The following is a 111,024-nucleotide window of genomic DNA, read 5'->3' as shown; positions in this document are numbered from 1 at the left end:
GGCCCGGCCGAGATCCTGGTCTCCGGCGCGGGCGATATCGAGTTCGGCCGGATCCAGGACATGGCCCCCGACCGGTTCCTGGCCCAGGTGCAGGTGCACCTGGTCGGCGCGCACCGGCTGGTGCACCGGGTGCTGCCCGGCATGCTGGAGCGGCAGCGCGGCGACCTGGTGCTCATCTCCTCGGACTGCGCCGACATCCCGCGCCCGCACAACGGCGCCTACAACGCCGCCAAGACCGGGCTGGAGGCCTTCGGGCACCAGCTGCGCATGGAGCTGGAGGGCACCGGCATCCGGACCTCGCTGGTGCGCCCGGGCCCGACCGTCACCGGCATGGGGATGAACGCCTCGCCCGAGACCGTCGGCCCGCTGCTGGAGAGCTGGATGTCCTGGGGCTTCGCCAGGCACCCGTACATGCTCAAGCCGGAGCACCTGGCCGACGCCGTCGCCACCGTGGTCTCGGTGCCGCGCGGCGCGCACATGGTGCTGGTCGAGGTGCAGCCGGAAGCACCGCTGAAGCCCCGCGACGAGGGCGGCGCGTAATGCGCGTCGAGGTCGATCTGGAGCTGTGCCAGGGCCACGCCGTCTGCGCGGCGGAGGCGCCCGATGTGTTCACCGTGCCCAAGCGGGGCCAGGTCGAGATCCTCGACGCCGAGCCCGGCCCCGAACACCGCGAAGACGTGCGCAATGCCGTCCGCTACTGCCCAACCCAGGCCCTTGTTGTGAAAGGCGAAGAGCTATGACCGGATTCGATCGCGCCGAGCTGGACGAGATGATCGCCCGCTGGATCGCGGAGAACGAGCGCGCGGAGGAGAAGGGCGACTGGCGCCCGCTGGCCGAGCTCTACACCGTCGACGCCACCTACGGCTGGAACTACGGCCCCAAGCAGGAGTTCATGGCGGTCGGCCGGGACGAGATCCGGGAGCTGGCGCTCGGCCAGGAGATGGAGGGGCTGGAGGGGTGGACCTACCCCTACCAGGACTTCGTGGTGGACGAGCGCTCCGGCAACGTGATCGGGCTGTGGAAGCAGGTGGCCGACGCCACCCGCGAGGACGGCAGCAAGTACACGGTGGACGGGATCGGCGGCAGCTGGTTCAAGTACGGCGGCGACTTCCAGTGGTCCTGGCAGCGCGACTTCTTCGACTTCGGCAATGTCTCCGCGCTGTTCCTCGACATGATCACCGCGAACGCGCTCTCGCCGGGGATGCTCAAGCGGATCGAGCGCTCGACCGCCAAGGAGCCGCTGCCCGGCTGGTACAAAATCGGCCAGTCGCCGGTTCCGATCTGGTAGTCCGATGACCCAGCCCGTCAGCGGATTCCAGGATTTCAGCCGCGAGCAGCTCGCGGCGATCGTGCCCGAGCTGCTGCTCTGCGGCCAGCTCATCGACCGCTCCGGCATGGCGCACGTGATCGGCGCCTTCGGCCGCGAGGGGATGGCCGAGGTGGCGATCGAGGAGTGGCAGCTCGCCAGCCCGATCTACACCCGGCGCATGCAGCGCGCGCTGAAGTACACCGGCGACGACGTGGTCACCATCTTCAAGGGGCTGCAGCTGGATATCGGCGCGCCGCCGCAGTTCATGGACTTCCGGTTCGAGGTCACCGACCGCGACCACGGCGAGTTCTGGCTGGACCACTGCGGCGCGCTCATCGATGTCGAGCCGATGGGGGACAAGTACGTCGTCTCCATGTGCCACGACATCGAGGACCCCACCTTCGACGCCACCGCGCTGGCCACCAACCCGCACGCCCAGGTGCGCCCGATCCACCGCCCGCCGCGCAAACCCGCGGACCGGAAACCCATGTGCGCCTGGACCGTGATCATCGACCCGGCGCACGAGCCACCCCCGGTGCCGCGCAACGCCGCGCTGGTGGCGAACACCGTGGCCGCCGGGCTGGAGCTGGCCCCGATCGACCCGGCCGACGAGGGCGCGGCGGACTACTCCGGCCCGCTGCTCAGCGACGTCCGGTTCCCGGACTTCTCCCGCTCCGCGCTGATCCGGATCGCCGACGAGGTCTGCCTGCAGCAGCACCTGCTGACGCTCGGCTTCCTGGTGGCGATCAACGAGCGCACCGATCTCGCCGCCGCCGCGGAGATCGCCCGCAAGACCCTTGCCGGGATCGCCGGCGTCGCCTCCGAGCGGCTGCGGCACGCGCTCGGCGCGGGCCACGACTACGCCGGGCTGGCCACCGTGCTGCGCGCGCACCCGGTGCTCAACCCGGCGGTCTACACCGGGATCGAGCTCCGGCCGCGCGAACACGGGCTCGCGCTCTGGTTCCCGGCCGAGTCCGGCGCGCAGGCCGATGGCGCCTGGCCCGCCATGCTCGACCCCGAGCACCTCGGCCCGCTGAACGCGCTGGTGCGCGGGGTGAACCCGCGGTTCACCTGCCGCGCCGAGAGCGGCCCCGACGGCTGGAGCGTCGAAGTCGAGCTGACGGATCAGCCGCACAAGGAGGCACCGGAGGTAGCGGTCACCCGGTTCAGCACCGGCGCCGACTGGACCTTCACCGACCGGGGGATTCCCCTTCCGCTCACCGTGGTGTGAGCGCCGGACCCAGTACGAGACGGAAGCGACATGGCCAACAACTTCGCCGACCTCTTCGAACACGCCGTCGACGCGATGCCGGAGCGCACCGCGCTGATCCAGGGCGACCGCAGGCTCCGCTTCCGCGACCTGGACACCAGGGCGAACCAGCTGGCCCACTACCTGGCCACGCTCGGGGTCGGCACCGGCACCCATGTCGGCTTCCAGATGCACAACAGCATCGAGACCATGGAGACGCTGATCGCCTGCTTCAAGCTCTCCGCGGTCCCGATCAACGTCAACTTCCGCTACGGCCCGGCCGAGCTGACCTACCTCTACGACAACGCCGACCTGGAAGTGCTGCTCTACCACGCCTGTTACGGCGAGCAGGTGCGGGCGGCGCGGCAGGCGGTGCCGGGGCTGCGGCACGTGATCTGCGTGGACGACGATGTGGCGAGCTGGGAGTTCGGCATCGACGCGCTGCGCTACGAAACGGTCATGAAGGCGGGCGCGCCCTGGCGGCCGTTCGCCAACCGCAGCGGTGACGACCTGTTCATGATGTACACCGGCGGCACCACCGGCCTGCCCAAGGGCGTCATGTGGCGCCAGGAGGACATGTGGCGGGTGCTCGGCGGCGGCATCGACTTCTACACCAACGAGTACGTCACCGACGAGTACCAGCAGTCCCGCACCGGCGCCGAGGGCGGCCAGGCGACCTACTTCATCCTGCCGCCGCTCATCCACGCCGCCGCCATGATGCCGACCTTCCTGGCGCTCTGGTGCGGGCACGCGGTGGTCTTCGAGCGCCGCTTCGACCCGGAGCGGGTCTGGCGGCAGGTCGCGCGGGAGCAGCCGAACGTCATCGTGATCACCGGCGACGCCATGGCGCGGCCGCTGATCGACGCCTTCCGGGCGCACCCGGTGGACGTCTCCTCGGTGATCGCCATCGCCTCCGGCGCGGCGCTGCTCACCCAGTCCACCAAGAACGCGCTGCTCGAGCTCTTCCCCGGCGCCGTCATCTCGGACTCCATCGGCTCCTCCGAGACCGGTTTCGGCGGGATCGGCTTCGCCCAGAAGGACGACGACCCGGCCCGTGGGCCGCGGGTCAACACCGGGCGCGGCGCGGTGATCGTGGACGACGAGGGCGTTCCGGTGCCGCCCGGCGCCGAGGGCTGGCTGGCCAAGACCGGCCAGGTGCCGCTCGGCTACTACAAGGACCCGGTCAAGTCGGACAAGCTCTTCAAGACCGTCGACAGCGAGCGCATCGTGATCACCGACGACCGGGCCAGGCGCGAGCAGGACGGCTCGATCACGCTCATCGGCCGCGGCAATATGGTGATCAACACCGGCGGCGAGAAGGTCTTCGCCGAAGAGGTGGAGAGCGTGGTCAAGGCGCATCCCGCGGTCTTCGACGCCACCGTGGTCGCGGTGCCGCACGAGCGCTGGGGGAACACGGTCGCCGCGGTGGTCGCGCTCGCCGAGGGCGCGGAGTTCGACTTCGCCGAGTTCTGCGCGCACACCAGGCAGCACCTGGCGGGGTACAAGATCCCGCGCTCGCTGTGGGTGACGGACAGCGTGGTGCGGGCGCCGAGCGGGAAGCCGGATTACGGGTGGGCGCGGGACCACGTCGCCGAGCGCGAGCCGGACCACCGGGTCCCGGAGTCCGTTGGGGCCACGGAACCTGCCCCGCCCGTCGGCGTCGCCCCCTCCGCCCCGGCCGATGCGGAGCGCCCGTGATCCGGGTGATCCAGTGGGCGACCGGCGGCGTCGGCCGGGCCGCGATCGAGACCATCCTCGACCACCCCGAACTGGAACTCGCCGGTGCCTGGGTACACGGCGCCGACAAGGTCGGCACCGACCTCGGCACCCTGATCGGGCGCGACCCGATCGGGGTCGCGGCGAGCACCGATGCCGAAGCGCTGCTCGCCACCGACGCCGACTGCGTGCTCTACAGCCCGCTCATGGCCGACGGCAAGACGCTGCGCGCCATCCTCGCCTCCGGCAAGAACGTGGTCACCCCGCTCGGCTGGTTCTACCCGGATGCCAAGCAGCGCGAGCGCTACGACGCGCTCTGCCGCGAGCACGGCGTCACCCTGCACGGCACCGGTATCCACCCCGGCGGCATCACCGAGAAGATCCCGCTGGCGCTCACCGCGCTCAGCGGCTCGGTGACGGCGGTGCGCGCGGAGGAGTTCTCCGACATCCGCACCTACGCCGCCCCGGACGTGGTCCGGTACTGGATGAAGTTCGGCGGCACGCCCGAGGAGGCGACCTCGTCCGGCACCGCCGACGCGCTCGGCTCCGGCTACCGGCAGTCGGTGTACATGATCGCCGACGCGCTCGGTGTCGACCTCGACCCCGAGCTGCGGGTCACGCACGAGGCCGCGGTGGCGACCGCCCCCATCGAGTCCCCGATCGGGGTGATCGAGCCGGGGCAGGTCGCCGCGCAGCGGCTGCGCTGGCAGGGCACCGTCGACGGCGAGCCGGTGATCACCGCCGCGGTGAACTGGTTCATGGGCGAGGCCGCGCTGGACCCGCCGTGGGAGTTCGGCGCCGCGGGCGAGCGCTACGAGATCGAGATCGCCGGCGATCCGGGCTCGTTCACCACGATCGCGGGCATGCACGCCCACTCCCGAGACCTCGGTGCGCAGGGTGGAGCGGCCGATCCCGGCGGATCCCGCGCCGTGGAGCGGCATCCCGGCATCGTCGCGACCGCCGCGCACTGCGTGAACAGCATCCCGTACGTCGTCGCCGCCGACCCCGGCGTGCGCACGTACCTCGACCTGCCGCTCACGGCAGGACGAGCCGCCCCGCACCTGCATCGCGCGCACCGGAGCGACCGATCCCCGGCCCGGTGAGCTTTCCCCATCCCCAGGAGGTAGAGATGTCCGCACCCTCGTTGCCCACCGGCTTCGACTTCACCGATCCCGCGCTGTGGGAGAACCGCCGCCCGGTCGAGGAGTTCGCGATGCTGCGCCGCACCGCGCCGGTGTGGTGGAACCCGCAGACCGACGAGAACTCGGGCGGCTTCTTCGACGGCGGGTACTGGGTGGTCAGCAAGCTCGCCGACATCAAGGAGATCTCGCGGCACCCGGAGCTGTACTCCTCGCAGCGCAAGGGCTCGATCATCCGGCTCCCCGGCGACATCACCATCGACCAGATGGAGCTGACCAGCGCGCTGCTGGTGAACATGGACCCGCCCAAGCACTCCAAGATCCGCCGGATCATCTCCAAGGGCTTCACCCCGCGCGCGGTGGAGAGCCTGCGTGCCGCGCTGGCCGAGCGCGCCGACCGGATCGTGCACGCCGCCAAGAAGAACGGCGGCGGCGACTTCGTCGAGCAGGTCGCGGTGGAGCTGCCGCTGCAGGCCATCGCCGAGCTGCTCGGCGTGCCGCAGGAGGATCGGCGCAAGGTCTTCGACTGGTCCAACGCCATGCTCAACTACGACGACCCGGAGTACGGCGACCCGACCGTGGCCTCCGCCGAGATCCTCGGCTACGCCTGGAACATGGCCGAGCAGCGCCGCGCCAGCCCGGCCCACGATATCGTCTCCGAGCTGGTGCAGGCCGATATCGACGGCGAGTCGCTGGCCTCCGACGAGTTCGGCTTCTTCGTCATCCTGCTCGCCGTGGCGGGCAACGAGACCACCCGCAATGCCATCACGCACGGCATGAAGGCCTTCGTCGACCACCCGGAGCAGTGGGAGCGGTACAAGGCCGAGCGGCCCAAGACCGCGCCGGACGAGATCGTCCGCTGGGCCACCCCGGTCACCGTCTTCCAGCGCACCGCGACCCAGGACCTGGAGCTCGGCGGGCAGCAGATCAGGGAGGGCGAGCGGATCGGGCTCTTCTACGGCTCGGCCAACTTCGACGAGGACGGCTTCGAGGCGCCCTTCACCTTCGACATCGGCCGCGACCCCAACCCGCACGTCGGCTTCGGCGGCACCGGAACGCACTACTGCGTCGGCGCCAATCTGGCCCGGCTGGAGATCGATCTGATGTTCAATGCGATCGCGGACGTCATGCCGAATGTCCGCGAGGTGAGCGAGCCGGTGCGGCTGCGCAACGGCTGGATCAACGGCATCAAGAGCTGGCAGGTCGCTTTCGAGTGAACTCGGACCGGAACGAGACGGGGCCCGCCACGCGTCACGCGCGCGGCGGGCCCCGCCTGTTCTCAGCGCTGCCTGCGCCGGTAGCGCACCCGGCACGGCTGCGCCAGCTGCACCACCATCTTGCTGTGGTCGTTGCGGTAGCTCTCCGAGGGCTGCGTCATCTCGAACTCCCAGTCCCGGAGCAGCACCGAGAAGATCGCCTTGAGCTGCATGAGCGCGAACGCCGCGCCCACGCAGCGGTGCCTGCCCGCGCCGAACGGGATCCAGGTCCAGCGATTGACCAGGTCCTCCTGGTTCGGGTCGATGTAGCGGCCCGGGTCGAAGGCGTCCGGGTTCGGGAAGTCCTCCGGCAGCCGGTTCGAGATGGCCGGGGTCGCCGCCACCAGGTCGCCCTCGGTGATCTCGGTGCCGCACACCTCGAAGGCGTCGCGCGCCACCCGCATCAGGATGATGAGCGGCGGGTGCAGCCGCAGCGTCTCCTTGAGCACCGCCTCCAGGTTCGGGATCTGGCGCAGCGCGTTGAAGCTCACCGCCGACCCGTCGGCATACAGCTCGTCCAGCTCCTTCACCACGCCGGAGAGCACCTCCGGGTGCCGGAGCAGCTCGATCACCGACCAGGCGGCGGTGCCCGAGGTGGTGTGGTGCCCGGCAAACATCATGGAGATGAAGATGCCGGTGATCACGCTGGCGTCGAAGCGCGGGTTGCCGTCGTCGTCCGGGACCGAGATCAGCACGTCGAGCAGGTCCCGGTCCTCCTTGCCCGCCGGGTTGGCCCGCCGCTGGTCCATGATGCCCTGCACCAGGTCGACCAGCGCGGCGCGCGCCTCGTCCCGGATCCGGAAGCTCTCGATCGGCAGGTACGGGTCCACGTAGGCGAGCGCGTCGGTGCCGCGCTCCAGCTCGTGGTAGAGCTTGGCGAACCGGATATCCAGCTCCTCGCGGAACTTGGTGCCGATCAGACACGCCGACGAGGTGTAGATGGTGAGCTCGGCGAAGAACTCGAGCAGGTCGATCTCGCCCTCGTCGCCCCAGTTCGCCAGCATCCGCTCGACCTCGCGCTCGATGGTCGCGGCGTGGCCCTTCATCTGGTCGGCGCGCAGCGCGGAGTTGTGCAGCATCTCCTTGCGCCGCTCCGGGCTGGCGTCGAAGACCACGCCCTCGCCGAAGATCGGCTTCATGAACGGGTAGGCCGCGGCCTGGTCCAGGTCCTCGTCGGCGGAGCGGAAGAAGAACTCGTTCGCCTCGGCGCCGGTGAGCAGCAGCACCTTCTTGTCCGCCAGCTGGAACGCGCCGACATCGCCGCACTCCTCGCGGATGCGCTTCATCAGGGCGATCGGGTCGGTGCGGAACTCCTCGAGATGGCCGTGCTCGTGCTCGCCACCGGAGACCCGTCGCGGTTTCACCGGACTCATCGGAAATCCTTCCCCAGGTTGCTGTCCAGACATATGATGGACACCTGTCTGGACAGTACTACGGCCTGCCGGGCCAAGCAAGGAAGAGCGCGCTCGTCCAGCGAGAGGTGAACCATGCAGAAACGCGAGGAAGCGCCGGCGAAGTCGCAGGCCGCTGTGTTCTGGTCGCTGGTCCGCTACAAGGTGGCGGCGCTATCCATGGTCGCTCTGCTACTGGCCGTGGCCGCGCTGGCGCTGGCCATGTTTGCCGGGCGCTTCCAGGACACCGTGGCGCTCACCGTGGAGGCGCCGCGCAGCGGGCTGGTGCTCGACCCGGACGCCAAGGTGCGGGTGCGCGGGGTGGAGATCGGCACGGTCGCCTCGGTGGCGTCGACCGGGGACACCGCCCGGCTGGAGCTGCGGATCGACCCGGAGCAGCTGGAGCTGGTGCCGAGCAATGCCACCGTCGACATCCGCTCGACCACCGTCTTCGGCGCCAAGTACGTGAACTTCGTTGTCCCCGCCGATCCCGCGCCGACCGCCATGCGCCCGGGCACCCTGCTACACGCGTCCGCGGTGACGGTGGAGTTCGACACCCTCTTCCAGCGGCTCAGCCGGCTGCTCGCCGCCGTCGAGCCGGCCAAGCTCAATGCCACGCTGAGCGCCATCGGCCAGGCGCTGGACGGGCGCGGCGCCAAGCTCGGCGAGCTGCTCACCCGCTCCGACGCCTACCTCGCCGAACTCAACCCCAGCCTGCCCGCCCTCGAGCGCGACCTCGCCGCCACCGCCCAGGTCACCGACCTCTACGCCGACACCGCGCCCGACCTGCTGCGCACCGTGGACAACGCCACCGTCACCGCGGGGAGTATTTCCGAGCGTTCACAGGACGTGGACGCCATGCTGCTCGGGCTCATCGGACTGGCCGACACCGGCACCGCCGTACTCGGCGAGAACGAGCGGGCGCTGGTCGAATCCCTTGGTCTGCTCCGCCCCACCGCCGAGTTGCTCTACGAGTACAAGCCGGTGCTGTACTGCCTGGTGGTCGGGATCAACAACGCCATGCCGCTGGCCGAATCGCTCTTCGGCGGCAACAAGCCCGGCGCCTCGTTCTTCGCCAGCTTCATGTACGGCGCCCCCGCCTACAAGTACCCGCAGGACCTGCCCAAGGTGAACGCCACCGGCGGCCCCAACTGCAGCGGCGTGCTGGACCGGGTGCCGAACAGCCACGCCGACTACGTCGTCACCGACACCAACGAGGGCCCGCCCTTCGTGCCGTCCACGCAGATCACCCCCAACCTGCCGTCGGTATTCCGGCTGCTCTTCGCCGGGATGCCCGGCGTCTAGACCTTCGAGGAGATTCATGCCCGAGTTGACCGGCCGCGGTGCCGTAGTGGTCGGCGGTACCAGCGGGATCGGCCGAGCCGTCGCCGCCGCGCTGGCCGCCGAGGGGGCCGGGGTGGTGGTGAACGGACGCGATGCCTCCGCTGTCGATCGCGTTGCTTCCGAGCTCGGTGCTGTCGGCGTGCCCGGGTCGGCCGCCGCGGTGGCCGAACAGCTGATCGCTACCTGCGTCGCGGAGTTCGGTGCCGTCGACGTGCTGGTCAACTGCGCCGGGATCGCGGAGCCGGAGGGGTCCTCGATCCTCGCGGTCGGTTCGGGGGAGTGGCGCACCCTCCTCGACTCGCATCTGGAGACCGTCTTCGCCACCTGCCGCGCCGCCGCACCCCCGATGGTGGCTCAGGGCCGCGGAACCATCATCAACACCAGCTCCTTCGCCTACCTCGGCGACTACGGCGGCACCGGCTACGCCGCGGGCAAGGGCGCGGTGACCAGCCTGACCCTCGCCATCGCCGCCGAACTCCGCGAACACGGCGTCCGCGCCAACGTCGTCTGCCCCGGTGCGCGCACCCGCCTCTCCACCGGGGACGCCTACGAAGCCAAGATCCACGAATTGCACCGCCGCGGAATGCTCGACGAGCTCTCCACCCAGGGCGCCCTCGACGCCCCGCCCCCGGAGTACGCCGCCCAGCTCTACCGCTACCTCGCCACCGACCGCGCCAAGGACATCACCGGCCAGGTCTTCATCGCCGCGGGCAATTTCGTCGGCCGCTTCGAGCGCCCCACCCCCAGCATCGTCGCCTACCGCGACCACAACGGTGAGCCGCCCTGGACGCTGGACGAGCTGGAGCGCAAGGTCCACTGACCCGGCACGCCGGGTAGCGCGGAAGCGGGGAACGGCGGCGACCTGCGGATACGCTGGGCGCACCGGATCGCCCGGCCGAGAGGCAGGAGCCGCTATGCCGCTGTCGCACCCGTCCGACCCGCACCCCCGCCGGCCGAAGGAGGTGGCGGTCAACCCGGTGTTCACCAGGGAGCCGATCACCGTGCCGCGGGACCGCATGCCGGAGGGGGAGCTGGACTGCGAGGTCGCGTACCAGGTGGTGCACGACGAGCTCATGCTGGACGGCAATGCCCGGCTCAACCTGGCGACCTTCGTGACCACGTGGATGGAGCCCGCCGCGCAGGAACTCATGCGCGAGTGCTTCGACAAGAACATGATCGACAAGGATGAGTACCCACGCACCGCGGAGCTGGAGCAGCGCTGCGTGCACATGCTCGCCGACCTGTGGAACGCCCCCGATCCGGCGACCGCGCCGGGCTGTTCCACCACCGGCTCGAGCGAGGCGTGCATGCTGGCCGGGCTCGCGCTCAAGCGCCGATGGCAGCAGCGCCGCAGGGCGGCCGGGCTCTCGGCCGAGCGGCCGAACCTGGTGATGGGCGGGAATGTCCAGGTGTGCTGGGAGAAGTTCGCCAACTACTGGGACGTCGAGGCCCGGCTGGTGCCGATGCAGGGCGACCGCTATCACCTGACCGCTGAGGCCGCGCTCCCGTACTGCGACGAGAACACCATCGGCGTGGTCGCCATCCTCGGCTCCACCTTCGACGGCAGCTACGAGCCGGTCGCCGAGATCTGCGCCGCGCTGGACCAGCTCGAGCAAGACAAGGGCTGGAACATCCCGGTGCACGTGGACGGCGCATCCGGCGCCATGATCGCCCCCTTCTGCGACCCGGACCTGGAGTGGGACTTCCGCCTCCCGCGCGTCGCCTCGATCAATACCTCCGGCCACAAGTACGGCCTGGTGTACCCGGGCGTCGGCTGGGTGCTCTGGCGCGACACCCCCGCGCTCCCCGACGACCTCATCTTCCGCGTCAACTACCTCGGCGGCGAGATGCCCACCTTCGCGCTCAACTTCTCCCGCCCCGGCGCCCAGGTGGTGGCCCAGTACTACACCTTCCTGCGGCTCGGCCGCGCCGGCTACACCCGCATCCAGCGGTACTGCCGCGAGGTCGCCACCGAGCTGGCCGGGCGGATCGCCGCGCTCGGCCCCTTCCGCCTGCTCACCGACGGCAGCGAGCTCCCGGTCTTCGCCTTCACCCTCGCCGACGGCGAAACCGGCTACTCGGTCTTCGACGTCTCCGCCGCGCTGCGCGAACACGGCTGGCTGGTCCCCGCCTACACCTTCCCCGCCGACCGGGAGGATCTCGCGGCGCTGCGCATCGTGGTGCGCAACGGTTTCACCCACGATCTCGCCGGGTTGCTGCTGGAGGCGCTCGAGCAGGTCATGCCGCGGTTGCGGGCCCAGGAGCGGCCGCAGCACGACACCGCCGGTTTCGCGCACACCTGACTTCGGCCGATCGTGCTACTCCCACAATCTTGCGCAAGGCAGGGGCGGCAAACCCGGATGGATATCGTCATCCACGGTCACAATGACTTCCGGGAAGGATGGCGCCAATTCGTCGGAGACATCTCGTGCGTGTTCGGCGCCGGCGATGAAGTCCAAGCTCAGGGGCCCGGACTCGATATGTATGTGTCGGATTCGAGCAGGCGAATTCTCTGTGGACATCGAGCTGAAAGCCTCCGAGTACAGTGCGCCGCTGAAGGACGGAGATACCCGGCACCGAGGGCTTTCGCCACCGGCCCGCCGCACCGCAGGGCAGTCGGTGCGCCCGACTCGATTTCAGGCGTCTCCCCGGTGCCGGGTATCGGGATTTACCCTGCCGGGCAGCGTGTTTCGGGCGAAGTACGCACTGTTGCGCTAGCGTTGGCGCGTCGTTCGCGTTCGCCCGGCTCGAAGAGTGGTGACGTAGGGGGAAGATGTGGTCAGAGGGCGGGCGTGGACCGGATTCGAAGCCGTAGCGCTACAGGAAGCTATGCGTTGTTCGGTGCGGGATTTCGCCGCTCTGCTCGGAGTCGAAATCACGACCGTCGCGAACTGGCGTCGCGGACTCGGCACGGTCGTGCCGCGTCCGGGCACGCAGGCGATTCTCGACACCGCCTACGCGCAACGCGCGACCGCCGATGACCGGACCCGGTTCGAGCAGATCGTCGCCGAAGGCCAAGCCGCCTGGCAGGCGCGGCGGCGCGGTGGCAGGAAGTCCACACCGGCCGGGCCCGCCTGGTCGTCCTATGATGAAGCGACAGGGTCCCGAGCGCTTCAGGCGGAAGATGTGCGACGCAACGACTTCCTGCGGGGGATGCTCGCCGTGTCGGCAACAATGCTCAGCGACGAGATGATCGCAGCCGCCGCAGACCCGCTCGACCAGCTTCCCGCTCGCGTCGGGATGGCTCACGTGCAGCGGGTATCGGCATGGGCGTCGGTCTTCCGTTCCGCTGACGATTCGGGCCTGCCGGTCGGCGACGAGATGGTGCAACAGGTGCGCGCCGTAGCCGGTTACCTGCGAATGGAAATGCCGCAGCCGCTGCATCGGGCGATGCACGAAGCAGCGGGGACGTTGTTTCGTGTCGTCGGCTGGGCGCACTACGATCGCGGCAATCACGCTGCGGCGAAGGCCAGCTTCCACGCTGGATGGCACTGCGCTGAACAGTCCGATGCCTGGTGGCTTCGGGCCGCCGTGCTGACCTGTCTGGCGCGGCAGGCCATCTTCCTCGGTCAGGCCGACGAGGCCCTGACGATGCTCGGCATGGCCGGTATGCGGCCCGATCGGCTGTCGCTGTTACGTCGCGCCGACATCGCGGCGGTACAAGCTCGCGCCTTCGGTCAGCTCGGTAATGCCGTCGAATGCCTGCGGGCTGTCGAGCACGCCGAGCAGCTGTTCGCCGAATCCCGGGGCGATGACCACCCGGATATCGACCACGAAGGCTTCGGCACCTACTACAGCGACGCCATGCTTCGAGGCGATGCCGCCCAGGGCGTATTCGATCTGGCTTACCGGCGAGAGACCGAAGTCGAGCGAACTGTCGCCAGGCTGCGCGTCGCACTCACTCTTCCCGACGAACAGATTCGCTCGAGACGACTCGGCCTGATGCAACTGTCCGCCTTGCAGCTTCGGCACGGTGACGGTGACGAGGGGGTGCTACTCGGACGGCAAGCGCTCGGCGATGCCGTCGGAACCGGCTCCGCTCGAATCATCGACGGACTTCGAGTTGTCCGGCAGGCAGCCGAACACGCTCAGCAAAGGCAGGTGATCGGTGCCGCCGAACTCCACCGCGACATCGCCGATCTCCTCCGCGCCTCGTAGCCACGAAGACCAGCGAAGGAGGAGGCACAGGTGATCATCGCGTTCTCGGTCACGCCCATGGGGACCGGCGAAAGCGTCGGTGCCGGAGTTGCCGAAGCGGTGCGGGTCATCCGCGCCAGCGGGTTACCCAACGAAACCAATGCTCTGTTCACCACCATCGAGGGAGAGTGGGGCGAGGTGATGGCGGTGATCAAGCAGGCCATCGACGCCGTGCTGGTCGTCGCGCCGCGGGCCGGCATCGTCCTGAAGGGTGATATCCGGCCCGGCGTCACCGATGCGATGACCGGGAAGGTCGAATCGATCGAGCGGCACCTGGGCGCAAGCTGATCATCGCCAACCCTAGAGCTCACCCGCCCGCCGCCACGACTCCCGCTCGGCCCCGAATGCCTCCGCCTGCCGCCCCCGGAACTCCGCGATCGACTCCGCCTCGGCGTCCAGGAACCCCCGGTACTCGGCGAGCGAGAAGTGCCCGTCCTCGGTGCGCACGTCGCCGTTGAAGTCGGCGCGCAGGTCGAGGAGTTCGTCCGCTTCGACCGGGTACCAGCGGATCCGGTCGAAGAAGCGCAGCATCCAGGGGTCGTCGGAGCCGGTGGCGCGGTGGTTCCAGACCTGGGTGGTGCGGCCGACGAACTGGTATCCACCCGGCCCCTCCATGCCGTAGATGCACATATAGGCGCCGCCGATGCCGACGGCGTTCTCCGGGGTCCAGGTGCGGGCGGGGTTGTACTTGGTGGTGACCAGGCGGTGCCGGGGATCGGTGGGCGTCGCAACCGGCGCGCCGAGGTAGACGTCGCCCAACCCGAGCACCAGGTACTCGGCGTCGAAGACGGTGTCGTACACCTCGTGGACCGTCTCCAGACCGTTCACCCTCCGGATGAACTCGATGTTCCACGGGCACCAGGGCGCGTCGGCGCGCACGCCGTGCATGTAGCGGGTGATGGCCTCGCGGGTGGCGGGGTCGTCCCAGGAGAGCGGGAGGTGCACGGTGCGGCTCGGCACCACCAGGTCGCCCGCGGCGGGGATAGCGGTCTCCGCCTCGGCGAGCAGGTCGAGCAGCAGGGGGACCGGGAGCACCGCGGGATCGGTGCGGATCTGGAGCGAGCGGATGCCCGGGGTGAGCTCGGTGATGCCGCGCGGGCGGTCGGTGTTCAGGTGCTCGTACAGCGCGTGCACCCGGGCGCGGAGCGCGAGATCCAGGGTCATTTCGCCGTATTCGACCAAAACGCCGTCATCACCCGCGCGCCGGTACGTCACCGAGGTCTCGTCGTCGACGTGGCCGCGGCGCAGCACCCCGTCGTCGCCGTCGCCACCGGTGCTGAGCACGATCGGGAAGCCGGCGCGGCGTTCCCGGCCCAGCTCGCGCAGCGGGGCGGTGGTCGCGCCGCGCACCGGGACGAAGCGCACGGTGTCGCCGGGGGCGAGCTGGCCCAGCTTCCAGCGGTCGGCGGCGGTCACCGTGACCGGGCAGACGAAGCCGCCGAGGCTGGGCCCGTCCGGGCCGAGCAGGATCGGGGTGTCGCCGGTGAAGTCGAGCGCGCCGACGGAATAGGGGGTGTCGTGGATATTGGACGGGTGCAGCCCGGCCTCGCCGCCGTCCGGGCGGGCCCACCCCGGTTTCGGGCCGATCAGCCGGACGCCGGTGCGGTCGGAGTTGAAGTGCACCTCGTAGGGGGTCGCGTAGAGGGTGTCGATATCGGCGCGGGTGAAGAACTCCGGCGCGCCGTGCGGCCCCTCGGTGACGGCGAGCTGCCAGTGCCGGGTGAGCGCGGGCTGGTGCTCCATCGGCACCGCCCCGGTGGGCGTGCTCGCCGGCTCGCCCAGCGGCAGGAGCTCGCCCGCGCGCAGGATGCCGCCGGTGCTGCCGCCGAACTTGCCGAGCGTGAAGGTCGCCGCGCTGCCGAGGTATTCGGGCAGCTCGAGCCCGCCCGCGAGCAGCACGTAGACCCGCAGCCCGGGTCCGGTGACCGCCCCGACCTCGAGCGTGCCGCCCGCGGGCACCGTCACCGCGCGCCATTGCGGGACCGGCTCGCCGTCCACGGTGACGGGGGCGGGGGCGCCGGTCACGCAGACCGCGGTGGCGCGGTCGAAGCGCAGCGCCGGTCCGGCGAGCGTGCACTCCAGCCCGGCCGCGCCCTCGGGGTTCCCGACCGCCCGGTTGCCGAGCCGGAACGACAGATCGTCCATCGGGCCGGAGGGCGGCACACCGACGTGCCAGTAGCCGGTGCGGCCCGGCCAGTCCTGAATGGTGGTCAGCGGCCCGGGCCGCTCGACGGTCACCGTGGCGGGTGCCACCTGCTCGACACCGGTCTCCCGCTCGTCGCCGACCGTCCGCGCCGCCTCGGCGGCAGGCGCCCCGACCACCGCGTGCGGCCGGTGCCGTACACCGGGTTGCGCGATCGCGGCCGCCACCGGCTCGGTGAATACGCTCATCGGGTCACCACCATGCGCACCGGCGTCGGGTCGAAACCATTGCACGGGTTGTTGATCTGCGGGCAGTTGGAGACCAGCACCAGGGTGTCGATCTCGGCGCGCAGCGTCACCGATTTGCCGGGCGCGGAGAGCCCGTCCACGATGCCGAGCGTGCCGTCCGGCTCCACCGGGACGTTCATGAACCAGTTGATGTTCGAGACCAGGTCGCGCTTGCCGAGCCCCCACCGCAGCGCCTCGGTGAGGAAGTTCTCCACGCAGGCGTGCTGGTGCCTGGTGTGCTGGCCGTAGCGCAGCGTGTTCGACTCCTGCGAGCAGGCGCCGGCCAGGGTGTCGTGGTTGCCGACCTCGTCGGCGAGCACCGTCATGAGCGCGGCGCCGGAGTCGGTGCGCAGCACGCTGCCGGTGGTCAGGAAGATATTGCGCTGCGCCGCCACGGTGGCCTGCGCGCTGTAGCGCTCGCCGGTGGGGTCGGCGGCGGAGTAGAGCAGGCAGTCGACGGCCTGGTTGCCGTGCAGGTCGATGATCCGGAGCTGCTCGCCTGCCCTGACCACGGTGGACCAGGGGGCGCAGGCGGCGACGGTCTCGTCGAGGACGAGTGTTTCGGTGCTGGTCATGCCGGGACCCCCTGGTTGCGGGCGGCGTTCCAGGCCGCCTCGGTGTTGTCGACGGCCCGCAGGTACTCCGGGTCCGGGTTCGGGTGCGGTGCGAGATCGCCCGGCGCGGCCCAGGCGACGACGTCGAGCTCGGCGGCGGGGCGCTCGTCCAGCGGGTGGCCGCCGGACGCGAGCAGCAGGGTGACCGGCAGGTGCACGACGAGGTCGAGCGCGGCGCCGGGCGCGGCGCTGCCGGTGCTGGTCAGCCCGCCGTCGGCGGCCACCCGGACCCCGCGGAAGAAGGAGAGCGTCGGCCCCACATCGGCGGGCGCGAGCCCGTGCTTGGCCGCGCCGAGCCGCAGGGCCTGCCTGACCTCGGGGGTCGGGCCGCAGAGCGCGTCGTGGTGGCCGGAGGTGTCGGCGAGCACGGTGGCCAGTACCCGGCCCTGATCGGAGAGGAGCGGGTGGCCGGGGCCGAGGTACGCCTGCCACGGCACCTTCAGGGTGTCGGCGACGTTCAGCCGCTCCCACGGCGCCTCCGCGCGGAAGAGCAGCAGGTGGGCGCAGGCGGCGCCGGTGGGGTCGGTGAGGCGGATCCTGGTGCCGCGGCCGAGCACTCGCGTCAGGTAGCCGCCCGCCGGGACGCGGTCGCGGAGCACGACCTGCGCGGGGTCGATGCCCGCGGGCAGCTCGGGTTCGGGAAGCGCCGCGTTGGCCGCTTGGGCGCGGGCGTGCGCCCTGGCGGCCGTGGTCGAATCGGTGCTGGTCATCGAGGCTCCTGTGCTTCGGAGGGCGGCGGTGGCGACCGGCATCGCCACCGCCGCGCGGATCAGGGGACGAGTTCGGGGGCGGGCTTGCCGGCGACCGTGCGGTAGATCGCGAAGCCCACGCCGACGGCGAGCAGCACGAAGAGCGGTGCGGCCCAGAGCATCCACCAGGAGCCGCCCTCCGGCGTGTACACCTCGGCCCGCGGCCAGGCCAGGTTCACCGTCATGGCGATGCCCCAGAGCACCGCGAGCAGGTTCACCGGAATCCCGAAGCGGCCGAGCCCGAACAGCCCCGGCTCGCTCTGCCAGCCGCGGAACCGGCGCACCAGCAGCGGCGTCGTCACCAGCAGGTAGGCCAGGTAGAGGGTGGCGATGCCGACGCTGGCCAGGGTGGCGAAGATGGCCGAGTTGCCCAGGTTCAGCACCAGCAGCGCGATCCCGACGGCGCCGATCACGAGGGCGGGCAGCACCGGCGTGCCGTACCGCGGGTGCACCGCGGCGAGCGCCTTGGCGAAGGGCAGCTTGCCGTCCCGCGCCATGGAGAAGAGCAGCCGGGAGCCGGCGGTCTGCACGGCCAGCGTGCACACCATGATCGCCACCGCGACGCAGCCGAGCAGCACCGTGCCCGCCGGGCTGTCCAGCTTGGCGGTCAGCACGTAGGCGAGCCCGCCCTCGGCGAGCGCGCCGTCGTCCAGGCTCGGCGCCGCCATCAGCGCGCCGACCAGGATGAGCCCGCCGCCCAGCGCGGAGGCGGTGAGCGCGGTGAGGATGGTGCGCGGCGCCACCCGGCGCGGGTTCTTGGTCTCCTCGGAGAGCTCACCGGCCGAGTCGAAGCCGACCATGACGTACGCCGCCATCAGCCCGGAGATCAGGAAGGCCATCCAGTACGGCCCCTCCACCGCCTGCGAGGTGTCGAAGACGACGTCCGGCCCGCGCTCGGCGCCGGTGAAGAAGAGCGCGATGATGGCGAGCACGCCGACGATCTCGATGGTCACGCCGATCGAGTTGATCCGGGCCATCAGGTCGATGCCGATGACATTGATCGCCGTCGTCACCACCAGCAGCGCACTGCCGAGCAGCACCGCGTTCATGGCGCCGTCGTGCGAGGTCAGCGCGGTGTCGGTGCCGATGATCTGGAAGCCGCTCCAGATGCTCGGCAGCACCACCTGCAGCGCGATCGCCGCGGCCGCCGCGGTGACGATCTGCGCGATGATCATCAGCCAGCCGGCGAACCAGCCCACCGCCTCGCCCGCCAGCCGCCGCGACCACTGGTAGATACAGCCCGAGATGGGGTAGCGGGCGGCCAGCTCGGCGAAGTTCAGCGCCACCAGGAACTGGCCCGCGAAGACCAGCGGCCAGGTCCAGAAGAAGGCCGCGCCGCCGAAGGAGTAGCCGAAGGCGAAGAACTGGAAGATCGTGGTGAGGATGGAGACGAACGAGAAGCCCGCCGCGAACGAGGCGTACCGGCCCAGCTTGCGGTGCAGCACCGGTTCGTAGCCGAACGTCGCGAGGTCGGCGCCGTCGCGGGTGTCGGACGGCGGGTTCCCGGGGGCGGTGGGTTCCAGGGTGGTGGCCATGATCGGTTCCTTCGGGACGGGCCGAAATATCTATCGGGTGACAGTTTTGACCCGCCGATCGCGTCTCCGGTGACCGCTGTGTATCGCTCCGGTCAAGCGCCGTAACGTTCGCGTTTCCTGAGTTTCTGTCGGATGACAGGAATCTCCCCGCGCAGCTCAGCGCGGTGCGAGCCGGGCCTGCCCCCGAGCAGTGCCAGAATGGCCCGGTGACGAATCTCGGACCGGGGCGGCCGCGGCTCGAGCAGCGGCGCAGGCACGGGCAGACGCCGCGGGCCGAGATCCTGGACGCCGCAGGCGAGCTCTTCACCACCAAGGGCTACGCCAATACCTCGACCCGCGCGGTCGCCGACGCGGTCGGCATCCGCCAGGCCTCGCTCTACCACCACTTCGCCGCCAAGGACGACATCCTGGACGCGCTGCTCGCCGAGACCGTGGCCGGGCCACTGGAATTCGCCGAGGAGCTGGCTGTTTCCGCCGCGCCGGCCGCCGTGCGGCTCTACGCGCTCGCGCTCTTCGACGTCCGCCAGCTGTGTGGCGCGCGCTGGAATCTCGGTGCGCTGTACCTGCTTCCGGAGCTGCGCACCGAGCGGTTCGCCGCCTTCCGGCTGCGCCGGGACGAGCTGCGGGGGCACTACGAGGAGCTGGCCCGGCTCGTCCTCGCCGACCTCGGCGCCGCTCCCGGCGCGGAGGTGCTTCCGTTCCGGCTGGTGGAGACGGTGATCAATATTCGCTCCGACGAGGGGGTGGCGCCGGGGTACGCCGAGCGCACCATTCCGGAGGCGGTGCTGCGGGTGCTCGGGGCCGAGGGGGGCGTGCGGGCAGAGGCCGTGACCCTGCTGGAATCGCTCGGGGCGTAGTGCTGCGCGGATCGCGCGTCGCCTATCGGCGGTCGAGCTGGTCCAGGCAGGTCAGCGCGGCTGCCGTCGTCTCCGGGAGTGCGGGGAGCAGGGGGAGGCGCACGTGTGCGCTGGGGATTCGGCCCTTGGCGGCGAGGACCGCCTTGACGACGGTCGGATTGGGCTCGGCGAAGAGGGCGCGGGTGAGCGGGACCAGGCGGTTTCCGAGCTGCCTCGCGTGCTCGACCGAGCCCGCGCGCCAGGCTGCGATGAGGTCGGCGTACGGGCGGGCGGCAACATTGGCGCAGGCCAGAATGGCGCCACTCGCGCCGAGGGCGAGTAGCGGAGCGGTGAAGAGGTCGTCCCCGGCCAGGACCGAAACGTGCTCCGGCAGGTCGGCGAGGAAGGCCACGGTGGTCTCGTCGATGCCGCCCGTCGAGTGCTTGAAACCGGCGACGTTCGGGAGGCGGGCGATCCGCCCCAGCGTCTCCGCGCTCAGCGTGCGGCCGGTGCGGTAGGGGATGTTGTAGACGATCAGCGGCACCGGGCTCGCGGCCGCGAGCAGCCGGAAGTGCTCGACCACACCGGCTTCGGACGGGCGCGTGTAGTACGGGACCACCGCGAGTGCCGCGCTGATCCGCCTGTCCAGCGCCGTGACCTGCTCGATCGAGGCGGCGGTGGTATTCGTTCCCGCGCCCGCGACGAGCGGCGCGCCGTACTCCGCGCAGGCATCGGCGCAGATGTCAATGACGGTGGCGCGCTCGTCCGGGGTGAGCGCCGCGGCCTCGGCGGTGGTGCCGAGCGCGACCAGCCCGGTGGCGCCGTCGGCCAGCGCGGAGTGCGCGAGTTCGGCCAGTGCGGCGGTCTCAAGGTCGCCGGTGGCGGTGAACGGGGTGATCAGCGGGACGTACAGGCCGGTGCGGAGCATGAACCGAGCGTGACCCGGTTCTCTCTTCAGGTCCAGTTCGGATTCCCGACGGCGAGCATAAGCTCACCTTATGCTCGATGTCCGCAAGCTGCGGCTGCTCCGCGAACTGGCGCACCGGGGCACCATCGCCGCCGTCGCCGAAGCGCTGAACTACACCCCGTCGGCGGTCTCCCAGCAGCTCACCGCGCTGGAGCGGGAGACCGGCGCGGTCCTGCTGGAGCGCACCGGCCGCCGGGTGACGCTCACCCCCGCCGCGCACGGGCTCGTCGCGCACACCGAGGAGCTCCTAGCCGTCCTGCAGCGCGCCGCCGCCGAACTCGCCACCGCCGCCACCGAACTCACCGGAACCCTGCGCATCGGCGTCTTCCCCTCCGCCGTCCCCGCCATCCTGACCCCCGCCATCGTGGCGCTGAGCAGCGCACACCCCGGCCTCGACCTCATGGTCACCGAGCTCGACCCGGCCTCGGTCCCCGACGCCCTGCGCGGCGAGCGGCTCGATATCGCCTTCATCCAGGAGTACGACTACGTCCCCGTCGTCCCCGACCCCGGCCTGGAAACCGAACCCCTGCTCCGCGAGACCGTCCACCTCGCCGCCCGCTCCGCGCAACCCCTCGCCGCCCACCGCGATTCCGCCTGGATCGCCGGAACCCCCGGCACCCTCTGCCACACCCTCACCCTCCGCGCCTGCGAGGCGGCCGGTTTCCCGCCCCGCATCCGGCACCACGCCGACGATTTCGGTGCGGTACTCGCCCTGGTCGCCGCCGGGCAGGGCGTCGCCTTCGTCCCCGACCTCGGCACCGCCGGTGCCCCGGACGGCGTCGTGCTCACCCCGCTGCCCATCCAGCGCCGGACGCACCTGGCCTATCGCCGCGGCACCGGCGCACACCCCGCGATCACCGCCGCCCGGCGTGCGTTGCGAGGCGACCGCTCCACCGAGGTATGAATTGGAAATCTCCGCACCCGGTGCGGAGAGTTCTACTCCTTGGCCGGTGCGCTCACCCAGGCCAAACCCCAGTTGTACGCCTCGTCGACGGCCATGTTCAGGAAGAAGGGCGGGCGCGTCGGCGGGGGGATGAAGCGGCCCTCGCGGCGCAGGACCAGGTCGCCCGCGACGTTCTCCAGCATGGCTAGCGCGACCTTGCGGGAGTTGTCGGTGCAGCCCGCGACGCTGAGTTCGATGGGGGCGCCGTGCACCGGGTGCAGGGTGGCGGTGGCGGTGACGCCGCGGAAGTCGTCGGCGCCCTCGTAGACCGAGGCGAAGACCAGGATGCGGCGGAAGTCGCGGGTGTGGTCGAGGTCGATGAGGAGGTTCTCGCCGTCCGGGCGGCCGGTGCGGTCGTCGGTGTCGAGTTTCAGGAACGGCGGGCCGGAGAGGCTGCCGAATTCGCCGAGGGCGTGCACGATGCCCTTGCTGCCGTCGTTCAGCTGCCACAGGCAGCACAGGTCCAGGTCGAGGGGGCGGTCCGGGGCGCCGCGGCCCGCGATGCCGCGGATGGCCGGAATGGACCAGCTCAGGTTGATCCTGAGCAGCCCCGAGGTGGCGCCGACGCTGGTCAGCGACAGGGTCGGGAGTTCCTCGGTCACCGCGACCGGCGCGCTCGCGCGCGGGTTCACCACCGTCGGATGCGGCGCGTGCCCCCGCGAGTTCGGGTCGGTCCAGGTGGGTTGCGGGCCCGCACCCCGCGAGTTCGGGTTGATCTGGGTGGGTTGCGACCCTGCGCCCCGCGAGTTCGAGTTGACCTGGGTGGATTGCGGCCCCGCGCCGCGTGAGTTCGGGTTGACCTGGGTGGATTGCGGCCTTGTGCCCCGCGAGTTCGGGTCGACCGGTGTCGGTTGCGACCCTGCGCCGCGCGAGTTCGGGTTGACGAGCGTCGGGTTCGGATGGGTCGGCGCGCTTCCTGCGGGAGCCGAAAAGGGTTGCGGCGTACCGAGATCACCCACGGGATACTGCTGGTCCGGCGTCGGCCCCCGCCCCGGATCCGCACTGTTCCGCGCACCCGGCGCACTCCCGGCGCCCGGCCCCGCGCCGGCTTCCCCCGCCCGCTCCGCGGATTCCGGCACCTCCTCATCCACCGAAACCCCGTGCGCGACAACCAACCCCTCCAACCCGGAGGTATAACCCTGCCCCACAGCCCGGAACCGCCACCCACCCCCGCGCCGGTACAACTCCCCGACGACCAGCGCATTCTCCCCTTCGCCCCGGCACTCGAACGCCGCGACCTCGGCCCCGGTGGTCGACTCGAGCACCCGCGCACCCAGCGCCCCGAGCTCCTCGTCCCCGGCGACCGCGATCACCACCGCGTCGACCCCGTCCTCGATCCGGGAGAGATCGGCGACCAGCATGTGCTCGCGCTCGTAGTGCACCGCCCCGGACGGGTGCGCGGGCTGATTGAAGAACACGAAATCGGCATCGGTGCGCACCCGCCCACCGGTCACCAGCAGCGCGGCGACATCCGGCGCCGCCGAGACCTCGATCCGCAGCACCGAGGTCGGCACCGCGACATTGGCGCCCTTCTTCATCGACACTTCAGCCTCCGCGTCTCGCCCCGCACCAGGTATACCGGTCAGCGGGCGGGCGGTGCCAGGCGCCAGTGCCGTTGTAACGCGGTTGCGATCTCCGGCAGCACGGTGATCGGGATCCGCTTCTCCCGCAGCAGCTGCCGCACCTGCTGCACCTGCTCGCGTTTGCGCATCTCGTAGGCATTGCCCACCGGCCGCACCACCGGCGGGACGGAGAGCAGCACCAGCTCGGCGTCGCCGGTCAGGTCCAGCGCCAGCGCCCAGCGCGCCCGTTCGTCCAGGGTGAAGCGCCCGCCGACCACCCGCTCCCAGGCCAGCGGCTGCGCCGACCAGGGCGTGCGCCGCTCGATCCCCTGCTCGGTGAGCACGACGGCATCCCGCCGGAACAGCGCCACCAGCAGCGCGATCCCGAGCACACCGCCGAGCAGCACCCCGGTGAACACCCGGTTCACCCCGAAGAGCGCGACCACCGCGGCCGAGAGCACCGCCGTCACCAGCACCGCGGCCGCCGCGTAGAGCGCGATCCGGGACCCGGGGACCACCCCGGCCCGCACCGGGCCGGGGCGCTCCGTCGCCACCGCGTCGTCCATCACGCGGAGAGGCAGACCGCGGCTTCGGCGGTGTACACCAGGAACTGGATGCTCTGCTGGAAGTACAACCGCACCGACTCCGCGTCGTGGTTCAGGTAGCCGATGGAAAGATCCTGGCCGACGCGCAGGTCGAAATCGCCACCGCGGCCGGTGAGCACGACGGCGCCGTCGATGGCGGGGGCCCAGATGATCTCGCCGTCCGGCAGCAGCCGCTCGATGTGCGTGCGGATCGGGTGGCCGTGATCGGAGGTCTCCGAGACCTCGGTGTAGAGGTCGGCGCTGAGCAGCACCGAGTACGGCCCGTCGACGCCGGCCAGCCGCAGCGCGGAGAGCGCCTGCGCGACCGCCTCCGGCACCAGCCTGGTGTCGGTGGGCAGCGCGATCGGCCGGTTCGAGGCACTGGCCCTGATGCCCTTGATGCCCGCGGCCGGGTAGCCCTCGAAGACCGCGCGGTCCTCGGCGAAGGCGATCTTGCGGGCGGCGTCCTTCACCGGGTCCAGGTCGGTGTCCTGCGAGCCGCGCTCGACATTGTCGAGCTCCTCGCGGGAGAGCGTGAACGGCACCCGCAGCTCCACCAGCGGCGCTACCACCCGCTGCCGCGCCTCGACGCCCTGGTCCGGCGCGGCGATCGGGGTGGTGCGGCCGAGCCCCACCGCGGAGTAATCCACCCCGAACGGCCCGGAGACATCCACCACGCGGCGCCCGGCGATGTGCCGCTTGAAGGTGCGCTTCGCCTCCTCCTCGATCTGCGCCCAGGCCTCGGACGTGATCGGCGCCAGTTCGCGGTGCAGGTTGTTCATCGGTTGGTGCTCCTTTTCAGCGTGCCGATTCCCAGCGAGCCGTCGCCCGGGCGGGCGGCGGCGGGCGCCGCCCGCTGCTCCGGCGGATCGGGAAGGTCGTCGAAGAAGTCGTTGGGCGGCGTGAAGAACAGCGTGCCGGTGACCGCGATGGAGAAGTCCAGGATGCGGTCGTAGGTGGCGTCCGGGGTGCCGGTGAACATGCGCTCCAGCATGCGTTCGGTGACGCTCGGCGTGGCCGCGTAGCCGACGAAGTAGGTGCCGAACTCGCCGTCCTTAACGCTGCCGAAGGGCATATTGGCGCGCAGGATCTGCCGCTCGGTGCCGTCCTCGTCGACGATGGTGTTCACCGCGACGTGCGAGTCCGGCGGCTTGACGTCGTCGGCCATCTCGAAGTCGTCCAGCTTGCTGCGGCCGATCACCCTCTCCTGCTCGGGCACCGGCAGCGCCCGCCACTTGTCCATGGGGTGCACGTACTTCTGCACGATGACGTAGCTGCCGCCCGCGAAATCCGGATCCTGGTCGCCGATCAGCGCGGTGCGCCCGGCGTCGGACTGCGGGGTCGCGCCCTCGGGATTCTCGGTGCCGTCCACGAAGCCGAGCAGGTCGCGCTGCTCGAAGTAGCGGAAGCCGACCGTCTCGTCCACGATCCGCACCGCGTCGCCGAGCCGGTCGCCGATCACCATGGCCAGCTCGAAGCAGGCGTCGTGCACCTCGGCCTTGATGTGGAAGAGCAGGTCGCCGGGGGTGCCCGGCGCGCTGTGCACCTCGCCCCTGAACTCGCGGAACTCGTGCAGCTCGGCCGGGCGCGGCCCGGCGAAGAGCCGGTCCCACGCCGCCGAACCGATGGAGGCGACGCAGGTCAGCCCGGCGCCCGGCAGCCGGAAGCCGACCGAGCGGCGGAGCCCGGGCAGGTCGGCGAGCAGGTCGCGGACCACCGGCTCGCCCCCCTCGGCGATCGTGGCGACGAGGAAGATGGCGGCCGGTGTGAGCGGTTCGAGGATCGGCTGTGGCTCACCCATGCCAGCCAGCCTAGAACGTCGGCGCGCTCAGGACTTCGCGACGGTCAGCAGAAACGCCACATCATCCACAGCCTTCACGCTGTGCCGCGCCCTGGGGACAACCAGCAGATCGCCCGCCGACCCCTTCCACTCCGTACTGCCGCTGATCAGGGTGAGCGTGCCGCTGATCACCAGCAGCGTCGCCTCTCCGGCGTTGTCGTGCTCGCCGAGGCTCTGCCCGGCGGTCAGCGCGACAACGGTCTGCCGCAGGGCATTCGCGTGTCCGCCGAACAGGGTCTGCGAACTCCGGCCGCTGGTCGCGGTTCCCGCCAGTTTCAGTTGCTGCCGGGCCACCGCGGTGAGCGATTTCTTGTCCATGACAACCTTTCGCGCCGACAGGTGCTGATGAACCGAAGTATGCCCGACCCCCGGCGGCGATATGCCGGGTTCAGCCCTCCGCGCGCCGATACCGGCGGATGCGGTAGCGGACGCCGGAGGTGGAGAGCTCCCAGGCGGCCTCGTCGGCCACCCACTCCGGGCCGAGCGCGGGGGCGAAGCTGTCGCCCTCGACTTCCAGCTCGACCTCGGTAACGGCGAGGTCGGTGGCGGCGGCGAGCGCAGCGCGGTAGATCTCGGCGCCGCCGATCACCCAGACCGTTCCGGTGCCCGCCAGCGCCAGCGCGGCCGGGATCGAGGGGGTGGGCTCGGCGCCGTCGGCGCGCCACCCCGGCTGCCTGGTGACGACGATATTGCGGCGGCCGGGCAGCGGGCGGAACCGCGCGGGCAGCGAGTCCCAGGTGCGGCGGCCCATGACGACCGGGTGGCCGGCGGTGGTCGCCTTGAAGTGCGCGACGTCCTCCGGCACCCGCCACGGAATGCCGTTGTCCCTGCCGATCACCCCGGCCGGAGTCTGCGCCCAGATCAGCCCGACGGTCCTGGCGGTCACACCGCCACCGGCGCCTTGATGGTCGGGTGGTGCCGGTATCCGAGTACCTCGACGTCGGCGTAGTCGTAGCCGAAGAGCGATTCGGCCTTGCGCAGCCGCAGCTCCGGGAAGGGGTAGGGGTCGCGGCTCAGCTGCTCGGTGACCTGCGCGACGTGGTTGTCGTAGATGTGGCAGTCGCCGCCGGTCCAGACGAACTCGCCGAGGCCGAGCCCGGCCTGCTGCGCCACCATGTGGGTGAGCAGGGCGTACGAGGCGATATTGAAGGGGACGCCGAGGAAGAGGTCGGCGCTGCGCTGGTACAGCTGGCAGGAGAGCTTGCCGTCCGCGACGTAGAACTGGAACAGCGCGTGGCACGGCGCGAGCGCCATCTTGTCCAGCTCGGCGACGTTCCAGGCGGAGACCAGCATGCGCCGGGAGTCCGGGTCGGTGCGGAGCGTCTCCAGCACGCCGGTGATCTGGTCGATGTGGCGGCCGTCGGGGGTGGGCCACGACCGCCACTGCACGCCGTAGACCGGGCCCAGCTCGCCGTCCGGGCCGGCCCAGTCGTCCCAGATCTTCACCCCGCGCTCCTGCAGCCAGCGCGCGTTGGAGTCGCCGCGGAGGAACCAGAGCAGCTCGTAGACCACCGACTTGAGGTGCACGCGCTTGGTGGTGACCAGCGGAAACCCGGCGGCCAGGTCGTACCGCAGCTGGTGGCCGAAGACGCTGCGGGTACCGGTGCCGGTGCGGTCGCCCTTGGCGGTTCCGGTGCTCAGGACCAGGCGCAGCAGGTCCTCGTACTGGGTGTCCGGCGCAGTCGTCACACCTCGACTCTAGAGTCTCGGCGCATGCGGACGCTCCACGTGATCGGAATCGGCGCCGGCCACCCGGACCAGGTGACCCTGCAGGCCGTCGCGGCGATCGGCCGGGTCGACACCTTCTTCGTCATCGGCAAGGGCGAGGACAAGCGGGAACTGCTCGACCTGCGCGCCACCATCCTCGACCGGCACGCCAAGCCGGGGCACCGGGTGGTCGAGGTGCAGGACCCCCCGCGCGACCGCGACCCCGGCGACTACCGCGGCGCGGTCGAGGACTGGCACCGCCGCCGCGCCGCCCTGCTCGCCGCCGAGTTCGCCGCCGCCGACGGGGTCGGCGGCATCCTGGTCTGGGGCGACCCGGCGCTCTACGACAGCACGCTGCGGCTGATCGAGACCATTCGCGGCAGCCAGGATTTCGAGTACACCGTGATCCCCGGCATCACCAGCCCGCAGGCGCTGGCGGCGGCGCACCGCACGGTGCTGCACGGCATCGGCGAGCCGGTGCACATCACCACCGGCCGCAGGCTCCGCGCCGAAGGGCTCGGCAACGACCCGACGCTGGTCATGCTGGACGGCGACTGCGCGTGGACCACGCTCCCGCCGGACGGCGTGCACATCTGGTGGGGCGCCTACCTCGGCATGCCGGACGAGGAGCTGATCGAGGGCCCGCTCGCCGAGGTCGGGCCGCGCATCGTGGCCCGCCGCGCCGAGCTGCGCGCCGCCAAGGGCTGGATCATGGACATCTACCTGCTCCGCCGCGGCACCCTGGTGCCGCCGCTGGTCATCGCGCTGCCCACCGAGGACCGCCGCCGCGCCGTCACCTTCTACCGCGACGCCCTCGGCCTCGAACCCTTCGGCGAACTCGCCGACGACGGCGTTCCCGAGCCCCTGCGGTACCGCCTCGACGCCCGCACCACCCTCATGCTCGTCCCCACCGGCGGTTTCGGCTGGGTCCTCGGCGACCGCCCGATCGCCGATCCAGGCGCCAGCGAATGCCTCCTCGGCCTCGACCTCCGCACCGATGCCGACGTCACCGCCGCCACCGACCGCGCCCGCGCGGCGGGCGCCACCGTCATCACCGCCCCCGGTGCCCAGCCCTGGGGCTTCACCGCCACCTTCGCCGACCCCGACGGTCACGTCTGGCAGCTGACGGCGCCGAGTTGATCCCCGCACCTGTCGCCCCCCGCCGGTAACCTGACGATGTGCCCGAACTGCCGGAGATCGAGGCGCTGGCGCAGTTCCTGCGGGAGCATGCGACCGGTGCGGTGGTCGGGCGGATCGATGTGGCGGCGCTGAGCGCGGTGAAGACCTTCGAGCCGCCGATCACGGCGCTCTCCGGGCGGGATGTGACGGGGGCGGGGCGGTTCGGGAAGTTCCTCGGGCTGGAGTGCGGCGGGTTGTGGCTGCTCACGCATTTGTCGCGGGGCGGCTGGCTGCGCTGGATCGACGAGCCGAGCCCGAACCCGCCGAAGCCGGGGAAGGGGCCGCTGGCGCTGCGGGTGCACTTCTTCACCCCGGCGGGCGCGACCCCCGCCTTCGACCTCACCGAGGCGGGCACCAAGAAGCGGCTGGCGGTGTACGTGGTGGAGGATCCGCAGCAGGTGCCGGGGATCGCCCGGCTCGGGCCGGACGCGCTGGCGCTCACCGAGGCGGAGTTCGGCGCGATCCTGCACGGCACCTCGCAGCGGATCAAGACCGCCATCGTGGACCAGACGCTGCTCGCGGGGATCGGCAACGCCTACTCGGACGAGATCCTGCACACCGCCAAGGTCTCGCCGTTCGCCAATACCAAGACGCTGCCGGAGGCGAAGACGGCCGAGCTGTACGACGCCATGCGCGCGGTGCTCACCGACGCGGTGCAGCGCTCGGTCGGGCAGGACGCCGCCCGGCTGAAGGGCGAGAAGCGCTCGGGGATGCGGGTGCACGCCCGCACCGGCGAAGCCTGCCCGGTCTGCGGCGACACCGTGCGCGAGGTCTCCTACGTGGATCGCTCGTTCCAGTACTGCCCCACCTGCCAGACCGGCGGCCGGACCCTCGCCGACCGCCGGATGTCCCGGCTGCTCAAGTGAGGCTCGGCACCCCGACGCCCTGCCAGGCCAGCCGCTTGGTCGGCTCCGGATCGTGCTCGACCCGGGTCGGGTCGTCGATGATCAGGGTGCTGCGCCGCTCCTCGGTGTAGCGCGGCCAGGAGGGCAGCGGGGTTCCGGTGCGCGCGAACTCCACCCAGTTGTCCTGGAATTGCCTGGTGACGGCGCGCAGCCCGCTGCCGCCGCCGGCCGCGGTGATGGCCCGGCCGAGCGGCCCCTCGCCGCCGCCGAAGACCGGGATGAGGTCGGAGGCGTGGGTGGCGCCGAGCCCGGCGAGGTGCAGCGCGCGCGGGGCGAAGTCGTAGCGGTAGGCGTAGGTCGGGGCGTGCCTGCTGTGCCCGGCCATCACCCGCAGCGACGGCCGCCAGAAGACGTAGTCGCCACCGGCCCGCACCGCGACCCGGGGATCGTCCGCGAAGCCGGGGTAGGCGGCGGCGATCCGCTCCTGGTCGGCGCCGACCGACTCCAGCGCGGAGCGCAGCCGGTCGGGGGTGGTCGGCAGCTCGTCGGCGAACTTGGCGAAGAGCGTGCCCTCGTCCCGGTTGGTGCCGATGATCAGCGGCACCCGGTGCGCGCTGCCCTCCTCGATGGCCTGCACCGGCGGCAGCGGCAGGTACTCGCCGTCGACCACGGGCGCGGTGGGGAAGAGGCCGCGCCGCTCGTGCACGACCCGGCGCGCGACCTTGTTGAAGGCGCGGCGCAGGTCGTGCCCGTCGACGGTGCCGAGCGCCCTGTTCGCCGTCTCCGGGGCGATGTCCAGCTCGTCCAGGCAGCGGCGGGCGAAGGTGCGCGCGTCGTCGGCGGTCATCGCCCAGTCGGCGGGCGGGCTCTGCGAGATGGCGCGGTGGAAGAGGCCGCCCGCCTCGGGGGTGCCGAGCAGGGCGAGCACGGCGTGCGCGCCCGCGGATTCGCCGAAGATCGTGACATTGCCCGGGTCGCCACCGAAGGCGGCGATATTGTCGCGCACCCAGCGCAGCGCGGCCACCTGGTCGCGCAGCCCCAGGTTGCTCTCGTAGGCGCGGCTCTCGCTGCTGTACTCGCTGAAGTCCACGTAGCCGAAGACGCCGAGCCGGTAGTTCAGCGAGACCACGATGGCGTCGCCGCGCTGCGCCAGCCTGGCCCCGGAGTAGAGCCCGAGCGCCGAGGTGCCGAAGAGGTACCCGCCGCCGTGGATGAAGACCAGCACCGGCCGCGGCGAGGCGGCGGCCCGCGCGGGCACCGTGACATTCAGTGTCAGCGAATCCTCGCTGGTCGGCTGGTACCCGCGCGGGCCGATCCGGGCTCCCGCGCGGTGCTGCATGGCCGCGTTGCCGAACTCGGTCGCGTCCCGGACGCCGGACCACGGCTGCACCGGCTGCGGCGCGCGGAAGCGCTGGTCGCCGGTGGGCGGGGCCGCGTACGGAATGGATCGCCAGCGCAGTACCCGGCGACCGCGGCGACCGCGGACGACGCCGTCGGCGATCGTGATGTCTGTCGTTGCCACCATGCCCCGATGGTATCCAGCGCGGGCGCTTGCCGACAGGGGTAACCGGAACCGGCGGTACCGCGGACCCGACCGGCACCGGGTGCCAGCGCTACCGCCGCGCCTCCAGCAACCGCAGCCAGAACTCGCTGACCGCCGGAAACGCCGGGACCGCGTGCCACAGCGTCGCCAGCGGTACCCGGCCGACCACCGCGATGGTCGCCGCGTGCAGCTGCTCACCCACCTCCGGCCCGACGAAGGTGGCGCCGACCAGGGTGTCGGTGGTCTCGTCGATCACCAGCTTGGCGTGCCCGGCATAGTCGTCCCTGGCCAGCGCCGAACCCGCCACCGCGATGTCCAGCTCGACCGCCGAGACGGTGAGCCCGCGCTCCCTGGCCGCGGCCTCGGTGAGCCCGACCGCCGCCACCTCCGGCGCGGTGTAGACCACCTGCGGCGCCAGGTCGTGGTCGGCCAGCGCGGTGTAGCGGGCGTCGTCCAGCGGGCGGCCGTCGGCGCGGGCGGCGATCACCTCGCCCGCCACCCTGGCCTGGTACTTGCCCATGTGCGTGAGCGCGACCCGGTGGTTCACATCGCCGACCGCGTACAGCCACTCGCCGGGCACCCCGTCGACGGTGAGGTGGTCGTCGACCGCGAGGTAGCCGGGCTCCAGCCCGACGGTCGCCAGCCCGAGGTCGCCGGTGTGCGGGGCGCGGCCCGCCGCCACCAGGATCTCGTCGGCCTCGACGGTCGCCCCGTCACTCAGCTCGACGGTGACCGGGCCGCCGTGGATCCGGCCTTCGCCGGTGTCGGCGGCCGCCGGCCGGTGCACCCGCTCCGGCTGCGCGCCGAAGCGGAGCTCGACCCGCCCGGTCGCGGTGAGCGCGGCCGCGACCCGCTCGCCCGCGAACGGCTCGTTCCCGGCGAGCAGGGCCCGCCCGCGGACCAGCAGCGTCACCCGCGCGCCGAGCGCGGCCAGCCAGGTCGCGGCCTCGCAGGCGACGACGCCGCCGCCGATGATGGCGATGTGGCCGGGGATCTCGGTGACGGCGGTGGCGTCGCGCGAGGTCCAGGGCAGCGCCGCGCGCAGGCCGGGGACATCGGGGACCGCTGCGGTGGTGCCGGTGGCGACGACGACGGCGTGCCTGGCGCGCAGGGTGCGGCCGTCCACCTCGACGGTGCGCTCGCCCGCGAGCCGCCCGTGCCCGCGGACCACCGTGATCCGGTTGTCCTCGGCCCAGTCGACCTGGGAGCAGTCGTCGTGGCCGCGGTCGTCGCGGTGCGTGAAGGAGTCGCGGCGGGCCAGCACCGCTGCCACGTCGAGGCCGTCGGCGGTGACGCCGGGCATGGCCCTGGCGGCGGCGAGCACGTGGCCGGGGCGGAGCAGCGCCTTGCTGGGGATGCAGGCCCAGTAGGAGCACTCGCCGCCGACCAGCTCGCGCTCGACCAGCGCGGCGGTGCGGTCGCTGCCCGCGATGGCGTAGGCGGCGGCGTTCTCGCCGGCCGGCCCCGCCCCGATCACGATGACGTCGAATTCGTCGGTCACGGCTACTGGAGGTAGTTCTCGACCTGGCCGGGCGGGTTGACCTCGGCGTCGTCGGGGGATTCGCCCGCGTCCAGCCGGGCCCGGCGCTGCCGCAGCAGGTCCCAGCACTGGTCGAGGGTGACCTCGAGTTCGGCGAGCTTGCGGCGCTCGGTCTCCGGATCGATCTCCCGGTTCTCGGCCTGCGATCGGAGCTCGTGCTCCCGGTCGACCAGCTCACGGATACGGGCCAGGAGGTCCTGTTCGCTCATGCCGCCCATGCTACGACCGTCGCAGGCACTCACCCGCTATCCGAGCGGCGACGGCGAGCTCGGGCTCGCTCGCCGCCGAGTAGCCGAGCGCGACGCCGAAGCGGTGCGGCTCGCCGAGGTGGTGCCTGGCCAGGCCGTCGAAGAGCACGCCGCGCGCCGCGGCGGCGCGGACCGCGTCCCGTTCGGCCGCGGCATCGGGGAGCGGAACTACGACGTGCGAGCCCGCGTCGTCGCCGAGCACCTCGAGGCCGGTGAGGTGGTCGAGCAGCAACGTGCGACGGGCGGGCATGACCCGGCGCAGTTTGCGCAGGTGTCCGGCGAGATCGCCGTGCGCGGCGAGTTCGGCGAGGACCAGCTGGCCCGCGGGCGACGGCGCGGTGCCGGTGTGGTCCCGGTGCGCGAGCACCGCGGCGGCCACCTCGGGCGCGGCGACCAGCCAGCCCGCGCCGAGCGTGGGGGAGAGGATCTTGCTGGTGGTGCCGAGGTGCACCACCACGTCCGGGGCCAGCGCGGCGAGCAGCGGCAGCGGGGCGGTGTCGTAGCGGAGCTCGCCGTCGTAGTCGTCCTCCAGCACCAGGAAGCGGCGCTCGCGGGCCAGGTCGACCAGGTGCACCCGGCGCTCCGCGCTCATCCGGCTACCGAGCGGGAACTGGTGCGCGGGGGTGCAGTAGACCGCGGCGACGCCGTCCGGGATCAGGTCGACGCGCAGCCCGCCGTCGTCCACCGGCACCGGGAGCACCCGCAGCCCGGCGGCCAGGAAGCCGCCGACCGCGCGCTGGTAGCCGGGGTCCTCGACGGCCACCGCCGCGCCCGGCGGCAGCGCCGCGGCGGCGATCTCGGCGACCGCGGCGCCGGTGCCGGTGGTCGCCAGCACGGTCACCTCGGGTCCGGCGGCCAGGCCGCGGTGGCGCAGCAGGTGCTCGGCGACGGCGCCGCGGTAGACGGGCTCGCCCGCCCGGTCGCGCCGGGTGGCGGGCAGCCGGTCGGCGGCGGCGCGCCAGGCCCGGCGCCAGGCCGCCCGGTCGATGACGGCGGCGCAGGGCGCGCCCGGCGCGAGGTCGATCAGGCCGTGGTGTTCGGTTTCGGACGGCGGCGGCGCCGGGGCCGCGGGCGCAGCGGCGGGTGCGGCGAGCAGGTAGGTGCCCGAGCCCTGCCGCCCGCCCAGCCAGCCCTCGGCGTGCAGGCGGTCGTACGCCGCCGCGACCACGGTGCGGCTCACCCCGAGCCGGGCCGCGAGCGCGCGGGAGGAAGGCAGCCGGTCGCCCCGGCGCAGCAGCCCGGAGCCCGCCGCGCCGCGCAGACCATCCGCGACCTGCACGGCGAGCGGGACCGCGCTCGCCCGGTCGACGGCGAGCGGCAGGTCATCGGCGGGGGTGGGCATGCGAAGTGGTCTTCCGAAGTCCTCGGGAATTGGCTATTCGATAATGCCACCCCCGGCGTCACGCTGGAACCATGACCGAACGTGCCCCGCTCGCCCCGACCCCCCGCACCCGGCTCACCCGCAGCCGGGAGCGCGGCCGCACCGACCGCGCCGAGCTCGACGCCCTGCTCGACGCGGGCGCGCTCTGCCACCTCGGCGTCGTGCTCGACGGCGCCCCGCTGGTGGTGCCGACCGTCTACGGCCGCGACGGCGACACTCTCTACCTGCACGGCTCCACCGGCTCCGGGAACATGCGGGCCGCGCTCACCGGCGACGTCTGCGTGAGCGTCACCCAGGTGGACGGCATCGTCTACGCCCGCTCGGCCATGCACTTCTCGATGAACTTCCGCTCGGCGGTGATCCACGGCAGGCCGGAGCGGCTCACCGACACCGAGCGGCGGCTGCACGCGCTGCGGGTGGTCGTCGAGCACACCGCCCCCGGCTCCTGGGAGCGGGTGCGGCCGCCCAGCGACCGGGAGCTGGCGGCGACGCTGGTGCTCGCGCTCGACCTCACCGAGGCCTCGGTGAAGGTGCGCACCGGTGGGCCGGTGGACGATGCCGGCGACATCGCGGCCGGCGGGGTCTGGGCCGGGGTGCTGCCGATGCGTCAGGTCTTCGACCCGCCCATCTCCTCGGCCGACCTGGAACCCGGGGTCGGCGTACCGGATTCGGTGCTGCGGCGGGTCGCCGTCACCACGGTGTGAGCGGCAGCCCGAAGGGTTCGGCGGCGCGCAGCAGCGCGGCGCTCAGTTCGGCGCGGGTGCGCTCGGGCTCCAGGCTGACCAGGGCCAGGGTGTACTCGCCGCCGAGGTGGCAGAGGTAGCCGGAGAGGCGGGTGCGCGGCAGCCGGTCCGGGCGCAGCCCGGGGTGGATGGCGCGGGCGGCCATGCCGGTGCAGCGGCTCGGGCCGAGGGCGCCGATGGAGGCCGGGAGCGGGCCGATATTCGAGCAGAGGATGTCGCGTTCGCCCGCGCCCGCGGCGAGGGTGTGGGCCCAGCGGTCCGGGAGCACCTGGAGGATCTGCTCCGGGATGCCCGCCGGGCTGGTCATGCGGTACTCGTAGGCGGCGCGGGCCTTCTCGCGCAGGTCGGCGGGGGTGTCGGTGCGGGTGATGCGGAGGGCGGTGACCGCGAGGTCGTTGTCGACGCGCGGTTCGGCCCTGGTGTCGACCGGGAGGCTCGCGGTGAGTTCGTCCCGGTGGTGGCCGAGTTCCCAGAGGGTGTGCGCGATCAGCGCCACAAAGAGGCTATTGGGGGTGCCCTTGTGCTCCTCGGCAATGGAATCCCAGGTGGCGAGGGGGGATTGGGCGACGAGGGTGACGGTGGCGGTGGTGTCCGGTGGGACCGGGGAGGTGCGGAGCCGGGGTCCGCGGTCCGCGGGGAGTGCGCGCCGGGGGATCGACCGCTGCGTCACCGGTGCCACGGGTTGTAGCAGTGCGGGGGCGGTGAGCGGCCCCGTGGCGCGATGCGCGGCTGGACCGGAGACACCGCGCCGCAACCGTTCCCACCCCGCCCGCGCGGTCCCATCGAGCACCACACCCCACTGCCGCCGGGCATCCCCCCAGTCACTCCGCGCGTCCAGCGGAAGCACCTCCACCGCACCCGCGACCCCGCGCAGCGCGCGATCCGCGGCGAGGACAAGCGCCCGGCCATCCGCCAGCACGTGCGAGCAGGTCAGCGAGACCACCGCGCCGCCGTCGGCGAGCGGCGCGTACGCCAGCCGCCACCCGGGCCCGCGCGCGGGGTCCAGCTCGGCGCCGCGCGCGTCGGCCCAATCCAGCAGCCCGGCAACGGGCAGCACTCCGTAGAGCGTCAGCGGCAGACCGCGCACATTGCGCACCCACGCGCGCCGCGCCCCCGGCACCCGGGCACTCCGCACCCGCCGCCCGAGCTCCCCGGTCCGCAGCCCCTCCCGCAGCGCCCACAGCACCCCGACCGGCACCCGCTCGGCGGTCCGCCACACCCCCTGCAGCACGATCGGCGTCCCCATACCGCGATGCGTCCGCAGAAAGATCTCGTCCACGACGCTCAGCCGTGCCGTCACGACGAGGCGGCCTCCCCGTGCCGCCCCGCTCCGGAGGCGAACCGCCGCGCCCCCTCCAGGGCGCCACCGGCGAGCGCCCGCAGCCCGTGGTGGTATTCGGCGCGCAGGGCATCGGCCTCGTCCAGCCCCTCCTGCTCCAGCACCGACATGCGGTCCGAGCGCAGGCACGGCTGCGGCAGCCCGGCCAGCTCCCGCGCGAGCTCCTCGGCGGCGGCCCGGGCCTGCCCGGCGGGCACCACCCGATTCGCCAGCCCGATGGCGAGCGCCTCGGCGGCATCCACCGCGCGCCCGGTGAGGATCAGCTCCATGGCCCGCCCCTGGCCCACGATCCGCGGCAGCCGCACCGTGCCGCCGTCGATGAGCGGCACACCCCAGCGCCGGCAGAACACGCCGAAGGTGCTGTCCGCCTCGGCGATGCGCAGATCGCACCAGAGCGCCAGCTCCAGCCCGCCCGCCACCGCGTACCCGGAGACGGCGGCGATCACCGGCTTGCTCAGCACCATCCGGGTCGGCCCCATCGGCCCGTCGCCGTCCTCGGTGACGACATTCGAGCGCTCGGTGCCGAGCCCCTTCAGGTCGGCGCCCGCGCAGAAGGTGCCATTGGCGCCCCAGAGCACCGCGACGGCCGCCTCCTCGTCCGCGTCGAACGCGCGGAAGGCGGCGCTGAGCGCGGCGGCGGTGGGGCCGTCCACCGCATTGCGCGCCTCGGGGCGATCCAGGATCACCGTGGTCACGGGGCCGGAGCGTTCTACCCGCACTGCGTTCACGGGTCGACCCTACCCCCTTGCGCGAAGAAGTGAATGGATGCTTCACTTCTTGCGTGGCGTACCGCAGAACCCCCGCCGTGCAGGCCCGGCTCGATGCGCAGGCCGGGCTGATCACGCAGGCCGCCGGGCGGGTGCTCGCGCGGGACGGTTTCGCCGGGCTCTCCATGGCCGCGGTGGCCGCCGAGGCCGAGATCGCCACCGGCACCGTCTACAAGCACTACGCGGGCAAGGCCGAGCTGGTGCGGGCGGTCTTCCGGAAGGTCGTCACGCACGAGGTGGCCGCGGTGCGCTCGGCCGCGAATGCCGCGGAGCTCTCGTCGGCGGAGCGGGTCTCGGCCGCCGTCCGCACCTTCGCCGGGCGCGCCCTGCGCAACCCCAAGCTGGCCTACGTGCTGCTCGCCGAGCCGGTGGACGCCGCCGTCGACGCCGAGCGGCTGCACTTCCGGCGCGCCTTCGCCGAGACCTTCGAGGGCGCGGTCGCGGCGGGCATCGCCCGCGGCGAGCTGCCGCCGCAGCGCCCTGCGGTCACCGCGGCGGCGCTGGTCGGCGCGATCGGCGAGGTGCTGGTCGGCCCGCTCGCCACCGAACCCGCCGACGCCGCCGTCATCGACGACCTGGTGGCCTTCGCGCTGCGCGCGCTCGGCCTCCGCTGAGAGGAGCGATCATGCACACCCACGACGTCTTCAACCAGGTGCCCGACATCGTCCCGTTCGACGTCTCCCGCAACCCCGCGCTGCTGGAGGGGCTGCACCGGGAGGGCGGCGGCTGGGCCGAGCCCGAGGTCCGCGCGCTCGGGCTGCGCGCGGGCGGCGCCGAGGCGCAGGAGTGGGGCCGGCTCGCCAACGACTACCCGCCGGTGCTGCGCACGCACGACCGCTACGGCAACCGGATCGACGAGGTCGAGTTCCACCCGGCCTGGCACGAGCTCATGGCGGTCGCGGTCGAGCACGGGCTGCACGGCTCGCCCTGGCTGGACGACCGGCCCGGCATGCACGTCGCGCGCGCCGCCAAGTTCCACACCTGGGGCGTCGCCGACGCCGGGCACATGTGCCCGATCTCCATGACCTACGCCGTGATCCCCGCGCTCCGGCACAACCCCGAGCTCGCCGCGCGCTACGAGCCGCTGCTCGGCTCGCGCAGCTACGACTTCGGGCTGCGGGAACCGTCGAGCAAGACCGGGCTGATCGCGGGGATGTCCATGACCGAGAAGCAGGGCGGCTCGGACGTGCGCGCCAACACCACCACCGCCACCCCGCAGCCGGACGGCGCCTACCGGATCGTCGGGCACAAGTGGTTCACCTCGGCGCCCATGTCGGACCTGTTCCTCACCCTGGCCAAGGCGCCCGGCGGGCTCTCCTGCTTCCTGCTGCCCCGGGTGCTGCCGGACGGCACCCGCAACCCGATCCGCATCCAGCGGCTCAAGGACAAGCTCGGCAACAAGTCCAACGCGTCGTCGGAGATCGAGTACGAGAACGCCACCGGATGGCTGGTCGGCGCCGAGGGCGCCGGCGTGAAGACCATTATCGAGATGGTCAATATGACCAGGCTGGACTGCGTGATCGGCTCCGCCACCGGGATGCGGATCGGCGCCGTGCACGCCGTGCACCACGCCAGGCACCGGCAGACCTTCGGCAAGGCCCTGATCGAGCACCCCGCCATGCGCAATGTGCTGGCCGACCTGGTGATCGAGTCGGACGCCGCCACCACCGTCATGATGCGGCTGGCCGGCGCCACCGACCGGGCCGGCGCCGACCCCGCCGAGGCCGCGCTGCGCCGGATCGCGCTCGCCATCACCAAGTACTGGGTCTGCAAGCGCGCCCCCGCGCACGCCGCCGAGGCGCTGGAGTGCCTCGGCGGCAACGGGTACGCCGAGGAGTCCGGCATGCCGCGGCTCTACCGCGAGGCGCCGCTCATGTCCATCTGGGAGGGGTCGGGGAATGTCGCCGCGCTCGACGCGCTGCGCGCCATGGCCAGGCAGCCGGAGTCGGTCGAGGCGTACTTCGCCGAGGTCGCGCTGGCCCGCGGCGCCGACCCGCGGCTGGACGACGCCATCGACCGCGTCGGCAAGGAGCTCACCGACCTCTCCGACATCGAGTACCGCGCGCGCCGCGTCATCGAGCTCATGGCCCTGGTCCTGCAGGGCGCCCAGCTGGTCAGGCACGGCCACTCGGCCGTCGCCGACGCCTTCTGCGCCACCCGCCTCGGCGCCGACTGGGGCATCGCCTTCGGCACCCTGCCGGTCGGCGTCGACACCAGGGCCATCGTCGAGCGGGCGTTCGTGGACTGAGGCCCCTACCGTGTAGGGCGATGGCTGGGGAACAGGGCGCGTACGACGACGTCGCCGCGTGGTCGGCGCAGGCCGCGGCCATCCGGGCGCGGCGGGAGCGGATCGGCGCGTGCGGACGGGACGCGCTCGGCGCGCTGCACCGCCGCGTCGTCGTGGTGCGGCGGGACCGCCGGGCCGCCTGGCGCATCGTCCCGCTCGGCGCGGGCGATGGCCGCCGCCTCGCGGATATCGCGCGGGCCGCGCAGCTGGCGGAGCTGCCCGCCGGGGCGGAGCGGCAGCTGGACCGGCTGCTCGGCGAGGTCGAGCGCGCGCTGCGGAATCGCAGGGCACTGTACGGCCTGCGGCGGCTGTGGAGCGGCGGGCAGAAGCGGCGCGACGCCGAGCGGGCGGAGCTGTTCCTGACGGCATTCCGGGCCGAGCAGAGCGGTATCCCCGAGCTGCTGGAGCGGCTGACACGGCAGACCGACCGTCAGGCCGACGAGGTCGCGCTCCGGGACGCCCTGGCCGACCGGGTCGGCTTCGCGGCCGGGAGCGCGGAGCTCGGCGACTCCCCGGCGCTAGTCGACGCCGATACGCTGCGCGAGCTGCCCGGCGCCGTGCACGCGCTCGTCGCCGGCGCCCGCGAAGCGGAACGCCTGCGGGCCGCGGCGAAAGCCGCGGGCGAGCGGCTGCGCGACCGCGCCGCGCGCCGCGTGCTGGCCGACCTGCCGCTCGACCGGCTGCGCGCGGCCACCACCGGCAAGATCCGCACGGCACCGCTCGAGCAGGCGGGCATCCGGACCGTGCTGCAGGCGCTGGACGCCGACTCCCGGCTGGAGCAGCTCCCCGGCATCGGGGCGACCACCGCCACCCGGATCCGGGGCGCGGCCCGCACCCTGTGGCAGTCCGCGCGCGACGACACCCCGCTGCGCCTGGACGGCAAGGACCGCGGTCCGGAGCCGACCGAGCTGGTGCGCCGGCTGCGCGCGCTCGACCTGCATCGCGGGGCCACGGGCGGCGCCGCCGACACGGCAGCGGAGTTCCTCCCGCTCGCGCGGGCCCTCGACCGGCGGGTGACCCACCTCGCGGTCTTCGGGGTGGGGCAGCGGACGGTCACCGAGTTCCAAGAGGCGGCCGCCGGGCTGCTGCGCCGCGACCCGGCCCGCACGGCACCCCCGGCGACCGCCGACCCCTGGGACGACTTCACCGCGCGCCCCGCCGACTACCTCGCGCTCCTCGACGAACTCGGCCTCCGCCCCGAGGACGAGCAGCGCGGCGACCTGCCGGACGACATCGTGCGGGCCATCCGCGCCACCCGGCTGGACACCACGTACCTCTCCGCCGCGCTGCGCGGGTACCAGAGCTTCGGCGCGCGCTTCGCGCTGGTGCAGCGGAAGGTGCTGATCGGCGACGAGATGGGGCTCGGGAAGACCGTCGAGGCGCTCGCCGTGCTCGCGCACCTGCGGGCGCTGGGGGAGAAGCACGCGCTGGTGATCTGCCCGGCGGCCGTGGTTACCAACTGGGTGCGGGAGATCATCGGGAAGTCGAGCCTGGTGCCGTATCGGGTGCACGGCCAGGGGCGGGCGGAGGCGGGGCTGGCGTGGCAGCGCGGCGGCGGGGTCGCCGTCACCACCTTCGAGACGCTGGAGTGGCTCGCGACCGCCTTCGACACCATGCCCGCGCCGGCGTGCGTCGTCGTCGACGAGGCGCACTACATCAAGAACCCCGGCACCCAGCGGGCGCAGCGGACCGCGCGGCTGCTGAACGCCGCCGAGCGGGCCGTCCTGCTGACCGGAACGCCGCTGGAGAACCGGCTGTCCGAGTTCCGGACCCTGATCGGGTACCTGCGCCCCGATCTCCTCCCGGGTGCGCCGGACGGCGGCGCCGCCCGGTTCCGGCGCCAGGTCGCCCCCGCCTACCTGCGCCGCAACCAGCGGGAGGTACTCGACGAGCTGCCCGATCTCGTGGAGGTGGACGAGTGGCTCCCGCTCTCCGACGCGGACGCGGCCGCCTACCGGGAAGCCGTGCGAGCGGGCAACTTCGCCGCCATGCGCCGCGCGGCTTTCCGCTCCGGGCCGGACTCCGGCAAGCTGCGGCGGCTGCTCGAGCTCGTCGACGAGGCCGCGGCGAACGGCAGGCGGGTCCTGGTCTTCTCCTTCTTCCGGGACGTGCTGGAGGACACCGTGCGTGCCCTGTCGGCGAAGAACGTCGTCGGCCCGCTGAACGGCTCGGTGCCGCCGCAGGCCAGGCAGCGCATGATCGACGACTTCTCCGCCACCGCGCGGGACGCCGTCCTGGTGGCGCAGATCGGCGCGGGCGGGGTCGGGCTCAATATCCAGGCCGCCTCCGTCGTCATCCTCTGCGAACCGCAGCTCAAACCGACCGCCGAGTGGCAGGCGATCGCCCGCGCCCACCGGATGGGCCAGCTGGAGTCGGTGCAGGTGTACCGGCTGCTCTCCGAGGAGGGGGTGGACAAACGCATCGTGGAGCTGCTCGCCCGCAAGCGGGTGCTGTTCGAGGAGTTCGCGCGGGTCAGCGCCACCGCCGCCAGCGCACCGGAGGCGCTCGACATCTCCGAGGCCGAGATCGCCAGGCAGGTGGTCGCCGCCGAGCGCGAGCGCCTGTTCCCCGAATGATCACCGAGCTCGCCCGCCGGGTGGCGGCGCACGCCCGCACCGCCGAGCACCGCTACCTGCTCGGCATCACCGGCCCGCCCGGCACCGGCAAATCCACCCTGGCCGAAGCGCTGCGCGCCGCCCTCGCTCCGGACGCGGAGATCGCGCCCATGGACGGATACCACCTGCCGAACGCGGTGCTCGAGCGCCGGGGCATCAGGGAGCGCAAGGGCGAGCCGGACACCTTCGACGTCGCGGGCTTCGTGGCGAACCTCCGAGCGCTCCGGAGCGCGGGCACCGTCCCCTGGCCGACCTTCGACCGCCGCACCGACGAGCCAACGCCCGCCGGCGTCACCTTCACCACCCAGCGCATCGCCCTGGTCGAAGGGAACTACCTGCTGACCTGGCCGGAGGTCCGCCCCCTCCTGGACGAGGTCTGGTACCTCGACGCCCCCCGCGACCTCCTCGCGCAGCGCCTCCTGGAGCGGCACAGCGCGGGCGGGCGGGACGAGGAGGCGGCCGTCAGGAAGGTGTACGACAGCGACCTGCGCAATGCCGAGCTGATCGCGAGGACCCGCGAGCTCGCCGATTTGGTGATTGCAGATCGCAAATAGCCAGGCAGTCGCGTCTAGTTCCTCGTGCGAGACGAGGAGGGCCGGGAGGCCGGTAGGTTCGTTGTGCCGGGCCACGCACGCGAGCTGTCCTGGACGGTGCTCCGGAGCATCGAGGATGCGCTGACTCCGGTGTTCGGCGAGCGTTGGATGGAGGAGAAGTGACCGACCAATTGCCCGTCTACTCGGTTTCGGTCTCACGAGAGGACGATCTGTGGGTCGCCGTGGTCGACGGCGTTCCCGGCGGCGCGACCGATGTCGAGCAGTTCGGCGAGCTCCCCGGAGCGGTATCGGATCTCATCGCGACTCTCCTCGACATCGATCCGGATGATTTCTGGATCGAATGGCACTACCGCCAGAACGGGCACGATTTCACCGAACTCGTCGAGCGCTTGCAGGAGTGGGAGAAGCTGGCCGACCGTGCGGCGCGCAGCCGCGATGCGAGCAGGCTGGCGGCGGTGGAGGCGATGCGTGCGGCGGGGCTGAGTTACCGTGCGATCGCCGATGCCATCGGGATCTCCCACCAGCGCGTCGGTCAGCTGCTCGCTGATTCCGAGGTCGAACTCCGGGGCGAGAGCCCCGAACAGGGCTGGATTGTGCAGGCGAAGTGGGGGCACCAACTGCGGAACTCGATCGTGCACGGCCAATCGGACGGTGAGCGGCCGAGTCCGTACGAAGCCGTTCTGCTCGCACTGCTGACCTCGGCGCTTCGCGTCCGCCCGGATTCCAGGCACGAGCTACTGGCGCAGACCGCGAATGTCCTCGAGGACGTGGCACGGGACAGCGAGTTCCTGCGCAGTACGGGCTGATATCGGAATTCGATGTTGCGGCGCGGGTACCGCAATCGGCCTCGCATCGGACACATGATGAAGCGATGCGCGACTCGCACAGCGCCCACGTACTCCGCAACGGGATAGCGGTGCTCTGCGCCCTGCTCATCTACTACGGCATCCCGCTGAACCTGAACCTGGGCGACCGGATACTGGGCGCACTCGCCTTCCTGGTCGGCCTCGCGGGCCTGGCCCAGCTCATCGACCGCCACATCCGCCGCCTGACCGCGGCCCCGCGGCAGACCGGCAGGCAGGTCGACGGCATCCTGCTGCTGCTCACGGTGACCATCGTCTTCTTCGCGCTCACCTACTACCTGCTCGCCACCAACGGCTCCGCGCAGTTCGACGGGCTGGTGACGCGCACCGACGCGCTGTACTACACCATCGTCACGCTGGGTACCGTCGGCTACGGCGATGTGCGCGCCACCGGGCAGGCGGCGCGCATCGTCACCATGCTGCAGATCGTGTTCGACCTGGTGGTGGTGGGCGTGCTGCTCGCCGTCGCCACCGGGACCATCACCCGCGGGCTGCGCGATACCAGCGAATGAGCGCGTCGGTGGAGGAGTCGTCCTGCGGCTCGGGCTCCGCGGCGGCGGTGAGCAGCGGCTCGAGGGCGAGCGCCTGCTGCTTGCCCAGCTCGACGCCCCACTGGTCGAAGCTGTCGATACCCCAGATCACGCCCTCCACGAACACGATGTGCTCGTAGAGCGCGATCAGCTGCCCGACCACCGAGGGGGTGAGCCGGGGCGCCAGGATCGTGGTGGTCGGCCGGTTGCCCGGCATCACCTTGTGCGGCACCAGCGCGGCATCGGTGCCCTCGGCGGCGATCTCCTCGGCGGTCTTGCCGAAGGCGAGCACCTTGGTCTGCGCGAAGAGGTTGCTCATGAGCAGATCGTGCATGCTGCCGGTGCCGTCCCGGGTCGGCAGGTCGTCGGTGGGGGTGGCGAAGCCGATGAAGTCGGCCGGCACCAGCCGGGTGCCCTGGTGCAGCAGCTGGTAGAAGGCGTGCTGGCCATTGGTGCCCGGCTCGCCCCAGAAGATCTCGCCGGTGGAGGTGCGCACGGGGGTGCCGTCGGCGCGCACCGACTTGCCGTTCGACTCCATGGTGAGCTGCTGCAGGTAGGCCGGGAAGCGGTCGAGGTCGTTCGAGTACGGCAGCACCGCACGGGATTCCGCGCCGAAGAAGTTCGAGTACCAGACGCCGAGCAGCCCGAGCAGCACCGGCGCGTTGGCCTCCAGCGGCGCGGTGGCGAAGTGCCGGTCGACGGCGTGCATCCCGGCCAGGAACTCGGCGAAGCGCTCCTTCCCGACGGTCGCCATGACCGAGAGCCCGATGGCCGAGTCCACCGAGTAGCGCCCGCCCACCCAGTCCCAGAAGCCGAACATGTTCGCGGTGTCGATGCCGAACTCGGCCACCCGCTCGGCATTGGTGGAGACCGCCACGAAGTGCTTGGCCACCGCGTCCTCGCCGAGCGCGGCGGTGAGCCAGCGGCGGGCCGCGGTGGCGTTGGTCAGCGTCTCCAGGGTGGAGAAGGTCTTGGAGGCGATGACGAAGAGCGTGTGCGCGGGATTCAGCCCGGTGAGCTTGGCGACCAGGTCGGCGGGGTCCACGTTGGAGACGAAGCGGGCGTCGATCCCGGCGTCGGCGTAGTGCCGCAGCGCCCGGTGCACCATGACCGGGCCCAGGTCGGAGCCGCCGATGCCGATATTCACCACGGTGTGGATGCGCTCGCCGGTGGCGCCGCGCCACGCCCCGGAGCGCACCGCGTCGGTGAACTCGCCCATCCGGCGCAGCACCTCGTGCACCTCGGCGGTGGCGTCGGCGCCGTCGATGGTCAGCGGGTCGCCCGCGGGGGCGCGCAGCGCGATGTGGCCGACCGCGCGGTCCTCGCTGGTGTTGATGTGGTCGCCGCGGAACATGGCGTCCCGGTGCCCCTCGACATCCGCCTCGCGCGCCAGTTCGGCCAGCAGCGCGAGGGTTTCGCGGCGCACCCGGTGCTTGCTGTAGTCGATGCGCAGGTCGCCGACCTGAACGACGAGCTCGCGCCCGCGCTCCGGATCCTCGGCGAAGAACTCGCGCAGGTGGGTCCCCCCGATACCCTCGTGGTGATCGTGCAGTTTCCGCCAGGCCGCCGACGCGGTGATGTCGCTGCTCACAACCACCGACATTACAGCGGGGCAGGGCCGTCCGCGTGGCGCATCGACGCCGATGGCCGCCTGCCCCGTGGCATCGTTTCGACACCGGGGCCGGGGGTAGCTACGGGCGATGACGGCCATCAGCCCCGAGCGGCACTTCGACGTGGTGATCATCGGCGGCGGCAACGCGGGCATCAGCGCGGCCGCCCGGCTGCTCCGGCAGGGGATCGAGGACATCGCCGTCATCGAGCCCGACGCGGTGCACACCTACCGGCCGCTGCTGTCCTACGTCGGCGGCGGCCAGGCGAGGCTGACGGCGGCGGAGCGGACCCAGCGCTCGGTCACGCCCGCCGGAGCGAGCTGGATCCGCGACGCGGTGGCCGCGGTCGAGCCGGCGGCGCACCGGGTGCTTTGCGAGTCCGGCGCGGTCGTCGGCTACCGCGACCTCGTCGTGGCTCCCGGCCTCGTCCCCGACGCCGACGCGCTGCCCGGCCTCGACGCGGCGCTCGACGCACCGGGCGTGACCAGCAACTACCTCGACCGGGCCGCCCGGACCTGGGAACTCGTCCGCACCCTCGCCCCCGGGAGCCGGGTCGTCTTCACGGTGCCGCGACCACCGGTGAGCTGCACCGGGACGACGATCAAGCCGCTCTTCCTGGCCGCGGCGCACTGGCGGCGCCGCGGGATCCTGGACACCCTCGACCTCACGCTCGTCGTCGACCGCCCCGACCTGATCGGCGTGCCGGATCTCGACGCCGCGCTGCGGTCAAGGCTCGCCGCCCTGAACGTCCGGGTGCGGCACGACACCGCGGTCACCGCCCTGCACCCCGCCGAGAAGGCTGTCACCGCAGGCGAGCAGCGGCTTCCCTACGACCTTCTGCACCTGGTTCCCCCGTTCCGCGGCCCGCGCTGGGTCGAGACCTCCGGGCTCGCCGCCGCCCCGCACGGCCTCGTCGACATCGATCCGGAGACGCTGCGCCACCGCGCCTTCGCCGCCATCTGGTCGGCGGGCGACGCCGCCGCGGTCGCCACCGACCCCTCCGGCGGCGCCCTGCGGCGCCAGATCGCGGTACTCGCCGACAATCTCGTCGCCGCCCGCGCCGGGTCCGCGCTGCGCGCCTACGACGGCTACACCGTGGCGCCGGTCGCCACCGACGCGCACCGGCTCATCGCCGCCGAGTTCGATCGGACCGGCGCCCTCTCCTCGGCACTGCCCGCGTTCCTCGACCCGCTGCGGCCGCGCCGCAGCGCCTGGGCCTTCGACCGCTACGCGCTGCCGCGCGTCTACTGGAAGCTGCTGCTGCGCGGCCGGCTGTGAGACCCGGTCCGGACCGCCCGGTAACCACGCACCCGGTCGTTAGGCTGGCGGCATGGCCTCCGAACTCGAAGTTCTCGAATCCGTCCCGACCTCGCTGTGGATCGGCGGCCCGGCCGATCCGGTCGAGGGCGGCACCTTCGCCGTGCACAACCCGGCGACCGGCGACACCCTGCTGGAGATCGCCGACGCGGGCCCGCGCGACGCCGTCAAGGCGCTGGACGCCGCGGTCGCGGTGCAGGCGGAGTGGGCCGCAACCCCGTCCCGCGAGCGCGGCGAGATCCTGCGCGCCGTCTTCGAGGCGATCACCGCGCGCAGCGAGGAGTTCGCGCTCCTCATGACGCTGGAGATGGGCAAGGCGCTGCCGGAGAGCCGCAACGAGGTGCGGTACGGCGCCGAGTTCTTCCGCTGGTTCGCCGAGGAGGCGGTGCGGGTGCACGGCCGCTACCAGCACTCGCCGCTCGGCACCGGCCGGATCGTGGTGCACAAGCAGCCGGTCGGGCCCTGTCTGGCGATCACGCCGTGGAACTTCCCGCTCGCCATGGGCACCCGCAAGATCGGTCCCGCGCTCGCCGCGGGCTGCACCATGCTGGTCAAGCCCGCCTCGGCGACGCCGCTCACCATGCTGCTGCTGGCCGAGCTGTGCAGCGAGGCCGGGCTGCCGGACGGGGTGCTCTCGGTGCTCCCGTCCAGCCGCTCGGCCGCCGTCACCAAGCCGCTGCTGGAGGACTCCCGGCTGCGCAAGCTGACCTTCACCGGCTCCACCGAGGTGGGGCGCAAGCTGGTCGAGCAGGCCGCGCCGCTGCTGCTGCGCACCTCCATGGAGCTGGGCGGCAATGCCCCCTTCGTGGTCTTCGACGACGCCGATATCGACGCCGCGGTGCAGGGCGCCATGCTGGCCAAGCTGCGCAATGGCGGCGAGGCGTGCACCGCCGCCAACCGCTTCCACGTGCAGGCCGGGGTGGCGGAGGAGTTCACCGCCAAGTTCGCCGAGGCGATGAGCTCCGTGGTGCTCGGGCCGGGCACCGACCCGGAGACCACGCTGGGCCCGCTGGTCAGCGAGGACCAGCTGAACACCGTGTCGGAGCTGGTCGAGGATGCGGTCGCCAAGGGCGCGAAGGTCAGGATCGGCGGCGAGCGGCCGACGGGCACCGGCTGGTACTACCCCGCCACGGTGCTCGCCGAGCTGCCCGCCGACGCCCGCATCCTGCGCGAGGAGGTCTTCGGCCCGGTGGCGCCGGTGGTCACCTTCGAGACCGAGGAGCAGGGGCTGGCCGCCGCCAACGACACCGAGTTCGGGCTGGTCGCCTACGTCTACACCCGGGATCTGGAGCGCGCGCTGCGGATCGCGGAGGGGCTGGAGAGCGGGATGGTCGGGATCAACCGCGGCGTGATCTCCGATACCGCGGCGCCGTTCGGCGGGGTCAAGGCGTCGGGTTTCGGGCGCGAGGGCGGGAGTGAGGGCATCGAGGAGTACCTCTCCACGAAGTACATCGCGCTCACCTGAGCCCGGACACGGGACAGCCGCCCCGGTCCGAGGAGATCCGGGGCGGCTGTCGCGACGGTGGGGTGGTGCGGCCTAGTGGCCGAGGCGCCCGCGGCCGAGGCGCAGCAGCAGCATGGCGAGGGTGTGCCCCTCCTGCCCGAGCTCGCTGAAGCGCTCGAGCACCTTCATCTCACGGCTGTGCACCAGGCGCGGCCCGCCGGAGGCCATCCGGGTCCGGCCGATGATCCGGGAGACCTCGCTGCGCCGTTTGATGGCGGCGAGGATCTCCGCGTCCAGCCGATCGATCTCCTTGCGGAGCTTCTCGATCTCGGCCTCGCTCTGCGGGAGAGCGGCATCGGACCCGGGGGACGGCGCGGAATTCGACCCGGCGGTGGTGGCAGGGGTGCTCATCATTCATCTCCTCGTGTCAGAACGTGGATCGGTCGTCATCCCCTTGCCGTTACCGATCGGTTCTTTCACTCTGAAACAGACCTGGCTGGACCTTGATTCTCCCCCTGCGAGGTCACACGTGGATCAGGATCCGCGGAAAGGGTGGCCCGCGGACAGCTCGGACTCCGGGCTGCGGGCCGGGTTGCTGATCACGCGCCCAGTCTGCCACACCGCCACCGGTGGGAGCCGCCGCGCGGCGAGTGCCCCGGTCCGGGCTCGGTTCTGTCGGTGCGCGCCGGTAGCGTGGATGGGCAATGGACATCTCGGTGGCGCAGGACGAAACGAACAGGACTCGAACGGGTCCGGCTCCGGCGAAGCGGGTCGCGCTCACCGCGCAGGCGCCGCTGAGCCAGGACGAGCGCGAGCAGCTGCGGGTGGAGCGCGAGCGCAAGCGCGCGGACGAGGCCGAGCACCTGCTCGAGGGGCTGAACCCGCAGCAGCGCGCCGCCGTCGTGCACGCCGGGGCGCCGCTGCTCATCGTGGCGGGCGCGGGGTCGGGCAAGACCGCGGTGCTCACCCGCCGGATCGCCTACCTGCTCGCCGCCCGCGGCGCGCACACCGGCCAGATCCTGGCCATCACCTTCACCAACAAGGCCGCCGCCGAGATGCGCGAGCGGGTGGCCGGGCTGGTCGGGCCGCGGGCGCAGAGCATGTGGGTCTCCACCTTCCACTCCAGCTGCGTGCGGATCCTGCGCATGCAGGCCGCGCTGCTGCCCGGGATGAACTCCAACTTCTCGATCTACGACGCGGACGATTCGCGCCGGCTGCTCACCATGATCAGCCGGGATATGGAGATCGACGTCAAGAAGTACTCGGCCCGGCTGCTCGCCACCGCCATCTCCAACCTGAAGAACGAGCTCATCGGCCCGGCGCAGGCGGTCGCCGACGCGGAGTCGGACGAGTCCGAGCTGCCCACCCTGGTCGCCAAGGTCTACACCGAGTACCAGCGCAGGCTGCGCGCGGCGAACGCGCTCGACTTCGACGACCTGATCGGCGAGACCGTCGCCATCCTGCAGAACCACCCCGAGGTGGCCGAGTACTACCGCCGCCGCTTCCGGCACGTCCTCGTCGACGAGTACCAGGACACCAACCACGCCCAGTACGTGCTGGTGCGCGAGCTGGTCGGGCACGCGGCGGCCGCGCCGGAGCCGGGCGCCGACGGCCGCGAGCTGCACAGCGAGGTGCCGCCGAGCGAGCTCTGCGTGGTCGGCGACGCGGACCAGTCCATCTACGCCTTCCGCGGCGCCACCATCCGCAATATCGAGGAGTTCGAGCGCGACTTCCCGGACGCGGAGACCATCCTGCTGGAGCAGAACTACCGCTCCACCCAGCACATCCTCTCCGCCGCGAACGCGGTGATCGCGCGGAACGAGAACCGGCGCGAGAAGCGGCTGTGGACCGATTCCGGCGAGGGCGATCTGATCGTCGGCTACGTCGCGGACAACGAGCACGACGAGGCCTCCTTCGTCGCCAGGGAGATCGACCGGCTGGTCGACGCGGGCGACGCCAACTACGGCGACGTCGCGGTCTTCTACCGCACCAACAACAACTCGCGCGCGCTGGAGGAGATCTTCATCCGCATGGGGCTGCCGTACAAGGTGGTCGGCGGCGTCCGCTTCTACGAGCGCAAGGAGGTGCGCGATATCGTCGCCTACCTCCGGGTGCTGGAGAACCCGGAGGACGCGGTGAGCATGCGCCGCATCCTGAACACCCCGCGTCGCGGCATCGGCGACCGCGCGGAGGCCTGCGTCGCGGTGCACGCCGAGCAGCGCGGCCTCGGCTTCGGGGCGGCGCTGCGGGACGCGGCGGAGGGCAGGGTCGCGCTGCTGAACACCAGGGCGCAGCGCGCCATCGCGGGCTTCCTCGACCTGCTCGACGAGGTGCGCGCGCTCGGCGCCCAGCCGGACGCCGCCTACTTCGACGTCGGCACCGTGGTCGACGCGGTGCTCGACCGCACCGGCTACCGCCGCGAGCTGGAATCCTCGGACGACCCGCAGGACGGCGCCCGGCTGGACAACCTGAACGAGCTCGTGAGCGTCGCCAGGGAATTCAGCTCGGAGGCGCACAACAATGCCGAGGCGGCGGCGGCCGAGGGGTTGGTGCCGGAGCCGGAGGAGGGCGAGCCGGACCCGGGCTCGCTCGCGGCCTTCCTGGAGCGGGTCTCGCTGGTCGCCGATACCGACCAGATCCCGGACGAGGGCACCGGCGTGGTCACCATGATGACCCTGCACACCGCCAAGGGGCTGGAGTTCCCGGTGGTCTTCGTGACCGGCTGGGAGGACGGGCAGTTCCCGCACATGCGGGCGCTCGGCGACCCCACCGAGCTGGCCGAGGAGCGCCGGCTGGCGTACGTCGGCATCACCAGGGCCAGGCAGCGGCTGTATCTCTCCCGCGCGGTGGTGCGCTCCGGCTGGGGCCAGCCGGTGAGCAACCCGGAATCCCGCTTCCTGCAGGAGATCCCGCAGCACCTCATCGACTGGCAGCGGCTGGAGCCGGTGAGCCAGGCCGCCGGGCGCGGCCGCAGGCGCGGCGACGACGACGGCATGGCCAGGGACTGGACCAGGGGCAGCGGCTGGGACGAGCGCCCCGGCGTGCGCGGCGGGCCGCGCAGGCCGGCGCCGGGCGGGGTCAAGCGGAACAACACCGACCTGGTGCTCGCGGTGGGCGATCGGGTGACCGACGACAAGTACGGCCTCGGCCGGGTGGTCGCCGCCGACGGCGTCGGGCCGCTGGCCACGGTGACCATCGATTTCGGCACCGCGGGCACGATCCGGCTCATCCCGCAGTTCAGCCGGACGCTGATGAAGCTCTGACCGTGGAGACCGTCGCGCAGCACGTGCTCTGGTTCGTGCCCATGCTGTGGGCGGGCATGGTGCTCGCCATCTCGTTCCTGGAGGCGCCGCTGAAGTTCCGGGCGCCCGGCATCACCACGGTGCTCGGCCTCGGGATCGGGCGGGTGGTGTTCGCGGCGCTGGAGCGCGTGCAGCTGGTGCTCGCGGTGCTGCTGCTGGCCGCCGCCGCGGTACTCGGACCGGGGGCGGCAGTGTGGGCGTGGCTCGGCTTCGCCGTCGCGCTGCTCGCGGTACAGGTGTTCGTGATCCGCCCGCCGCTCGCCCGTCGCTCGGATCGGGTGCTGGCGGGCGCGGAGCTACCGCGCTCGCACGCGCACTACTGGTACATCGGGGCCGAAGTGCTCAAGCTGGTCGCGCTCTTCGGCCTCGCGATCGTGGCGGCTGCCTAGTCGCCCATCGGGCCGAGGCTGATGCCGCGGGTGGCCAGCCAGGGCTGCGGGTCGATCTTGTTCGAGCCGTTCAGCCAGACCTCGAAGTGGCAGTGCGGGCCGGTGGAGAAGCCGCGGTTGCCCATGGTGGCGATCTGGTCGCCCGCCATGACCCGCTCGCCCTGCGACACCGTGGCGGTGTCGATGTGGCCGTACACGGTGACGGTGCCGTCGTCGTGCAGCAGCCGGACCCACATGCCGAAGCCGGAGGCGGGGCCGGCCTCCAGCACGGTGCCGTCGGCGACCGCGTAGATCGGGGTGCCGATCGGCCCGGCGATATCGAGGCCGAGGTGCTGGACGCCCCAGCGGGCGCCGTAGCCGGAGGTGTAGGTGCCGGAGGTGAACTTGGCGAAGAGCGGGCGATACTTGGCGGATTCGGCCGCTGCTAGATCCTCCGCGTACTTGGCGCCCTTCTCCAGGATGTCGCTGAACTGGCCCAGCTCGACCGGCGCGGAGATGTTCAGCATCTGCGGCGATGCCGGGGAGGCGGCGGTCGGGTCGGCGACGCTCATGGACTGCGCGGCGATCTCGTGCACCTGCCCGGCGGCCTCGTAGTCGACCGCCTGCGACGACTGCCCTGGACTGGCCAGCGCGGCCTGCCCGGCGGCGACGACCGCGCCCGCGGCGACGGCCACGACCGCGGCCCTGCCCTTGAGCGATCCGGGAGGGGCGGGCAGGCGGTGCGCGCCGGTGCCCGCCTTGTGGCCCGCGCGCGAGCCGATGTAGCGCGGCCGCGGCCCCGCCTCATCGGCCGGCTCGTCCGGGTCGGCGTCCCAGCGCTCGTCCGGGTTCCAGGTCTGCTCGGGCTCGGAGTTCCACGCCTGGTCGGCGCCCCACCCCTGCTCGTCGTAGCCGCCGTCCCAGCTCCGCTCGGAATCCCAGGCCGCGCCGTCGTGCCAGTCCTGAGCGGCGGGCTGCTCGCCCCACGCCTGCTCGGCACCCCAGCCGGGGGAGTCGTTCCATGCCTGCTCGGCGCCCCAGCCCGGTGCGGCGGGCGCGCTGTCGTCCCAGGCGCCGCCCTGACCCCAGGACTGCGCGTCCGTCCAGCTCGCGTCGTGATCGCGGGAGCCGGCCGGGCGGCCGTCGGTGCCGGGCCAGTAGCCGGGCGTGCCGTCGTGCGGCAGGCAGTGGCCGGTGCGGTCGTCTGCGGGGGTGGCGGGCCGGAAGGGAAGCACGGCTGCCGTCGGCTCGGCGTCCCGGTAGCGGTGCAGCGAGCCGACCTGACGGCGGCGCGGGCCCGCGAAGGCGTCGAACGAGAGCGCGTCGGTCATCGGACGGACCGGCCGGAGTTGTTCGGAAGCATCGAGGTGTAAATCGTCCTGGTACCGGGCACCCGGTCAGGGAGAGAGCGGCAGTGCACCTGCGGAGTGGTGTGCTGTGACAAGCTTGCCGTCCTCCTCGTGACCTGGCACGTGTCGTGACCTTGCTGTGACATCGACCGCATAACGGTAACGAAATGACTACAAGGCTTCAAGCGCTCGGCCCATTCTGTCCAAGCATGTGAGATTGATCACCGCACGGGACGGTAACAACGCACGGCCCGGCGGGCATCGGTGTGAGGGTACGCGACCCGGCGGCGGTGCGCGCGGGCTGCTCCCCGGCGACGGAGCGCCCCACCTGGCTCCCTACTCGCCAGTAGCCTTGACCGGGCCTTTTGCCGCTCCGCGCACACCTCCGTGACCTGCGCCACTGGAGGGGCACGCGGTCGATTCCCGCCCGGTGCGGCTGATTAGAGTCCGAGCCGACCCGCTTCCGACGTCGGGCCGCCAACAAAGACGTTGTCATCACAACGCAGACGAGACGGTGAGTACATGGATCTCTTCGAATATCAGGCGAAGGAGCTCTTCGTTAAGCACGGAGTGCCTTCGTCGGAGGGCCGCGTCACGGACACGGCCGAGGACGCGCGCGCCATCGCCGAAGAAATCGGCAAGCCGGTGATGATCAAGTCCCAGGTGAAGGTCGGTGGCCGCGGCAAGGCCGGTGGCGTGAAGTACGCCGCCACCCCGGACGACGCGTTCACCCACGCCCAGAACATCCTCGGCCTCGACATCAAGGGCCACATCACCAAGAAGGTTCTGGTCGCCGAGGCGAAGGACATCGCGGAGGAGTACTACATCTCCTTCCTGCTCGATCGCGCCAACCGCAACTACCTGGCCATGTGCTCGGTCGAGGGCGGCATGGAGATCGAAGAGGTCGCCGAGACCAAGCCGGACCGGCTGGCCCGGATCGCCGTCGACGCCGTCAAGGGCGTCGACCTGGCCTTCGCGCGCTCCATCGCCGAGCAGGGCCACCTGCCCGCCGAGGTGCTGGACGCCGCGGCCGTGACCATCCAGAAGCTCTGGGAGGTCTTCGTCGCCGAGGACGCCACCCTGGTCGAGGTCAACCCGCTGGTGCGCACTCCGCAGGACGAGATCCTCGCGCTGGACGGCAAGGTCACCCTGGACGAGAACGCCTCGTTCCGGCACGCCGACCACGACGCCTTCGCCGATCGGGACGCGACCGATCCGCTGGAGCTGAAGGCCAAGGAGAACGACCTCAACTACGTCAAGCTGGACGGCGAGGTCGGGATCATCGGCAACGGCGCGGGGCTGGTCATGTCCACCCTCGACGTGGTGGCCTACGCGGGCGAGGCGCACAACGGCGTCAAGCCGGCCAACTTCCTGGACATCGGTGGCGGCGCCTCGGCCGAGGTGATGGCGGCCGGGCTCGACGTCATCCTGGGCGATTCGCAGGTCAAGAGCGTGTTCGTCAACGTGTTCGGTGGTATCACCGCCTGTGACGCGGTGGCCAACGGCATCGTGAAGGCGCTGGAGATCCTGGGCGACGCGGCCGCCAAGCCGCTGGTGGTCCGGCTCGACGGCAACCGGGTGGACGAGGGCCGCAAGATCCTCGCCGACGCCGCGCACCCGCTGGTGACGCTGGCGCAGACAATGGACGAGGGCGCCGACAAGGCGGCCGAACTGGCAGCGGCCAAGTAAAGGACTACGGGACATGTCTATCTTCCTGAACAAGGACTCCAAGGTCATCGTCCAGGGCATCACCGGCGGCGAGGGCACCAAGCACACCGCGCTGATGCTGAAGGCCGGCACCCAGGTCGTCGGCGGCGTCAACGCGCGCAAGGCGGGCACCACCGTCGCGCACGTCGCGAAGGACGGCAGCGACGTCGAGCTGCCGGTGTTCGGCTCGGTCGCCGAGGCCATCGAGAAGACCGGCGCCGACGTGTCGATCGCCTTCGTGCCGCCGAAGTTCGCCAAGGACGCCATCATCGAGGCCATCGACGCGGAGATCCCGCTGCTCGTGGTCATCACCGAGGGCATCCCGGTGCAGGACACCGCGTACGCGTGGGCCTACAACCTGGAGAAGGGCAACAAGACCCGGATCATCGGCCCCAACTGCCCCGGCATCATCACCCCGGGCGAGTCGCTGGTCGGCATCACCCCGGCCAACATCGCGGGCAAGGGCCCGATCGGGCTGGTCTCCAAGTCCGGCACGCTGACCTACCAGATGATGTACGAGCTGCGCGATTTCGGCTTCTCGACCTCCATCGGCATCGGCGGCGACCCGGTCATCGGCACCACCCACATCGACGCCATCGAGGCGTTCGAGAAGGACCCGGAGACCGAGCTCATCGTGATGATCGGCGAGATCGGCGGCGACGCCGAGGAGCGCGCCGCGGCCTTCATCAAGGCCAATGTCACCAAGCCGGTCGTCGGCTACGTTGCCGGCTTCACCGCCCCCGAGGGCAAGACCATGGGCCACGCCGGCGCCATCGTCTCCGGCTCCTCCGGCACCGCCGCGGCCAAGAAGGAAGCGCTGGAGGCCGCGGGCGTCAAGGTCGGCAAGACGCCGTCCGAGACCGCCGCGCTGGCCCGCGAAATCCTGGAGAAGGCAGCCGTCACGGCCTGATCCGCGCCGGACGTCGCCGGAGGCCGCCTCCCCGCGGGGGAGGCGGCCTCCGCTGTTCTCGGCTGGTGGTGACCCGGGGTGTGGGTTGCAGTAGCGTCGGGGTAATCACCCGTCGAAAGCCGTGCACGACTCGACCGGCCCGCGCCGCTCGACCCATCGACAAGGAGACGACGACATGTCCTACCCGACCGGGGGCTCCGGGTACAACAACCCCGTCCAGCCCTCCGCCACTCCGAGCACCGGGCAGCAGGCGGGTACGCCGAGCACCGGCGCGGGCGCGACCGGCGCGGCCACCACCACCTCGGCCACCGGCGCCGCGGGCAAGGGGCTGCCCTTCCTGCTGACGGTCGGTGTCGCGGCGCTCGGCGTGCTGAACTTCCTGCTCGGCTTCCTGCCCTTCCTGACCACCGCCCCGGTCAGCTTCGGCGACACCTCGATCGACTCGGACGTGTCGAACAGCCTGTTCGACACCGCGTTCGGCGCGGCGATCCTCGGCTTCGCGCTCTTCGCCGGGCTGCTCGCCGCCTTCTCGCTGCTGCCGAAGCAGGCCTGGCTGCCGCCCGCGGCCGCGGCCTCGGTGGTGGCCTTCCTCGCGCTGCTCTTCGTCTCGTTCAACCTGGGCGAGGGGCTGGAGCTGAAGTGGGGCGCCTGGGTGATCCTGGTGCTGCTCTTCGTGCAGGCCGCCATCGCGGTCGCCGCCGTGCTCTTCGAGCTCGGCATCATCAAGCCGCCCGCGCCGCGGCCGGCCGCTCCGGCGCAGCAGAACTTCGGCCAGCAGAACTTCGGCCAGCAGGGCGGGTACGGCCAGCAGGGCCAGCAGTACGGGCAGCAGGGCGGCTACGGGCAGCAGGGGCAGCAGGCCGGGTTCGGGCAGCAGGGAAGCCCCGCCACCCAGGCATTCGGCCAGTCCTACGGGCAGCAGAGCGGGGCGCAGTACCCGGCACAGCAGCAGCCGCAGCCCTACGCGCAAAGCCAGCCGAGCCAGCCCGCCTACGGGCAGCAGCAGCCCTACGGCCAGCAGTACGGCCAGCAGCCGCAGGGGTACGGCGCCCAGCAGGGCTCCTTCCCGGGTTCGGACCAGGCCACCCAGCACTACGGTGGCCAGCAGCAGCCGCAGTACGGCGCGCAGCAGGGCTACGGCCAGCCGCAGACCGGCTCGCAGCAGCAGGCCGCCCAGCCGCAGGCGGGGCAGCAGAGCCAGCCCGCGCAGCCGCAGGCGGGCCAGGCCCAGCAGGGGCAGCCGTTCGGCGGGGAGCAGGGCGCCGACCCGGCCGCCGAGGCCACCCGGGCCTTCCGCCCCTCGGACGACACCAACAAGTAGCGCGGCCGCACCGGCCCCGGCGCGCCTGACGAGGGCGCGCCGGGGCCGGTGCCACGCTTCATTCCCATGAGCGCCCCCAGAACAACGGCCGAACGCCGCCGTCCGACGCGCCGCGGGCCGGAGCGCCCCGCCGGCCCGGAGGGCGGCTGGGCGCTGAGCCCGGAGCGGGCCAGGGTGCTGCTGCTGGTCGCGGCCCGGCCCGCGACCTTCGCCCTGACCATCATCACCGTGCTCATCATGACCACGCTGCTCGCCGCGGGTAGCGGCACCGGGGGCGGTGCCGGCGCCATCGCCGCGAGCTGGCTCGCCGTCCACCAGGTGCCGCTGACGATCGGCAAGACCACGCTCGGCGCGCTGCCGCTGCTCGCCACCGCGCTGCTGGTATGGGCCGTCGCCAGGGAGTGCGCGCACGCCGTGCGGCCCGGCGCGAACCGGTTCGATCTCTCCTGGATCCTCGGCGCCGCGCTGCTCGGGCCGCTGGTCGTCACCTCCATCTGCATCGCCGTCACCGAGGACGCCTCCGCCGTCGTCGCGCTGCAACCGCCGAATCCGCTCGCCGCCTTCGCCTGGGTCTTCGGCTGGCACCTGCTCGCCGCGGGCGCCGGTATCGCGACCCGGCTGCCCGACCTCGACCTGCCGCTGCCGCAGCCCCCGGAGTGGGTGCTCGCCGGGCTGCGCGCGGGCGGGGTGATCGTGCTCCGCATGCTGGCCTGCGCGGCCGCGGTCGTCGTGCTGGCGCTGCTGGCGCGCGGCTCCGCCGTGCTCGACGCCTACGCGGGCGCGGACGGGCTGGTCGGCGGGCTCGGGCTCACCGTGCTCTCGATCGGCTACCTGCCCAATGTGGTGGTGGCGACGGTGAGCGTGCTGCTCGGGCCGGGCGCGCAGCTCGGCGGCGCCGAGTTCGGGCTCTTCGGGGTGGTCGGCGGGGCGGTGCCCGGGCTCCCGGTGCTGGCCGCGGTGCCGACCGGCCCGGCCGCCGGGTGGTGGCCGGTGCTGCTGGTGCTGCCCGCCGCGGTGGGCGCGCTCGGCGGGCTCGATACCGCGCGGAACTCGGACGACCGGCTCACCGCGCCGTGGGCCACGCTCACCGCCGCGGGCAGCGGCACGCTGGCGCTGCTGCTGCTCGGCGCGGTGAGCGGCGGCGGGCTCGGCGACGCCGGGCGGGTCGGGATGCTGCTGCCCGCCTTCGCGGTGGTCGCCTTCGCCTGGTTCGCGATCTTCGGGTACGCCGGGCTCGTGCTCGGCAGGCGCTGGAACGTCGAGCTGCGGCGGCCGCGGCTGCGCCGGTCACCGCCGGTCGCGGAGCGCACCGCCGCGGTGCCGTCCGGCGGGTTCGACGAGTACGGCTACGACGCCGACGGCTTCGATCGCGACGGGTTCGACCGCGAGGGCTTCGACTCACACGGGTACGACTCGCACGGGTACGACCACGAGGGGTACGACGAGCGCGGGTACCACGAGGACGGGCTGCACGAGGACGGGTACGACGCGGACGGGTTCGACCGGAACGGCTTCGACGAGGAGGGGTACGACGCCGACGGTTACCACCGGGACGAGTACGACGAGGACGGGTACGGGGAGACCGGCGACGATGGCACCGAGGCCGGGTCCGCCGACGACCATGCGGCGGTCGGCAGCGATGGCGCCGAGTACGGCGATGACCGCGCGGTGCTCGGCAGTGGTGGCGCCGAGTACGGCGATGACCCCGTGGCGATCGAGCGCGGCGGCAGCGACTCCGACGACCCCGACCCCGCCGACGACCCCGAGCACCCCGGCGCCCGCTACCTCGACGCGGGCGCGGAGGAACCGCTCGACGCCGAACTGCTCGATGCCGAGGATCCGGTCGTGAGCGCGCGAACCCCGCGCGGGACCGCCCCGGCCACCCCGGAGATCCTGGACGCCGAGGTCGTGGATGGCGACCTGCCGGACGGTGGCCGCACCCCGGGTCGTTAGGCTCTAGGGCGGCGGTGTTCGCCCCACGATCACGTTGCCGCCGTCCATCTCACGCAGGAGTAGAGCGCTGACGTCACCGTCTGTCGACCGGGTGCCCGCCACCGTCGTGGTGCTCGCCTCGGGCACCGGATCGCTGCTCCGCGCCCTGCTCGAGGCGGCCGCCGCCCCGGCGTACCCGGCCCGGATCGCGGCGGTCGGGGTGGATCGCGAGTGCGCGGCCACCGGCCACGCGGCGGCCGCCGGCATCCCGAGTTTCCGAGTGGCGCTCGGCGACTACCCCGACCGCGCCGCGTGGGACCGCGCGCTCACCGCAGCGGTCGCGGAGCACGCGCCGGAGCTGGTGGTCTCGGCGGGCTTCATGAAGATCCTCGGCCCCGCCTTCCTGGAGCGCTTCGGCGGCCGGATCGTCAATACCCACCCGGCGCTGCTCCCCGCCTTCCCCGGCGCGCACGGCGTGCGGGACGCGCTCGCCTACGGCGTGAAGGTCACCGGCTCGACCGTGCACCTGGTGGACGCGGGCGTCGACACCGGCCCGATCCTGGCGCAGGAGCCGGTGCCGGTGCTGCCCGCCGACGACGAGGCCACGCTGCACGAGCGCATCAAGGTTGTCGAGCGACGGTTGCTGGCGGAGGTCGTCGCCGGCATCGCGACCCGCGGCATTGTCTCCGACGGACGAAAGGCAGTAATTCCAGATGAGCGAGTACCCCGGTGAGTGACCGCAGGCCGATCCGCAGGGCGCTGGTGAGCGTCTACGACAAGACCGGGCTCGAGGAGCTGGCCGCCGGGCTGCACGCGGCCGGCGTCGAGATCGTGTCGACCGGCTCCACCGCGGGCCGGATCGCCGCCGCGGGCATCCCGGTGACCAAGGTGGAGGAGCTCACCGGCTTCCCGGAGACCCTGGACGGCCGGGTGAAGACGCTGCACCCCCGCGTGCACGCCGGCATCCTCGCCGACACCAGGCGTTCCGAGCACCTGGCGCAGCTCACCGAGCTCGGCGTCGAGGCGTTCGAGCTGGTCGTAGTGAACTTGTACCCGTTCACCGAGACCGTGGCCGGCGGCGCCACCCCGGACGAGTGCGTCGAGCAGATCGATATCGGCGGCCCGTCCATGGTGCGCGCGGCGGCCAAGAACCACCCGTCGGTGGCGGTCGTGGTCGACACCGGCGATTACAGCTCGGTGCACGCCGCGATCGCGGCGGGCGGTTTCACCCTCGCCGAGCGGACCGCGCTGGCGGCCAAGGCATTCCAGCACACCGCGAGCTACGACGTCGCGGTGGCGAGCTGGATGCTCAATGTCCTGGCACCGGGCGTCGGCGGCGGCGAGCCCGACGGCTTCCCGGCCTGGGTCGGCGGCACCTGGGAGCGCGCCGCGGTGCTGCGCTACGGCGAGAACCCGCACCAGTCGGCCGCGCTCTACACCGGCGGCGACGGGCGCACCGGGCTGGCGCAGGCGGAGCAGCTGCACGGCAAGGAGATGTCGTACAACAACTACACCGACGCCGATGCCGCCTGGCGTGCCGCCTTCGACCACGACGCGGCCGCGGTGGCGATCATCAAGCACGCCAACCCGTGCGGCATCGCGATCGGCGCGGATATCGCCGAGGCGCACCGCAAGGCGCACGCCTGTGACCCGGTGAGCGCGTTCGGCGGCGTGATCGCGGCCAACCGCGAGGTCACGGTGGCCATGGCGGAGCAGGTGGCCGAGGTGTTCACCGAGGTCATCGTGGCGCCCGGCTACGCCGACGGCGCGGTCGAGGTGCTGCAGCGCAAGAAGAACGTGCGCATCCTGGTCGCCGAGCCGCCGCAGCGGGCCGGGGCCGAGCTGCGCCCGATCAGCGGCGGGCTGCTGCTGCAGCAGCGGGACATCCTGGACGCCCCCGGCGACGACCCGGCGAACTGGACGCTGGCGGCGGGCGAGGCCGCCGACCCGGCCACCCTCGCCGATCTCGCCTTCGCCTGGCGGGCCTGCCGCGCGGTGAAGTCCAACGCGATTCTGCTGGCCGACGACGGCGCCTCGGTCGGCGTCGGCATGGGGCAGGTGAACCGGGTGGACGCGGTGCAGCTCGCGGTGCAGCGCGCGGGGGACCGGGCCAAGGGCTCGGTGGCCGCCTCCGACGCCTTCTTTCCCTTCCCGGACGGGCCGCAGCAGCTGATCCAGGCCGGGGTGCGGGCCATCGTGCAGCCCGGGGGTTCGGTGCGGGACCAGGAGACCATCGACCTGGCCCGCGAGGCGGGGGTGACCGTCTACCTGACGGGCGCCAGGCACTTCGCGCACTGATCCGTCTTTCCGGCGGCCGGGCACCCTGACGGGTGCCCGGCCGCCGGGGTGTAAGGGCGCACCGCCGCGCGGCAACGCGGCGCCGGGCGCACCGCTATGCGGCGCTGAGGACCAGGCGCTGGCCGAGCGGGGACGGGAGCTGCACCTCGAGGCTGCCGGTGACCGCGATCATGGTGCACATGCGGTTCGCCGCCTCCGGCCTGCTGCCCGCCCGCAGCTCCACCGTCACGGTGGAATCGGTCTCCGCAATGACCTTTGCCGCCACGCCGTAACACTCCGGCGAACCGGTCTCGAAGACCAGCGCGAGCCGATCCGGGCCCACCCGGGAGTACGAGGTGAACGGGATCGGGTGCGCGTCGACCAGGATCGCGGACTCGGTGAAGGGCCGCGCCGGCAGCCCGGGCTCGCCCTCGACCGGCGTGCTCGGCGCCGCCGAGGTGGCCGAAACCGATTGTGAAACATCGTCGTTCGCCTCCGTCCCGGAGCCACCGCACCCGGCGCAGAGAACGGTACCGAGCAGCAGGGCGAGCGCGGCGACCCGCCGCGGCGACGAAATCCGGGCCATGCCACCGACCCTAGCCGCTGCCCGCGCACCGGGGCGGCGCACGGCCCGCCGGTGAACTGTGAGCGAATCCCGCGCACGGCACGGGCGCTTCCCGCCGAACGTCAGTACATTCGGTGACGGTTTGCCCCGAACGCTCGGTGGCACACCGCAATCGGCAATACAGACATTTCCCGGAAGGACGAACGTGGTCGATACGCTGCGCGTAGGTGAAGAACTCGGGCTGGGGCAGTCGCTGACGGGCGGGGCCTACACCCTGACCCTGCAGAACGACGGCAACCTGGTGCTGTCGGAGCCCGGCGGCACCGTGGTGTGGTCCACCCAGACCCACGATCAGGGTGTGCGCAACGCGGTGCTGCAGCACGACGGCAACTTCGTGCTGTACAAGGAGGGCAGCGACGCCGCCTGGTCGACCGAGACCAATGATCAGTCGGCCGATCGCCTGGTGGTGCAGCCCGATCGCAATGTGGTGCTCTACGGCACCGACGGCAGCGCGCTGTGGGCGTCGGGCACCGACACCGACAACCCGCTGCCCGCCCCGGAGCCGGCCGCGGAGCCCGCCCCGGAGCCGGAGCCGGTCGCCGAGGCCGTCGCCGCGCCCGCCTTCGAGCAGGCCCCGGCCGACGTGCCCCCGCCGCCGCCCGCGCCGCGCACGCACACCGTCGAGCCCGGCGACACCCTGTGGGCCATCGCCGAGCGCTTCTACGGCGACGGCAACCGCTACCACGAGATCGCGGCGGCCAGCGGCGTCGACAACCCGGACCTGATCCACCCGGGCCAGGTGCTCACCATCCCGTGAGACGACCGAGGCCCGGTGCGCGCGCACCGGGCCTCGCTGGTCGCCGAGGTCAGCGGCTGGTGAACGGCAGCAGCGCCATCTCACGGGCGTTCTTGACGGCGATGGCGACCTGCCGCTGCTGCTGCGGGGTGAGCCCGGTGACCCGGCGGCTGCGGATCTTGCCACGATCGGAGATGAACGTGCGGAGCAGGTTCACGTCCTTGTAGTCGACGTGCTCGATGCCCGCGGCGATCAGCGGGTTCTTCTTCGGGCGGCGCGCCTGCTCGGCACGGACCTTCTTCGACGGTGCTCGCTTCACTGCCATGCTGACGGCTTCCTTCTACGCGATCGTGGATGATCTACCAGCTCGATTTGTGCACACCGGGCAGCTCGCCCCGATGCGCCATCTCGCGCACCCGGACCCGCGAGAGCCCGAATTTCCGGAGGTGGCCGCGCGGTCGTCCGTCGGCGGCGTCCCGATTGCGCAATCGTACCGGACTGGCGTCACGTGGCATTTTCCGCAGTTCTGCCTGCGCAGCGGCGCGTTGCTCGTCCGGCGTGCCCGGCCTGCGGACCAATTCCTTCAGCTCGGCCCGCCGCTCGGCGTACCGGGCGACGATCACCCGGCGCTGCAGATCCCGCGCGATCTTCGACTTCTTCGCCATCAGCGCTCCTCGCGGAAGTCCACGTGCCTGCGCACGACCGGGTCGTACTTCCGCAGCACCATGCGGTCCGGATCGTTGCGCCGGTTCTTCCTGGTCACGTAGGTGTAACCGGTTCCGGCCGTGCTCTTCAGCTTCACGATCGGCCGGAGTTCGGTCGACTTCGAGGCCATGTGCCCCTCCTCAGAACTTGACGCCGCGGGCCCGCAGCCGTGCGGCCACGGCCTCGATCCCGTCGCGATCGATGGTCTTGATGCCCTTCGCGGAGACGGTCAGCGTGATCCGCCGCCCCGCGCTCGGCAGGTAGTAGGTCTTACGCTGGATGTTCGGATCCCAGCGCCGGTTGGTGCGCTTGTGCGAGTGCGAGACGGATTTGCCGAACCCGGGTGCGCGCCCGGTGACCTGGCAGTGGGCCGACACGACCCCACCTCCTAGTTGAATATCGTTTTCGACAACGGTCGCTCGACACTGTAGCGTCGGCTCACAGCAAATGAAAACCGTTACCGAAAGGGTTTTGTTCCGGTGGCCGAATCCGTCCCCGCGTCCGACCGGCGCACCCCCGTCGTCCTGCTCACCGGCACCGGCCCGCGCGGCGTGCCGGAGGCGCTGCTCCGCGCGCCCGGCACCGTCGTCGTCCGGCACGATCTGCGTGACCTCCGTGAGGGGGTGGTCCGGCGGACCGTGCTGGACGGCGAGCGCGCCGAGCTCTCCGTGCTGGAGCTCGCGCACGGCTGCGTCTCCTGCACGCTCCGCGGCGACCTGCTCCCGCTGCTGCGCACGCTCGCGGTGCGGGAGCCGGTGCGCCGCATCGTGCTCGACCTGGATGCCGCCTTCGAGGCGGCGGCGGTGTGCGAGGCGATCGAGCACGTGGTGGTGGCGGGGATGGTCGGCAGGCCGGACGCGCCCGCGAGCCGCGACGTGCGGGTGCACGCCGTCCTCGGCTGCCTGGACGAGAGCGGCTGGTTCGCCGACGCCACCGGCGACGACACCCTGGCCGAGCGCGGCCTGACCACGGTGGACGACGACCGCACGGTGGCGCAGGTGGCGCTCGCCGTCGCCGAGTCCGCCGACGCGCTGCTGATCGCCGGGTGCGCGGATCCGCTCCGGCGGGCGCGCACGGAGGCGGTGCTGCACCGGCTCGTCCCCGGTGTCCCGGCGCTGCGGATCGAGCCGGGCGCCGGACTCGCCGCCGCCGATCCGGCGGTCCCGGCCGGGCCCGGCGGCCCCGGCACCGAACCCGAGCAGCTCTTCGCCGCCGAACTGGAGGCGCTGCTGGCCGTGGTGCCCGAGCGCACCCGGGACGGCTTCGACCCGCACGCACCGCTGCTGCGCGGGCAGCCGCCGCTGAGCCGGGAGCACGGCGTCGAGTGGGTGGAGTTCGCCGCCGACCGGCCGTTCCACCCGGCCCGGCTGCACGAGGCGCTGGACGTGCTGCTGGACGGCGTCGTCACCGCGCGCGGCCGGATCTGGCTGGCCACCCAGCCCGCCGACGTGGTGTGGCTGGAGTCGGCGGGCGGCGGGCTCCGGGTCGGGGGAGCGGGGCGGTGGCTGGCCGCCATGACCCCGGCCGAGCGGGCCGCCACCGAGCCGGAGCGCGCCGCGCTGGCCGCGCTGCGCTGGGACGAGCGCTTCGGCGACCGGCACGTCTCGCTGGTCGTGCTCGTCCACGACGCCGACCCGGCCGAGATCCGCCGCGCCCTGCACTGGGCGCTGGTCGAGGACGACGAGCTGCTGCAGGTGGCGCGGGCGCCGCAGCTCGTCGCCGGGTGGGAGGACCCGTTCGGCGAAAAGCACACCGAGCCGTGCGCCGACCCGTCCGGGGTCGGCGCGGAGAGCCTGCACAGAGAGGACAACGCATGAAAGCAGGGATTCACCCGGAGTACCGTCCGGTGGTCTTCGAGGACTCCAGTACCGGGACCCGGTTCCTGACCCGCTCCACCGCAGGCAGTTCGCGCAGCATCGAGTGGACCGACGGCGCGAGCTACCCGCTCATCGTGGTGGACGTGACCTCGGATTCGCATCCCTTCTGGACCGGGGCGAATCGGGTGCTCGACACCGCGGGGCGGGTCGAGAAGTTCGAGCGCAAGTACGGGCGGCGGGCTCGCCCCGGGCGGGAGGGGTAGGTCGTGGCGGTTCCCAAGCGGCGGATGTCGCGCAGCAATACCCGCAGTCGGCGGGCGCAGTGGAAAGCGGTCGCTCCCGACCTTGTCGAGGTCACCGTTGGCGGGGTTGCGCACCGGGTGCCCCGTCGACTCGTCGCCGCGGTCCGGCGCGGGCTCGTGGACCCGTCCCGGATCTAGGGGATCGGCCGGTGCTCGCGCCGCGCGAGCACCGGCCGACGCGGCGGAAGACCTACCCCTCGCGCCCGGCGAGATCGACGAGCGCCGCCGCCAGGCGGAAGTACTTGTTGTTCCCCAGATCGGCGATCGTCTTGATCTTCAGCACGTCGAGCAACTTCTGATCCGCCGCCTCGGTGAGCCCGGCGAACGCCGAGGGCGGGGCGGCGAGAATCTCCTGCAGCGACTTGTCCTCGAACGCCTTGTCGAGGGCCTTGTCGAGCGAGACGGTGACAGCCATGCGGAACTCCTTCGAACGAACGAACCCGGATGCGTCGTGCGCGCCGACAATAGCCCGGTTCCGGGCGGGGCAACCCGGGAACACGCGACGTGATCCAGCGCAAGGGCCCTCGACGGAGTGGATGCACTGGGCAAACGCGCCGCGATCCCCTTAACCCGCCGGACCTTTCACGATGTTTCGATCGGCGATGCGAAAAGTTTGCGGTAGAGCGTGGTCCAGACCACAGGTAGGTTTCGACCCCTATAAAAGTCCTGCCGAATGAGTGGATTTCACCGATCCGCACCGGTACCCTCGTGCGGGAGGGCGGGTTCCTCGAAAGCCCGGTTTAGCCGGTGCCCCAGGGGAACCCGCTCATCGCCAAGCTCCACCAGCGGATTCCCGCCCCGTTTCAGGGGCGATGTTCCCGATCATCGGTAGGAGCGGCGAGCTCGCCCGGCCGAGCCGGCAGCAGCGATTCCAGCCGTTCCACCAGCGCTACAGCCGGCCCCTCCAGCAGTGAGAGCGGGAACGGCAGCCGCCGCTCCAGCAGCGAGCGCAGCTCCGCCGCGAGATCGGCCGTGGTGGCCTCCAGCTCGCTGATCTCGGTCCGCAGCGCCACGATCTGGCCGCGCAACGCCTCCGCCTGCTCGCGCAGCGCCGAGGTGTCGGCCCGGATCGCGGCCACGGCGCCCGCCAGCGTGGCATCCGGCTCCCCGAGCCCGGCGGGCTCGGGGAAGCGCAGCTGCCGCCGGATCTCCCGCAGCACGGCTTCCTGTTCCGGGGTCACGCCCCGCTCCCTCCCCGGTCGCCGTGCGAGCCGGTCAGTGCGCGGGCTCGAGATCCGGACGCGGCGCGGGCGCGGTCGCGGCCAGCGCGCGGCGATCCGGCGCGATGAGCACCGCGCTGATCGGAATGGTCAGCGAGAGCAGCCCGATCACGAACATCGGGAACACGAAATCGAACAGCTCCATGCCCTCCGGCGCCGTCGCGGTCGGATCGACCTCGAACTCCAGCGCCGAGAGGCCGAGGTAGTACACCCCGGCGATGCCGAGGCCGAACAGCAGCGTGGTCGCCGCCCTGGCGGGTCTGCCGCGCAGCGCCTGGAACGACCACAGCGCCCCGGCGCACACCAGCACCGCCACCACGGCGGCCAGCGCGGCCAGCCACGGCGCGATATCGACCTTGCCCTGCACGCTGATCGAGCCGAGGCTCAGGTACAGCGTGGTCGCGGTGCCGAGCCCCATCACCAGCCCGCCGGCGAGCAGCAGCGGCAGCCGGAAGGTGCGGCCGAGCAGCAGCAGCCCGATCAGCACCGTCGCGAAGGCCACCACCAGCGCGGCGATCTGGTAGGCCAGGTCGTAGCGGAGCACGGTGCTGGAGACATCCAACCCGAGCAGCGTGACCGAGGTGGCGAGCCAGATGCCGATGCCGCCGATCGAGACGGCGGCCGCGGTCAGCCAGACCAGCCGGAAGCGGGCCGAGCGCACGCTGTGCACGATGCAGGCGAACCCGACCACCGCGCCCAGCACCGAGATGGCCACGGAGAGCCCGGCGATCCAGGGCCCGAGGACGAACAGGTCGACCTCGGCGCCTCCGCTCGCCAGTAGCTGGAGCTCAGCCATGCCGTGCGGCCCCTTCCAGCTCCTGCGACTTGAGCTCCGCGATGGCGTACTCGGTCACCGCGGCCAGCGCCTGCCGCACCTCCACCGCGTTGCGCGCGTCGATGTCGACGATCGGCACCCCCTCGCGCACCGAGAGCGCCTCGCGCAGTTCGGCGATCGGGAAGCGCGGCGCGTGCGGGAAGCGGTTCACCGCGATCAGGAAGGGCAGCCCGCGGGCCTCGAAGAAGTCCACCGCGGCGAAGCTGTCCTCCAGCCTGCGGGTGTCGATCAGGACGACGGCGCCGATCGCGCCGCGGATCAGGTCGTCCCACATGAACCAGAACCGGCGCTGGCCGGGCGTGCCGAACAGGTACAGCGTGAGGTTGCCCGGCAGGATGATCCGCCCGAAATCCATGGCGACCGTCGTGGTCTCCTTCTGCGGGGTATCGGCGAGATCGTCGATGCCGTCCGAGAACTGGGTGACCATGGCCTCGGTGCGCAACGGCACGATTTCGGAGACCGCGCCGACGAATGTCGTCTTCCCGGCGCCGAACCCGCCCGCCACCACGATCTTGGTAGACGCGGTCCTGGTATCGGCGTCATCGGGCCCGGTGCTGCCTTCGGGCCCGATCTTGCTTTCGGGCCCTTGTTTCCTAAAGGGCGCGGAGTCCACGCAATGTCCTCTCCATCAGGGTACGGCGCTCGCTGAAGCTCGTCTGTTCGGTCAGTGTGATGTGCATGCGCATGGCGCCGTCCACGACGAGATCGCCGATCACCACCCGGACCATACCCAGCGGGCGGTCCAGATGTGCGGCGATCTCGGCGACGGACAACCGGTGCGTTCCGAGACGCAGGATCTCGGTGCGGATATCACCGGACGGCCAGTCGAGATGCGCGTTGTGCGACAGGGTTTCGATCACCGCTTCGAGCGGCAGGTCCACCGCGGGCTCGGTCCGCCCCGAGGTCAGAGCGTAGGGCCGGACGCGAGTGGGAGGTCGATACGGTCCGGAGCCGTGCGGGCTGGACATGGCAAGCTCAGACGGCGGTCCGCGCGGTCGCCGACACGACACTGCCGACCCGGTCGACGAGCAGGGCCATCTCGTACCCGATGCGGCCGATATCGTGCGATTTATTGGCGAGAACTGCCAGGTGCGAGCCGTTTCCGACGCTCATCACCAGCAGGTACCCGCGCTGCATCTCGACGATCGACTGCATCACCTTGCCGCCGTCGAACAGCTGCGCGGCCCCCGCGGAGAGGCTCGCCAGCCCGGCGGTGACGGCCGCCAGCTGCTCGGCCCGGTCGGACGGCAGGTGCGGGCTGGTGGCCTGCAGCAGGCCGTCGGCGGAGACCAGGACGGCATGCGAGACACCGGGGATATCCCGGGTGAACCGCGCGACCAGCCAGTTCAAGTTCTCGTCCGTGGTGCCTTTGTTGGCGTTGGTCATGCAAGCCCTCCGTCGTTGTACTGCACATTGGCCCGCCCACTGCGGACCCCGCTGAGATGCCTGGTCAGGTTGGTGCGGATCTCCTCAGGGTCGCGGTCACCCTGCTCCTCCGCCTGGGCGAGGCCACCCGGTACCAGCTGCGCACCCGGCCTGCGGATGGGCAGCCCGCCCGCGGTGCGCGAGGAGGTGGTCGGCTTGCTCGCGTCGGCCGCGGCGGACCAGCCCGCGTCGGCCGGCGACGACCAGGAGCCGGGAGCCGCCTCCGAGGAGGCCGGTTCGACCAGCCACTCGGAGACCATGCGCTGGTAGATCGGGGTCGGAGACTCCCCGGCGATGGGCTGCAGCCGGGACGAGCCGGTCTGCTCGCGGCCGTCGTCGGTCTCCTCGGCCCGCCGGACCCGCTGCTGCTCGCCGGTGTGCGCGGGCCGGTCGAACGGCCGGTACGCCTGGGTGGCGTACTCGGGGCCGTCGTAATCCGGCACCGGGCGGCGGGCGGCCGGCTGCTCGCCGGTGTCGGCGGGCTCGGCCCGCCGGTCGTCGCGCGCCGAGGGCTGCGCCGCGCGATCGGACCGGTCGGTGCCGTCCAGCCGGACCGCGGCGGGCGCGTGCTCGCCCGGCCTGCGCACCGGAAGCCCGGAGCGGCTGGTGAACTGGGCGAAGTCGCCGTCGTCGGCCGGATCGTCCTTGTTCTCCGCCCACAGGTCGGTGCCGGTGGGCGGGTTGTGCGGGTCGGTCACCGGGAAGCTGCCGGTGGTCCGGGACGGCTCCTCCGCGCCGAACGCGGGGGTGCGCGGCCGGTCGGTGCCGGAGCGGTCGCCGCGGCCGGGCACCGAAATGCTCGGCTGCTCCGGCGCGTCCGCCACCCGCATGGCCGGGCGGCGCTGCGGCAGCCCGTTGGTGGTGGTGCCGAAGCCGTTGCTCGCGGTCTCGCGCTGCGGCAGGCTCGGCACCGGGACCAGGTTGCGGGTCGGCGCGGAGCCGAAGCCGTCGTCCCGGCCGCCGAGCTGCTTGCCGCTCGGGTCGGTGTGGTCCAGCTGCGGCGCGACCAGCGCGCCGGGCAGGTGCACGCTGGCGGTGATGCCCGGCTGCTGCGCCATGGTCGAGGTGCGCCGCAGGCTCACCGTGATGGTGTGCCGCTTGGCCAGCCTGCCCACCACGAAGAGCCCCATCCGGCGCGCGGTCTCGACATTGACCTCACCACCGGAGGCCAGCCGCTCGTTGGTGGCCTGCAGATCCTCCGACGCCATGCCGAGGCCGCGGTCGGTGATCTCGATCAGGTAGCCGCCGTCCACCGCGCGGGCCACCATCACCGCGACCGCGGTGGTCGGCGGCGAGTAGCGCAGCGCGTTGTCGATCAGCTCGGCCAGCAGGTGCTCGATGTCGACCGCGGGCTCGCCGGGCACGACGCCCTCCGGCACCGAGCCGATCTCCACCCGCTGGTAATCCTCCACCTGGGAGACCGCGCTCCACAGCATGTCCGAGAGCGGGACCCCGTGCAGCTGGCCGCGGCGCAGCTGGGTACCGGCCAGCACCAGCAGGTTGTCGCCGTTGCGGCGCATGCGGGTGGCGAGGTGGTCGAGGCGGAAGAGGCTCTGCAGCCGCTCGCCGTCGTCCTCGTCGTGCTCCAGCTCCTCGATCAGCGTGAGCTGCTGCTCCACCAGCGACTGGCTGCGCCGGGAGAGCGTCTCGAACATATTGCCGATCTGCACCCGGAGCCGGGCCTGCTCGGCGGCGAGCGCGAGCGCCTGCTCGTGGATCTCGTCCACCGCGCGGGCCAGCTGCCCGATCTCGTCGGTGCTGTGCACGCCGACCGGGGTGATCTGCGGGGTGGCGCCGCCGGCGCGCACCACCGCGAGCTCGTCCGGCAGCTTGACGTGCGCGACCTCGAGCGCGTCGCGCCGCAGCCTGCGCACCGGCACCACCAGCGTGCGGGCCACCGAGAGCGCGAGCGCCAGCCCGGCCAGCAGCGTGCCGATCACGATGCTCGCCTCGCGCAGCGCGCCGGCCTGCGCGTCCACCGTCCTGGAGGCCAGCGACCCGTCGATGATCTCCATCAGCTGGTCGGTGGTGACGGCGTAGGTGTCGCTGCTGGCCCGCAGCGAATCCGCGACGACCGGGTTGGCCGAGGGGTCGCCGACGTTCTGGCTGAAGGCCGCGAGCCGGGTCTGCACCGCGTCCATCAGCGGCCGCAGGTTCCCCGCGTTCTCCGGCAGGATCAGCGAGTAGGTCGAGATCATGGTCATCTCGGCGCCCGCCGAGATCAGCACCTTGGCCTGCACCCCCGGGTTGCGCGCGGCATCCGGCATGCCGATCAGCAGCTGCTGCTGGGTGAGCGTGCGGCGCGCCGACTGGATCGCGCCGAGCTGCAGGAAGTAGCGCTGGATCACCAGGTCGTCGACCGAGGGCGAGCGGGCGAGCGCGTTGCCGATCCTGGCCGCGATCTCGTCGGCCTGCTCACCGACCATGGCCGGCGAGCCGTTGCGCAGGCTGTTGCGCATGGTCGACCCGGTGGCCACCGCGGAGGCCAGCTCCGCGGTCACCTTCCCGCTGACCTCGGTGGTCTGCATCGCGACCTCGAGTTCGGCGAGCGCCTGGTCGAACCGGGTCAGCGCGGCCGCGGTCGCCGGGTCCGCGATGTTCCCCCAGGAGGAGGACGCCGCGATGGCGAGTTGCTCGGTGGCCGTGCCGTACCGGACGACCGGCCGGATGATGATCGCTTGTTCGGTCGCTGCGTGGAGTTGCTCCATGGTGCGCAACTCGTTGTTGATACGCAGAACCGCGAACACGGTCGCCAGCAGTACCGGCAGCACCAGAACGATCCCCACCTTGCGGGTGACGGACCAGTTCGACAGGCTGAATTGCCAGGATCGCGGTGCAGCTTCCATCCGCTTCCGTCGCCTCCGCTTCACGAGTGACCCCCGGCGGCGCGTGGCTGCTCGTCGGATGTGGATCAACCCGCATCACAGAACCAACGAAGGGTCTTCTTTTTACCGCGGTGAACATACCGCGCTGCGTGAGCGTGAGCAATCTGGGGTACTCAGTATGTTTTTCTCGAATATGGCACCGCAGAACGCCTTTCGGGGCTATCGGCCCGTCCGCCCGGAAGCACTTCGGCGACTTCGGATAAAAGGCGCTGGTCATCGTCGGTGACCGGACCGTGATCGTTCCGAGATGGATCCGCCGAGATCCCCGGCGAGTCGCGCCACGGCGTGTCGGACACACCCTCTCAGTCGGCTCTCAGTCGGTGGGGCCACACTGGTCACATGCGGATTCTGGTAGTCGACGACGACCGCGCCGTTCGCGAATCGTTGCGCCGGTCGCTGACCTTCAACGGCTACACGGTGGATCTGGCGGTCGACGGCGTCGACGCACTGGAGAAGGCGACCGCTCAGCGCCCCGATGCGCTGGTGCTGGATGTGATGATGCCACGGCTGGACGGTCTGGAGGTATGCCGCAGGCTGCGGAGTACCGGAGACGACCTTCCGATTCTGGTTTTGACGGCGCGGGATTCCGTTTCCGAACGTGTCGCGGGACTCGACGCCGGCGCCGACGACTATTTGCCGAAGCCGTTCGCGCTCGAGGAATTGCTCGCCCGGCTGCGCGCGCTCTTGCGCCGGACCGGGACCGCGCCCGGCGAGGCCTCGGAGACCCTGACGTTCGCGGATCTGTCGCTGGATCCGGTCACCAGGGAGGTCACCAGGGACACCAGGTCGATCAGCCTCACCCGCACCGAGTTCTCGCTGCTGGAGATGCTGATGGCGAACCCGCGCCGGGTGCTCACCCGCAGCCGGATCCTGGAGGAGGTCTGGGGCTACGACTTCCCGACCTCCGGCAACGCGCTCGAGGTCTACATCGGCTACCTGCGCCGCAAGACCGAGGCGGAGGGCGAGCCGCGGCTCATCCACACCGTGCGCGGCGTCGGGTACGTGCTCCGCGAGACCCCGCCGTGACCGCCATGTCCCGCAGCGCCAGGCGACCGGTGATCGCCACCCTCGGCAACGCGCGCCCGGCCGAGCCGCGCGCGCCGGAACCGCTGCCGCCGGAGATGCGCCCGCCCACCCCGCTCACCCGCTCGGTCTCGCTGCGCTGGCGGGTCACCCTGCTCGCCGCCTCGGTGGTGGCCATCGCGGTCGCGCTCGCCTCGATCGCCGCCTACGCCATGGTGGCGCGCTCGCTCTACGCCGACGTCGACTCGCAGCTGCGCGCCCGCGCCGCCACGCTCATCGACAACAACTTCGACAGCCTCGGCTTCTACTCGATCATCCTGGCCGGGCTCTACTCCAACGACGTCGGCGTCGCGCTGATCTTCGGCGACGACAAGCAGTACGTGCCCCCGCAGCCGACCGATCCGCCGGTCGGCGCCGACGAGATGGCGGTCGCCGCCGGGCAGCGCGAATTCTCCCTGCGCACCGTCGACAACCAGCGGGTGCTCGCGCGGCGCACCAACTCCGGGGCCACGCTGGTGGTCTCGCAGCGGCTGGAGCCGACCAGGGAGGTGCTCGACCGGCTCGCCTGGCTCATGTTCGTGGTCGGCGGCTGCGGCGTCGTGCTCGCCGCCGCGGCCGGTACCGCGGTGGGCCGCACCGGGCTGCGCCCGATCGCCCGGCTCACCGCCGCCACCGAGCGGATCGCCCGCACCGACGACCTGACCCCCATCCAGGTGACCGGCGACGACGAACTCGCCCGGCTCACCGAGAGCTTCAACACCATGCTGCGCGCGCTCACCGAGTCCAGGGACCGGCAGCGCAGGCTGGTCGCCGACGCCGGGCACGAGCTGCGCACCCCGCTCACCTCGCTGCGCACCAATATGGAGCTGCTCATCGCTTCGAGCAGGCCGGGCGCGCCCCGGCTGCCCGAGGACGATATGGCCGAGCTGCGCGCCGACGTCATGGGGCAGATCGAGGAGCTCTCCACCCTCGTCGGCGACCTCGTCGACCTGGCCCGCGAGGACGCCCCGGAGACCGTCTACGACCGCGTCGACCTCGGCGAGGTCGCCGAGCGGGCACTGGAGCGCGCCCGGCGCAGGCGCGGCGCCATCGAATTCGTCGCCGAGCTGCGGCCCTGGTTCGTCTACGGCCACGAGGCCGGGCTGGAGCGCGCCGTGCTCAATGTGCTCGACAACGCCGCCAAGTGGAGCCCCGGCGGCGCCCGGGTCCTCGTCACCATGCGCGAGGTGAGCCGCGGCCTGCTCGAGCTCGCTGTCGACGACGCGGGCCCCGGCATCCCGCCCGCCGAGCGCGAGCTGGTCTTCGAGCGCTTCTACCGGACCACCGCCTCCCGCTCCATGCCCGGCTCCGGGCTCGGCCTCGCCATCGTCAAGCAGGTGGTGACCAAGCACGGCGGCACCATCACCGTCGACGCCTCCGAGCGCGGCGGTGCGCTCATCCGCATCGTGCTCCCCGGTGAGGGAGGCAGGCCCGAGCAGCTCTCGGAAAACTGATAGCGCCGTCTCAGTTCGTTCTCAGTCGTGATGAGCAGGCTGGGGGGTACTACGAGCAGGACCCACAGCCGAGCATCGAGGATTCGCCGTGACCGAGGAAAACCAGCGCCGCGCGGGCGAGCAGCCCGCGGGTGCCACGCCCCCCACCCAGCAGCCGTCCGGGCCGGGTTCGCCGTGGGCGCCGGGGCCGTACGGGCCGCAGGGTGGGTACAACCCGCCCGGGGCGGGTGGGTTCGGTGCGGGGTCCGGTGGTTTCGAGGGCGGGCCGGTTAGCGGTGCTTTCGGCTCGCCGGAGGGTCACGCGCAGGGGACCGGAGCGTTCGGCGCGCATGAGGCCGCCGCCAGGTCCGGGTCGGGGAGCAGCGCTGGGGGTGCGCAGCACGGGAGTGGCGGGCCGAACGACGCGACCGACGTCTTCGGTGGGCCGGACGCTCACAGCTCCGAGTCGGCCGCCGGCGCTTTCGGCGCGCAGCACCGAGGCGGGCCCGAGCACGCCACCAGCGTTTTCGGTGCGCACGGCAGCGGCGGGCCGAACGATGCCACCAGCACCTTCGGCGCCGGCCAGAGCTTCGGTGCGGGCGGGCACGACACGCAGGGGCGGTACGAAACCGGCTCGATCCCGGCCCCTTACGGCCCGGGCCCGGGTTACGCCCCGGGCGGCCCGGTCCCCCCGGGCACGGTCCCGCCCGCGTACGGCGGCGGCCCCTCCGACCCCGGCCCGGCCAAGCGCCCGCGCCGCACCGCGCTGGTCGCGGGAGCCCTCGCCCTCGCCCTGGTGAGCGGCGGCATCGGCGGCGTCGTCGGCGCCGTCGCGGTCGACCGCGACGCCACCTCGACGGTCTCCAACGCCCTCGACGCCCCGAAGCCGAACGTGAACACGGTCTCCAACGCACCCTCCGGTTCGATCCAGGCGGTGGCCCAGAAGGTGCTGCCGAGCGTCGTCATGATCAAGGTGGCGAGCAACCGCGCCGAGGGCGAGGGCTCCGGCGTCGTGCTCTCTTCGGACGGCCTGATCCTCACCAACAACCACGTCGCCACCGGCGGCGGCACCGGCGCCAGGATGGAGGTCGTCTTCAGCGACGGCTCCACCGCCCCGGCCACCATCGTCGGCGCCGACCCGGTCTCCGACCTCGCGGTCATCAAGGCCGAGGGCAAGACCGGCCTCACCCCGATCGAGCTCGGCAGCTCCGCCGACCTCCAGGTGGGCCAGCCGGTGATCGCCATCGGCTCCCCGCTCGGCCTGGCGGGCACCGTCACCACCGGCATCGTCTCCTCGCTCAACCGCCCGGTCTCGACCAGCGGCTCCGGCACCGCCCCCGGCGTCAACCCGGTGATCGACGCGGTGCAGACCGACGCCGCGATCAACCCGGGCAACTCCGGCGGCGCGCTGGTGGACGGCGAGGGCAAGCTCATCGGCATCAATACCGCCATCGCCACCCTCGGCGGCGAGACCGGCGGCCAGCAGAGCGGCTCGATCGGCCTCGGCTTCGCCATCCCGGTGGACCAGGCCCGCCGCGTCGCCGACCAGCTGACCAAGACCGGCCGGGCCACCTACGCCCAGATCGGCATCAAGCTGCGCCCGCAGGACACCAGGGCGCAGGTGCTCGAAGCGACCCAGGACGGGCCCGCCGCCAAGGCGGGGATCCCGGCCGGAGCGGTCGTCACGAAGGTCGACGATCGCGTCATCGATTCCGGTGACGCGCTGATCGCCGCGGTCCGTTCCCACCAACCAGGAGACAAGGTGACGGTGACCTACACCGACGAACAGGGCAACAATCCGAAGACCGTTCAGGTGACCCTGGACGCCGCACCGGCGGAGGCGGGCCGATGATGCGGGTACTGCCCGGGGGTTCGGTCGGGCTGTCGCCGCTTGGCGCTACGGTGAGCAGCATGGAAATCGATGCTCCTGTGGCGGGGCGGGCACTGGTGGTTGTCGTCGACGATCGGACGGCGCACGGCGCCGAGGACTCGATCGGCCCGCTGGTCACCGAACTGCTCACCGAGGCGGGGTTCCTCGTCGACGCCTCGGTCTCGGTGCAGGCCGACGAGGTGGAGATCCGCAATGCGCTGAACACCGCGGTCATCGGCGGCGTCGACCTGGTGATCTCGGTCGGCGGCACCGGCATGTCGCCGCGCGACGTCACCCCCGAGGCCACCTCGCAGGTGCTCGACCGCGAGCTGCCCGGCATCAGCGAGGCGCTGCGCTCCTCCGGCCGGGTGGCCGGCTCGCTCGACGCGGTGCTCTCCCGCGGCCTGGCCGGTGTCTCCGGCAGCACCCTGGTGGTGAACCTGGCCGGTTCCCGCGCCGCCGTCCGCGACGGCATGGCGACGCTCAGCCCGCTCGCCAGCCGGGTGGTCGACGAACTCTCCGGATTGGCGGAGTAATTCCCGCCGGCGACGCCTCCGACGCCCCCCGCCCGCCCAGGGCGGGGGACGCGGCGCGTCTCGCCCGCATCTTCGGCGACGCGCTGCCGGAGACCACCCGCGACGAACGCGGCGACGACGAACGCCGAGACGATTCCGGCGATAGCTGGCTGCGCTCCCAGGTGCCACCGCATCACGGTTGAGCCCCCTTCCCCCTTTTGGTAACTCCGCCTTGACATACGGCCGGGCGCCGCTGCGCCCGGAACCCTTGCGCGGGGCTCCCCGCGTCCCTTCCGGCCGGAACTTCAATAGCTGACAAGTGAACGACGTACCGCAGCTTCCCCGCCGCTTTCCGCACTTCTTTAATGCCCTTGGCTAAGAGTGACTCGCACTACTGCTGCCCGGGCGACCGCGGATCGGTGCCCGCGTTTACGCATGTCAAACACCCACCGTACCGAACTCAGCAGTGACATGCGTCACAGTGAACTTTACGAAATCTCGCCGTGCGGTCTGGTTTACCCCCGTTTATCCTCCCTGAAGGGATGTGTCCGTTTCGGGTGCCTTTCACCGCAGATCCGAGCGCGTGTCGGCACGTCATCGCGGACATATCCCTGTTCCGATCACCCGGACCGGGGCGTTGCGCCGAAATAACAGTCGGTTACATGACGGCAACAAAGGGGCGACAAACTGAGCTGGGCCTGAGAGGACCACGTGCAGTCTCGATGGTCGAGCTGCCTGTTCGAACCTGATGAGGGGAAGTATGAGCGAGAACCGCATCAACGGTCTGCGCCGCGGTGCCCGCGTAGCGGGCGTCGGCGCTGCCGCGGCCGTTGCCATGGGCCTGCTTTCGACCGGCGCCGCCAACGCCGACACCTTCGTGCCGTTGCCGGACGGCCAGAAGCTGGGCCCGGGCGTCACCCTGACCCGCACCGCCGAGACCGCGATCGTCTCGCCGTCGCTGGCGGCCAACGGCGCCGGCCGCGTGGTCTGGGTGTCGGGCACCACCACCGCCGATGTCACCGCCACCCCCGAGGGCGAGGTGGGCCCGTTCAACGGCCCCGCCAACGAGCCGGGCAGCAACAACTCCTCGACGCACGGCGCGTCGCAGGTGAACACCGGCTACATCGTCGGCTGCCAGGTCTCCATCGCGGACGACGCCATCGGGCTCGGGCTCTCCGGCGGCATCACGCTGACCGACGGCGCCATCGGTGGCTCGGTCGGGCTCAACCTCGGCCCCGGTGAGGTCAAGTTCGTGCAGATCGAAGCGAAGGACATCCTGAAGCCGGGTGTGTACTCGGTGGAGTACCAGGATGTGGAGATCGAGATCCAGGGCTGCGCCGGTTACGCGCAGGCCCGCGCCTACAGCGTCGTCGAGATCATCGGCGACAACTACTCGAAGACCAGCCTGTACGGCCTGCCGTTCAGCATCGGCTGACCTCGACCTCTTCCCGAACCTTCTTCTCGCTGACGCGAATACGACCCTCGAGGGGTAACACACATGATCAACCGTAAGAACTTGGCGCGGGTGGCAGGCGTAGGCGCCGCCGCCACGGTCGCCATGGGCCTGTTCTCCACCGGCGCCGCCAACGCCGACACCTTCGTCGCCCTGCCGGGCGGCACCATCACCAAGACGCTCTCCGACGGCACCGTGGTGACGGTCAGCCTGGTCGGCGAGTCGGCCAACATCAGCCCGTCGCTGGGCTCCACCCCGGTGCACCGCAACGCGTGGGTCTCCGGCTCCGCGCAGGTCTCGATCGCCGGCGGCGAGGATGTCGGCGGCAAGATCTACCCGGGCTACGTCGTCGGCTGCCAGGTCAACATCGCCGGTGGCGGTGTCGAGGGTGGTGTCGAGGGCGGCCTCGACTGGAGCGATGGCGAGAACGTGACCGGCAGCGTCGGCGGGACCGGCGGCGGCAACCTGTCGCTCGGCCCGGGCCAGGCCGCGTCCTTCTACGTCCTCGACATCGAGAAGCCGGACGACTACGGCGACGAGGACCACGCGACCAACAACACCTTCAAGGGCAATGACGGCTCGGTGACCTGGGCCGATTCCACCATCGGGCTGAGCGGCTGCGCCGGCTACGCCCAGGCGCGCGCCTTCGTGCGGGTCAAGGTGGAGACCGAGAACGTGATGTCGGTCGTGACCCTGTGGGGCCAGCCGTTCAGCATCGGCTGATCGCACTCCGATCCTCGTGATCTCCGGCGGGTCCGTCGCTCCGGCGACGGGCCCGCCTTCGCGTTCCACGTGCCAGGCGCTCAATGGAACACCACCGTGAGCGCGCTGCTCAGCGAGGCCGCGGCCACCGCGGTGGCGGGACCGGTGTCCATGGCCACCAGCACCACCCGCTCCGCACCCCTGCCCTCGCCGGCCGCCGACACCAGCACCACGGCCGCGTCGGTGGCGAGGGTTCGCGGCGGGCGGTCCGACTCGCGCCCGGCACCGTCGCTCGCCGCGCCGATCACATCCACCCGATCACCCGCGCGCAGGATCTCGGCGACGGCGGTATCGGCGAGCCGGAGCGGCACGATCCTGGCATCAGGGGAGCCGGTCGCCACCCCGGCCAGCCGGGAATTCACGGTGCGCACATCGGTGAAGACCTCACCCGCCCGCATGGCCCCGGTGAGGGTGGCGCCGAGCAGCTCGGCGGAGTCGCGCACCGCGCCCTCCGGCAGCGTGCCCGACGGATGCGCGGCGGCGCGCAGATCGGTGTCGGTGAGCAGGCTGCCCGGGGCCAGGTCGCGGCTCGCGACCAGGACCTCGGTGCGGGCGGCACCCGGGTCACCGCGGAGGAAGAGCGCCCCCGCGAGGAGCGCCAGCAAACCGGCGAGCAAACGCCGGGCCAGGATGCCGTCGAGCCAGGGCGGACGGTTGCGGAGCGCTTCCAGTGCCCGGCTCTCGGAGCCGAGGGCGGAGCGGCGGAGTGCGGAATCGGTGCGAGGCATGGCCGAAGCCTAGGAGCGGCGCACCGGCCGGGAACCGGCTGGAACCGGCCCCTGTGGATAGCGGTGGAGCTGTGGACAACTCGGCTCGGCCGGCGCCTCGGGCACCGGCCGGACGCCTAATGTCAGCTCGCGACAGCGGTACTCGTGCTCGACGAACCAGAGGAGGAAGCCGATGCCGGAGCAGAAGCCGCCGGGGTGGTGCTCGTGCTCGACGACGAATCGGAGCCGGACGAGCTCGAATCCGACTTCGCGGGGTCGGTCGCCGTGCTGGAGCCGCCCCGGCTGTCGGTGCGGTAGAAGCCGCTGCCCTTGAAGACGATGCCGACGGAGTTGAAGAGCTTGCGCAGCCTGCCGGTGCACTCGGGGCATTCGGTCAACGTGTCGTCGCTGAAGGACTGGACGATGTCGAACCGATTGTCACACTGGGTGCACGCGTACGAGTAAGTAGGCATCGAGATCCTCCGGGACTGTGTCGGTCTAGCACTCTACCGCCGACAGTGCCAACGTTGCCAATCGGATCTCCATTCCCGGGTCAGGAAGGGGCCTCAGCGGCGCCGAGCGGTGTCGTACCGGCGTTCGGCGTCAAGGCCCATCCCACCCGGCGGTCGTGCGGCTCCTCGGGCAGTACGGGCACGAGTTCCTCGTCCCGGACCACCGCTATGAGGCGCGCGGCCGGCGCCGCCAGCTCGAGCGAGCGGTCGTAGTAGCCCGCGCCGCGGCCGAGCCGCACGCCGCGGCGGTCGACGGCGAGGGCGGGGATGAGGATCACATCGGCAGCGGCCAGTGCCGCGGGCGGCAGTACCGGGCCGTCCGGCTCGCGCAGCCCGAAGCGGCGGCGCACCAGGTGCTCGGCTCCGGTGTAGACGGCCCAGCTCAGCGGCCCCGGCTCACCGGTCACGGGCAGCAGCACGGTGGCGCCGGCCCCGGTCAGAGCGTCGAGCATGCGCAGATCGCCCGGCTCGCCGCGCACCGGGACGTAGGCCGCCACCGTGCGGGCGCCGGGACCGACCGGCGCGGACAGAACTGTGGTTATCGTCTCGGCGAGCGCCAGCGCCTCGGCATCGTGGTGCGCGGTGGAGAGCTGGTCCCGGCGGGTCAGGATGTCGTCGCGCCATGCATGTTTTCCGCGCTCACCGGGCATCTCCATGAACGTCACCATAGGCTCAGCGGAATGGCGAGCCGCCGCAGCGGCGGACCCGCGATGTGATGGATGGATAGGGTAGGCGTATGACAGCGAAGGCCGGACGGTCGGCGAATGGCGGGGTATCGGTTTTCCGCACGGCTGTGGTGCCCGCGGCGGGGCTGGGGACGCGCTTCCTGCCCGTGACCAAGACGGTGCCCAAGGAACTGCTGCCGGTGGTCGACACGCCGGGGATCGAGCTGGTCGCCACGGAGGCCGCGGACTCGGGGGCACAGCGGCTGGTGATCGTCACCTCGCCCGGTAAGGACGGCGTCGTCGCGCACTTCGTCGAGGACCTCGTGCTGGAGAGCACGCTCGCCGAGCGCGGCAAGATCGAGGCGCTGGAGAAGGTGCGCCGGGCGCCGGGGCTGCTCGACGTCAGCGCGGTGGTGCAGGAGGAGCCGCTCGGCCTCGGCCACGCGGTCGCCCAGGCGGAGGCGGTGCTCGACGACGACGAGGACGCCATCGCCGTGCTGCTCCCGGACGACCTGGTGCTCCCCTCCGGCGTGCTCGACGTGATGAGCCGGGTGCGGCGGAAGCGCGGCGGCTCCGTGCTGTGCGCCATCGACGTGCCGAAGGAGCAGGTCAGCGCCTACGGCGTCTTCGACGTCGAGGTGGTGCCGGACGCGGTGAACCCGAACGTGCTCCGGGTCAACGGGATGGTGGAGAAGCCCGCGCTGGCCGACGCGCCCTCCACCTACGCCGCCGCCGGGCGGTATCTGCTGGACCGGGCCATCTTCGACGCGCTGCGCCGGATCGAGCCGGGCGCGGGCGGCGAACTCCAGCTCACCGACGCCATCGCGCTGCTGATCGCGGAGGGACATCCGGTTCATGTCGTGGTCCACCGTGGGTCGCGCCACGATTTGGGCAACCCGGGCGGTTATCTTCGAGCAGCGGTCGATTTCGCCCTGGAACGGGAGGAGTACGGCCCGGCCCTTCGGGAGTGGCTGCAGCACCGGCTCGGCCCGGACTGGGATCCCCAGCTGACGACCTACGACTGACGGGCGCGGTCGAATTTCACGGGCGGTGGACACGTCGGGTACGAATGTGTTCGCCGCCCGGCTGTACGCACGCCGGTACCGATTGCGGTAGCGGCGGCGTGCGAGAGGAGCAGGGAAGGGCTGGATGCGCTCGGTTGAGGATCAGCAGATCAAGGTGACCGCCGCCGCGGTCGCGCCGAGGCCGGTCCGGGTCGCGATCTCGGAGGCCCAGGGGCTGCTGTGCGCCGAGGACGTCGTCACCGAACGGCCGCTCCCCGGCTTCGACCAGGCCGCCATCGACGGCTACGCGGTGCGCAGCGTCGACGTCTCGGCGGCCGGCTCCGACATCAGGGACGAGACCGGCGAACTCGTCGACCTCACCCTCCCCGTCGTCGGCGAGGTGGTGGCCGGTTCCCGGCAGCCGATCCGGCTGCAGCCCAGGCAGAGCGTCCGGGTGGACACCGGCGCGCCGCTGCCGACGCTCGCGGACGCCGTGCTCCCGCTGGACTTCACCGACGGCGGCCGGGCCCGGATCAAGGTCTACGAGCCGGTGCGCTCCGGCGACTACGTGCGCCGCATCGGGGACGACGTGCAGCCAGGCGACGTCGCGGTGCGTGCCGGAACGATCATCGGCCCGGCGCAGGTGGGGCTGCTCGCCGCGGTCGGGCAGGACAAGGTGCTGGTGCATCCGCGGCCGCGGCTCTCGGTGATCTCGGTCGGCGGCGAGCTCATCGATATCGATCGCACACCGGGGCCGGGGCAGGTCTACGACGTGAACTCCTACGCGCTGGCCGCCGCCGCGCGCGATGCGGGCGCCGACGTGAACCGGGTGGGCATCGTCAGCTCGGATCCGCGCAGGCTGCGCGATGTGGTCGAGGGGCAGCTCATGCGCTCCGAGGTGGTGGTGATCGCGGGCGCGGTCGGCGGCTGGGCCTCCGAGCAGGTGCGCGAGGCGCTGGACGGGCTCGGCGAGCTGGAGATCGCCAGGGTGGCCATGCATCCCGGCTCGGTGCAGGGCTTCGGCCGGCTCGGCCGGGACGAGGTGCCGACCTTCCTGCTGCCGGCCAACCCGGTGAGCGCGCTCGTCGTCTTCGAGGTGATGGTGCGCCCGCTGATCCGGATCGCGCTCGGCCGCAGGCATCCCATGCGCCGAATCATCCGGGCCAGGACGATCATGCCGGTCACCTCCATGGCCGGGCGGAAGGGGTACCTGCGCGCGCAGCTCATGCGCGACGAGACCACCGGCGACTACCTGGTGCAGCCGCTCGGCAACGGCACCAACGGCTCCTCGCACCTGCTCGCCACGCTGGCCGAGGCCAACAGCCTGATCGTCATGGAGCCGGACGACACCGAGATCCGCACCGGTGACGAGGTGCGCGTCGCGTTCCTCTCCCAGCGCGGCTGAGGCGTGCCGGGTATGAGCGTTCTCCGTGGTGCGCAGCATCCGGGGTGGCCGGCCAAGATCGGCCCGGTCCTGGTGGCCGCCGGTGAGGTGCGGTTGCGGCCGGTGCGGCTGCGGGACGCCGCCGCCTGGAGCCGGATCCGGCTGCGCGACCGCGACCACCTGGAGCCGTGGGAGCCGACCGGCCGCGGCACCTGGGAGGCGCGCAACCACGCCTCGAACTGGCCGTCGCTCTGGTCCGGGTTGAAGGCGGAGGCGCGGCGCGGCGCCATGATCCCGCTCGCGATCGAGGTGGACGGCGACTTCGCCGGGCAGATCACGGTCGGCAATATCGTGCGCGGTGCGCTGCGCTCGGCCTGGATCGGCTACTGGGTGGCGCGCGACCTGAGCGGGAAGGGCGTGGCCACCGCGGCGCTCGCGCTCGGCCTCGACCACTGCTTCGGCCCGGTCGGGCTGCACCGGGTGGAGGCGACGGTGCGGCCGGAGAACCTGGCCAGCCAGGCGGTGCTGCGGCACGCGGGTTTCCGCGAGGAGGGGCTGCTGCGCCGATATCTCGATGTGGACGGCGCCTGGCGTGATCATCTGCTGGTGGGTATCACCGTCGAAGAGGTGCTCGGCACCGTGGTCGATCGGATCGTGCGGGAGGGACGCGCGACACCGCTCTGAGCTGCGGTGTCGCACCGCCGAAGGGGATTCGTCGTCCGGGGGAAAGGAATACGGTGGCTGCACGCGCCGCGGAAGTGGTGGAAATGTGACTGCTGTGGCGCAAGTGCACGGCGCGCCTGCTCGTTGTGATCTCTACCCGGAATTAACCTACGGACGTCGGTGGTGCGTCCCGCGCCGCCGGCACGGAGCCTGTGAGGTGCTCGGCCGGCCGGTGAGGGGGCCTGCCGCGGCACCTCCGCGGCGGCCGAACCGCCGCCCCGGACGAGGGCCTGCGCGGTCGCTCGGCGGGGTGCGGCCCGGCCGCGGGCCGAGTGGACCAATCCCGGCGGCGGGGACGGAGGTGTTGACGACATGCCGAATTCGATCCTGTGGATCGGGCTCGTCGTGCTGTGGGTCTTCGTGCTCTTTCCCATGCTCGCCAACCGCCACCCGCGCATCCGGCGCACCACCGACGCCGCGCTGGCGACCCGCGTGCTGTACCGGGGCGGCTCGAAACGCCGCCGCAAGAGCGGTCCGCACGACAGCGATCCCGACTACCGGCCACCCCGACGCACGAGAAGGCTTCCCCAGAGCGATGATGCGGAGGATCGGATGACGACTTCGGCCGACGAGCCCGTCACCGACGACGAACACGCCGTCACCGATCCCCGCACCGAGGAGGATCGGCCCGCGGATACCGACATGCCCGAGACCGAGGGGGAGGCCGCCGCCGACGCGGGCGACGAGTACGACGACGTGGACGACGGCCTCGCCGACGACGACCCGGTCGACGACGGCCGCACCGCCGACGGCCGCAACGACTCGGAGGCCGACGACGAGGACCTCGACGACGACCGGGATCCCGGCACCGAGGACGCCGAGTACGAGGACGAGCCGTACGAAGACGACGCCGAGTACGACGACGCGCCCGACCCCGACGCCGACCCCGACGCCGCCACCCGGGTGAGCGCGCGCATCCCGCCCGCCCCCGCCAAGGCCCCCGCGCGCCTCGACGACGACCTCTACGAGGACGAGGACCCCGCCCCCGCGGACGAGCAGGACACCGCGGAGCCCGCCGAGCCCGCCGACGACGACTTCGTGCCGACCCGCCGCGGCCGCGGCGGCTACGACCCCGAAGCCGACGCCATCGCCCGCGCCGCCCGCTACACCTTCCGGCAGCGCGCCGTGCTCGGCCTCATGCTCGCCGGCCTGCTCTGCGGCGGCCTCGGCCTCGCCGTCGCCCCCGCGCTGTGGTGGGGCACCGGCCTGAGCCTGGTCGTACTCGTCGGCTACCTGGCGTACCTGCGCAAGCAGGTCCGGATGGAGGAGGAGATCCGGCGCCGCCGCTCCGCCCGGCTCGGCCGCGGCCGCAGGCGCGCCGAGGCGGACGAGACCGAGCCGGCCGCCCCGCGCCGGGAACGCCGCGCCGCCGTCGGCATGGACCGGGACACCGCCCGCCTGCTGCGCCGCCGCTCCGTCCTGCTGGAACCGGACGACGAGGCTCCCGATTTCGAGCAGCTGGAGACCTTCGACCCGGCCGCCGCCCGCGCCCTGCGCAACCGCACCGAGGACATGCGCCGCGCCGCGGGCGAGTAGCGCCCGATCGGGGCCGTGAGCGGCATTGCCGCAGCTCACAGCCCCGATTCGGAGTCTGCGGCGCCGTCCTGATACAGTGTCACAGCGCGGTTCCCAGGGGCCGCACGGGGCTATAGCGCAGTTGGTAGCGCGTCTCGTTCGCATCGAGAAGGTCAGGGGTTCGATTCCCCTTAGCTCCACCATCCGGCCAGATCAGGGGCCTCCGCACTGCGGGGGCCTCTTTTCGTATCGATATCCGTGCGCCGCGAGGCGAGCCGCGTCCGGGCGGCGGTGATCGCCGGGGTGATGCCGGTGAGATCGGGGCGGACGACGTGGTTGCGGTCGGCGGGGGAGCCGAGGCTGTAGCGGCGGGCCGGGCGGCTGCCGGATTGTCGAACCGGTGTGCCGCAGCGTCGTCCGCTGTTCACCCTGCCTTCGGACCGGTGGGGCCGGTGGCCCCGTACCCTGTGCGCGTGAGTTCGACGGGCAGGGTGCCGAGTACAGCGGCCCGACCGGTGACGGCACTCGCGGCGGTCACCGCCGTCGTGTTCGTGACCTTTCTCGACACCACCGTCGTCAGCGTGGCGCTCGGCGCGATCCGGAACGAGCTGCGCACCGATGTGAGCACGCTGCAGTGGGTGGTCAATGCCTACACGGTGGTCTTCGCCGGGCTCATGCTGGCGGGCGGCTCGCTCGGCGACCGGTGGGGGCGGAAACGGGTGATGATCGCCGGGCTGGTGGTGTTCTGCGCGGGGTCGGTGGTGGCGGCGCTGGCGGCCACCGTGCCGCTGCTCATCCTCGGCCGCGCCATCATGGGCGTCGGGGCGGCGGCCTCGGAGCCGGGCACGCTCTCGCTGCTGCGCCAGATCTTCCCGGACGAGCGCGCCCGCGCTCGCGCGCTCGGCGTGTGGGCGGCGGCGGCCGGGCTGGCGCTGGCCGCCGGTCCGGTGCTCGGCGGGGTGCTGGTGCACGCGTACGGGTGGCGCTCGATCTTCTGGTTCAACCTGGTGCTCGGCGCGGCGGCGCTGCTCGCGGCGCTCTGGTCGGTGCCGGAGAGCTCGGATCCGCCGGACGGGCCGATCGACTGGGCCGGGTTCGTGCTCGGCGCGGGCTTCCTCGGCGCGGTGATCTATGCCGCCATCGCGGGGGAGCACGAGGGGTACACCTCGGCGCCGGTGCTCGCGCTGTTCGCCGGTGGGGCGCTGGCGCTGGTCGCCTTCGTGGTCGTCGAGCTCCGGGCGCGTGCGCCCATGCTCCAGTTGCGGTACCTGCGACCACCGGCGGTGCGGAGTGCGCTGGTGGTGGCGTTCGCCGTGTACTTCGGGATCTTCTCCATCTTCTTCTTCACCGCGCTGTACCTGCAGGTCATGCACTCGTACTCGGGGGCGCGGACGGCGACGGTGTTCACGCCGATGGCCGTCGCCATCGTGCTGGGGTCGCTGGCCGCGGGGTTCTGGGTGGCGCGGCGCGGGGCGCGGACGCCGATGATCGCCGGGTGCCTGGTCGGGGCCGCCGGCATCCTGCTCACCCGGTACACGCTGGAGGGGGCGATCGAGGACGCGCCGCTCGCCGCCGCCATGGCGCTGGCCGGCGCCGGCTTCGGGGTCGCGGTGGTGCCGCTGACCTCGGCGGTGCTCTCCGGGCTGCCCGCCGAGCACTCGGGGATGGCGGCCGCGGCGACGAACACGATGCGGCAGGTCGGGTCGGCGGTCGGCGTCGCGGTGCTCGGTGCGCTGGTGAACTCGCTGCTCACCGCGGATTTGAAGACGCGGATGTCGGAGCTCGGGCTGCCGCCGGAGCTACAGCCCTTCGTGGTGGACGCGGTGCAGCGGGGCGGGATCCCGCCGGGCACCAACATCACGCCGTACCTGCCGTACTACTCGAAGCTCAACGAGGTGCTGAATACCGGCAAGGGGGCGTTCCACCACGGGCTCGAGGTGGCGCTGCTGGTCTCCGCCGCCCTGATTCTGGCGGCGGCCGTCATCACCGCCTTCGACGCGCCGTCGCGCGCCGGTGGGGACCGCTGAGCGAACCCTCGGAATTACATCTGTGCAGTTCGTGCCGTCCTTCCGAACGGTACTTCCGAATGGCAACCTCCCTCGACGGATCGCCGGGGTGGGAGATCTGGATCACAGGGCGTGCCGGGGTTGTTCGAAAGACGCCGGGCTCAGCGTAATTGGGGGCGCACCTGGAAAGCGCGGCCGTTCACTGCGAGTTTGCGGAGTGCGCGGGGTGACTGTCCGCTCCGGTCGGTCCGGCCCATTCGAGCAGCGTGAACAGCGGATATATGCAATCTTGTTATTGCACAACGGCATTGAGAGGGACCCACGGGGCTCGGTGGTGCGGGGCTCCGGCAGAGGGAGTGTGGCGAGATCATGATGTCGTGGAACGCGTCCGAGCCGAGGGAAAGGGGCGCCGCGGGACGGGCGGCTCCCCGGGGTGAGACGCTTCGCGATGCCGCGCGCCGGGAGAGTGGGCGTCGTGGCTCTTCGCGGCGTTCGGACGCGCAGCGGGAGGGGGCGCCGCCGCCCGAACCCGGAGCCGGGGGGCCGGGGGTTCCCGGTGGGATGGTCCGGCGGGTTCGCAGTGACGAGTGGGGGCAGGTTCGGTTGCCCGCGGAGCCGGAGGTGGGGTCGCGCGGCGTCGTGCCCGAGCGGTTGTCGCGGGGTGGGGTGGTGCCGCCGCGTGAAGCGGCCGAGCCGTGGTCGCCCGGGGCCGGAGTCTCGTCGCGTGGGGTGGTGCCCGACCCGCCGTGGAGCGGGGGAGTTCCGCCGGGCGGGGTAGCGCCCGAGTCATGGTCGCGGGGTGATGCGGTCGCGCCGCGTGGAGTCGGAGAGCCGTGGTCGCGGGGTGGGGAGGCCGCAGCGCCGGGGGTAGACCCCGAGGTGTGGTCGCGGAGTGGGGGAGCCGCGCCGCGTGGGGAGACGCGCGAGCCGGGACCGCAGGGCGGGGGTGTGGCGCCGCGCGGGGTTGCGCCGGAGCCGTGGGGGCGGGGCGAGGAAGTTCCGCCGCGCGGGGCGGCGCCGGAGCCGTGGCCGGTGCGGGAGACGGGACCCCGGGGTGTTCCCGAGCAGGGGCCGTTCGGGCGCGCGGTGGGGCGTCGCGGTGAGATGATGCCCTACGGCGACGGAGCGGGGCGCCCTCGGCAACCCGGTCCGTACGACCCGCCGGGCCGCCGGGGTGACATGCCCCAGGGGGAGCAGCGGCGCAGCGGAGTGACTTTCGGGGTGGGGCCTGCGGGTGGCGCTCCGCGACGTGGAGGCGGTGAGATGACCGGCGCCACGCCGTTCGGTGAGCAGGGGGTGCCCGTGGAGCCGCCTTCCGGGGAGTTTCCGCAGGTCGGGAGGCGGTCCGGGGGTGCGCACCGATCCGGGGAGATGCCGCGGGTGCCGCCGGACGCGTACCGCTCCGGAGAGTTCCCGCGTATCCGTCCCGAAGCTCCGCGCTCGGGTGAGATGCCTCAGGTACGTCCCAACGCGCCCGCCTCGGGAGCGTTACCCCGCGTCCACCCCGACGCCCCGCGCTCGGGTGAGATGCCCCAGGTACGCCCCAACGCGCCCGCCTCGGGAGCAATACCCCGCGTCCACCCCGACGCCCCGCGCTCGGGTGAGATGCCGCGGGTGCGCCCGGATACCCCGCTACCCCCGCGCCCCGCCGGCGCACAGCGCCCGCGCCCCGACGCCCCCGATTCCGGCGCACTACCCCGCGTCCGCCCGGACGCCCAACGCTCCGGAACCCCACGGGGCCGCCGCCGCGGCGAAGGCCCCCCACCCCCGGGCTCCCTCCGCGACGCCGCCCGCCGCGACCGCACCGACCTCCCACTCCCCCCGCGCCCCCAGCCCCCGAAGAAGGGCAGGGCGGCGCCCCCGCTCTGGCCGGGCATGCTCACCCCCGGGCTCTCCTCCGCGGAGCAACCGCCCCCGGCGAAGCCGCGGGTGCGCCGCTCGCTGGTGGTCGGCCTGGTGGCGGTGGCGGGCTCGCTGGCCACCGCTGCGGTGGTGCTCACCTACACCGCGGCGGCGACGAACCCGCGCCAGCCGGTCGCGGCGATCACCGACCCGATCCTCGGCGGCGGCCCCGGCTGCGAGCCGACCAGGGAGAACGGGCTGGTCCGCGGCAACGGCCTCGGCTCGACCGATACCGGCCCCGAGGCGGTCCTCGCCTTCCAGCACGCCTACTACGTGACCCGCTCCGGCACCGCGGCGCGCGCGGTGACCGCGCCGGACGCGGCGGTCTCCACGGTGGAGGTGATCGACGCGGGCATCGCCTCGGTGCCGCCGAATACGCAGCACTGCGTGCTGATCACGCAGATGGCGGACGGCCGCTTCGACGTGGTGATCACCGAGGCCCGCCCGGACGGCGCCGTGCGCACGTACCGCCAGTTCGTCACCGTCACGGTGTGGGAGGGCCGGGTGGTGATCGCCGCTATCGCCCGTCCGTCCTGACCGGGAGCCCGGCCGCGCTGCCGGCCGCGGCGAGCACCTGCTCCAGCATGGCGGGGGTGAGCCTGCCGGTGAAGGTGTTCTGCTGGCTGACGTGGTAGCTGCCGAAGACGTGCAGCGGCCCGCGCCCGGCGCTCACCGGGGCCAGCGTCACCTGCGCCCCGTGCCCGAACTTCGGCCGCGGGCGCGGCACCTGCCAGCCGTGGGCGGCGAGCACCGGGAACAGCGCCTGCCAGCCGAACCCGCCGAGCACGACGACCGCCCGCAGCGTGGGCGCCAGCAGCCCGAGCTCCAGGTCGAGCCAGTGCCGGCAGCGGTCGCGCTCGTCGGTCGTGGGCTTGTTCTCCGGCGGCGCGCAGTGCACCGGCGCGGTGATCCGGACCCCGTGCAGCCGCAGCCCGTCGTCGGCGGCGACCGCGGTGGGCTGGTTGGCCAGCCCGACGGCGTGCAGCGCGGCGTAGAGCACGTCGCCGCTGCGGTCGCCGGTGAACATCCGGCCGGTGCGGTTGGCGCCGTGCGCGGCGGGCGCGAGCCCGACGATGAGCAGCGCGGCGTCGGCGGGGCCGAAGGCGGGGACGGCCCGGCCCCAGTAGCGCTGGTCGCGGAAGGCGGCGCGCTTCTCCCGCGCCACCCGCTCCCGCCAGGCGACCAGCCGGGGGCAGCCGAAACAATCCGTGACAGCGGCGTCGAGCTCCGCGATCGAGCGCACGGCGGTGATCAGGGCGGGGTCGGTGATGCGGCCGGATTTCCGGCCCGTTGTTCCGATTCGGTCGGGAACTTCCGGATTACCGATGGTTCACTTTCCCTTCGTCGGCGCAGGAATCCGATACCGGGTGTCGATCAATGCCGCGGCGGGAATGACCGACGCCACGGCCGGGCGATCGATGATCGGATCTCCGGGTTGATAGCATGGCACCTCCGAAGAGCCCCTTGGCTGGAGCTACCCCGGTTTCACCCGAAAGAGTCGATCCATGCAGTTCGAAATCGTCGAGCGGGACGAGACGTGGGTTGCCGGGCTGCCGGTGCGCAGCCCGAAGCGCGCGCTCGGAGAGCTGCGGGACCAGGCGCTGGAGGCGGCCTGGGCAGCGGTGCTGCACCAGGACCTCGGTGGTCCGCTCGCCAGTGCCTACACCGATTACTCGGGTGAGCTCGGGACGTACAACACCCAGATCGTCGGATATCGGTGTTCGTCGTTCGAGGAAGTCACGAGGGGTCATATCGTGGCCAGGTTGCCACGCGGAAAGTATGCGAAATTCTCGTCGATGGGTAATTTCCCGCAGATTATGACGGATTTGTGGACGCAAATATCGTACGCCGAGGAACACAATCAGCTGAAGCGCACCTACTCCGGTGATTTCGAGTGGTATCCGCACGCCTACAAGATCGAGCTCTACCTGGCGGTAGAGCCGCGATGACCTACACGATCGCGGTGCGCCCGCAGGCGATCTACGGCGGGCTCGTCGTCCCCCGCGTGCGCCCCAGCTTCAAGGTCAGCAACAGCGACCTGATCGAATTCCTGAAGGACCGGCTGCGCGATCGGGATATCGCCGAGCGCATGCTCTACACGCTCTACGTGCCCGACCCGGCCGGGAGCTACAACGCCGTCGTGTGCCTCGACTACCCGGGCCCCGCGGAGGTCCCGGTGGGCGACGTGCTGGTGCGGGTGCCGAAGGGCGTCTTCGCCAGATTCGAGCCGAACGGCGACTACCACGACCCCGTCGAGGACGTCTGGGCCCAGGTCGACGACGCCACCGCGTCGGCCGAGATCACCCGGGCCTACCGGGAGGAGATCGAGGTGTGGCGCAAGCCGGACTCGGTCGAATTGTTCATCTCGATACTGGTCTGACCAGCACCCTTCCTGCTAGGTTGCCAGCAGGTTGCCATGAGGAGACCGGCCGGTCTATCCGGTAACACCCCCTATTGCACACCGCTCGGGCCTCGACGCGAATTAATAGAAATGTGACATGGTCACGGGAGATTAACCGGATAAGTGGTCAATTCCTGTCGAATGACGGATACTTCCACTGGCGGGCGAACCGGACAGTACGTTCGAGCAGGCTGCCGCATCGGTTCGAGGGCCGCCCGGCGGCGGTAGCAGGAGTTGACCACATGACTGTCGAAACACTCGCAGTCGGCCCCGCGGGCGCACCCGACGACCGTTCGCGGCCCACGATCGCCACCGCCGGCGGCCACTTCCTCGACCGGGCCTCCGGCTGCCGCATCCGGTTGGCAACGCCGGCTGCGGAGCCGGTGCTGTGGGCCCGCTACCTGGACGGCGCGCTGCGCACCTACCGGCACTTCGGGGTGGAGCGGGCGCTGGAGCTCCCCGCCACCGCCGACGGCGACACCACCGCGCTCTTCTGCACCGCCACCGACGCCGCGGGCCGGATGGTGGCCGGGGTCCGGGTGCAGGGCCGGTACCGGCGGGTCACCGACGCCACCTCGCTGCTGGCCTGGGAGGGCCGCCCCGGCGAGAGCGCGCTGCGCATGATGATGGCGGGCCGGCTGCCGTTCGGCGTGGTCGAGGGGCGCGGCGCCTGGGTGACCAGGGAGACCCCGTACCGCAACGAGCTCGGCGCGGCGATCTCGCGCTGCCTGGCGCACGCGCCGCGGCTGCTCGGCGCGCGCTTCTGCTTCGCCACCGTCGCCTCCTTCACCGCGAGCAGACACGCGGCCAGCGGTGGCCTCACCGCCACCGACATCGCGCCGGTGCCGTACCCGGACGAGCGCTACCGCACGGTGCCGATCTGGTGGGACACCAGGCGCTACCGCAGCACCGCGGCGCCCGACCAGTACACGGCCATGCGGGCCGAGTGGGCCGAACTCGGCATCCCCGAGCCCGACCCGCGGCCCTTCCATGGCTGCTGACCCCGATCCGGCGCACCGGCCGCTCATCCTCGACCCGGCCGCCCCCGGCGCCGCGGCCGCCATCGCGGAGCTGCGCGAGCGTCCCGGGATCGAGGTCACCGACCTGCGCGCGCCGCTGCGCGCCGAGCTGGCCGAGATCCCGGAGCCCCCGCCGCCGGCCGGGGACCGCTGGGTCTACTACCCGTGGCGCAACCGGCTGCTCGGGCTGCCCGCCGAGCCGGAGTTCCGCGCGGTGCGGCTGAACCGCAACCGGAACAAGCTCACCGCCGCCGAGCAGGCGGTGCTCGGCGCGCTGCGAATCGGGGTGGTCGGGCAGAGCGTGGGCCACGCCGTCGCCTACGCGCTGGCGCAGGAGGGGGTCTGCGGCTACCTGCGGCTGGCCGACTTCGACGCGATCGCGCTCTCCAATCTGAACCGGGTGCCGGGCACGCTCTTCGACATCGGGGTGAACAAGGCGGTCGTGACGGCGCGCCGGATCGCCGAGCTGGACCCGTACCTGCCGGTCGACATCCGCACCGGCGGCGTGGACGGCGACGCCATGCCGGAGTACCTGGCCGGGCTCTCGCTGGTGGTCGAGGAGTGCGACTCGCTCGACGTCAAGCTGCTGGTCCGCGAGCACGCGCGCAGCATCGGGCTGCCGGTGGTGATGGAGACCAGCGACCGCGGGCTGCTCGATATCGAGCGCTACGACCTGGAGCCGGAGCGCGAGCCCTTCCACGGCATGCTCGGCGGGGTGAAGGCCGCGGACCTGCGCGGCCTCGCCTCCAGGGACAAGGCGCCCTACGTCATGGGCATCCTCGGCGCGGACCAGATCTCCGCGCGGATGGGCGCCAGCATGGTCGAGATCGACGAGACCCTGGCGGCCTGGCCGCAGCTGGGCAGCGAGGTCATGCTCGGCGGCGCGCTGGTGGCCGCCGCGGTGCGCCGGATCGGGCTCGGCCGCGCGCTGCCCTCCGGCCGGGTCCGGATCGATCTGGAGGCCGAGCTGGACCGGGTGGCGCCGCCGGAGCTGCCCGCCGCCGCGGCCGCCGGAGCGGACGAGCTGGACCCGCACCTGCCCCCGCCCGGCGCCACCGCCGTCGAGCGGGTGCTGCACTGCGCGCAGCGCGCGCCCTCGGGCGGCAATGCGCAGCCGTGGACGCTGAGCGCCGATGCCGGCGAGATCCGGATCGCGCTCCGCACCGACTACCGCACCGGGCTGGACCACCGCTTCCGGGGCAGCGCGGTGGCGCTCGGCGCCGCGCTCTACAACGCGCGCGCGGCCACGGCGGCGCTCGGCATCCTCGGTCCGGTCGCTGTGCGTGAATCGGCCGGCGACGGACTGATCGCGACGTTGCGTCTGGGACGGGACCGGGATCCGGTGCTCGCCGCCGACTATCCGCTGGCGCTGCGGCGCGAGACCAATCGCCGGCTCGGCACCGGCGGCGCACTGGACGAGACGCTCGCCGCCGCGCTGCGCAACGCCGCAACGGCGGAGGGTGCGATGTTGCGGATCGTCGGCGAGCCGGACGCGCTCGCCGAGGCGGCCGCGATCCTGGCCGGGTCGGATCGGGTGCGCTACCTGGAGCCCGCGCTGCACCGCGAGCTGTTCGCCGAGGTCAGGGCGGCCGATGCGGACCTGACGACCGGTATCGATCTGCGCAGCCTGGAGCTCGCGCCGGACGAGCGGGTGGCGCTGGAGGTGGCGCGCCGCCCCGACATCATGGCGCACCTGCGGGACTGGTCCGGCGGCGCCGCGCTGGGCGACAGCACCCGCGACCGGGTGCTCACGGCGGCCGCGATCCTGGTGGTGACGGTACCGGCCGAGACGGTCGACGGGCCGGGATTGACCGGTTACGCCCGCGGCGGCGTCGCCGCCGAGCGGGTGTGGATCGCGGCGCAACGAGCGGGTCTTGCGGTGCAGCCGATCTCCCCGGTCTTCCTCTATGCGCGCGACGTCAGCGAACTGGCCGCGATTTCCCCCGGCTTCGTGGATACACTGACCTCACTTCGGGACCGATTCCTACACCTCGTCGGCGTTCCCGAACGTGAGACCATGGCATTGGCGCTGCGCGTGAGCCGGGCCGCCGACGCGACGGTCCGGAGCAGGCGACGTCCGATGCCGGGCGTGGACACCAGCGGCTAGTGCGATCGGAGACAAGGTGCCTCGGCGGACACTCGACTCACTGGTGACCGAAGTCGCCTCCGAGCTGATGGGTGTCGACGCGACCACGATGAAGGCGGTCACCGCGCGGGTGCTGGCAACTCTCGTGGAGTACTTCGACGTCGATTTCAGCTATGTCCGGCATACCGACCGCGAACGCCGCGCGACCATCCTGATCGCCGAGTGGCCGCCGCGCGAGGACGTGCCGGAGCCGGACCCGCTCGAGGTCGTCTACTTCGACAAGGCCGACTCGGTCTTCAAGGCGCTGGAGAATGCCACCGAGCCGTTCCTGGTGACCAGGGACGACGCCGACTACCAGGAGACCATCCGCCGCGCCTCCGGCCTGCCCTACGTGACCTCGGCGGCGGTGCCGCTGCTCTCCCGCGGCGAGTCGACCGGGCTGCTCGGCTTCATCAAGGTCGGCGACCGCGACTGGAGCACCCGCGAGCTCAATGTGCTCAAGGCGATCGCCGCGCTCTTCGCCCAGCTGCAGGCGCGGGTGGTGGCCGAGGAGCGGCTGCGCTACATCGCGCTGCACGACGACCTGACCGGGCTGGCGAACCGCAGGGCGCTGCTGGAGCACATGGAGGAGCGGTTGCGGGCCGGTAGCCCCGGGCCGGTCGCGACCTTCTTCCTCGACCTGGACCGGCTGAAGGCGCTCAACGACTTTCTGGGACACACCGCGGGCGACAACTTCATCCGCTCGCTCTCCGCCCGGCTCCGGGAGAACCTGGACCCGACCGACATGATCGCCCGGCTCGGCGGCGACGAGTTCGTGATCGTCCCGGTCAAGCCGATGGACGCGGTGGCCGCGGAGAACGAGGCCACCCGGATCCAGCAGCTGATCGGACGCCGGGTCACCGTGGGCGGGGAGTCGGTGAGCCGCGGCGCGAGCGTCGGGGTGGCGCTGGGCATTCCGGGCGAGACCACCGTCGCCGACGTGCTGCGCCGGGCCGACCACGCGCTGCTCTCGGCCAAGTCCGGCGGCGGCAACGGGGTCGCGGTCTTCACCGACGCCATGCGCGCCCAGTTCGAGCTGCAGGACGACGTGGAGCTGAACCTGCGCGGCGCGGTCGCCGACGGCTCGCTGATCCTGCACTACCAGCCCGAGGTGGATCTGCGCACCGGCCGGATCGTCGCGCTGGAGGCGCTGGTGCGCTGGCTGCACCCGACCAGGGGGCTGCTGCCGCCCGGCGCCTTCGTGAGCGTGGCCGAGGCCACCAACCTCGCCGGTGAGCTGGGCCGCTGGGTGATCCGCTCGGCCTGCGCGCAGTTCGCCGAGTGGCGGCGGCGCGGGCTGGCCGCGGACGTGGTCATGCGGATCAATGTCTCGCCGGTGCAGCTGGTCAGCCTGGACTTCGTCGAGCGGATCGAGGACATGCTGCGGCTGTTCGGCATCGAGGGCAGCTCGATCTGCCTGGAGATCACCGAGCACGTCGTGGTGCAGGACCTCTCCCGCACCCAGGTGACGCTGCGCGGGCTCAAGCGGATGGGCGTGCAGATCGCCATCGACGACTTCGGCACCGGGTACAGCTCGCTCTCGCACCTCAAGGCGCTGCCGGTGGACGCGGTGAAGATCGACCGCGGCTTCGTGCAGCGGCTCGGCGCCAGCGCCGACGACCTGGCCATCGTGAAGTCCATCATCGGGCTGGCCGGCTCGTTCGGGCTCGGCGTGGTCGGCGAGGGGGTGGAGACGCCGGTCGCGGCGCGCACCCTGGTCGGGCTGGGCTGCTACCGGGCGCAGGGGTTCCTGATCGCCCGGCCGATGCCCGCCGAGCAGGCCGAGGTGCACCTGGCCGAGGGGCGGATCCCGCTCGACCTGGACCTGCCGCGGCCGGATCGCGCCTCGCCCGCGCGCTGAAGCGCGCGGTTCGTCGCCTCTTCGTACGGCGTTCACACGGCGTTGGGCGCCGGGCACTCCGCCGCCGACACGATCGGCGGGTGCGCATCGTGCAGCTCGCCAATTTCTACGGCCCGCGCTCCGGGGGGCTGCGCACCGCGCTGCACCACCTGGGGGAGGGCTACGTCGGCGCGGGCCACGAGGTGGTGCTGATCGTGCCCGGCCCGCGCCGCGCCGAGGAGGTGCTGCCCGCCGGCGCCGTCCGCATCACCCTGCCCGCGCTGCCGATCCCGTGCACCGGCGGCTACCGCGCGGCCGACCCGCGCCGGGTGGCGGAGGTGCTGACCGGGCTGCGGCCGGATGTGCTCGAGGTCTCCGACCGGCTCACCCTGCGCGGCTTCGGCACCTGGGCGCGCAGGCGCGATGTGGCGAGCGTGATGATCTCGCACGAGCGGCTGGACCGGCTGCTCGGCCAGGTGCTGCCCGGCCCGGCCGCGCGGCGCTGCGCCGATATCGCCAACCGCCGCACCGCCGAGCAGTACGACGTGGTGGTCTGCACCACGGAGTTCGCCCGCGCCGAGTTCCGCCGGATCGACGTCCCGAACGTCGAGCTGGTGCCGCTCGGCGTCGACCTGGAGCTCTTCAGCCCGAGCCGGGTGGACGCGGGGCTGCGCGCCGAGCTCGGCGTCGCCGGGCACCCGCTGCTCGTGCACTGCGGCAGGCTCTCGGTGGAGAAGCGGGTGGATCGGAGCATCGAGGCCATCGGCGAGCTGGCCGACGCCGGGATCGGCGCGCGGCTGGTGGTGGCCGGGGACGGCCCGCGCCGGGAGGCGCTGGAGCGGCGCGCCCGGATGCTGCCGAAGCTGCCGGGCGGTGCGCCCGCGGTGCACTTCACCGGGTTCATCACCGACCGCAACCGGGTCGCCTCGCTGCTCGCCACCGCCGACGTCTCGCTGGCGCCCGGCCCGCACGAGACCTTCGGGCTGGCCGCGCTGGAGGCGCTGGCCGCGGGCACCCCGGTGGTGGCGAGCCGCTCCTCCGCGCTCGCCGACATCGTCACCGCCGAGTGCGGTGCCGTCGCCGCCGACGACCCGGCCGCCTTCGCCCGCGCGGTGGACGGCGTGCTGGCCATGCCGATGGCGGGCCGGAGGCTGGCCGCGCGCAGCCGGGCCGAGCAGTTCACCTGGCCGCGGGCGGTCGCCGGAATGCTCGCGGTGCTCGGGCGCTGAGCACGGCCCGCCGGAGCACCGGCCACATCGAAGTACCCTGCGACAACGGGACGCCCGCTGACGAGAGGAACGTGCTGTGGCTGTGGTTGGTATCCGACGGCGCCGCAAGGTGGCCCTGCGGAATGCGAAAGCGCTGGTGACGGGGGCCGCGAGCGGTATCGGGCGGGCCACCGCGGTGGCGCTGGCGGAGCAGGGCGGCCAGCTCGTGCTCACCGATATCGACGAGCCGGGGCTGACCGCGACCGCCGATCTGGTGCGCGCCGCGGGCGGGACGGTGCTCGCCGTTCGCGCGCTCGACATCACCGACTACGACGCGGTCAGGGAGTTCGCCGCGGCGGTGCACAGCGAACACGTGGCGCTGGACATCGTGCTGAACATCGCGGGCACCTCGGCCTGGGGCACGGTGGAGAACCTGGAGCACCGGCACTGGCGGCGCATGGTCGAGGTCAACCTCATGGGGCCGATCCACGTCATCGAGACCTTCGTGCCGCCGATGGTCCGGGCCGGGCGCGGCGGCGCGCTGGTGAACGTCTCCTCGGCGGCCGGGCTGATCGCGCTGCCCTGGCACGCCGCCTACAGCGCCAGCAAGTTCGGCATCCGCGGCGTCTCCGAGGTGCTCCGCTTCGACCTCGCGCCGCACGGCATCTCGGTGCACGTGGTGGCGCCGGGCGCGGTGAACACCCCGCTGGTGCGCTCCTTCGACCTGGTCGGCATCGATAAGGAGGACCCGAGGGTGAGGCGGCTGCACGACCGCTTCACCGGGCACGCCGTCGCGCCGGAGAAGGTGGCCGCCGCCATCGTGAAGGGCATCGAGAAGGACCGCTTCCTCGTCTTCACCTCGTTCGACATCCGCTTCGCCTACTGGTGGAAGCGGAAGTTCGCGCTGCCCTACGAGTTCGTGATCGGGCAGGCGTCGAGGAAGTTCGCCAAGTTACTGCGCGAGCCGCGGCGCTAGCCGACGCTCTCCATCGGCTCGCACGGCTCGCAGGCGCCCGAGGGCTCGCACTCGGCGGTGTCCGGGCAGTTCAGGTGCACGTCGAGCACCCGGGCGCCGGGCCCGTCGTTGCCGAGCCGGTCGCCCTCGTTGGCCAGCCGGCAGCTGCCGAGCGAGAGGCAGCCGCAGCCGATGCAGCCGGTCAGGTTGTCGCGCAGCCGGACCAGCTGGGTGATCCGCTCGTCCAGGTCGGTGCGCCACGCGGTGGAGAGCGTCTCCCAGTCGCGGCGGGTCGGGGTGCGGCCGGCGGGCAGCCGGTCGAGCGCGTCCCTGATCTCGCTGAGCGGAATACCGACCCGCTGCGAGATCCGGATGAAGGCCACCCGGCGCAGCGTCTCCCTGGTGTAGCGTCGCTGGTTCCCGCTGGTGCGGCGGCTCGAGATGAGACCTTCGCGCTCGTAGAAGTGCAGGGCGGAGACGGCCACTCCGCTTCGCTCGGAGAGCTGGCCGGGGGTCAGCTCCTTCGTACGCCAATCGGCAGTCGTCATCGGGCTCCTCCATTCACCTCAACAATACTTCAGGTTCCTTCCGTCCGGGACCGAATCGCCGTGCCGTGCGCGGCGGGTGCGACTACGGTCGTTCCATGGACGACGGGAACGGGGCGAAGGACCGGCTCTCGGTGACCTCCGAGGTCGGCCGGTTGCGGGCGGTGCTGCTGCACCGCCCCGGCGACGAACTGCGCAGGCTCACCCCGCGCAACAACGACCAGCTGCTCTTCGACGCCATCCCGTGGGTCGAGCGGGCGCAGCAGGAGCACGACACCTTCGCGGCCACGCTGCGCGACCGCGGCGTCGAGGTGCTGCTGCTCGGCGAGCTGCTCGCCGAGACGCTCGGGGTCAGCGGCGCCGCGCGCGTGCAGGGCATCGCGGGCGCGGTGGACGCGCGCCGGCTCGGCCACCCGCTCGCCGAGCAGCTCGCCGCGCACCTGCGCGGGGTGCCCGGCCCGGAGCTGGCGAACGTGCTGATCGCCGGGATGACCTTCGACGAGCTGCCGTTCGGCCCCGACACCGCCTCGCTGGTACGGCGCATGCACCACGGCAGCGACTTCGTCATCGACCCGCTGCCCAACCTCATGTTCACCAGGGACTCGTCGTTCTGGGTCGGGCCGCGGGTGGCGATCACCGCGCTCGCGCTGCCCGCGCGCGGCCGGGAGACCTCGCTCACCGACCTGATCTACGCCTTCCACCCGCGCTTCCTCGGGGTGCGGCGGGCCTACGAATCGCACACCGCGCCGATCGAGGGCGGCGACGTGCTGCTGCTCGCGCCCGGCGTCGTCGCGGTCGGGGTGGGCGAGCGCACCACCCCAGCCGGGGCGGAGGCGCTGGCGCGCAGCCTCTTCGACGACGACCTCGCGCACACCGTGCTGGTGGTGCCGATCGCGCAGAACCGGGCCACCATGCACCTGGACACCGTCTGCACCATGGTCGACACCGACGCCGTCGTCATGTACCCGGCGGTGCGGGATTCGCTGACCGCCTTCACCATTCGCCGCGAGGACGGCTACGGTGGCCGCACCGGCGACGGCGGGGTGAGCATGGCCGGGCCCGACCCCTTCCTGCCCGCGGCGGCCGAGGCCATGGGGATCGGCAAGCTCCGGGTGATCGACACCGGGCTGGACGGCGTCACCGCCGAGCGCGAGCAGTGGGACGACGGCAACAACACGCTCGCGCTCGCCCCCGGCGTCGTGGTCGCCTACGAGCGCAACGAGATGACGAACACCCGGCTGCGCGATGCCGGGATCGAGGTGCTGCCGATCCCCGGCTCGGAGATCGGCTCGGGGCGCGGCGGGCCGCGCTGCCTCTCCTGTCCGATCGCCCGCGACGAGGTGTGAGCCGTGCTGGAGCTGGAGATCACCCATGATTCCGCGGTGCCGCCCTACGAGCAGCTGCGGATCGGCGTCGTGGCTCAGGTGCGCTCCGGCGCGCTCACCGCGGGCACCAAGATCCCGACCGTGCGGGCGCTGGCCGGGCAGCTCGGGCTGGCCCCGAACACCGTCGCCCGCGCCTACCGGGAGCTGGAGGCCGACGGGGTGCTGGAGACCAGGGGCAGGCAGGGCACCTTCATCGCCTCCTCCGGCGACCCCACCCGCGACCTCGCGGGGCGGGCCGCCACCGAGTACGTCGCCGCCATCCGGCGGCTCGGCCTGGACGACCGCAGCGCGCTGCGCTACATCCGCTCCGCGCTGGAGGCCAACCCGCCGACCTGATCAGCGCCAGCTGGGCAGCCAGAGGTGGTCGTGCCAGTTGCCCGGGGTGATCGGCAGGGCGGTGAGGATGGGCCAGAGCCAGACGAAGTTGGCGATCACCAGCCCCAGGTAGAGGCAGACGGCGAGCAGCCCCAGGCTGTGCCGTTCGCTCGGCGCGCGCGCGGGGCCAGGCACCCCGCGCGGCAGCGGGAGCCGCCGGGCCGGGCCGAGCACGTCGCCGAGCACCAGCGCCACCCCCATCACCAGGAAGGGCGCCAGCGCGACCGCGTAGAAGTAGTACATCTGCCGGTCGAGGGTGAGGAACCAGGGCAGCCAGGCGGCGCCGTACCCGGCGAGCACCGCGGCGTAGCGCCAGTCCCTGCGGACGATGCCGCGCCAGACCATCCAGGCCAGCGCCGGAAAGGCGATCCACCACAGCGCCGGGGTACCGACCAGCATGACCGCCTTGACGCACTGGGTCTGGCCGCAGCCGGTGACGCCGCCGTCGGCGTAGTAGTAGAGCATCGGCCGCAGCCCCATCGGCCAGGTCCACGGCTTGGACTCCCACGGGTGGTGGTTGCCCGCGGAGTTGGTGAGCTCGGAGTGGAAGCGCAGGCTCTCGCCGCTGTAGTACCAGAGCGAGCGCAGCGCGTCCGGCACGAAGGCGAAGGGCCCGCCGGTGCCGACCTGGTTGCCCACCGCCCAGCGGTACACCCCGACCTCGCTCGCGAACCACGCCGCGTAGCTGCCCAGATACACCAGCAGCGGAATCAGCACCAGCGCGTAGAGCGCGGGCCCGACATCGCGCACCAGCGTGCCGAGCCACGGCCGCGGCACCCCGTAGGTGCGCCGCGCCGCCACATCGAATGCCACGCTGAGCAGCCCGAACGCCACGATGAAGTAGACCGACGACCACTTGGTGCCGCAGGCCAGCCCGAGCAGCACCCCCGCGCCGAACCGCCACCAGCGCACCCCGACCCGCGGCCCCCACGCGGTGAACGCGGCGCGGTCCTCGAAGTCGGCGAGCGCCAGCCGGTGCCTGACCTCGTCCCGGTCCACGATCAGGCAGCCGAAGGCGGCGACCACGAAGAGCGCCATGAAGATGTCGAGCATGCCGATGCGGGAGGAGACGAAGGTCAGCCCGTCCGCGATCAGCAGCAGCCCGGCGATCGCGCCGACCAGCGTCGAGCGCGCCATCCGGCGCACGATCCGGATGACCAGCAGCACCAGCAGCGTTCCGGCGACCGCGGCGGAGAAGCGCCAGCCCCAGGCGTTGTAGCCGAAGATCGCCTCGCCGATGGCGATCAGCTGCTTGCCCACCGGCGGGTGCACCACCAGGCCGTAGCCCGGGTTGTCCTCGACCCCGTTGCCGGTGAGCATCTGCCAGGCCTGCGGCGCGTAGTGCTTCTCGTCGAAGACCGGGGTGCCCGCGTCGGTGGGGTAGCCGAGGTAGGCGAAGCGGGTGAGCGCCGCGATCAGGGTGAGCACGCCGGTGACGATCCAGCCGCGCGCGGTGTCGACCGGGCCGAAGTCCGGGACCGGGCGCCGCGGCGCCGGGCCGGACCGCGCGGGCGGGGGCACGGAGGGCGCCGTCGCGCGCTGGCCGGTCACCTGGGTCACGCCCCGATCGTAGGCGGTGGAGAATGGAGCACCGTGACCGAACCGGGCAGGCTGGTACTGGCGGCGACGCCGATGGGCGAGATCGGCGACGCCTCGCAGCGGCTGCGCGCTGCGCTCGGCGCGGCGGACGTGGTCGCGGCCGAGGACACCAGGCGCACCCGCTCGCTGGCCAAGGCGCTCGGCGTCGAGATCACCGGCCGGGTGGTGAGCTTCTACGACCACGTGGAGGCGGCGCGCATCCCGGCGCTGCTCGCCGAGATCGCGGACGGCAGGACGGTGCTGCTGGTGACCGACGCCGGCATGCCGTCGGTGAGCGACCCCGGCTACCGCCTCGTCGCCGCCTGCGCCGAGCGCGACCTCCCCGTCACCTGCCTGCCGGGGCCGTCCGCGGTGACCACGGCGCTCGCGCTCTCGGCGCTTCCGGTCGAGCGGTTCTGCTTCGACGGCTTCGCCCCGCGCAAGCAGGGCGCGCGCCGGGAGTGGCTCGGCACGCTGCGCGCCGAACCCCGCGCCTGCGTCTTCTTCGAGGCGCCGCACCGGCTCGCCGACTGCCTCGCCGACGCCGTCGCGGTGCTCGGCCCCCACCGCCGCGCCGCCGTCTGCCGCGAGCTCACCAAGACCTACGAGGAGGTGGTGCGCGGCACCCTCGGCGAGCTCGCCGCCTGGGCCGCCGACGGCGTCCGCGGTGAGATCACCGTGGTGCTCGCGGGCGCCGCCCCGGTCACCGCCGACCCCGCCGACCTGGTCGGCGAGGTCGAGGCGAGGGTCGCCGCGGGCATCCGGCTCAAGGACGCCTGCGCCGACCTCGCCGCCGAGACCGGCGCCCCCCGCCGCGCGCTCTACGACGCCGTGCTCGCCGCCCGCCGCGCCGACGCACCCGGCTGACCGGCGGGTATGCGGGAACCGCGGGAACGAAGCATGATCGGGGCATGACCTCTCTGGAGAGCAAGGCCAAGACGTTCCTGGAACTGCACCGCCCCGGCGCCCCCGCCGTCCTGCCCACGGTGTGGGACGCGTGGTCGGCGAATCTCGCCGTCGCCGCCGGCTTTTCCGCGCTCACCGTCGGCAGCCACCCGGTCGCCGACTCCATCGGCAGGCCCGACGGTGAGGGCATGAGCTACACCGAGCTGCTCACCCGCGCCAAGCAGATCACCGAATCCGTCGACGTCCCGGTCTCGGTCGACATCGAGTCCGGCTACGGGCTGGAGCCCGCGCAGCTCATCGACGGGCTGCTGGAGGCGGGGGCCATCGGGCTCAATATCGAGGACACCGTGCACAGCGAGGGCAAGCGGCTGCGCGGTGCCGAGGAGCACGCCGAGCTCGTGCGCGGGCTGCGGCAGTTCGCCGACGCGGCGGGCGTGCACGTCGTCGTCAACGCCCGCACCGACCTCTTCCTCCGCCAGGACGGGGACGAGAGCGATCGCGTCGACCGCGCCATCGCCCGGTTGAACCTCGCCGTCGAGGCGGGTGCCGACGTGCTCTACCCGGTCGGCCGCCACAGCGACGCCGACCTGCGCCGGCTCACCTCCGAGCTGTCGAAGCCGGTGAACGTCATCGGCATCCCCGACGCGCCGAACCTGAAGGAGCTGGCCGACGCCGGGGTCGCGCGGGTCAGCTTCGGCCCGTTCCTGCAGGCCGCGCTGGCCAAGGAGGCCGATCGCCTCTTCGGCGCCTGGAAGTAGCGCGTTTCGCCGCTCGCCGACCGGGGTTTCGATCCGGGTCGGCGAGCTGCGGCGCGGCCACCTGTGGTGGACCGATGCCGGCTCATGGCCCCTCGAGTTCCCGGCGGCGGTGCCGCTAGCGCTGGTCCTTCTTTGCTTGGCGCCGGGTACCGGCCGCGATGCTGGAAGCCTCGAACTTCTTCCGGCCGGGAGAGCGGCGGGTGGTATCGACGCGCGCCCGCCCCGGCGAGTCGACCTTTCCGGTGGTTGTGTCGACGTCGCTGAAGGACGGGGCGTCCGCGCGGGCGAGGGCGAGCCGCTCGTCTTTCAACTTGCGGGCATTTCGCTTCGAGGCCGTGGCCAGCTGGCGGCTCACCCTGCTGAGCGCGCCTTCGAAGATCTCCACCTTGGCCGCGTTGCGAACATTCGCGGCCTTTCCGGCGCCGCGCGCGCCCTTGGCTTCGACCTTCGCGGCGCCGGATCGGCGGTATATCTTGACGAATTTATTGCGCGCCCGCCGCACGCGGGTGTGCAGCCGGAGCAGCTCGTCCTCGTCGAGCTCGACGAGCCGGCCTTTCTTGGTGCTGCGGACCAGAACGTATTCTTCTTCGGACAGCGAGTTCAGCGTCTTCGTCATACCGACTCCGATCTACCAGGGATTCACCATCGGTAGGGAGTCTAGTGAAGCCGCTATTTCGGCTCGATGAATCGCGGGAAAACCGCCTCGGGCTCCGGCAACTGCACCCCCGCGGCCAGCGGATTCGCGATATCGGCGAAGGTGCGGTTCGGCTGGGCGAGCAGATCGAGAATCCGCCCCGCCGAACCGGGGATCACCGGCTGCACCAGGATCGCGACGATCCGCACGACCTCCAGCGTCACGTAGAGCACCGTGCCCTCGCGGGCGGTGTCCCCGGCCTTGGCGAGCGCCCACGGCTGCTGCGCCGAGAAGTACTTGTTCGCCTCGCCGAGCGTGAGCCAGAGCGCTTCCAGCGCGAGATGCAGCTGCTGCTGGTCGAATTCGGCGCGCACCTGCTCGAGCAGCCCGTTGGCCCGGTCGAGCAGGGCCTGATCCTCGGCGGTGAATTCCCCGGGAGCCGGAACGACGGAGGCGAAATCGCGGGCGACCATTTTCAGGCTGCGCTGCACCAGATTGCCGAACTCGTTGGCGAGATCGGTATTGATCCGCCCGACGATCGCCTCGTGGCTGTAATTCCCGTCCTGCCCGTAGGAGATCTCGCGGAGCAGGAAGAAGCGCACGGCGTCGAGCCCGTAGGCGTCGACGAGGGCGAGCGGGTCGACCACATTGCCGACCGACTTCGACATCTTCTCGCCCCTGTTGTACAGAAACCCGTGCACGAACACGCGTTTCGGCAGCTCCAGCCCGGCGGAGAGCAGGAAGGCGGGCCAGTACACCGTGTGGAAGCGGGTGATGTCCTTGCCGATGATGTGCACGTCGGCGGGCCAGAAGCGCTGAAAGGACTCGGATTCCGTATCGGGGAAGCCGGCGCCGGTGAGGTAGTTGGTGAGCGCATCCACCCACACGTACATGACGTGGTCGGGGTGGCCGGGCACCGGGACGCCCCAGTCGAAGGTGGTGCGCGAGATGGAGAGATCCTTGAGCCCGGCCTTGACGTAGCTGACGATTTCGTTGCGCCGGGTCGCGGGGGCGATGAACTCGGGGTGCTCCTCGTAGAGCGCGAGCAGCCGGTCCTGGTAGGCGGAGAGCCGGAAGAAGAAGTTGGACTCCTCGGTCCAGGTGACCGGGGTGTTGGTCTCGACGGAGTAGCGGGTGCCGTCGCGCAGCACCGTCTCCTCCTCGGTGTAGAACGCCTCGTCGCGCACCGAGTACCAGCCCGAGTAGTTGCCCAGGTAGATGTCGCCGCTGGCGAGCATCCGCTCCCAGATGGCGACGCTGGCCGCCAGGTGATCCGCGTCGGTGGTGCGGATGAAGCGGTCGTAGGAGATGTCGAGCGCCTTGTCCATGGCCTCGAAGACGTCGGAGTTCCGCGCGGCGAGCTCCTCCACCGGGACGCCCTCGGCCTGCGCGGTCTGCTGCATCTTCTGGCCGTGCTCGTCGGTGCCGGTCATGAAGAAGACGTCGTATCCGTCGAGCCGCTTGAACCGGGCGAGCGCGTCGGACGAGATGTACTCGTACGCGTGCCCGATGTGCGGTGCGCCGTTCGGATAGGCGATGGCCGTGGTGAGGTAGAAGGCTTCGCTCATGGTGTGTCTACTGTAATGCGCGTGCCAGCCCCGCTTCCCCTCGATATCGCCAGGAGCCTCCGATGAGCCGCACCCGGCCCGCGCCGGAGCCGCCGGAGCCGCTCGCGCCGCTGGTCGACGCGCACACCCACATCGACGCCTGCGGAGCGACGGACCCCGCGGGCGTCACCGCGCTGGTCGACCGGGCCGCCGCGGTGGGGGTCGGGACGATCGTCACGGTCGCCGACGATCTGGCCGCCGCGCGCTTCGCGGTCCAGGCCGCGCACTGGGACGACCGGGTCTACGCGGCGGTCGCGCTGCACCCGACCCGGGCCAACGCCCTCGACGACGCCGCCAAGGCCGAGCTGGAGCGGCTCGCCGCCGACCCGCGGGTGGTCGCGGTCGGCGAGACCGGGCTGGATTACTACTGGCCGGGCAAGCTGGAGGGCTGCGCCGACGTGGAGACCCAGGTCGAGGGCTTCCGCTGGCACATCGACCTGGCCAAGCGGCTCGGCAAACCGCTCATGATCCACAACCGGGAAGCCGACCACGACCTGCTCACCGTCCTGCTGGACGAGGGCGCCCCGGAGACGGTGATCTTCCACTGCTTCTCCGGCGACACCGCCATGGCGCAGGCCTGCGTGGCCGAGGGGTACGTGCTGAGCTTCTCCGGCACCGTGAGCTTCAAGAACGCGCACGAGCTGCGCGAGGCGGCCACGGTGGTGCCCGGCGCGCAGCTGCTGGTGGAGACCGACGCGCCGTACCTGACGCCGCACCCGTTCCGCGGTGCGCCGAACGAGTCCTACTGCCTGCCGTACACCGTGCGCGCGCTGGCCGAGGTGCGCGGCGAGGACCCGGCGGAGCTGGCCGAGATCAGCACCGCCACTGCCCGCCGGGTGTACCGGCTGCGGTAACCGCCGATCTCCAGGGTTTCCGGCTCTCCATGATCGAAAACAGTAGTGTGTCCTGGGTCACTTTCGCCGCGATCAGGGCGTTATCTACCTGCGGCTCCGATATCGCGCCGTGACCTGGAAGGACGCTGTTCACATTCGCACGGTTGCCGAGAGCCGTTCGCTTCGTTACCGTCCTGTGATCATGTCGCACTTCACGCGGATCAACCGGTCGCGTTCGCCGCTGCTCTACAGCGCGGTGGCCGCCCTGTTGCTCACGCTGATCGTCGGCTCGGCGCTGGCCATCGTGAACCGGAAGACCGTGACCATCGTCGTCGACGGCGAGCAGACCATCTTCACCACCATGTCCACCGATGTCGGTGGCGTGCTGCGGGCCGCCGGGTTCGAGCTGAGCGACCGCGACCTGGTGCGGCCCGGCGTCGGCAACGGCCTCTCCGACGGCGCCACCATCACCGTGAACCGGGCCCGCCAGGTGGAGCTCTCCATCGACGGCAAGCCGGAGAAGGTGTGGACCACCGGGCTCACCGCGGGCGACGCGCTGGCCCAGCTGAACCTCCCCGGCGACATGTACGTCTGGCCCGCCCGCGACGACCGGCTGCCGCTGGCGGGCGGCTCGCTGCAGATCGCGAGCCCGCGCCTGGTCTCGCTGGCCGACGGCGGAGTGCCCGCGGTCGACCTGCGGCTGGCCGCGCCGACCGTGGGCGAGCTGCTCCGGGTGGCCGGCGTGCCGCTGCAGCAGCAGGACACCGTCGAGCCCGCCGCGGACACCAAGCTCGTCGACGGCATGCGGGTCACCGTCACCCGCACCAGGACCGAGCAGAAGATCGAGACCATGCCGCTGCCGCCGCCGGAGACCGTGGTCGAGGATCCGGAGCTGAACCAGAGCCGCACCGTGGTGGAGAGCCAGGGCGTGCCCGGCGTGCAGGACGTGACCTTCGCCGTCACCACCGTGAACGGCCGGGAGGTCGGGCGCGAGCAGATCGGCAGCACGGTCAGCGTGCCCGCGCAGCCGAAGACGGTGCGCAAGGGCGCCAAGCCCGGCACCGAGGTGCCGACGGTGCGCGACGGCGCGGTCTGGGACGCGCTGGCCAAGTGCGAGGCCAACGGCAACTGGTCGATCAACACCGGCAACGGCTACTACGGCGGCATCCAGTTCGACCAGAGCACCTGGGAGCGGCAGGGCGGCACCAAGTACGCGCCGCGCGCCGATCTGGCCACCCGCGAGGAGCAGATCGCCATCGCCGAGGTGACCAGGGCGCGGCAGGGCTGGGGCGCCTGGCCCGCCTGCACCGCCGGGCTCGGCATCGGGGATTGATAGGTTCCCCGGGTGCCCGAACCCGAACCGACCGCGTCCGCTCCCGCCGGTAACCCGCCGCCGCCCGCAGGCGCGCGCGGGGAGGCGGCGCTGCTCGGCCCGGCCGAGGTGCGGGTGCTGGCCGAGCGGTTCGGCATCCGGCCGACCAAGCAGCTCGGGCAGAACTTCGTGCACGACGCCAATACCGTGCGGCGGATCGTCGCCGCGGCGGGCGTCGGGGCGGGCGACACCGTGCTCGAGGTCGGCCCCGGGCTCGGCTCGCTGACGCTGGCGCTGCTCGACGTGGTGCACAGCGTGGTCGCGGTGGAGATCGATCCCGCGCTCGCCGCCGCGCTCCCGGGCACCGTCGCCGATCGCGCGCCCGGGCTGGTGGAGCGGCTGCACGTGGTGCGGGCGGACGCGCTCCGGGTGGGTGCGGGCGAGCTTCCGGTCGCGCCGACCGCGCTGGTGGCGAACCTGCCGTACAACGTCGCGGTGCCGGTGCTGCTGCACCTGCTGGCCGAGCTGCCCGGGCTGACGACCGCGCTGGTGATGGTGCAGGCCGAGGTGGCGGATCGGCTCGCCGCCGCGCCGGGGAACAGGGTGTACGGGGTGCCGTCGGTGAAGGCGGGGTTCTTCGGGTCGGTGCGCCGGGCCGGGGCGGTCGGGACCCAGGTGTTCTGGCCGGTGCCGCGGGTGGAGTCGGGGCTGGTGCGGGTCGACCGCTACGCCGAGCCGCCGTGGGCCACAGATGCCGCGCACCGGGCGCGGGTCTTCCCGGTGATCGACGCGGCCTTCGCCCAGCGCCGCAAGACGCTGCGCGCCGCGCTCGCCGGGTGGGCGGGTTCGGCCGCCGAGGCGGAGCGGCGGTTGCGCGCGGCGGGGATCGATCCCGCCGCGCGCGGGGAGACGCTGGACACCGCCGCCTACGTCCGGCTGGCCGAACAGGGCTGAATCACTCGGCCCGCGGCTCAGCCGTGGCCGTGCTCGCCCGAGCCCGAGCCGGAATCCGTTCCGTGCTCGTGGCCGTGCCCGTCACCGGAGGGCTGCTCGACCACCGAGGCGGTGAACTCGGCGGTCCGCACCTCTCCTCCGTGCTTGAAGTCCAGGTACAGCCGGTAGTCCCCGGTGCTCGGCGCCTCGGCGTGGAACGCGACCTCGGGGCCGGGCGGGGTGCGCCCGACCTCGCCCTCGGGGTGCACGTGCAGGTAGGCCAGATCCGCCGCGCGCAGCGCCACCAGGTGCGCGTACGCGCCGAGGTACGGCTGCAGATCGGTGACCGGCACCCCGTCGCGCCGGACGGTGAACCGCAGCTCGCTCCCCGCGGTGCTCAGATCGCCGGTCAGCGTGACCTCGTACCCGTCCACCCGCGCCACCGCGGCGGGCGGCGGCAGCGGCCGCACCGCGACCGCGCCGGCCACCTCGACGGTGCGGCTGAGCACCAGCTCCTCGGCCCCCTCGGGGGCGAAGTCGGCGAAGACCCGGTAGCTCCCCGGCTCGGCCCAGCTCCAGTCGATGGACCAGACCCCGGCCGCGTCCATGGCCGGATGGACGTGCCGGTACTCGGTCCCGTCGCTGCGCACCACGATGAGGTGCAGCTTCTCGTCGTGCCTGGTGGCGAAGCGGGTGACCGCCGCGCCGTCGCCGCCGGTGATGCGGAAGCGGAGCGGGCCCGGCGTATCCGGCGCGCCCGGCGCCTCGATCGGGGTGAGCGTGTACCCGCCCGCGCTGTCGGCGAGCCCGGTGGCGACGGGCTCGGCGGGCGCGGAATCCGGCGCCGCCCATTTCCCGATCCCGAGCGCCGCCGCGAAGACCACGACCAGCGCGACCCCGAACCCGGCGAGCTTGAGCCGGTCGGACATCAGCGCGCGACCTCGTACCCGGCCTCGTCCACCGCGGCGAGCACGGCGTCGTCGCTCAGCGCCGCGGAGCTCTCCACCCGGACCGCGCCGGACTCCAGGTCGACGTCCACCCCGGTGACGCCGTCGATCTTGCCGATCTCGGACTTCACCGCGGCCGCGCAGTGCCCGCAGGTCATTCCGGTGACGGTGTAGGTGGTGCTCGGCATCTCGGCTCCTGTGCTCGTCGGAAGGGTTCGGACACCCGGGGCGGCAATACTGCCCGGGGGTATCCGGCACCCC

108 protein-coding genes, 1 tRNA gene and 1 pseudogene (1 of these 110 running past the window's edge) are annotated in these 111,024 nt (G+C 72.2%); 66 read left to right on the top strand and 44 right to left on the bottom strand.

The window, feature by feature from the left end; genetic code table 11:
• The 7 genes in view from AB0H71_RS24895 to AB0H71_RS24865 are tightly spaced (at most 30 nt apart) and all read left to right on the top strand, a layout consistent with a single transcriptional unit that may run on beyond the window.
• A protein-coding gene (locus AB0H71_RS24895; RefSeq protein ID WP_357025374.1) for an SDR family oxidoreductase crosses the window boundary here: on the top strand, nucleotides 1-540 show its 3' portion. The gene continues 255 nt to the left of window position 1, outside the view; only the last 540 of its 795 coding nucleotides appear in the window; the start codon falls outside the window, past its left edge; its stop codon occupies nucleotides 538-540.
• The gene (locus tag AB0H71_RS24890) at nucleotides 540-740 is read left to right on the top strand and encodes a ferredoxin (RefSeq protein ID WP_357025371.1); all 201 of its coding nucleotides are present in this window, start codon (nucleotides 540-542) and stop codon (nucleotides 738-740) included. Before AB0H71_RS24895 ends, AB0H71_RS24890 begins: the two co-directional genes overlap by 1 nt.
• A complete protein-coding gene (locus AB0H71_RS24885) occupies nucleotides 737-1,288 on the top strand; it encodes a nuclear transport factor 2 family protein (RefSeq protein WP_357025369.1) in 552 nt (183 codons plus the stop codon). The genes AB0H71_RS24890 and AB0H71_RS24885 overlap by 4 nt, the downstream gene beginning before the upstream one ends.
• A gap of 4 nt (nucleotides 1,289-1,292) precedes the next feature.
• A complete protein-coding gene (locus AB0H71_RS24880) occupies nucleotides 1,293-2,540 on the top strand; it encodes a hypothetical protein (RefSeq protein WP_357025366.1) in 1,248 nt (415 codons plus the stop codon).
• Nucleotides 2,541-2,570: 30 nt separating this feature from the next.
• The gene (locus tag AB0H71_RS24875) at nucleotides 2,571-4,256 is read left to right on the top strand and encodes an acyl-CoA synthetase (RefSeq protein ID WP_357025363.1); all 1,686 of its coding nucleotides are present in this window, start codon (nucleotides 2,571-2,573) and stop codon (nucleotides 4,254-4,256) included.
• Nucleotides 4,253-5,377: a dihydrodipicolinate reductase gene (locus AB0H71_RS24870; protein ID WP_357025360.1), complete on the top strand. Its 1,125-nt coding sequence runs from the start codon at nucleotides 4,253-4,255 to the stop codon at nucleotides 5,375-5,377. Before AB0H71_RS24875 ends, AB0H71_RS24870 begins: the two co-directional genes overlap by 4 nt.
• A gap of 26 nt (nucleotides 5,378-5,403) precedes the next feature.
• The gene (locus AB0H71_RS24865) at nucleotides 5,404-6,630 is read left to right on the top strand and encodes a cytochrome P450 (RefSeq protein WP_357025358.1); all 1,227 of its coding nucleotides are present in this window, start codon (nucleotides 5,404-5,406) and stop codon (nucleotides 6,628-6,630) included.
• 62 nt (nucleotides 6,631-6,692) lie between these two features.
• On the opposite strand, the gene AB0H71_RS24860 is transcribed toward AB0H71_RS24865, so the two are convergent.
• Nucleotides 6,693-8,042, bottom strand: a complete 1,350-nt coding sequence (locus tag AB0H71_RS24860) for a cytochrome P450 (RefSeq protein ID WP_357025356.1) — start codon at nucleotides 8,040-8,042, stop codon at nucleotides 6,693-6,695.
• A gap of 114 nt (nucleotides 8,043-8,156) precedes the next feature.
• On the opposite strand from AB0H71_RS24860, the gene AB0H71_RS24855 reads away from it, so the two are divergent.
• From AB0H71_RS24855 to AB0H71_RS24835, 5 genes are all read left to right on the top strand, one after another.
• Nucleotides 8,157-9,365, top strand: coding sequence for an MCE family protein (locus AB0H71_RS24855; RefSeq protein ID WP_357025353.1), 1,209 nt, complete (start codon nucleotides 8,157-8,159; stop codon nucleotides 9,363-9,365).
• Between the two features lie 16 nt (nucleotides 9,366-9,381).
• Nucleotides 9,382-10,224 (top strand): SDR family NAD(P)-dependent oxidoreductase, encoded by an 843-nt coding sequence (locus AB0H71_RS24850; RefSeq protein ID WP_357025351.1) that lies wholly within the window; start codon nucleotides 9,382-9,384, stop codon nucleotides 10,222-10,224.
• Between the two features lie 94 nt (nucleotides 10,225-10,318).
• On the top strand, nucleotides 10,319-11,707 hold the full coding sequence (locus AB0H71_RS24845) for a glutamate decarboxylase (RefSeq protein WP_357025348.1): 1,389 nt from the start codon (nucleotides 10,319-10,321) through the stop codon (nucleotides 11,705-11,707).
• Between the two features lie 538 nt (nucleotides 11,708-12,245).
• Nucleotides 12,246-13,562 carry a hypothetical protein gene (locus tag AB0H71_RS24840; RefSeq protein WP_357025345.1) on the top strand — a complete coding sequence of 439 codons (1,317 nt, stop codon included), beginning with the start codon at nucleotides 12,246-12,248 and terminating at the stop codon, nucleotides 13,560-13,562.
• A gap of 30 nt (nucleotides 13,563-13,592) precedes the next feature.
• The gene (locus AB0H71_RS24835) at nucleotides 13,593-13,889 is read left to right on the top strand and encodes a thiamine-binding protein (RefSeq protein ID WP_357025342.1); all 297 of its coding nucleotides are present in this window, start codon (nucleotides 13,593-13,595) and stop codon (nucleotides 13,887-13,889) included.
• Between the two features lie 12 nt (nucleotides 13,890-13,901).
• Here AB0H71_RS24835 and AB0H71_RS24830 read toward each other — a convergent pair whose 3' ends face one another.
• Genes AB0H71_RS24830 through AB0H71_RS24815 form a run of 4 tightly spaced genes read right to left on the bottom strand, consistent with a single transcriptional unit; the run spans nucleotide 13,902 to nucleotide 18,929 of the window.
• Complete coding sequence (locus AB0H71_RS24830; protein WP_357025339.1) at nucleotides 13,902-15,992, bottom strand: 5-oxoprolinase/urea amidolyase family protein; 2,091 nt, start codon at nucleotides 15,990-15,992, stop codon at nucleotides 13,902-13,904.
• The gene (locus tag AB0H71_RS24825; RefSeq protein ID WP_357025336.1) at nucleotides 15,989-16,606 is read right to left on the bottom strand and encodes an urea amidolyase associated protein UAAP2; all 618 of its coding nucleotides are present in this window, start codon (nucleotides 16,604-16,606) and stop codon (nucleotides 15,989-15,991) included. Before AB0H71_RS24825 ends, AB0H71_RS24830 begins: the two co-directional genes overlap by 4 nt.
• Nucleotides 16,603-17,355 carry a DUF1989 domain-containing protein gene (locus tag AB0H71_RS24820; protein ID WP_357025334.1) on the bottom strand — a complete coding sequence of 251 codons (753 nt, stop codon included), beginning with the start codon at nucleotides 17,353-17,355 and terminating at the stop codon, nucleotides 16,603-16,605. Before AB0H71_RS24820 ends, AB0H71_RS24825 begins: the two co-directional genes overlap by 4 nt.
• Before the next feature lie 59 nt (nucleotides 17,356-17,414).
• Nucleotides 17,415-18,929 carry an amino acid permease gene (locus tag AB0H71_RS24815; RefSeq protein WP_357025331.1) on the bottom strand — a complete coding sequence of 505 codons (1,515 nt, stop codon included), beginning with the start codon at nucleotides 18,927-18,929 and terminating at the stop codon, nucleotides 17,415-17,417.
• Between the two features lie 206 nt (nucleotides 18,930-19,135).
• Between AB0H71_RS24815 and AB0H71_RS24810 the strand changes: the two genes are divergently transcribed.
• Nucleotides 19,136-19,786, top strand: a complete 651-nt coding sequence (locus AB0H71_RS24810) for a TetR/AcrR family transcriptional regulator (RefSeq protein ID WP_357025328.1) — start codon at nucleotides 19,136-19,138, stop codon at nucleotides 19,784-19,786.
• 22 nt (nucleotides 19,787-19,808) lie between these two features.
• Here the strand turns inward: AB0H71_RS24810 and dapA are convergent, their stop codons facing one another.
• The gene (dapA, locus tag AB0H71_RS24805) at nucleotides 19,809-20,693 is read right to left on the bottom strand and encodes a 4-hydroxy-tetrahydrodipicolinate synthase (protein ID WP_357025325.1); all 885 of its coding nucleotides are present in this window, start codon (nucleotides 20,691-20,693) and stop codon (nucleotides 19,809-19,811) included.
• A 70-nt stretch (nucleotides 20,694-20,763) separates the two neighbouring features.
• On the opposite strand from dapA, the gene AB0H71_RS24800 reads away from it, so the two are divergent.
• Nucleotides 20,764-21,636 carry a LysR family transcriptional regulator gene (locus AB0H71_RS24800; protein ID WP_357025322.1) on the top strand — a complete coding sequence of 291 codons (873 nt, stop codon included), beginning with the start codon at nucleotides 20,764-20,766 and terminating at the stop codon, nucleotides 21,634-21,636.
• A 32-nt stretch (nucleotides 21,637-21,668) separates the two neighbouring features.
• On the opposite strand, the gene AB0H71_RS24795 is transcribed toward AB0H71_RS24800, so the two are convergent.
• From AB0H71_RS24795 to AB0H71_RS24765, 7 genes are all read right to left on the bottom strand, one after another.
• Nucleotides 21,669-23,213 carry a TerD family protein gene (locus tag AB0H71_RS24795; protein ID WP_357025589.1) on the bottom strand — a complete coding sequence of 515 codons (1,545 nt, stop codon included), beginning with the start codon at nucleotides 23,211-23,213 and terminating at the stop codon, nucleotides 21,669-21,671.
• A 44-nt stretch (nucleotides 23,214-23,257) separates the two neighbouring features.
• Nucleotides 23,258-23,803: a hypothetical protein gene (locus AB0H71_RS24790; protein ID WP_357025319.1), complete on the bottom strand. Its 546-nt coding sequence runs from the start codon at nucleotides 23,801-23,803 to the stop codon at nucleotides 23,258-23,260.
• Nucleotides 23,803-24,603, bottom strand: coding sequence for a family 1 encapsulin nanocompartment shell protein (locus tag AB0H71_RS24785; RefSeq protein ID WP_357025317.1), 801 nt, complete (start codon nucleotides 24,601-24,603; stop codon nucleotides 23,803-23,805). The genes AB0H71_RS24790 and AB0H71_RS24785 overlap by 1 nt, the downstream gene beginning before the upstream one ends.
• Nucleotides 24,600-25,622 (bottom strand): Dyp-type peroxidase, encoded by a 1,023-nt coding sequence (locus tag AB0H71_RS24780; RefSeq protein ID WP_357025314.1) that lies wholly within the window; start codon nucleotides 25,620-25,622, stop codon nucleotides 24,600-24,602. Before AB0H71_RS24780 ends, AB0H71_RS24785 begins: the two co-directional genes overlap by 4 nt.
• Nucleotides 25,623-25,649: 27 nt before the next feature.
• Complete coding sequence (locus tag AB0H71_RS24775; RefSeq protein ID WP_357025311.1) at nucleotides 25,650-25,979, bottom strand: cupin domain-containing protein; 330 nt, start codon at nucleotides 25,977-25,979, stop codon at nucleotides 25,650-25,652.
• Between the two features lie 70 nt (nucleotides 25,980-26,049).
• Nucleotides 26,050-26,547 (bottom strand): dihydrofolate reductase, encoded by a 498-nt coding sequence (locus tag AB0H71_RS24770; RefSeq protein WP_357025308.1) that lies wholly within the window; start codon nucleotides 26,545-26,547, stop codon nucleotides 26,050-26,052.
• On the bottom strand, nucleotides 26,544-27,350 hold the full coding sequence (locus AB0H71_RS24765) for a thymidylate synthase (RefSeq protein ID WP_357025305.1): 807 nt from the start codon (nucleotides 27,348-27,350) through the stop codon (nucleotides 26,544-26,546). Before AB0H71_RS24765 ends, AB0H71_RS24770 begins: the two co-directional genes overlap by 4 nt.
• Before the next feature lie 24 nt (nucleotides 27,351-27,374).
• Between AB0H71_RS24765 and cobF the strand changes: the two are divergent.
• The 3 genes and pseudogenes from cobF to AB0H71_RS24750 all read left to right on the top strand — a co-directional run.
• Nucleotides 27,375-28,103, top strand: a pseudogene (gene cobF / locus AB0H71_RS24760) (precorrin-6A synthase (deacetylating)); the annotation flags it as partial.
• Nucleotides 28,080-28,508: a VOC family protein gene (locus AB0H71_RS24755; RefSeq protein WP_357025586.1), complete on the top strand. Its 429-nt coding sequence runs from the start codon at nucleotides 28,080-28,082 to the stop codon at nucleotides 28,506-28,508. The pseudogene cobF and the gene AB0H71_RS24755, both read left to right, overlap by 24 nt.
• 38 nt (nucleotides 28,509-28,546) lie before the next feature.
• A complete protein-coding gene (locus tag AB0H71_RS24750) occupies nucleotides 28,547-29,413 on the top strand; it encodes a DNA-formamidopyrimidine glycosylase family protein (RefSeq protein WP_357025303.1) in 867 nt (288 codons plus the stop codon).
• Here the strand turns inward: AB0H71_RS24750 and AB0H71_RS24745 are convergent.
• The 4 genes from AB0H71_RS24745 to AB0H71_RS24730 all read right to left on the bottom strand — a co-directional run bounded on the left by AB0H71_RS24745 (nucleotide 29,406) and on the right by AB0H71_RS24730 (nucleotide 34,065).
• Entirely contained in the window at nucleotides 29,406-30,917 is a 1,512-nt protein-coding gene (locus tag AB0H71_RS24745; RefSeq protein WP_357025300.1) for a carboxylesterase/lipase family protein, read from the bottom strand. The genes AB0H71_RS24750 and AB0H71_RS24745 overlap by 8 nt on opposite strands.
• Nucleotides 30,918-31,005: 88 nt before the next feature.
• Nucleotides 31,006-32,436, bottom strand: a complete 1,431-nt coding sequence (locus tag AB0H71_RS24740) for an NAD(P)/FAD-dependent oxidoreductase (RefSeq protein WP_357025297.1) — start codon at nucleotides 32,434-32,436, stop codon at nucleotides 31,006-31,008.
• 2 nt (nucleotides 32,437-32,438) lie between these two features.
• Entirely contained in the window at nucleotides 32,439-32,684 is a 246-nt protein-coding gene (locus AB0H71_RS24735) for a DUF2630 family protein (protein ID WP_357025295.1), read from the bottom strand.
• Between the two features lie 10 nt (nucleotides 32,685-32,694).
• The gene (locus AB0H71_RS24730; RefSeq protein WP_357025292.1) at nucleotides 32,695-34,065 is read right to left on the bottom strand and encodes a PLP-dependent aminotransferase family protein; all 1,371 of its coding nucleotides are present in this window, start codon (nucleotides 34,063-34,065) and stop codon (nucleotides 32,695-32,697) included.
• Between the two features lie 71 nt (nucleotides 34,066-34,136).
• Between AB0H71_RS24730 and AB0H71_RS24725 the strand changes: the two genes are divergently transcribed.
• The gene (locus AB0H71_RS24725; protein ID WP_357025290.1) at nucleotides 34,137-34,808 is read left to right on the top strand and encodes a pyridoxamine 5'-phosphate oxidase family protein; all 672 of its coding nucleotides are present in this window, start codon (nucleotides 34,137-34,139) and stop codon (nucleotides 34,806-34,808) included.
• On the opposite strand, the gene AB0H71_RS24720 is transcribed toward AB0H71_RS24725, so the two are convergent.
• Both AB0H71_RS24720 and AB0H71_RS24715 read right to left on the bottom strand, forming a co-directional pair.
• Nucleotides 34,795-36,147, bottom strand: a complete 1,353-nt coding sequence (locus tag AB0H71_RS24720) for a hypothetical protein (protein ID WP_357025287.1) — start codon at nucleotides 36,145-36,147, stop codon at nucleotides 34,795-34,797. The two genes, AB0H71_RS24725 and AB0H71_RS24720, sit on opposite strands and share 14 nt — an antisense overlap.
• Nucleotides 36,144-36,914 (bottom strand): crotonase/enoyl-CoA hydratase family protein, encoded by a 771-nt coding sequence (locus AB0H71_RS24715; RefSeq protein WP_357025284.1) that lies wholly within the window; start codon nucleotides 36,912-36,914, stop codon nucleotides 36,144-36,146. Before AB0H71_RS24715 ends, AB0H71_RS24720 begins: the two co-directional genes overlap by 4 nt.
• Before the next feature lie 53 nt (nucleotides 36,915-36,967).
• Here AB0H71_RS24715 and AB0H71_RS24710 point away from each other — a divergent pair, with 53 nt between their 5' ends.
• The 6 genes from AB0H71_RS24710 to AB0H71_RS24685 all read left to right on the top strand — a co-directional run bounded on the left by AB0H71_RS24710 (nucleotide 36,968) and on the right by AB0H71_RS24685 (nucleotide 43,784).
• Nucleotides 36,968-37,567, top strand: coding sequence for a TetR family transcriptional regulator (locus AB0H71_RS24710; protein ID WP_357025281.1), 600 nt, complete (start codon nucleotides 36,968-36,970; stop codon nucleotides 37,565-37,567).
• 11 nt (nucleotides 37,568-37,578) lie between these two features.
• A complete protein-coding gene (locus AB0H71_RS24705; protein WP_357025279.1) occupies nucleotides 37,579-39,201 on the top strand; it encodes an acyl-CoA dehydrogenase family protein in 1,623 nt (540 codons plus the stop codon).
• A 20-nt stretch (nucleotides 39,202-39,221) separates the two neighbouring features.
• Complete coding sequence (locus tag AB0H71_RS24700) at nucleotides 39,222-41,816, top strand: DEAD/DEAH box helicase (protein ID WP_357025276.1); 2,595 nt, start codon at nucleotides 39,222-39,224, stop codon at nucleotides 41,814-41,816.
• Nucleotides 41,813-42,409, top strand: a complete 597-nt coding sequence (locus tag AB0H71_RS24695; RefSeq protein WP_357025274.1) for a nucleoside triphosphate hydrolase — start codon at nucleotides 41,813-41,815, stop codon at nucleotides 42,407-42,409. The genes AB0H71_RS24700 and AB0H71_RS24695 overlap by 4 nt, the downstream gene beginning before the upstream one ends.
• Before the next feature lie 158 nt (nucleotides 42,410-42,567).
• Nucleotides 42,568-43,215: a hypothetical protein gene (locus AB0H71_RS24690; RefSeq protein WP_357025271.1), complete on the top strand. Its 648-nt coding sequence runs from the start codon at nucleotides 42,568-42,570 to the stop codon at nucleotides 43,213-43,215.
• Between the two features lie 65 nt (nucleotides 43,216-43,280).
• Complete coding sequence (locus AB0H71_RS24685; RefSeq protein ID WP_357025268.1) at nucleotides 43,281-43,784, top strand: potassium channel family protein; 504 nt, start codon at nucleotides 43,281-43,283, stop codon at nucleotides 43,782-43,784.
• Here the strand turns inward: AB0H71_RS24685 and pgi are convergent.
• A complete protein-coding gene (pgi, locus tag AB0H71_RS24680; protein WP_357025265.1) occupies nucleotides 43,753-45,393 on the bottom strand; it encodes a glucose-6-phosphate isomerase in 1,641 nt (546 codons plus the stop codon). The two genes, AB0H71_RS24685 and pgi, sit on opposite strands and share 32 nt — an antisense overlap.
• Nucleotides 45,394-45,502: 109 nt before the next feature.
• Between pgi and AB0H71_RS24675 the strand changes: the two genes are divergently transcribed.
• Both AB0H71_RS24675 and AB0H71_RS24670 read left to right on the top strand, forming a co-directional pair.
• On the top strand, nucleotides 45,503-46,690 hold the full coding sequence (locus AB0H71_RS24675; RefSeq protein WP_357025262.1) for an FAD/NAD(P)-binding oxidoreductase: 1,188 nt from the start codon (nucleotides 45,503-45,505) through the stop codon (nucleotides 46,688-46,690).
• Nucleotides 46,691-46,742: 52 nt separating this feature from the next.
• Complete coding sequence (locus tag AB0H71_RS24670) at nucleotides 46,743-48,194, top strand: NAD-dependent succinate-semialdehyde dehydrogenase (protein ID WP_357025259.1); 1,452 nt, start codon at nucleotides 46,743-46,745, stop codon at nucleotides 48,192-48,194.
• 72 nt (nucleotides 48,195-48,266) lie between these two features.
• Here AB0H71_RS24670 and AB0H71_RS24665 read toward each other — a convergent pair whose 3' ends face one another.
• On the bottom strand, nucleotides 48,267-48,584 hold the full coding sequence (locus AB0H71_RS24665) for a chorismate mutase (RefSeq protein ID WP_357025583.1): 318 nt from the start codon (nucleotides 48,582-48,584) through the stop codon (nucleotides 48,267-48,269).
• Nucleotides 48,585-48,877: 293 nt separating this feature from the next.
• Here AB0H71_RS24665 and AB0H71_RS24660 point away from each other — a divergent pair, with 293 nt between their 5' ends.
• Nucleotides 48,878-51,436: a UvrD-helicase domain-containing protein gene (locus AB0H71_RS24660; protein WP_357025256.1), complete on the top strand. Its 2,559-nt coding sequence runs from the start codon at nucleotides 48,878-48,880 to the stop codon at nucleotides 51,434-51,436.
• A 2-nt stretch (nucleotides 51,437-51,438) separates the two neighbouring features.
• Entirely contained in the window at nucleotides 51,439-51,864 is a 426-nt protein-coding gene (locus tag AB0H71_RS24655) for a hypothetical protein (protein WP_357025253.1), read from the top strand.
• Here AB0H71_RS24655 and AB0H71_RS24650 read toward each other — a convergent pair.
• Nucleotides 51,861-53,174, bottom strand: coding sequence for a peptidoglycan DD-metalloendopeptidase family protein (locus AB0H71_RS24650; RefSeq protein WP_357025250.1), 1,314 nt, complete (start codon nucleotides 53,172-53,174; stop codon nucleotides 51,861-51,863). The genes AB0H71_RS24655 and AB0H71_RS24650 overlap by 4 nt on opposite strands.
• Nucleotides 53,175-53,714: 540 nt before the next feature.
• Between AB0H71_RS24650 and sucC the strand changes: the two genes are divergently transcribed.
• From sucC to purH, 6 genes are all read left to right on the top strand, one after another.
• Entirely contained in the window at nucleotides 53,715-54,881 is a 1,167-nt protein-coding gene (gene sucC, locus AB0H71_RS24645) for an ADP-forming succinate--CoA ligase subunit beta (RefSeq protein WP_357025247.1), read from the top strand.
• 13 nt (nucleotides 54,882-54,894) lie between these two features.
• Nucleotides 54,895-55,809: a succinate--CoA ligase subunit alpha gene (gene sucD, locus AB0H71_RS24640; protein WP_357025244.1), complete on the top strand. Its 915-nt coding sequence runs from the start codon at nucleotides 54,895-54,897 to the stop codon at nucleotides 55,807-55,809.
• A gap of 175 nt (nucleotides 55,810-55,984) precedes the next feature.
• Complete coding sequence (locus AB0H71_RS24635; protein WP_357025241.1) at nucleotides 55,985-57,130, top strand: DUF5336 domain-containing protein; 1,146 nt, start codon at nucleotides 55,985-55,987, stop codon at nucleotides 57,128-57,130.
• Nucleotides 57,131-57,196: 66 nt separating this feature from the next.
• Nucleotides 57,197-59,083 (top strand): DUF6350 family protein, encoded by a 1,887-nt coding sequence (locus tag AB0H71_RS24630; protein ID WP_357025238.1) that lies wholly within the window; start codon nucleotides 57,197-57,199, stop codon nucleotides 59,081-59,083.
• 28 nt (nucleotides 59,084-59,111) lie between these two features.
• The gene (gene purN / locus AB0H71_RS24625) at nucleotides 59,112-59,795 is read left to right on the top strand and encodes a phosphoribosylglycinamide formyltransferase (RefSeq protein WP_357025581.1); all 684 of its coding nucleotides are present in this window, start codon (nucleotides 59,112-59,114) and stop codon (nucleotides 59,793-59,795) included.
• Complete coding sequence (gene purH / locus AB0H71_RS24620; protein ID WP_357025235.1) at nucleotides 59,792-61,360, top strand: bifunctional phosphoribosylaminoimidazolecarboxamide formyltransferase/IMP cyclohydrolase; 1,569 nt, start codon at nucleotides 59,792-59,794, stop codon at nucleotides 61,358-61,360. Before purN ends, purH begins: the two co-directional genes overlap by 4 nt.
• 94 nt (nucleotides 61,361-61,454) lie before the next feature.
• On the opposite strand, the gene AB0H71_RS24615 is transcribed toward purH, so the two are convergent.
• Nucleotides 61,455-61,925, bottom strand: coding sequence for a hypothetical protein (locus AB0H71_RS24615; protein ID WP_357025233.1), 471 nt, complete (start codon nucleotides 61,923-61,925; stop codon nucleotides 61,455-61,457).
• Nucleotides 61,926-62,109: 184 nt separating this feature from the next.
• Here AB0H71_RS24615 and AB0H71_RS24610 point away from each other — a divergent pair, with 184 nt between their 5' ends.
• Nucleotides 62,110-62,721 (top strand): LysM peptidoglycan-binding domain-containing protein, encoded by a 612-nt coding sequence (locus tag AB0H71_RS24610; protein ID WP_357025230.1) that lies wholly within the window; start codon nucleotides 62,110-62,112, stop codon nucleotides 62,719-62,721.
• 49 nt (nucleotides 62,722-62,770) lie between these two features.
• On the opposite strand, the gene rpsR is transcribed toward AB0H71_RS24610, so the two are convergent.
• From rpsR to rpmB, 4 genes are read right to left on the bottom strand one after another with little or no spacing between them, the layout of a single operon-like run.
• On the bottom strand, nucleotides 62,771-63,025 hold the full coding sequence (rpsR, locus tag AB0H71_RS24605) for a 30S ribosomal protein S18 (protein WP_357025227.1): 255 nt from the start codon (nucleotides 63,023-63,025) through the stop codon (nucleotides 62,771-62,773).
• Between the two features lie 34 nt (nucleotides 63,026-63,059).
• Complete coding sequence (gene rpsN, locus AB0H71_RS24600; protein WP_357025224.1) at nucleotides 63,060-63,365, bottom strand: 30S ribosomal protein S14; 306 nt, start codon at nucleotides 63,363-63,365, stop codon at nucleotides 63,060-63,062.
• Complete coding sequence (rpmG, locus tag AB0H71_RS24595; RefSeq protein ID WP_357025221.1) at nucleotides 63,365-63,535, bottom strand: 50S ribosomal protein L33; 171 nt, start codon at nucleotides 63,533-63,535, stop codon at nucleotides 63,365-63,367. Before rpmG ends, rpsN begins: the two co-directional genes overlap by 1 nt.
• Nucleotides 63,536-63,545: 10 nt before the next feature.
• A complete protein-coding gene (gene rpmB, locus AB0H71_RS24590) occupies nucleotides 63,546-63,782 on the bottom strand; it encodes a 50S ribosomal protein L28 (RefSeq protein ID WP_357025218.1) in 237 nt (78 codons plus the stop codon).
• Nucleotides 63,783-63,884: 102 nt separating this feature from the next.
• On the opposite strand from rpmB, the gene AB0H71_RS24585 reads away from it, so the two are divergent.
• Genes AB0H71_RS24585 through rpmF form a run of 3 tightly spaced genes read left to right on the top strand, consistent with a single transcriptional unit; the run spans nucleotide 63,885 to nucleotide 65,662 of the window.
• Entirely contained in the window at nucleotides 63,885-65,222 is a 1,338-nt protein-coding gene (locus AB0H71_RS24585) for a GTP-binding protein (protein WP_357025215.1), read from the top strand.
• Nucleotides 65,219-65,485, top strand: coding sequence for a type B 50S ribosomal protein L31 (locus tag AB0H71_RS24580; protein WP_357025212.1), 267 nt, complete (start codon nucleotides 65,219-65,221; stop codon nucleotides 65,483-65,485). The genes AB0H71_RS24585 and AB0H71_RS24580 overlap by 4 nt, the downstream gene beginning before the upstream one ends.
• 3 nt (nucleotides 65,486-65,488) lie before the next feature.
• On the top strand, nucleotides 65,489-65,662 hold the full coding sequence (gene rpmF, locus AB0H71_RS24575; protein ID WP_357025209.1) for a 50S ribosomal protein L32: 174 nt from the start codon (nucleotides 65,489-65,491) through the stop codon (nucleotides 65,660-65,662).
• Nucleotides 65,663-65,714: 52 nt separating this feature from the next.
• Here rpmF and AB0H71_RS24570 read toward each other — a convergent pair whose 3' ends face one another.
• The 7 genes from AB0H71_RS24570 to AB0H71_RS24540 all read right to left on the bottom strand — a co-directional run bounded on the left by AB0H71_RS24570 (nucleotide 65,715) and on the right by AB0H71_RS24540 (nucleotide 71,850).
• On the bottom strand, nucleotides 65,715-65,939 hold the full coding sequence (locus tag AB0H71_RS24570; protein ID WP_357025206.1) for a hypothetical protein: 225 nt from the start codon (nucleotides 65,937-65,939) through the stop codon (nucleotides 65,715-65,717).
• 388 nt (nucleotides 65,940-66,327) lie between these two features.
• Nucleotides 66,328-66,705 (bottom strand): hypothetical protein, encoded by a 378-nt coding sequence (locus AB0H71_RS24565; protein WP_357025203.1) that lies wholly within the window; start codon nucleotides 66,703-66,705, stop codon nucleotides 66,328-66,330.
• A gap of 34 nt (nucleotides 66,706-66,739) precedes the next feature.
• Nucleotides 66,740-67,540 carry an MHYT domain-containing protein gene (locus AB0H71_RS24560; protein WP_357025200.1) on the bottom strand — a complete coding sequence of 267 codons (801 nt, stop codon included), beginning with the start codon at nucleotides 67,538-67,540 and terminating at the stop codon, nucleotides 66,740-66,742.
• The gene (locus AB0H71_RS24555; protein ID WP_233021019.1) at nucleotides 67,533-68,084 is read right to left on the bottom strand and encodes an ATP/GTP-binding protein; all 552 of its coding nucleotides are present in this window, start codon (nucleotides 68,082-68,084) and stop codon (nucleotides 67,533-67,535) included. Before AB0H71_RS24555 ends, AB0H71_RS24560 begins: the two co-directional genes overlap by 8 nt.
• 88 nt (nucleotides 68,085-68,172) lie before the next feature.
• A complete protein-coding gene (locus AB0H71_RS24550; RefSeq protein ID WP_233020518.1) occupies nucleotides 68,173-68,547 on the bottom strand; it encodes a DUF742 domain-containing protein in 375 nt (124 codons plus the stop codon).
• Between the two features lie 7 nt (nucleotides 68,548-68,554).
• Nucleotides 68,555-68,965 (bottom strand): roadblock/LC7 domain-containing protein, encoded by a 411-nt coding sequence (locus AB0H71_RS24545; RefSeq protein ID WP_067653199.1) that lies wholly within the window; start codon nucleotides 68,963-68,965, stop codon nucleotides 68,555-68,557.
• On the bottom strand, nucleotides 68,962-71,850 hold the full coding sequence (locus AB0H71_RS24540; protein WP_357025195.1) for an ATP-binding protein: 2,889 nt from the start codon (nucleotides 71,848-71,850) through the stop codon (nucleotides 68,962-68,964). Before AB0H71_RS24540 ends, AB0H71_RS24545 begins: the two co-directional genes overlap by 4 nt.
• Before the next feature lie 378 nt (nucleotides 71,851-72,228).
• Between AB0H71_RS24540 and AB0H71_RS24535 the strand changes: the two genes are divergently transcribed.
• From AB0H71_RS24535 to AB0H71_RS24505, 7 genes are all read left to right on the top strand, one after another.
• Nucleotides 72,229-72,915 (top strand): response regulator transcription factor, encoded by a 687-nt coding sequence (locus tag AB0H71_RS24535; protein WP_067653194.1) that lies wholly within the window; start codon nucleotides 72,229-72,231, stop codon nucleotides 72,913-72,915.
• A gap of 95 nt (nucleotides 72,916-73,010) precedes the next feature.
• On the top strand, nucleotides 73,011-74,405 hold the full coding sequence (locus AB0H71_RS24530) for a HAMP domain-containing sensor histidine kinase (RefSeq protein WP_357025578.1): 1,395 nt from the start codon (nucleotides 73,011-73,013) through the stop codon (nucleotides 74,403-74,405).
• A gap of 616 nt (nucleotides 74,406-75,021) precedes the next feature.
• Nucleotides 75,022-76,236, top strand: coding sequence for a trypsin-like peptidase domain-containing protein (locus AB0H71_RS24525; RefSeq protein ID WP_357025576.1), 1,215 nt, complete (start codon nucleotides 75,022-75,024; stop codon nucleotides 76,234-76,236).
• Nucleotides 76,236-76,790, top strand: coding sequence for a MogA/MoaB family molybdenum cofactor biosynthesis protein (locus tag AB0H71_RS24520; protein ID WP_357025574.1), 555 nt, complete (start codon nucleotides 76,236-76,238; stop codon nucleotides 76,788-76,790). The genes AB0H71_RS24525 and AB0H71_RS24520 overlap by 1 nt, the downstream gene beginning before the upstream one ends.
• Nucleotides 76,790-76,972, top strand: coding sequence for a hypothetical protein (locus AB0H71_RS24515; protein WP_357025571.1), 183 nt, complete (start codon nucleotides 76,790-76,792; stop codon nucleotides 76,970-76,972). The genes AB0H71_RS24520 and AB0H71_RS24515 overlap by 1 nt, the downstream gene beginning before the upstream one ends.
• A gap of 557 nt (nucleotides 76,973-77,529) precedes the next feature.
• Complete coding sequence (locus tag AB0H71_RS24510; protein ID WP_357025192.1) at nucleotides 77,530-78,204, top strand: MspA family porin; 675 nt, start codon at nucleotides 77,530-77,532, stop codon at nucleotides 78,202-78,204.
• A 63-nt stretch (nucleotides 78,205-78,267) separates the two neighbouring features.
• The gene (locus AB0H71_RS24505; RefSeq protein ID WP_357025189.1) at nucleotides 78,268-78,945 is read left to right on the top strand and encodes an MspA family porin; all 678 of its coding nucleotides are present in this window, start codon (nucleotides 78,268-78,270) and stop codon (nucleotides 78,943-78,945) included.
• Nucleotides 78,946-79,025: 80 nt separating this feature from the next.
• Here AB0H71_RS24505 and AB0H71_RS24500 read toward each other — a convergent pair whose 3' ends face one another.
• The 3 genes from AB0H71_RS24500 to AB0H71_RS24490 all read right to left on the bottom strand — a co-directional run bounded on the left by AB0H71_RS24500 (nucleotide 79,026) and on the right by AB0H71_RS24490 (nucleotide 80,859).
• Nucleotides 79,026-79,712, bottom strand: coding sequence for an SAF domain-containing protein (locus tag AB0H71_RS24500; protein WP_357025187.1), 687 nt, complete (start codon nucleotides 79,710-79,712; stop codon nucleotides 79,026-79,028).
• Nucleotides 79,713-79,834: 122 nt separating this feature from the next.
• Nucleotides 79,835-80,164, bottom strand: a complete 330-nt coding sequence (locus tag AB0H71_RS24495) for an FmdB family zinc ribbon protein (protein ID WP_357025185.1) — start codon at nucleotides 80,162-80,164, stop codon at nucleotides 79,835-79,837.
• A gap of 80 nt (nucleotides 80,165-80,244) precedes the next feature.
• A complete protein-coding gene (locus AB0H71_RS24490) occupies nucleotides 80,245-80,859 on the bottom strand; it encodes a 5-formyltetrahydrofolate cyclo-ligase (protein WP_357025182.1) in 615 nt (204 codons plus the stop codon).
• A gap of 80 nt (nucleotides 80,860-80,939) precedes the next feature.
• On the opposite strand from AB0H71_RS24490, the gene AB0H71_RS24485 reads away from it, so the two are divergent.
• The 7 genes from AB0H71_RS24485 to AB0H71_RS24455 all read left to right on the top strand — a co-directional run bounded on the left by AB0H71_RS24485 (nucleotide 80,940) and on the right by AB0H71_RS24455 (nucleotide 89,939).
• Nucleotides 80,940-81,893: a UTP--glucose-1-phosphate uridylyltransferase gene (locus AB0H71_RS24485; protein ID WP_357025180.1), complete on the top strand. Its 954-nt coding sequence runs from the start codon at nucleotides 80,940-80,942 to the stop codon at nucleotides 81,891-81,893.
• Nucleotides 81,894-82,017: 124 nt separating this feature from the next.
• On the top strand, nucleotides 82,018-83,277 hold the full coding sequence (gene glp, locus AB0H71_RS24480; protein ID WP_357025177.1) for a gephyrin-like molybdotransferase Glp: 1,260 nt from the start codon (nucleotides 82,018-82,020) through the stop codon (nucleotides 83,275-83,277).
• Nucleotides 83,278-83,289: 12 nt separating this feature from the next.
• A complete protein-coding gene (locus AB0H71_RS24475; protein ID WP_357025174.1) occupies nucleotides 83,290-83,940 on the top strand; it encodes a GNAT family protein in 651 nt (216 codons plus the stop codon).
• A gap of 351 nt (nucleotides 83,941-84,291) precedes the next feature.
• Entirely contained in the window at nucleotides 84,292-85,515 is a 1,224-nt protein-coding gene (gene glpR / locus AB0H71_RS24470; protein WP_357025171.1) for a gephyrin-like molybdotransferase receptor GlpR, read from the top strand.
• Nucleotides 85,516-85,621: 106 nt separating this feature from the next.
• Nucleotides 85,622-85,697, top strand: a tRNA-Ala gene (locus tag AB0H71_RS24465).
• 270 nt (nucleotides 85,698-85,967) lie between these two features.
• On the top strand, nucleotides 85,968-87,521 hold the full coding sequence (locus tag AB0H71_RS24460) for an MFS transporter (RefSeq protein WP_357025167.1): 1,554 nt from the start codon (nucleotides 85,968-85,970) through the stop codon (nucleotides 87,519-87,521).
• A 1,854-nt stretch (nucleotides 87,522-89,375) separates the two neighbouring features.
• Nucleotides 89,376-89,939, top strand: coding sequence for a hypothetical protein (locus AB0H71_RS24455; protein WP_357025164.1), 564 nt, complete (start codon nucleotides 89,376-89,378; stop codon nucleotides 89,937-89,939).
• On the opposite strand, the gene AB0H71_RS24450 is transcribed toward AB0H71_RS24455, so the two are convergent.
• Complete coding sequence (locus tag AB0H71_RS24450; RefSeq protein ID WP_357025568.1) at nucleotides 89,920-90,657, bottom strand: uracil-DNA glycosylase; 738 nt, start codon at nucleotides 90,655-90,657, stop codon at nucleotides 89,920-89,922. The two genes, AB0H71_RS24455 and AB0H71_RS24450, sit on opposite strands and share 20 nt — an antisense overlap.
• Nucleotides 90,658-90,907: 250 nt before the next feature.
• Between AB0H71_RS24450 and AB0H71_RS24445 the strand changes: the two genes are divergently transcribed.
• From AB0H71_RS24445 to AB0H71_RS24415, 7 genes are all read left to right on the top strand, one after another.
• Complete coding sequence (locus AB0H71_RS24445) at nucleotides 90,908-91,351, top strand: GyrI-like domain-containing protein (RefSeq protein WP_233020470.1); 444 nt, start codon at nucleotides 90,908-90,910, stop codon at nucleotides 91,349-91,351.
• Nucleotides 91,348-91,782: an effector binding domain-containing protein gene (locus AB0H71_RS24440; RefSeq protein ID WP_357025160.1), complete on the top strand. Its 435-nt coding sequence runs from the start codon at nucleotides 91,348-91,350 to the stop codon at nucleotides 91,780-91,782. The genes AB0H71_RS24445 and AB0H71_RS24440 overlap by 4 nt, the downstream gene beginning before the upstream one ends.
• A gap of 263 nt (nucleotides 91,783-92,045) precedes the next feature.
• On the top strand, nucleotides 92,046-92,804 hold the full coding sequence (locus AB0H71_RS24435) for a hypothetical protein (RefSeq protein ID WP_357025157.1): 759 nt from the start codon (nucleotides 92,046-92,048) through the stop codon (nucleotides 92,802-92,804).
• Entirely contained in the window at nucleotides 92,794-94,929 is a 2,136-nt protein-coding gene (locus AB0H71_RS24430) for an Rv1355c family protein (RefSeq protein WP_357025154.1), read from the top strand. Before AB0H71_RS24435 ends, AB0H71_RS24430 begins: the two co-directional genes overlap by 11 nt.
• 43 nt (nucleotides 94,930-94,972) lie before the next feature.
• On the top strand, nucleotides 94,973-96,808 hold the full coding sequence (locus AB0H71_RS24425) for an EAL domain-containing protein (protein ID WP_357025151.1): 1,836 nt from the start codon (nucleotides 94,973-94,975) through the stop codon (nucleotides 96,806-96,808).
• Nucleotides 96,809-96,888: 80 nt separating this feature from the next.
• The gene (locus AB0H71_RS24420; protein WP_357025148.1) at nucleotides 96,889-98,016 is read left to right on the top strand and encodes a glycosyltransferase; all 1,128 of its coding nucleotides are present in this window, start codon (nucleotides 96,889-96,891) and stop codon (nucleotides 98,014-98,016) included.
• 76 nt (nucleotides 98,017-98,092) lie between these two features.
• Nucleotides 98,093-98,971 (top strand): SDR family oxidoreductase, encoded by an 879-nt coding sequence (locus tag AB0H71_RS24415; protein ID WP_357025145.1) that lies wholly within the window; start codon nucleotides 98,093-98,095, stop codon nucleotides 98,969-98,971.
• Here AB0H71_RS24415 and soxR read toward each other — a convergent pair.
• Nucleotides 98,968-99,498 (bottom strand): redox-sensitive transcriptional activator SoxR, encoded by a 531-nt coding sequence (soxR, locus tag AB0H71_RS24410; RefSeq protein WP_357025142.1) that lies wholly within the window; start codon nucleotides 99,496-99,498, stop codon nucleotides 98,968-98,970. The two genes, AB0H71_RS24415 and soxR, sit on opposite strands and share 4 nt — an antisense overlap.
• Before the next feature lie 95 nt (nucleotides 99,499-99,593).
• Here soxR and AB0H71_RS24405 point away from each other — a divergent pair, with 95 nt between their 5' ends.
• Nucleotides 99,594-100,841, top strand: coding sequence for an arginine deiminase (locus AB0H71_RS24405; protein WP_357025139.1), 1,248 nt, complete (start codon nucleotides 99,594-99,596; stop codon nucleotides 100,839-100,841).
• Between the two features lie 3 nt (nucleotides 100,842-100,844).
• Nucleotides 100,845-101,216 (top strand): GntR family transcriptional regulator, encoded by a 372-nt coding sequence (locus AB0H71_RS24400; RefSeq protein WP_357025136.1) that lies wholly within the window; start codon nucleotides 100,845-100,847, stop codon nucleotides 101,214-101,216.
• Here AB0H71_RS24400 and AB0H71_RS24395 read toward each other — a convergent pair whose 3' ends face one another.
• The gene (locus AB0H71_RS24395; RefSeq protein ID WP_357025133.1) at nucleotides 101,217-102,815 is read right to left on the bottom strand and encodes a phospholipid carrier-dependent glycosyltransferase; all 1,599 of its coding nucleotides are present in this window, start codon (nucleotides 102,813-102,815) and stop codon (nucleotides 101,217-101,219) included.
• Between the two features lie 33 nt (nucleotides 102,816-102,848).
• Here AB0H71_RS24395 and rsmI point away from each other — a divergent pair, with 33 nt between their 5' ends.
• Nucleotides 102,849-103,700, top strand: a complete 852-nt coding sequence (gene rsmI, locus AB0H71_RS24390; RefSeq protein ID WP_357025130.1) for a 16S rRNA (cytidine(1402)-2'-O)-methyltransferase — start codon at nucleotides 102,849-102,851, stop codon at nucleotides 103,698-103,700.
• 44 nt (nucleotides 103,701-103,744) lie between these two features.
• Entirely contained in the window at nucleotides 103,745-104,497 is a 753-nt protein-coding gene (locus tag AB0H71_RS24385) for an isocitrate lyase/phosphoenolpyruvate mutase family protein (RefSeq protein WP_357025128.1), read from the top strand.
• A 115-nt stretch (nucleotides 104,498-104,612) separates the two neighbouring features.
• Here the strand turns inward: AB0H71_RS24385 and AB0H71_RS24380 are convergent, their stop codons facing one another.
• Complete coding sequence (locus tag AB0H71_RS24380) at nucleotides 104,613-105,113, bottom strand: hypothetical protein (protein ID WP_357025125.1); 501 nt, start codon at nucleotides 105,111-105,113, stop codon at nucleotides 104,613-104,615.
• 53 nt (nucleotides 105,114-105,166) lie between these two features.
• The gene (gene metG, locus AB0H71_RS24375; protein WP_357025122.1) at nucleotides 105,167-106,699 is read right to left on the bottom strand and encodes a methionine--tRNA ligase; all 1,533 of its coding nucleotides are present in this window, start codon (nucleotides 106,697-106,699) and stop codon (nucleotides 105,167-105,169) included.
• Between the two features lie 62 nt (nucleotides 106,700-106,761).
• Between metG and AB0H71_RS24370 the strand changes: the two genes are divergently transcribed.
• The 3 genes from AB0H71_RS24370 to rsmA all read left to right on the top strand — a co-directional run bounded on the left by AB0H71_RS24370 (nucleotide 106,762) and on the right by rsmA (nucleotide 109,837).
• Nucleotides 106,762-107,592: a TatD family hydrolase gene (locus AB0H71_RS24370; RefSeq protein ID WP_357025119.1), complete on the top strand. Its 831-nt coding sequence runs from the start codon at nucleotides 106,762-106,764 to the stop codon at nucleotides 107,590-107,592.
• A gap of 181 nt (nucleotides 107,593-107,773) precedes the next feature.
• Nucleotides 107,774-108,904: a transglycosylase family protein gene (locus AB0H71_RS24365; protein WP_357025116.1), complete on the top strand. Its 1,131-nt coding sequence runs from the start codon at nucleotides 107,774-107,776 to the stop codon at nucleotides 108,902-108,904.
• Between the two features lie 12 nt (nucleotides 108,905-108,916).
• A complete protein-coding gene (gene rsmA / locus AB0H71_RS24360) occupies nucleotides 108,917-109,837 on the top strand; it encodes a 16S rRNA (adenine(1518)-N(6)/adenine(1519)-N(6))-dimethyltransferase RsmA (protein WP_357025113.1) in 921 nt (306 codons plus the stop codon).
• Nucleotides 109,838-109,854: 17 nt separating this feature from the next.
• Here rsmA and AB0H71_RS24355 read toward each other — a convergent pair whose 3' ends face one another.
• Nucleotides 109,855-110,745 carry a hypothetical protein gene (locus AB0H71_RS24355; protein WP_357025110.1) on the bottom strand — a complete coding sequence of 297 codons (891 nt, stop codon included), beginning with the start codon at nucleotides 110,743-110,745 and terminating at the stop codon, nucleotides 109,855-109,857.
• On the bottom strand, nucleotides 110,745-110,951 hold the full coding sequence (locus AB0H71_RS24350; RefSeq protein WP_357025107.1) for a copper ion binding protein: 207 nt from the start codon (nucleotides 110,949-110,951) through the stop codon (nucleotides 110,745-110,747). Before AB0H71_RS24350 ends, AB0H71_RS24355 begins: the two co-directional genes overlap by 1 nt.
• Between the last annotated feature and the right edge of the window lie 73 nt (nucleotides 110,952-111,024).

Source organism: Nocardia sp. NPDC050697 (assembly GCF_040654395.1).
In the GTDB taxonomy this organism is placed as follows: domain Bacteria; phylum Actinomycetota; class Actinomycetes; order Mycobacteriales; family Mycobacteriaceae; genus Nocardia.
Note: the sequence above shows the minus strand (reverse complement) of the source record. Positions and strands in the feature narration are given on the sequence as shown.

Excerpts from the sequence above, each read along its gene's own strand:
- AB0H71_RS24890 (WP_357025371.1), top strand. The coding sequence starts at position 540 with ATGCGCGTCGAGGTCGATCTGGAGCTGTGCCAGGGCCACGCCGTCTGC.
- AB0H71_RS24885 (WP_357025369.1), top strand. The coding sequence starts at position 737 with ATGACCGGATTCGATCGCGCCGAGCTGGACGAGATGATCGCCCGCTGG.
- AB0H71_RS24880 (WP_357025366.1), top strand. The coding sequence starts at position 1,293 with ATGACCCAGCCCGTCAGCGGATTCCAGGATTTCAGCCGCGAGCAGCTC.
- AB0H71_RS24875 (WP_357025363.1), top strand. The coding sequence starts at position 2,571 with ATGGCCAACAACTTCGCCGACCTCTTCGAACACGCCGTCGACGCGATG.
- AB0H71_RS24865 (WP_357025358.1), top strand. The coding sequence starts at position 5,404 with ATGTCCGCACCCTCGTTGCCCACCGGCTTCGACTTCACCGATCCCGCG.
- AB0H71_RS24860 (WP_357025356.1), bottom strand. The coding sequence starts at position 8,042 with ATGAGTCCGGTGAAACCGCGACGGGTCTCCGGTGGCGAGCACGAGCAC.
- AB0H71_RS24855 (WP_357025353.1), top strand. The coding sequence starts at position 8,157 with ATGCAGAAACGCGAGGAAGCGCCGGCGAAGTCGCAGGCCGCTGTGTTC.
- AB0H71_RS24850 (WP_357025351.1), top strand. The coding sequence starts at position 9,382 with ATGCCCGAGTTGACCGGCCGCGGTGCCGTAGTGGTCGGCGGTACCAGC.
- AB0H71_RS24845 (WP_357025348.1), top strand. The coding sequence starts at position 10,319 with ATGCCGCTGTCGCACCCGTCCGACCCGCACCCCCGCCGGCCGAAGGAG.
- AB0H71_RS24830 (WP_357025339.1), bottom strand. The coding sequence starts at position 15,992 with ATGAGCGTATTCACCGAGCCGGTGGCGGCCGCGATCGCGCAACCCGGT.
- AB0H71_RS24825 (WP_357025336.1), bottom strand. The coding sequence starts at position 16,606 with ATGACCAGCACCGAAACACTCGTCCTCGACGAGACCGTCGCCGCCTGC.
- AB0H71_RS24820 (WP_357025334.1), bottom strand. The coding sequence starts at position 17,355 with ATGACCAGCACCGATTCGACCACGGCCGCCAGGGCGCACGCCCGCGCC.
- AB0H71_RS24815 (WP_357025331.1), bottom strand. The coding sequence starts at position 18,929 with ATGGCCACCACCCTGGAACCCACCGCCCCCGGGAACCCGCCGTCCGAC.
- dapA (WP_357025325.1), bottom strand. The coding sequence starts at position 20,693 with ATGCTCCGCACCGGCCTGTACGTCCCGCTGATCACCCCGTTCACCGCC.
- AB0H71_RS24800 (WP_357025322.1), top strand. The coding sequence starts at position 20,764 with ATGCTCGATGTCCGCAAGCTGCGGCTGCTCCGCGAACTGGCGCACCGG.
- AB0H71_RS24795 (WP_357025589.1), bottom strand. The coding sequence starts at position 23,213 with ATGAAGAAGGGCGCCAATGTCGCGGTGCCGACCTCGGTGCTGCGGATC.
- AB0H71_RS24790 (WP_357025319.1), bottom strand. The coding sequence starts at position 23,803 with ATGGACGACGCGGTGGCGACGGAGCGCCCCGGCCCGGTGCGGGCCGGG.
- AB0H71_RS24785 (WP_357025317.1), bottom strand. The coding sequence starts at position 24,603 with ATGAACAACCTGCACCGCGAACTGGCGCCGATCACGTCCGAGGCCTGG.
- AB0H71_RS24780 (WP_357025314.1), bottom strand. The coding sequence starts at position 25,622 with ATGGGTGAGCCACAGCCGATCCTCGAACCGCTCACACCGGCCGCCATC.
- AB0H71_RS24775 (WP_357025311.1), bottom strand. The coding sequence starts at position 25,979 with ATGGACAAGAAATCGCTCACCGCGGTGGCCCGGCAGCAACTGAAACTG.
- AB0H71_RS24755 (WP_357025586.1), top strand. The coding sequence starts at position 28,080 with ATGGACATCTACCTGCTCCGCCGCGGCACCCTGGTGCCGCCGCTGGTC.
- AB0H71_RS24745 (WP_357025300.1), bottom strand. The coding sequence starts at position 30,917 with ATGGTGGCAACGACAGACATCACGATCGCCGACGGCGTCGTCCGCGGT.
- AB0H71_RS24735 (WP_357025295.1), bottom strand. The coding sequence starts at position 32,684 with ATGAGCGAACAGGACCTCCTGGCCCGTATCCGTGAGCTGGTCGACCGG.
- AB0H71_RS24730 (WP_357025292.1), bottom strand. The coding sequence starts at position 34,065 with ATGCCCACCCCCGCCGATGACCTGCCGCTCGCCGTCGACCGGGCGAGC.
- AB0H71_RS24725 (WP_357025290.1), top strand. The coding sequence starts at position 34,137 with ATGACCGAACGTGCCCCGCTCGCCCCGACCCCCCGCACCCGGCTCACC.
- AB0H71_RS24705 (WP_357025279.1), top strand. The coding sequence starts at position 37,579 with ATGCACACCCACGACGTCTTCAACCAGGTGCCCGACATCGTCCCGTTC.
- AB0H71_RS24700 (WP_357025276.1), top strand. The coding sequence starts at position 39,222 with ATGGCTGGGGAACAGGGCGCGTACGACGACGTCGCCGCGTGGTCGGCG.
- AB0H71_RS24695 (WP_357025274.1), top strand. The coding sequence starts at position 41,813 with ATGATCACCGAGCTCGCCCGCCGGGTGGCGGCGCACGCCCGCACCGCC.
- AB0H71_RS24685 (WP_357025268.1), top strand. The coding sequence starts at position 43,281 with ATGCGCGACTCGCACAGCGCCCACGTACTCCGCAACGGGATAGCGGTG.
- AB0H71_RS24675 (WP_357025262.1), top strand. The coding sequence starts at position 45,503 with ATGACGGCCATCAGCCCCGAGCGGCACTTCGACGTGGTGATCATCGGC.
- AB0H71_RS24670 (WP_357025259.1), top strand. The coding sequence starts at position 46,743 with ATGGCCTCCGAACTCGAAGTTCTCGAATCCGTCCCGACCTCGCTGTGG.
- AB0H71_RS24665 (WP_357025583.1), bottom strand. The coding sequence starts at position 48,584 with ATGAGCACCCCTGCCACCACCGCCGGGTCGAATTCCGCGCCGTCCCCC.
- AB0H71_RS24660 (WP_357025256.1), top strand. The coding sequence starts at position 48,878 with ATGGACATCTCGGTGGCGCAGGACGAAACGAACAGGACTCGAACGGGT.
- AB0H71_RS24650 (WP_357025250.1), bottom strand. The coding sequence starts at position 53,174 with ATGACCGACGCGCTCTCGTTCGACGCCTTCGCGGGCCCGCGCCGCCGT.
- sucC (WP_357025247.1), top strand. The coding sequence starts at position 53,715 with ATGGATCTCTTCGAATATCAGGCGAAGGAGCTCTTCGTTAAGCACGGA.
- sucD (WP_357025244.1), top strand. The coding sequence starts at position 54,895 with ATGTCTATCTTCCTGAACAAGGACTCCAAGGTCATCGTCCAGGGCATC.
- AB0H71_RS24635 (WP_357025241.1), top strand. The coding sequence starts at position 55,985 with ATGTCCTACCCGACCGGGGGCTCCGGGTACAACAACCCCGTCCAGCCC.
- AB0H71_RS24630 (WP_357025238.1), top strand. The coding sequence starts at position 57,197 with ATGAGCGCCCCCAGAACAACGGCCGAACGCCGCCGTCCGACGCGCCGC.
- AB0H71_RS24615 (WP_357025233.1), bottom strand. The coding sequence starts at position 61,925 with ATGGCCCGGATTTCGTCGCCGCGGCGGGTCGCCGCGCTCGCCCTGCTG.
- rpsR (WP_357025227.1), bottom strand. The coding sequence starts at position 63,025 with ATGGCAGTGAAGCGAGCACCGTCGAAGAAGGTCCGTGCCGAGCAGGCG.
- rpsN (WP_357025224.1), bottom strand. The coding sequence starts at position 63,365 with ATGGCGAAGAAGTCGAAGATCGCGCGGGATCTGCAGCGCCGGGTGATC.
- rpmG (WP_357025221.1), bottom strand. The coding sequence starts at position 63,535 with ATGGCCTCGAAGTCGACCGAACTCCGGCCGATCGTGAAGCTGAAGAGC.
- AB0H71_RS24580 (WP_357025212.1), top strand. The coding sequence starts at position 65,219 with ATGAAAGCAGGGATTCACCCGGAGTACCGTCCGGTGGTCTTCGAGGAC.
- AB0H71_RS24570 (WP_357025206.1), bottom strand. The coding sequence starts at position 65,939 with ATGGCTGTCACCGTCTCGCTCGACAAGGCCCTCGACAAGGCGTTCGAG.
- AB0H71_RS24560 (WP_357025200.1), bottom strand. The coding sequence starts at position 67,540 with ATGGCTGAGCTCCAGCTACTGGCGAGCGGAGGCGCCGAGGTCGACCTG.
- AB0H71_RS24550 (WP_233020518.1), bottom strand. The coding sequence starts at position 68,547 with ATGTCCAGCCCGCACGGCTCCGGACCGTATCGACCTCCCACTCGCGTC.
- AB0H71_RS24545 (WP_067653199.1), bottom strand. The coding sequence starts at position 68,965 with ATGACCAACGCCAACAAAGGCACCACGGACGAGAACTTGAACTGGCTG.
- AB0H71_RS24540 (WP_357025195.1), bottom strand. The coding sequence starts at position 71,850 with ATGGAAGCTGCACCGCGATCCTGGCAATTCAGCCTGTCGAACTGGTCC.
- AB0H71_RS24535 (WP_067653194.1), top strand. The coding sequence starts at position 72,229 with ATGCGGATTCTGGTAGTCGACGACGACCGCGCCGTTCGCGAATCGTTG.
- AB0H71_RS24530 (WP_357025578.1), top strand. The coding sequence starts at position 73,011 with ATGCGCCCGCCCACCCCGCTCACCCGCTCGGTCTCGCTGCGCTGGCGG.
- AB0H71_RS24520 (WP_357025574.1), top strand. The coding sequence starts at position 76,236 with ATGCGGGTACTGCCCGGGGGTTCGGTCGGGCTGTCGCCGCTTGGCGCT.
- AB0H71_RS24510 (WP_357025192.1), top strand. The coding sequence starts at position 77,530 with ATGAGCGAGAACCGCATCAACGGTCTGCGCCGCGGTGCCCGCGTAGCG.
- AB0H71_RS24505 (WP_357025189.1), top strand. The coding sequence starts at position 78,268 with ATGATCAACCGTAAGAACTTGGCGCGGGTGGCAGGCGTAGGCGCCGCC.
- AB0H71_RS24500 (WP_357025187.1), bottom strand. The coding sequence starts at position 79,712 with ATGCCTCGCACCGATTCCGCACTCCGCCGCTCCGCCCTCGGCTCCGAG.
- AB0H71_RS24495 (WP_357025185.1), bottom strand. The coding sequence starts at position 80,164 with ATGCCTACTTACTCGTACGCGTGCACCCAGTGTGACAATCGGTTCGAC.
- AB0H71_RS24490 (WP_357025182.1), bottom strand. The coding sequence starts at position 80,859 with ATGGAGATGCCCGGTGAGCGCGGAAAACATGCATGGCGCGACGACATC.
- AB0H71_RS24485 (WP_357025180.1), top strand. The coding sequence starts at position 80,940 with ATGACAGCGAAGGCCGGACGGTCGGCGAATGGCGGGGTATCGGTTTTC.
- glp (WP_357025177.1), top strand. The coding sequence starts at position 82,018 with ATGCGCTCGGTTGAGGATCAGCAGATCAAGGTGACCGCCGCCGCGGTC.
- AB0H71_RS24475 (WP_357025174.1), top strand. The coding sequence starts at position 83,290 with ATGAGCGTTCTCCGTGGTGCGCAGCATCCGGGGTGGCCGGCCAAGATC.
- glpR (WP_357025171.1), top strand. The coding sequence starts at position 84,292 with ATGCCGAATTCGATCCTGTGGATCGGGCTCGTCGTGCTGTGGGTCTTC.
- AB0H71_RS24455 (WP_357025164.1), top strand. The coding sequence starts at position 89,376 with ATGCTCACCCCCGGGCTCTCCTCCGCGGAGCAACCGCCCCCGGCGAAG.
- AB0H71_RS24445 (WP_233020470.1), top strand. The coding sequence starts at position 90,908 with ATGCAGTTCGAAATCGTCGAGCGGGACGAGACGTGGGTTGCCGGGCTG.
- AB0H71_RS24440 (WP_357025160.1), top strand. The coding sequence starts at position 91,348 with ATGACCTACACGATCGCGGTGCGCCCGCAGGCGATCTACGGCGGGCTC.
- AB0H71_RS24435 (WP_357025157.1), top strand. The coding sequence starts at position 92,046 with ATGACTGTCGAAACACTCGCAGTCGGCCCCGCGGGCGCACCCGACGAC.
- AB0H71_RS24430 (WP_357025154.1), top strand. The coding sequence starts at position 92,794 with ATGGCTGCTGACCCCGATCCGGCGCACCGGCCGCTCATCCTCGACCCG.
- soxR (WP_357025142.1), bottom strand. The coding sequence starts at position 99,498 with ATGACGACTGCCGATTGGCGTACGAAGGAGCTGACCCCCGGCCAGCTC.
- AB0H71_RS24405 (WP_357025139.1), top strand. The coding sequence starts at position 99,594 with ATGGACGACGGGAACGGGGCGAAGGACCGGCTCTCGGTGACCTCCGAG.
- AB0H71_RS24385 (WP_357025128.1), top strand. The coding sequence starts at position 103,745 with ATGACCTCTCTGGAGAGCAAGGCCAAGACGTTCCTGGAACTGCACCGC.
- AB0H71_RS24380 (WP_357025125.1), bottom strand. The coding sequence starts at position 105,113 with ATGACGAAGACGCTGAACTCGCTGTCCGAAGAAGAATACGTTCTGGTC.
- metG (WP_357025122.1), bottom strand. The coding sequence starts at position 106,699 with ATGAGCGAAGCCTTCTACCTCACCACGGCCATCGCCTATCCGAACGGC.
- AB0H71_RS24370 (WP_357025119.1), top strand. The coding sequence starts at position 106,762 with ATGAGCCGCACCCGGCCCGCGCCGGAGCCGCCGGAGCCGCTCGCGCCG.
- AB0H71_RS24365 (WP_357025116.1), top strand. The coding sequence starts at position 107,774 with ATGTCGCACTTCACGCGGATCAACCGGTCGCGTTCGCCGCTGCTCTAC.
- AB0H71_RS24355 (WP_357025110.1), bottom strand. The coding sequence starts at position 110,745 with ATGTCCGACCGGCTCAAGCTCGCCGGGTTCGGGGTCGCGCTGGTCGTG.
- AB0H71_RS24350 (WP_357025107.1), bottom strand. The coding sequence starts at position 110,951 with ATGCCGAGCACCACCTACACCGTCACCGGAATGACCTGCGGGCACTGC.